Here is a 115,343-nt window from a genome sequence, read left to right on the forward strand (position 1 = left end):
GGCTCCCCTGCCCCAGCCGCAGTCGGATATTATCGATAAAGCGATGGCCCTGCTGACGACCACCAGCGATCAGTTGCATCCTCAAAGCAGTGCCGATCCCAAACTGAATCCACAGCTTGCAACAGCCATCCAAAAATCCGGCATGATCCTGCTGGATGATTTTTCCGATATTGTGTTGAAAACGCAGGATCTTTGTAGTCAGGAACAGGATTGCGTCAGGCTGAAAAATGCCCTGGTTAATCTCGGCAACGCGAAAGATTGGGAAACGCTGGTGCACCGGGCGGATTCCGGTTCGCTGAACGGCATGAATGTCCTGTTACGCCCGGTCAGTGCCGAAGCGCTGGAAAACCTGGTGAATACCGCCACGTCATCATTCTTCTATCGTGAAACTCGCCGGGCTTCTGAGGCGTTGAACAGCCCACCACCGGGTGGATTTCTGATTGTCAGCGATGAAGGCCGTCAGTTAGTTAATCAGCAAACGCCGACCGTTTCGCTGTTCGACTACAACGCGCCCGATCAGTGGCCGGAGCTGCAACGGCTGGCGGGCATGCTGCTGCATACGCCGTTCTCCGCCTACGGCATCGTGACCAATATCAGTACTGACGCTAACGGCACGCGTCATATCGCGCTGCATAGCGAACCGGACGCCATCAAGCTGGGTCGTTACCTGGGCACCAGTCTGCTGCTGCTGCTGGTCACCTTAAGCTTTATTATCAACGCTCTGCTGGCGATCAAACGTATCCACCACAATCGCGTACGTACCGCCGCTATCCAGAACTATTACGATACCTGTTTCAGCCCTGCGCTGAACACGCCACAGGGCATTCGTCCCCTGTTCTGAGCCCGTTAGTTTTATGCTATTTTTAACACTGACATGGCTTTTGACCTCTCAGGTACCCTCTGATGCTCTGCTCCGGCCACACGCCGGAGCGGCACCTTGAATTCTGACGTACAACCCATACATAGGGATGTTCCCACACAGGAGCAGCGATGAAAGAGAAATCCGCAGAAGCGGTTCGGCTCGATAAATGGCTGTGGGCCGCTCGCTTTTATAAAACCCGCGCGATAGCGCGTGAGATGGTTGAAGGTGGCAAAGTTCACTACAACGGCCAGCGCAGTAAGCCAAGTAAAATTGTGGAACCTGATGCAGAACTGACGCTGCGTCAGGGTAACGACGAACGGACGGTCATCGTTCAGACGGTTAGCGACAAGCGCGGGCCTGCAACCGAAGCCCAGCAGATGTATGCCGAAACGCCACAGAGTATTGAGAAAAGGGAAAAGATCGCGCAGGCGCGCAAAATGAGTGCGCTGACTATGCCGCATCCCGATCGCCGCCCTGACAAAAAAGAGCGGCGCGACCTAATGAAATTTAAAAATTCTGGCGACGAGTAAGCCGCCACAACGAGAGAGAATTATGGCTCATCAAGACCAAATGCACCGTTACCTGTTCGAAAACTACGCCGTGCGTGGCGAACTGGTTACCGTTTCCGACACCTGGAAGCAGATTATCGACGGTCACGACTATCCACAGCCTGTACAGAAAGTACTGGGTGAACTGCTGGTAGCGACCAGCTTACTGACCGCCACGCTGAAGTTTGATGGCGATATTACCGTACAGCTGCAAGGTGACGGCCCGCTGAATCTGGCGGTTATCAACGGCAACAACCGACAGGAAATGCGTGGCGTAGCGCGTCTTAAAGGCGATATCGCGCCTGAGAGCAGCCTCAAGGAGATGGTAGGCAATGGCTATCTGATCATCACCATCACACCTGCGCAAGGTGAACGCTATCAGGGCGTGGTCGGTCTGGAAGGTGAAACGCTGGCGGAATGCCTGGAAGATTACTTCATGCGTTCAGAGCAGCTGCCGACACGCCTGTTTATCCGCACGGGTGAAGCGGAAGGCCAGCCTGGCGCTGGTGGTATTTTGCTACAGGTACTGCCTGCGCAGGACGCTAATCCGGATGATTTCACGCATCTGGCAACGCTGACTGAAACGATCAAAACCGAAGAGCTGCTTGGCCTGCCGGCAAACGAAGTGCTGTGGCGTTTGTACCACCAGGAAGAAGTGACTCTTTACGATCCACAGGACGTGAGCTTCCACTGCACCTGTTCTCATGAACGCTGTGGCGAAGTCCTGCGTACCCTGCCGGAAGCCGAAGTGGACCAGATCCTGGCCGAAGACGGCAAGATCGATATGCACTGCGACTATTGCGGTAATCACTACATTTATGATGCTGTTGATATCGCGGCGATCCGCAACGATTCAACTACGGGTAACGATCGGGTTCACTGATTGTTGTGCGCCATGAGTCCAGTGGGCTGATGGCGCTTTCCGCTGTACAATTCTTCTGCTGCTTTTTCACACCTTTTTACACCCTTCGCCACCATTACGTTCCCTGCCAGTTCCCAATATTTAAAATAGTGCCCACCTCCGTATTTACGCATAAATGCCTTATTAAACACTTAAGAAAGTAAAGAAATGAAATCGGGCGAAGCGTTATTGAACGATTCACGCGTCGCCTCTCATTTCTGCGGATTGGCCCTTTTCCTCGCGCCTCACCCGTGTAAACTGCGCGCGATCGTGATTAGCGTGTTATGAAGGCGTTGCGAAATATCACGGTCCTGGAACATTATGTTTAAACATTCTGAAGTAAAACTGAACCGACAAAGGAGCAGTAACATGCGTGACCTGACCCCGCAGGACCTCGTCGCTTATGGCATCACGGATACGGTTGAGATTATCCACAACCCCGACTTCGACACACTGTATAAAGAAGAAACTCGCCCAGAGCTGACTGGCTTCGAGCGCGGAATTGAAACGCAGTCAGGCGCGATCGCCGTTGATACCGGCATTTTCACCGGCCGCTCGCCGAAAGATAAATATATCGTTCGCGATGAAACCACCCGTGACACGCTGTGGTGGAATGACCAGGGCAAAGGCAAAAATGATAATCAGCCACTGGATAACGATACCTGGCAGCAGCTGAAATCGCTGGTCGGCCAGCAGCTTTCCGGTAAGCGTCTGTTTGTTGTCGATACCTGGTGCGGCGCTAACCCTGATACACGCCTCTGCGTACGTTTTATTACCGAAGTGGCCTGGCAGGCGCATTTCGTTAAAAACATGTTTATCCGCCCCGACGATGAAGCGCTGGCCAGCTTTGTGCCTGATTTTGTGGTGATGAACGGGGCTAAATGCACCAATCCGAACTGGCAGCAGCAGGGTTTGCATTCCGAAAACTTCGTCGCCTTCAACCTGACCGAGCGCATGCAGCTGATTGGCGGCACCTGGTACGGTGGCGAAATGAAGAAAGGTCTGTTCGCCATTATGAACTATCTGCTGCCGCTAAAAGGCGTTGCCTCTATGCACTGTTCGGCTAACGTCGGCGAAAAAGGTGACGTGGCGGTATTCTTCGGCCTGTCAGGAACCGGTAAAACCACGCTTTCTACCGATCCTGAGCGTCAGCTGATTGGCGATGACGAACATGGCTGGGATGACGATGGCGTGTTCAATTTCGAAGGCGGCTGCTACGCCAAAACTATCAAGCTGTCTGAGCAGGCCGAGCCGGAGATTTATCAGGCTATCCGCCGTGATGCGCTGCTGGAAAACGTGGTAGTACGCGCCGACGGTTCAGTGGATTACGATGACGGAAGCAAAACTGAGAATACCCGCGTTTCCTATCCGATCTACCATATCGACAATATTGTTAAGCCGGTATCGAAAGCGGGTCACGCACGCAAGGTAATCTTCCTGACTGCGGATGCCTTTGGCGTACTGCCGCCGGTTTCCCGCCTGACCCCCGACCAGACTCAGTATCATTTCCTCTCGGGCTTTACGGCCAAGCTAGCCGGCACCGAGCGTGGCGTAACGGAACCGACGCCAACCTTTTCCGCCTGTTTCGGCGCGGCGTTTTTGACGCTGCACCCAACGCAGTATGCAGAAGTGCTGGTCAAGCGTATGGCGGCAGCGGGCGCAGAAGCTTACCTGGTCAACACCGGCTGGAACGGGACGGGAAAGCGTATTTCGTTAAAAGACACGCGGGCGATTATCAACGCGATTCTCAGCGACGAAATTTCGACGGCTGAAACCGTCACGCTGCCGGTTTTCAACCTGGCGATGCCCACCTCTCTGCCCGGCGTCGACAGCCGCATTCTCGACCCGCGAAATACCTACGCCGATGCGGCTGAATGGGAAACCAAAGCCCAGGATCTGGCACAGCGCTTTATCGCTAACTTTGATAAATATACCGATACGGCGGCCGGCGCAGCCCTGGTTCCGGCGGGACCACAGCTGTAATCGTGCAGATAAAAAAACTGCCTGGAATCAGGCAGTTTTTACATTCACATCAGGTTGTGGTGGTCGCAGGTAATACCGCGCTGGTCGGTAACGGTAAATAAGCCCGAATACGCAGTCCGCCTCGTTCACTTTCGCCGATATCCAGTGAGCCCTGATGGGCATCAATAATACGCTGCACGATGGCCAGCCCTAAACCTGTGCCGCTGGTACTGCGGGCGCTGTCGCCGCGTACAAAAGGCTGGAACAGATGCTTAAGCTGATCGGGCTGGATCCCCGGGCCATCATCTTCGACCTGGAACCAGGCACGCTGAAGTTCACTGCCGCTGCTGACCTTAATCCACCCGTTACCATAACGCGCCGCGTTCACCACCAGGTTAGCTACCGCACGCTTGATTGACAGCGGATTGATATCCAGCATCAGTTCAGCAGGCATTACCGCGTTTTCAATCTCGCGCTCGTAGCCGCTTTCAGCCGCAACGACTTCGCCCAACACGCCGTTCAGATCGGCTCGTTCCGTCTGCATCTCCTGACCAGTGCGCAGATAATCAATAAACTGCTCGATGATTGCGTTGCACTCTTCAATGTCTTTATTAATTGATTCAGAGAGATAGCCATCCTCCTGCGACATCATTTCCGTCGCCAGGCGAATACGCGTCAGCGGCGTGCGCAGATCGTGACTGACGCCAGCCATCAGCAAGGTGCGATCGTCGGCCAACTGTTTAACACCCGCCGCCATCTGATTAAAAGCTCGAGTTACCGAGCGCACTTCAGAAGCGCCATATTCACGCAGCGGCGGCGGAATAATCCCTTTGCCGACCTGTAGCGCCGCATGTTCAAGCTCCACCAGCGGCCGGTTCTGAATACGAATAAACAGCCACGCGCCGCCTATTGCCAGCAGCATAATCGCCAGCGTATAGCGGAACAGCGGTGAAAAATCGCCCTGATGGATTTCAGTTAACGGAACACGCACCCAGATATCTGGCGACAGCCAGGTTTTCAGCCAGACCACCGGTGAGTTTTTATTTACCTCGACGCGCACGTCGGTCGGGCCGCCAAGCTGCTGCGCCATCTGCTGGCTGAGGAACTCGTAATGCTGCGCCCAGCGTAATCCGCTCTCTTCCGCCGCCGCATTGGTATACAGCGAAATGCCCAGCTCGCGGTAAATCTCACGACGAAATGCCGGTGGCACCTCAAGCTGCGTGCCGTCTTCCAGCTGCAGCTTATCGGTCATCAGCATCCGCACTTCGTACGCCAGCACCTTATTAAACTGCTGTAAACTCGGCAGAATAGCAAAGTTCAACACCACCAGATACGTCGTCACCAGACTGACAAACAGCAGGGTGACAATCAGCAGCAGCGTGCGGGCAAATGAACTACGGGGAGAGAAGCGGATTCGCCTCATGCTTTACTGCCGTCCGGCACGAATACGTAGCCCAGGCCCCAAACGGTCTGGATATAGCGTGGATGAGCAGGATCTTCTTCCACCATGCGGCGCAGACGAGAAATTTGCACGTCGATAGAACGTTCCATCGCGCTGTACTCGCGCCCACGGGCAAGATTCATCAGCTTATCGCGCGAAAGTGGCTCACGCGGATGGCTAACAAGCGCTTTCAGCACGGCGAATTCACCGCTGGTCAACGGCATCGGTTCGTCTTCACGGAACATCTCGCGCGTGCCCAGATTCAGCTTAAACTTACCGAAAGCGATAACGGCTTCTTCCTGCGACGGCGCCCCCGGCAGCTCGTTCGCCTGACGGCGCAGAACGGCACGGATACGAGCCAGCAGCTCACGCGGGTTAAACGGTTTTGGAATATAGTCATCCGCACCGATTTCCAGACCCACGATACGATCCACTTCTTCCCCTTTCGCCGTGACCATAATGATCGGCATCGGGTTGCTCTGGCTGCGCAAACGGCGGCAGATAGAGAGGCCGTCTTCACCTGGCAGCATCAGGTCCAGCACCATCAGGTGGAAGGACTCACGCGTCAGCAGGCGGTCCATTTGTTCCGCATTTGCTACGCTGCGCACCTGGAAACCCTGTTCGGTCAGATAACGCTCCAGCAGCGCACGCAAACGCATGTCATCATCTACGACCAGAATTTTGTAGTTTTCTTGCATTTCGATACTCCCAAAGGCGCTATTGCCTGAGTCATTATTCTTAAAAAAGATGCCTGAATGTAACAGTCAATAATGGTTTATATTCTAGCCGAAATTGTTACAAAGCATATTAAACAGCAGCTTATCTTTAATTACGCCGCAAAAATGTGCGGATATTCAGCTCTCTTTCAGACGAATTGCCAGGACAAACAAGCAGTAACGTCAGGCAGAAAAAAGCAGATGGGATTTGCATCGTTGTCCAGCTCGCAACAAAATGGATAAAGCATTTTCGAGAAAAATTTGGATTAAGATGAAAACCAAACTGATCACCCGCGAAGGTTACGACAAATTAAAGCAGGAGCTGGACTTTCTCTGGCGTGAAGATCGGCCAGAAGTGACCAAAAAAGTGACCTGGGCTGCCAGCCTGGGCGACCGTAGCGAAAACGCCGACTATCAGTACAACAAAAAGCGTCTGCGCGAGATCGATCGCCGCGTGCGCTATCTTACCAAATGCCTTGAGCAGCTGCGCATTGTCGATTATTCACCGCAGCAGGAAGGCAAAGTCTTTTTCGGTGCCTGGGTTGAGGTAGAAAACGACGACGGTGAAATCAAACGCTTTCGCATCGTCGGCTACGACGAAATCTTTGGCCGTAACGATTACATCTCTATCGACTCGCCGATGGCCCGCGCATTGCTGAAAAAAGAAGTGGGCGATTTAGCTACCGTGCAAACGCCGGTTGGTGAAGCGTGCTGGTACGTCAATCAAATCGACTACGTTAAACAATCCTAATCACGCGGATTTGGTACGCCAGCAGGGACATACGCTGGCAATTACCCTGCGCAATCCGTATAACTGTCCGCTAAATCTTGAGCCATAAAGTAACCGATAATGAAAGAATCGCTGAGCCGCATAATTGCAAGTGAGCTGCAGGCGCGAGCAGAACAGGTTGATGCCGCTGTCCGTCTGCTGGATGAAGGGAACACCGTGCCGTTTATCGCACGCTATCGTAAGGAAGTGACCGGAGGTCTGGACGACACCCAGCTCCGTCAGCTGGAAACCCGCCTGGGTTATCTGCGCGAACTTGAAGACCGTCGCCAGTCGATTCTGAAATCTATCGGCGACCAGGGCAAGCTGACCGATGAACTAAACCACGCCATCAGCAACACCCTGAGCAAAACCGAACTTGAAGATCTCTATTTGCCTTACAAGCCTAAACGCCGCACTCGTGGTCAGATTGCTATCGAAGCAGGTCTGCAACCGCTGGCCGATACGCTGTGGCAGGATCCCTCGCAGGAACCGGAGCAGGTAGCAGCAGGCTTCGTTGACGCCGACAACGGCGTGGCCGATACCAAAGCCGCACTGGATGGCGCTCGCTACATCCTGATGGAACGTTTTTCCGAGGATGCCACGCTGCTGGCAAAAGTGCGTGATTACCTGTGGAAAAATGCGCATCTGGTGTCACGCGTTGTTGAAGGCAAAGAAGAGGAAGGCGCGAAATTCCGCGACTATTTCGATCATCATGAAGCCCTTTCAACGGTTCCTTCTCACCGTGCGCTGGCCATGTTCCGTGGCCGTAATGAAGGCGTGCTTCAGCTGGCGCTGAATGCCGATCCGCAGTTCGACGAGCCACCACGTGAAAGTCACGGCGAGCAGATTATTGCTGAGCATCTGAATCTGCGCCTGAATAACGCCCCGGCTGACAGCTGGCGTAAAGCCGTGGTCAGCTGGACGTGGCGGATTAAGGTGTTGCTGCACCTTGAAACCGAACTGATGGGCACGGTGCGCGAACGCGCTGAAGACGAAGCGATTAACGTTTTTGCCCGCAACCTGCACGATCTGCTGATGGCGGCACCGGCAGGCATGCGCGCCACGATGGGGCTGGATCCAGGCCTGCGTACCGGCGTAAAAGTGGCGGTTGTTGATGCCACCGGCAAACTGGTCGCTACCGATACCATCTACCCTCACACCGGACAGGCGGCTAAAGCGGCTGCCGCAGTCGCTGCGTTATGTATAAAGCATCAAGTCGAACTGGTGGCGATTGGCAACGGCACCGCCTCACGTGAAACCGAACGTTTCTTCCTGGATGTGCAGAAGCAGTTCCCAAAAGTTAACGCGCAGAAAGTGATTGTCAGTGAAGCCGGCGCTTCGGTCTATTCCGCTTCTGAGCTGGCCGCGCTGGAGTTCCCGGATCTGGACGTCTCGATCCGTGGCGCAGTCTCGATCGCTCGTCGCCTGCAAGATCCGCTTTCCGAACTGGTGAAGATCGATCCGAAGTCGATCGGGGTTGGCCAGTATCAGCACGACGTCAGCCAGAGCCAGCTGGCGAAAAAGCTGGATGCGGTGGTGGAAGACTGTGTCAACGGCGTTGGCGTCGATTTAAATACCGCCTCCGTGCCTTTGCTAACCCGCGTGGCGGGCCTGAGCAAGATGATGGCGCAGAATATCGTTGGCTGGCGTGATGAAAACGGCCGTTTCCAGAACCGCCAGCAATTGTTAAAAGTTAGCCGTCTGGGGCCGAAAGCCTTCGAACAGTGCGCGGGCTTCCTGCGCATTAACCAGGGCGAAAACCCGCTGGATGCCTCAACCGTTCACCCGGAAACCTATCCGGTGGTGGAACGTATTTTGAAAGCAACAGAACAGGCGTTGAACGATTTAATGGGCAATCCGTCGGCGCTGCGCAACCTGCGCGCGGTAGATTTTACCGATGAGAAGTTCGGCGTGCCGACCGTGACCGATATTCTTAAAGAACTGGAAAAGCCAGGCCGCGATCCGCGTCCTGAGTTTAAGACCGCCCAGTTTGCCGAAGGCATAGAGACCATGAACGATCTGCTGCCGGGTATGGTGCTGGAAGGCTCGGTAACCAACGTGACCAATTTTGGCGCTTTCGTCGATATCGGCGTGCATCAGGATGGCCTGGTGCATATCTCTTCCCTCGCCGATAAGTTCGTTGATGACCCGCATAAGGTGGTCAAGGCGGGCGATATTGTTAAAGTGAAGGTGATGGAAGTGGATCTGCAACGCAAGCGTATCGCGTTGACCATGCGTCTGGACGAACAGCCAGGCGAAACCAACTCACGCCGTGGCAATGCTGCCAGCGGCCGTGAAAATGCACGACCGGCGCAGAACAAATCACGTCCGCGTCCGGCGGCACAGCCTGCGGGTAACAGCGCCATGGGCGATGCGCTGGCTGCTGCTTTCGGCAAGAAATAGGTATTCAGAGCGGGCTGATGCCCGCTCTGCTCCCTCATCAAACCACCTGCTGCCTCGGGAGCGGGCATAGACGGTAACTTGCTAGCTCACGACGCCTGGAACGAACGACCCGGAGCATGATCAAGGGGCGCTTTGCCCCTCATTTTTCTGGCCAGCGCTGGAATCATCTCGCTATATCTTTCTCGTTTACTTTCCAGATACTTTCTCCGCGATCAAACTTGTTCCACGTCAACTGCATTACGAATCATTCTCACTATGATTGCCGCCATCAATTATCACGGTTAGTCACACAACCAGGGTGGTTATATGCACATCGCGCTTCGTAATCAGTACAAAATTCTCGGTTTCTCGCCGACTATCAGCCCCGAATTCCAACAAAAACTTCTGCTACAGGGTTTGCGACCTGGCTCCAGCTTCCGCGTTACCGCCACCGCGCCCTTTGGCGGACCGGTGAAAATCGAAAATCGCTACGCCGTGCTGGCGCTGCGCCGCCAGGATCTTTCTCACCTCCAGCTCGAAGACCTGAACGGATAGGAGCGAACTCATGAAAGCATGTACGATTGGGCTGATTGGCAACCCTAACGCAGGTAAAACCACGCTTTTTAACCAGCTGACCGGTGCCAGACAGCGCGTCGGCAACTGGGCTGGCGTAACGGTAGAACGTAAATCTGGCAGTTTCACCACCGCGCAGTATCAGGTTCAGCTGGTGGATCTGCCGGGCACCTACTCACTGACCACCCTCTCTGAACAGACTTCGCTGGATGAACAGATTGCCTGCCATTACATTCTCAGCGGGGAAGCGGATCTGCTGATTAACGTTGTGGATGCCAGCAATCTGGCCCGCAATCTCTACCTGACGCTGCAATTACGCGAACTGGGCATTCCCTGCATCGTTGCGCTGAATATGCTGGATATCGCTGAGAATTTGCATATTCAGATCGATATCACCGCGCTGGCGGCCGCGCTTGGCTGTCCGGTTGTTCCGCTGGTTTCCACTCGAAAAAAAGGCCTTGCCGAGCTGAGAAACGCCATCGACAACTTTTCCGGCAGCCCTGCCGCATTCGATATCATTTATCCACAAGCGATAGAAAATAATGCCGCCCGGCTTACCGCCGCGATGCCCACTGAACTGGCCGCTCACCGCCGCCGCTGGATGGCATTGCAAATGCTGGAAGGTGATATTTACTGCCGTTCTCAGGCCGGCCACGCGGTAGATTTGCTGCTGCAGTTACCGCAGCGGGATGACAGCGCAATGGCGATTACCCTGGCTCGCTATGCGACGATTGAAGCACTTTGCGAAACGACCACCCGCACACAGCAGACCACGCAGCATCGGCTTTCAGCCCGGCTGGATGCCATCGTGTTGAACCGCTGGCTGGGCATTCCCATTTTCTTCGCGGTGATGTACCTGATGTTCTTCCTTGCCATCAACCTTGGTGGCGCCTTGCAGCCACTGTTCGAAGGCAGCGCAACGGCAATCTTTATTGATGGTATGCAGTGGCTGGGTGCCCAGCTGCACCTGCCGGCTATAGTGACGCTGTTCCTGGCCCAGGGCGTTGGCGGCGGGATCACCACGGTGATGCCGCTGATCCCACAGATTGGCCTGATGTATTTGTTCCTTTCTTTTATGGAAGATTCCGGCTATATGGCGCGTGCTGCCTTTGTGGTAGATCGGCTGATGCAAACCTTGGGTCTGCCAGGTAAATCCTTTGTGCCGCTGATTGTGGGTTTTGGCTGTAACGTGCCGGGCGTCATGGCTACGCGTACGCTCGATGCGCCACGCGATCGCCTGATGACCATGCTGATGGCACCGTTTATGTCTTGCGGTGCAAGGCTGGCAATTTTTGCGGTGTTTGCTTCCGCCTTTTTCGGGCAGAGCGGCGCACTGATCGTTTTCAGCCTCTACCTTTTGGGGATTGCCGCCGCTATCACCACCGGACTGATCCTGAAATCAACCTTGCTGCGTGGTGATGCCGCGCCGTTCATGATGGAAATGCCGAGCTGGCACGTTCCTCATCTCAAAAGTCTGTTCCTGCAAACCTGGCAGCGGTTAAAAAGTTTTGTGCTGCGCGCCGGTAAAGTCATCGTCATCGTCAGCATGGTGATTGGCGCGCTCAACAGCTTCTCCTTCAGCGGCCAGCCGGTTTCCACCATTAACGACTCAGCGCTGGCAACCGTCAGCCGTCAGTTGACGCCGCTGCTGAATCCCATCGGCGTGGAAAATGATAACTGGCAGGCCACGGTCGGGCTGGTCACGGGCGCCATGGCGAAAGAAGTGGTTATCGGTACGCTCAACACGCTTTACACCGCAGAGGCGCTGCATCAGGAAACTTTTGATGCGGAAAATTACAGCCTGCTGGCTGAGCTGAAAGCGGCGGTGGCGGAAACCTGGGATGGCGTGAAAAGCACCTTCCGCCTGAGCGTCCTGTTTCATCCGCTGGATGCCAGCAAAGGCGATGGCGAAATGGCGGGCGGCGCGATGGGCGTCATGCACAGCAAGTTTGGCAGCGATATTGCCGCTTACAGCTACCTGATTTTCGTTCTGCTGTATGTCCCCTGCGTGTCGGTAATGGGCGCCGTCACCCGCGAAAGCAGCACGCGCTGGATGCTGTTCTCCAACTTTTGGGGGCTGAATCTGGCTTACTCGCTGGCGGCGTTGTTTTTCCAGCTGGCCACGTTTGCCAGCCATCCTCAATCCAGCGCCATTATCATTACCGCCGTGGTGGCCTTTAACCTGCTTCTGTGGCTGATGCTGAAAAATATCACTCTGTCGCCACAGCGTCTGGAAGTGAGAACCCTTACAGCGGCAGGCTGCGCAGGCTGTCGCAAAAAAGGCCGCTGCCACTGACTGACGGAGGCCGTTGAAGTTGCGAATTTGCTTCAACGGTCTACAGTGAAAACTAACGTGGCTGTAACCAATGCGGTGGCTCACTGTATAGCAATGGAAATTATCAATAACCTGCTCGATAAGATCTATGAGGGCACTTTTCCTGCCGATTGTCGGGAAAGGCTGGCAAACGCCATTTCACAGGCGCAAAGCACGCTGACTCACCAGCGTAAAGCGCACTGGGATGAAAAAGATGTGGTGCTGATTACCTACGCCGATCAGTTCCGCGAAAGCGAAGCGCCCACGCTGTCAACCTTCTCCCGCTTTTATCAGCAGCATCTGAAATGTTTTAACCTTGTTCACCTGCTGCCTTTTTTCCCCTACTCGTCCGACGATGGTTTTTCCGTTATCGACTATCACCAGGTCAGTGCTATCTGCGGTGAATGGTCGGACGTCGCCGAGCTGCACCAGCACACGCGGCTGATGTTCGATTTCGTCTGCAATCACATTTCCGCCCACAGCGCCTGGTTTAAGCACTATCTGGCACAGGATCCCGCCTGGGATAATTTTTTTATCAGCATGCCGCCCTCAACTGATTTAGGTGCGGTAACCCGACCACGAACCTCGCCGCTGCTAACACCCTTTGCAATGGCAAACGGCGACACGCGCTTTATCTGGACCACCTTTAGCGCCGATCAAATCGACCTGAACTTTGCCAATCCTCAGGTCTTACTGAGCATGGTAAACGTGCTGCTGGACTATCTGGCGAAAGGTGCCGACTACGTGCGTCTGGATGCCGTTGGCTACATGTGGAAAACGCCCGGCACCGCCTGCATTCACCTTGAGAAAACCCATCAGCTGGTCAAACTTTTTCGCGCTATCGCCAACCTTGTCGCGCCCGGCACGGTGATTATTACCGAGACCAACGTGCCGCATAAAGACAACATCAGCTATCTGGGAGATGGGCACGACGAAGCGCAGATGGTTTATCAGTTCTCGCTGCCACCGCTGGTGCTGCACGCCATCCATTATGGTTCATCGCGTGCGCTCAAGCAGTGGGCCTCTTCACTGGATCCCGGCGCGGGCACGACGACCTGGTTTAATTTTCTCGCGTCTCACGACGGCATTGGCCTTAATCCACTGCGCGGTATTTTGCCGGAAACGGAAATCGTCTCGCTGGTGAGGGATTTGACTTCTGAAGGCGCGCTGGTTTCCTGGAAGAACAATCCCGACGGGACGACCAGTCCCTATGAAATCAATGTCACCTACATGGATGCGCTGAATAAAAAAGAGGATGACGATGAGGTTCGTCTGCAACGTTTTATGCTGGCGCATGCCATCTTGCTGGCCTTTCCGGGCGTGCCTGCGGTCTACGTGCAAAGTATTTTAGGGTCGCGCAACGATACGGAAGGCGTCAAAGTGGCAGGCTATAACCGGGCGATAAATCGTGAGAAGTACGCTATCAGCCAGATTGAAGCCGCGTTAAGCGACAGACAGTCACTGCGACACAAGGTTTACCATGCCCTCAGCAAGCTGATTCAGCTAAGAACGCGCCAGCCCGCTTTCCATCCTGATAATCCGATGGAAGTGCTGGAAAGTGAGAATTCGCTGTTTATTCTTCGGCGCAGATCGGCCAGATCGCATGATGAAGTGTTGTGTTTGTTCAATTTAAGCAGCAAAGAGATAACTTATACCCTGCCGGATAACAGGCTCTATCGGGATATTGTCGGCACCAGTATTTTTGACCAGGCCCATCCGCTCACGCTGCCGCCGTGGAACTTTTTGTGGCTGAAAAGCAGCAGTGAGAAACAGCAGGCAGAATAACTCTGCCTGCTGGCGTTTTTATTTATACACTTCAGCGACCGCACTGAATTTACCGTGCTCACGCCCGGCAATGATCAGATAGTATTTGCCGCCTTTTTCGTCCGCCAGTTTAGACAACACCGCTTTGGCATCCATTGGAGAAGTGGTTTCCGCCGTGGTGTTTACCGTGCCAATCTTTTCCAGCTTCAGCTTTTGCACTTCCTCTTTAGTCACTTCTTTTGCAGCCACAGCAGCAAAAGAGACGGAACCGACCATAAGAGCAATCGCCACAGTTTTAAAAATTTTCATCAAAGACACTCCATCATTGTTTTGTAGTGGATAAGCAGTCGCTTGATGAGAATGCAGGGAGGTCATAAATGCCCAACTCCCTGGACTACTCAGAGGTAAAAAGGTAAGCGACCTTGCTTACCTTGATAATTATTAACCGTAATAAATAAAGCGCCAGTTTTTGCAAAAATTTAGCGGACGATTTTTGAACCGAAATCAATCAGTTGATCGCAGAACAGATCGGGATGAGAAATGAAGGGGGCATGCGCGGCTTTGTCCATCACGACTGAGCCACTCCCGGGATAGCATTCATCGAGAATTGGCGCGATTTTACGGGGGACCAGGCCATCCAGCGCACCGTAAATACGCAGCATCGGCACGCTGAGTGCGGCCATCTCAGCACGCAGATCCACCGTGCGTAAAATCTCCAGTCCGCCGTTTAACACCGCAACTTCCGGTGCCGGTAACGACAGAACCACGCTTTTCAGCAGTTTTGCATCCTGCCTGGCCGATTCCGTGCCCAGGGTTTGCAGCGCAAGAAAACGCTCCACGGTACGCTGAAAGTTTTCACTCAGCTGCTGCTGAAAATTGCTTAGCGTTTCCGGTTTAATACCCGGCCAGTTTTCATCAGCCGTGAAACAAGGCGACGAGGCGACGGTAATCAGCGCGCTGACCCGTTCCGGATGCTGCAACGCCATCTTACTGGCCACCAGCCCACCCAGCGACCAGCCCAACCAGAGCGCGTTAGCGGGCGCGAAAGGCAGCAGGTTTGCCACCATCTCTTCCACGCTCATCGCTGTAAAGCCTTCGCTGCGGCCATAGCCAGGTAGATCGACCAGATGCAGCCGAAAATGCGGGCTGAGCCGCGCAATAATGTTTTGCCACACGCCTGCATTCAGTCCCCAGCCGTGCAGCATCACAAGATCGCGATCTCCCGTGCCGGTTGTCTGCCAGTAAAGCTGAGCCATCGTTATAATCCTGTTTTTGTCATGGAGGACGCTATGCTATCAATGCCCACCGCCTGTTGGCTATGCAAGATGCCACTCGCTTTACCCCACCACGGCCTCTGCTGCTTTTGTTTGCGCCGTCTGCCGATGCAGGCTGAATGCTGCCCGCGCTGTGGTTTACCAGCGCTGCATAGTCGCCGGGAATGCGGCCGCTGTCAGTTACGCCCGCCCGCCTGGCAGCGCATCGTTTTTGTTACTGACTGGCAGCCGCCGCTGCGGGAACTGGTTCAGCGTCTCAAGTTTTTGCAGGCAACAGCACTCTCGGTGATGCTTGCGCGGCTATTTTTGCTAAGTTGGTTAACTGAGCGGCGCGATCGCCACCTGTACCGGCCAGACCTGTTACTGTGTGTGCCGCTGCATAAAAAGCGGGCCTGGCAGCGCGGTTATAATCAGCTGGATGATATGGCCCGCTGTCTGGCTCGCTGGACAGGCTGCTTTTATGAGGCGGCTGGCTTGTCACGCAGGCGCAAGACCCGGATTCAGCATCGTCTACCGGCCAGCGCTCGCCGCAGGAATCTTCGCGGCGCGTTCAGGGTTGAAACGGCGGTGGCTGGACGGCATATCGCCTTACTGGATGATGTCGTTACCACGGGCAGTACGGTCGAAGAAATCAGCCGTGTACTGCTGGCTAAAGGTGCCGCCAGCGTGCAAATCTGGTGCCTGTGCCGCACCTTGTAGAGCGTCGACGATCGGCGTAAAATAAACCCACTAATTTAGTCAACTATTGAGCAATAGCCATGATCCGAATTACTGATTCTGCGCAAGAGCACTTCGCAAAACTGCTGTCAAAACAAGAAGAGGGCACCCAGATTCGCGTATTCGTGATCAATCCGGGTACGCCAACCGCGGAATGCGGCGTCTCCTACTGCCCACCCGACGCAGTAGAAGCCACCGACACCGAGCTCAAGTTCGAAAAGCTTTCCGCATACGTTGACGAACTGAGCGCCCCTTATCTGGAAGAGGCCGAGATTGATTTCGTCACCGATAACCTGGGTTCCCAGCTAACGCTAAAAGCGCCTAACGCCAAAATGCGTAAAGTGAGCGACGATGCGCCGCTGATTGAGCGCGTTGAGTATCAGCTCCAGGCAACGATTAACCCGCAGCTGGCCAGTCACGGCGGTAAAGTTTCACTGATGGAAATCACTGATGACGGCTTTGCCATTCTGCAATTTGGCGGCGGCTGTAACGGTTGTTCAATGGTCGACGTGACGCTGAAGGAAGGGATCGAAAAAGAGCTGCTGGTTGCCTTCCCGGAACTGAAAGGCGTGCGTGACCTGACCGAGCACCAGCGCGGCGAGCACTCCTTCTACTGATTGCCAGACGGGCGATAGCGCTGCCGTAACGTTCTGTTGGATAGCATCCTGACAGAAAAAGACGACGCGCCTTCGCCTCTGCTTTCGGCTTTTACGCCTGTTTTTTCCCCGCTTTGCGCCTGCGATGCACATCGTTGAGCAACGCATTAACGTGCGCATCATTAAACATCGTTTCCAGCGAGACGCTTAGCTTGCGTCGCCAGTTGGGATATTGATCGACCGTGCCCGGCACGTTGACTGGCTTATCCATATCCAGCAGATCTTCCGGCTGTAATCCCAGCAAAGCGCTGCCGCTGTCGGCAATAAAACGGTGCATGCCGCGATTCAGAACCGGGGTCATTTTCATCAGGCTGGCTTTTTTGCCCGCGCTTTTCGGCAGGCAGCCATATTGATGTAAGGCTTCCAGTAAAGCCTGCTTTTGACGCGCACGTTGCTGATACAGGCCATGCAACACCACTTTATCGGGATAGAGTCCCAGCACTTCGCCCATTTCTAAATCGACCGCATTCCAGAAACCTCGTAGCGTTGGCAGATCGTGCGTGGTGGCGCTCGCCACCGACTGACGCGGCCAGGCTGCGGGCGCACGATAGCGTTCATGTTTTTCCTGTTCGAAATAGAGCACCTTCCACGAGTAAATCGCGGCGTTGCGCAGCTTAGCGACGATCTCCTGCGGCACCGTACCCAAATCCTCGCCCAGCACCATGCACTGGTTTCGCTGGCTTTCCAGCGCCAGGATCGCGATCAGATCGTCGACCGGATAAGAAACATAGGCACCATAGTTGGCCGTTTCACCATAAGGTATCCACCACAGCCGCAGCAGCGACATCACGTGGTCGATACGCAAGGCGCCGCAGCTGGCCATATTTGCCCGCAGCAGATCGATAAACGGCTGATAGCCTCTTGCCGCCATCACGTGCGGATCCATCGGCGGCAAGCCCCAGTTTTGTCCGAGCGGCCCAAGGATATCGGGCGGCGCGCCAACCGAAACGTCCATGCAGTAGAGCTCGCGGTCACACCAGGTTTCAGCGCCGCCTTCCGCGACGCCTACGGCAAGATCGCGATACAATCCAACCGCCATGCCTCGCTGCTGACTGAGTTGCCAGCACTCTTCAAACTGACGATTCGCCAGCCATTGCAGCCACAGCCAGAAACGCACTTCTTCCTGATGCTGCTCGCAAAACTCCCGTACCGCTTCGCTATGAACGTCACGCAGCGCTTCCGGCCAGACCGGCCAGCCCCAGAAGTTATCATTTTCCTTGATCATCGCCCCGTGCAAGGCATCGAAAGCCGCCTGCCAGTAAAGGCTTTCGCCACCTTTAGCGATAAAATCGGCGAAATGCCGCTGGCTGGGATGATCCTCGCCATGCTGACAGAAAGTCTTCCAGGCCAGACTCAGGGAAATCATTTTCAGTTCGCCGACGATGCCGTAATCGACCCAATCGCCTTCGCGAACCTGCTTTAGCCGGCGCTGGATGTTTTCCCCCATTAGCCACAGCTGTGCCTCGTCGCTTTGCTGAAACTCAGGCACGGCGCTCACGTCGATATAGAGCACGTTCAGCCAGCGCCGCGACGAAGGGCTATAGGGGCTGGCGCTGACCGGACTGGCGGGATAGAGCGAATGGATCGGATTCAGACCAATAAAATCGCCGCCGCGTTCGGCCACTTCCGTCACCATTCGTTTCAGATCGCCAAAGTCGCCGATCCCCCAGTTCTGTTCTGAACGCACGGAATAGAGCTGTACGCTCAGTCCCCAGATTTTATCGCCCTGCCGCACCGATGTCGGTTCATAGCAGCGTTTGGGTGCCACAATCACCCGGCATTGCCAGCTTTTTTTGGCCTGAGTCAGCCACAGCTGGTGGTAGCCCAGCGCCAGGTTGGCGGGCAACGTCATCACTTCACCTGCTGATACCTCACCCTGATATTCACGTCCGTTCTCAGTCACCAGCTGCCATTGATAAGCGCCCTTTCCTCCCACTTCCAGCTGCAAAAGGCGCTTGTGCTGAAACACCTTACAGCCCGGGATTGGGCCAGGCTTTGCTTTACGTTTTTCAGATGACATCGCCGCCAGCAAACGCCGGCGAATGTCGACATCTATCTGCTCTTTTTGCCCTTTGGCATTGATGTATTCTGACGCAATACCCGCGTCTTTAGCGGCCTGCTCAAACTTCTTGTCCATCGCCTCTCCCGGGCCGTTTGGCCTGCCAGATACGTTGCTGATAATCGCGAATTGATCGATCGGAACTGAACATGCCGCAGCGGGCAGTATTAAGAATGGCCGTGCGAGTCCAGGCTTCTTCATCGCGCCAGAGCGCTTCTACGCGTTTTTGCGCGGCGCAGTAGCTGGCAAAATCTGCCAGAACCAGCCACGGATCGCCATATTTCCCCAGGCTGTCGAGAAACATATCGAAGGCGTGCTTGTCGCCATTGCTGAAAAAACCCTTTTCCAGCTCTTTCAAAATGGCATCCAGATGCTTGTCTTTTTTCCGCAGCTTTAGCGGCGCATAACCGCTGGCTTTCAGTGCTTTCACTTCATCCACGGTGTTACCAAAGATAAAGATATTTTCTTCACCTACCTGTTGCGCGATCTCCACGTTAGCGCCGTCCAGCGTGCCAATAGTTAATGCACCGTTCAGCGCCAGCTTCATGTTGCCCGTGCCGGAAGCCTCGTAACCCGCCGTAGAAATTTGTTCAGAGAGATCGGCCGCCGGGATCATTAGCTCAGCCGCCGTAATGCGGTAATCCGGGATAAAGACGACCTTCAGCTTGTCGCCAATCTTCGGATCGTTGTTAATCTTCTCGGCTACTTTGTTGATGGCGTAAATAATGTTTTTCGCCAGGTAGTAGCCCGGCGCAGCTTTCGCCCCAAACAGGAAAACGCGCGGGACAAAATCCATTTGCGGATTGTCGCGCAGCTGCTTGTAGCAGGAGAGGATATGCAGCAGGCCAAGATGCTGGCGTTTGTACTCGTGCAGACGTTTGATTTGTACATCGAACATCGCCTCCGGGCTAACCTTGATGCCGGTCAGGCGATGGATATAGTCCGCCAGACGGACCTTGTTGTTATGCTTGATTTGTCGGTAACGCTTGCGGAAATCCGCATCGTCCGCACATGCCTCCAGCCCTTTCAATACGTCCAGATGGTTAGCCCATTCGACGTTGAGCGTTTGATCGATAAGCGTCGCCAGCTCGGGATTACACTGCTTAAGCCAGCGGCGCGGCGTTATCCCATTGGTGACGTTATGGAATTTTTTCGGCCACAGCTGGTGATATTCCGGGAACAGATCTTTTACCACCAGCTCCGAGTGCAGCGCCGCCACGCCGTTGACCGCGAAGCCGCTGACCACGCACAGATTCGCCATTCGTAGCTGGTGGTCGTACAACACGGCCAGTTTTTCCCATATGGCTTCGTCGCCGGGCCAGTGCTTATCAACCACTTTTTTGAATCGACGGTTAATCTCTTTAACAATCATATAATGACGCGGCAGCAGCGTGCGCACCAGTCGCTGATCCCACCGCTCCAGCGCTTCCGGCATCAGCGTATGGTTGGTATAGGCAAAGGTTCGGCTGGTTATCGCCCAGGCGTCATCCCACGCCAGCTGGTGTTCATCCAGCAGGACGCGCAGCATTTCCGGGATGGCGATGGTTGGGTGCGTATCGTTAAGCTGAATGACTTCGTAATCGGGCAGCTCGGCAATTTTCCGCCCGGCAAGATGATGACGGCGCAGGATGTCAGCTACCGAGCAGGCACACTGAAAATATTGCTGCATTAGCCGAAGACGTTTGCCTTCCTGATGGTTATCGTTGGGATAGAGCACCTTAGTCAGCTTTGCCGCATCAATGCCCTGCTGTTCCGCCTGTAAAAATTTCCCGTCGTTGAATAGCGTCAGGTTGAAAGGATGAATATGCGTCGCCTGCCACAGCCGCAGCGGCTGCACGATGCCATTGCGATAGCCGGTCACAGGCAAATCCCAGGCCTCACCGCGCAGGGTAAAAGCGGGATGCCAGATAAAACCGCCCTGGGCATTTTTTTCCACTTTGCCGCCGAGTCCCACCTTCACATCCAGCGCGGCATTGTGGCGAAACCACGGATAACTGCTGCGATGCCAGTCGTCTGGAGATTCAATCTGCTGGCCGTCCCGAAAGGATTGCCGGAACAGGCCATACTGATAATTCAGTCCATAACCGGTCGCGGATTGCCCCACTGTCGCCATTGAGTCGAGAAAACAGGCGGCCAGTCGGCCCAATCCGCCATTGCCCAGCGCAGGATCCACTTCTTCCTCAAGCAGCTCGCTTAAATCGCACTGGTGCGCGGCCAGCACCGCTTTCACTTCGTCATACCATCCTAAATTCAACAGATTATTACCGGTCAGCCTGCCGATTAAAAATTCCATCGAAATGTAGTTTACGTGGCGCTGCTTCTTTGCGGGTTTATTGAGGGGCGCAGCAGCCAGCATTTCTGCCAGCGCACCACTCACCGCCTGCCACCATTGGTGGGAGGTCATTTCACGTGCTGAAGATAATCCAAGATGCTGCCACTGGCGCGTCAAAGCCGCCTCAAATCGGGCCTGATTGAATTTCTGTTGCGACATACCGCTTCCTTCTGAAAGGGGGAACGAAGTTTGCAAACGGGCTGAGTCACTTACAGTTAAGACCCGAACAGAAAAAAATGCTCAAAAGAGAAGCAAATAAATTGGATAATCAGTGGGCTGAGGAGAAACAGGGTGGTTAGGGTAAAAAGCGCTTATGCCCGGTTCCTGACGTTGAAAACCAGCAATATCGGATCATGACGCATGAGATGGCCGGTGTTCGTCAGGCGTGGCGAGGGGGTCGATGTTCGGCAATATCGCCAGCGTATTCAGGATGCTGTCGATTTTTTTGACGGTTTCTGAAGGCGAAGCGAGAAGGTACGTTTGCAGCGTCCATGCTGCGAAAACGTGCTAACAGGTCAGCACAGCTCCAGATGCACTTCATGCTCTTCTATGGTTTTCAGTACGCCTGGCGGTGGGGTTTCATCGGTAAACAGATAGTCGATGAGGCTCATATTTCCCAGGTTAACCATGGCATTACGACCGAACTTAGAATGGTCAGCCACCAGCATCACGCAGCGCGAATTTTCTATGATCGCCCGTTTGGTGCGCACTTCGTGATAGTCGAAATCCAGCAGGGAACCGTCCATATCAATGCCGCTGATCCCCAGAATGCCGTAGTCCAGCCGGAACTGGGAAATATAGTCGAGCGTGGCTTCCCCAATAATCCCGCCATCGCGGGTACGTACTTCACCACCGGCAATAATCAGGCTGAAATCCGGCTTCGACATCAGCAGCGTCGCCACATTGAGGTTATTGGTGACGACCCGCAAATTGCTGTGATTCAACAGGGCATGCGCCACCGCTTCCGGCGTGGTACCGATATCAATAAACAGCGAAGCGCCGTCGGGTATCTGGCTGGCAACACGCTGGGCAATGCGGGCTTTCTCCGCCGACCACATCATTTTACGATCCTGCCAGGCGGTGTTTTCCGAGCTTGACGGTAGCGCCGCGCCGCCGTGATGACGCTGAATTTTATTCTGCTCCGCCAGATCGTTCAGATCGCGACGGATGGTTTGCGGGCTGACGGTAAAATGTTCTACCAGCTCCTCGGTACTGACATAGCCCTGACGACGAACCAGTTCAATAATGGCGTCGTGACGTTGCGTCTGCTTCACAAAGCTCTCCTGTTTATCACTTCCCTGCTTTCTGTTTTAGGCTTTTTTCCGCCAGGTATCGGCAAGCGCCATCGCCAGGCCGACCAGCAGACCGGTGACGTGCGCAGCATTAGCAATTGACAGGCCAAACCAGCCCATATAGCCGACAACCAACCAGACCACTGAAAATGCCATCAGTCCACGTTCAAGCCAGATGCCGCTTTCGGGATCGCGTTCACCTCTGAGCCAGGCATATCCCATTAACGCATAGACCGCGCCAGAGAGGCCGCCGAACATAACGCCACTGAATTTAGCCTGCATCCACCCGCTCAGTAGCGCTGAAATCAGCAGAATAACAAACAGCTTACCGCTGCCGAGGCGTTTTTCAATTGCACCGCCCAGATACCACCACCAGAGCAGATTAAACACGATATGCAGCACGGAAAAATGCAGCAACGCATGCGTGAACCAGCGCCAAACCTGAAAATGCTGATCTTCATCAGGCCAGGAGAGCCAGCTCATCACGGTTTGGTCCCCGACAAACTGCATCAGGAGAAACACGAAAACCGCGGCAGCCATCACCGACAGCGTCAGCGGGCCTGCCCGTTCGCGAATATTGGCCATTAATGAAGAACTTTGGTATTCGATACCGCTGTTCGTGGTGCCGGAATGCCAGCTGGCGGCCTGATAGCGAGGATGTTCAGGCTCGCGGAGAAACTGATTGAGTTCGTTTTCGACCAGATTTACTTTCGAATCGTCATCCAGCCACAGCGTATAGTGGTTGTCGTGCTCAATCCGCAAACTGATGCCGCGTGTAGCCATATAGTCCACAAAAGCCTGCGCCATGCGGGGATTGGAGAAATCGGTAATGCGCATCATCGCCTGAAAATTCCCTGTTAATGAGCTAAAAGGCGGCCGTCTGGCGGGCGGATGATTCGACCTGCTGCGGGAATGTCGCCTGCCAGGCTTCAAAGCCGCCATCAATGCTGCAAGCCTGTTCAAATCCCTGGCTAAGCAAATACTGAGCGGCGCTTTTGCTGCTGATACCGTGATAGCACATCACCAGTACCGGTAACGACAAATCAGCCTGCTCAAGCAAAGGTGCCAGCGTCTCGTTCGTCAAATGAATTGCGCCGCTCGCGTGCGCTGCGTCATAACTTTGGCGATCGCGAATATCGACCAGCAGCGCTTTGTTATCGGCCAGCTGTGACTGCGCCTGCTGTACGCTGATGCACTCAAATTGTTCCATGGGCAGAATCTCAAATAAGGAAAGTTGGCCGCTATTGTATCGTGAACAATGCTGACAATAACCCAATAAAACGAAAGGTTAATGCCCTTTTTGCCCCTCAATTATGTTACCCACATCACGCATAAATGTTTTTATTCGGTTAACACTGGCGTCAATGTCGCTTTGCGCTTATTATATGCTCGAAAACGAACATTTAAGAACTATTCCGAACATCGGGGGAGATGACGTGGAAACCAAAGATTTGATCGTAATCGGCGGCGGCATCAACGGCGCTGGTATTGCGGCAGACGCCGCAGGACGCGGCCTGTCTGTGCTGATGCTGGAAGCGCAAGATTTGGCCTGCGCCACCTCTTCCGCCAGCTCGAAACTGATCCACGGTGGCTTGCGCTACCTGGAACACTATGAATTCCGTCTGGTCAGCGAAGCGCTGGCCGAACGTGAGGTGCTGCTGAAAATGGCCCCTCATATCGCTTTCCCAATGCGTTTCCGCCTGCCGCACCGTCCGCACCTGCGCCCGGCATGGATGATCCGCGTGGGTCTGTTTATGTACGATCATCTGGGTAAACGCACCAGCTTGCCAGGCAGTAAAGGTTTGCGTTTCGGCTCAGACTCAGTACTAAAACCTGAAATTTCGCGCGGTTTCGAATATTCCGACTGCTGGGTAGATGATGCGCGCCTGGTTGTGCTGAACGCACAGGAAGTTGAGAAACGCGGCGGCGAAGTGCGCACCCGCACTAAAGTGACACGTGCCTGGCGTGAGAACGGCCTGTGGACGGTGGAAGCGGAAGATATCGATTCCGGCAAAACGCTAACCTGGCAGGCGAAAGGTCTGGTCAACGCCGCTGGCCCGTGGGTTAAGCAGCTGTTCGATGACGGTCTGCAATTGAAATCCCCTTACGGCATCCGCCTGATTAAAGGCAGCCATATTGTGGTTCCGCGCGTTCACACACAGAAGCAAGCCTATATTCTGCAAAACGAAGATAACCGTATCGTGTTTGTGATCCCGTGGATGGACGAGTTTTCCATTATCGGCACCACCGACGTTGAGTACAAAGGCGATCCGAAAAACGTTCATATCGACGATAACGAGACTGAATATCTGCTGAAAGTCTTTAACAGCCATTTCAAAAAGACGCTGAGCAAAAGCGACATTGTCTGGTCTTACTCCGGCGTGCGCCCGCTGTGTGATGATGAGTCCGATTCACCGCAGGCGATCACCCGCGATTACACGCTGGATGTGCGTGACGACAACGGCCAGGCACCGCTTCTGTCGGTCTTTGGCGGTAAATTGACCACCTATCGCAAGCTGGCCGAAGCGGCGATGGAAAAACTGGTTAAGTACTATCCAAAAGCCGGCCCGGCGTGGACCAAAACCTGCGTGTTGCCGGGCGGTGACATTGCCGGTACGCGTGAAGACTATGCGGCAAGCCTGCGTCGTCGTTATCCGTTTATTACCGAAGTGATGGCGCGCCACTACGCGCGTACTTACGGTAGCAATACCGAGCTGTTCCTGAAGTCGGCGAAAAGCCTGGAAGACCTGGGCGAACTGTTTGGTCATCACTTCTATGAAGCGGAGCTGCGTTACCTGGTTGAAAACGAATGGGTACGCGAGCAGGATGATGCGCTGTGGCGCCGCACCAAAGAAGGTATGTGGCTGAATGATGCGCAGCGCGCCCGCGTAGGTGAATGGCTGGCGCAGCATGCGAAGAAGCCTGCACTGTCGCTGGCGTCGTAACCAATGCAGTAAAAACTGAAAAGCCGGCATCAGCGCCGGCTTTTTTGTTCTTCACGGTTATGCCTACAGCCGAATCGGTTTAATTCCCCAAATCTCATCGGCGTATTCCTGAATCGTCCTGTCCGAAGAGAAATAGCCCATATTGGCGATATTCAGCAGCGCTCGCCGCGTCCACTCTTCCGGCTGTCGATACAGTTCATCCACTTTATCCTGCGTATCCACATAGCTGCGGTAATCCGCCAGCAGCTGATAGTGATCACCCAGATTCACCAGCGAGTCAAAGATATTGCGATAACGACCTGGCTCCTGCGGACTGAATGTGCCGGTCGCAATCTGCGTTAATGCCTGATGCAGCTCGGCATCCTGCTCGTAGAATTTGTGGGGGTTATAGCCACTGGTACGCAGCGCCTCGACCTGTGGCGTGGTGTTGCCGAAAATAAAGATATTCTCTTCTCCCACATGCTCCAGCATCTCAACGTTCGCGCCGTCCAGCGTACCAATGGTCAGTGCGCCGTTCAGTGCGAACTTCATGTTACTGGTGCCGGAAGCCTCGGTTCCCGCCAGCGAGATCTGTTCAGAAAGATCGGCTGCCGGAATGATGATCTGTGCCAGGCTGACGCTGTAGTTAGGGATAAACACCACTTTCAGCTTGTTTTTAACCTGCGGATCGTTGTTGATCACCGTCGCCACGTCATTAATCAAGTGGATAATGTGTTTTGCCATGTAATAAGCCGAAGCGGCTTTACCGGCAAAAATATTCACACGAGGCACCCAGTTAGCGTCGGGATCGGCTTTGATCCGGTTATAGCGAGTGATAACGTGCAGCACGTTCAACAGCTGACGCTTGTATTCGTGAATACGTTTGATCTGCACATCGAACAGCGCATGAGGATCGATAACAATATCCATTTTCTGGGCAATATAGCTGGCCAGCCGCTTTTTGTTGAGCAGCTTGGAGTCGCTAATTTGCTTCAGGAAGCCGGGATAATCGATATGCTGTTTCAGCTCGTCCAACTGGCTCAGCTCGGTGCGCCAGTTGCGACCAATGGTTTCATCCAGCACTTCGGAAAGAGACGGATTTGCCAGCGCAACCCAACGGCGAGGCGTTACGCCGTTGGTTTTATTGCAGAATCGTCCCGGGAACAGCGCGGCAAAGTCAGCAAACAGCGACTGCACCATCAAATTGGAGTGCAGTTCTGAAACGCCGTTAACTTTATGACTGACGACCACGGCCAGCCAGGCCATGCGCACCTGTCGGCCATTGTTTTCATCAATGATCGAGATGCGCGACTGAAGATCCCAATCATCCGGGTAGTAATCCTGGATCGTCTTCAGGAAGTAGTCATTGATGTCGAAGATGATTTGCAAATGACGCGGCAGGATCTTGCCGATCATATCGACCGGCCAGGTCTCCAGCGCCTCCTGCATCAGCGTATGGTTGGTATAAGAGAACACCTGGCAGGTCACTTCGAACGCATCGTCCCAGCCAAACTTATGTTCATCGATCAGCAGCCGCATCAGCTCGGGGATCGCCAGCACCGGATGCGTATCATTCAGGTGAATGGCAATTTTATCTGCAAGATTATCAAACGTTTGGTGCATCGCCCAGTGACGGTTAAGAATGTCCTGCACGGTTGCCGATACCAGGAAGTACTCCTGACGCAGACGCAGCTCACGTCCGGAATAGGTGGAGTCGTCGGGGTAGAGCACGCGCGACACGTTTTCCGAATGGTTCTTGTCTTCTACCGCCGCAAAATAATCCCCCTGGTTGAATTTCCCCAGATTGATTTCGTTACTGGCCTGCGCGCCCCACAGACGTAAGGTATTGGTGGCATCGGTATCGAAACCTGGAATGATTTGATCATAGGCCGTTGCCAACACCTCCTCGGTTTCCAGCCAGCGGGAGCGGTTACCCTCCACCTGAATACGTCCGCCAAAACGCACTTTATAGCGCGTATTGAAGCGCTGGAACTCCCAGGGATTGCCATATTCCAGCCAGTAGTCCGGGGATTCCGCCTGACGTCCATCGACAATATTCTGCTTAAACATGCCGTAGTCATAGCGGATACCGTAGCCGCGCCCCGGCAGGCCGAGCGTTGCCAGCGAGTCGAGGAAACAGGCGGCGAGGCGACCCAGGCCGCCGTTCCCCAATCCCGGATCGCTCTCTTCCTCGATCAGCTCTTCCAGATCGAAACCCATCTCTTCCAGCGCGGCGCGGGCATCTTCATAGATGCCCATCGCCAGTAGCGCATTGGATAAGGTGCGGCCAACCAGGAACTCCATCGACAGGTAATAGACCTGACGCACATCCTGCGACAGCTGCGCACGGTTAAAACGCAGCCAGCGCTCGACCATTCTGTCACGCACCGCCAGCAGCGTGGCGTTCAGCCATTCATGCTTATTGGCAATCGAGGGATCTTTGCCAATGGTGAACATCAGTTTATAAGCGATGGAATGCTTTAACGCCTCAACGCTGAGCGTCGGGGCGGTATAGATGAAAGGTGCGTTCATATCAAATTTCCCGATTTCTGATTACAACAGTCGTTGATAGAGATCGCGGTAGGCCACGGCGGCCACCTGCCAGCTAAAGTCCATCCCCATCGCCTGGCGCTGAACGTAGCGCCACAGTGAAGGACGAGACCACAGCACAAAGGCCCGACGAATCGCCCTCAGCAGTGACCAGGCGTTACTGTCTTCAAAGACGAAACCGCTGGCAATGCCATCGGCAAGGTTTTCCAGCGAGCTGTCGTGTACCGTATCGGCCAGCCCTCCGGTACGCCTGACCAGCGGCAACGTGCCGTACTTCAGACCATACAACTGCGTCAGGCCGCAAGGCTCAAAGCGGCTGGGCACCATGATAATGTCGGCACCGCCCATGATGCGGTGCGAAAACGCCTCGTGATAACCGATCTGCACGCCTACCTGCCCCGGATATTCCGCCGCCGCCGCCAGGAATCCCTGCTGGAGAACCGCATCTCCGGCACCCAACAGCACCAGCTGACCGCCCTGCTCAAGTAAACCCGGCAGCGCTTCCAGCACCAGATCGAGACCTTTTTGCTTAGTCAGGCGGCTGACCACGGCAAAGACCGGCACTTTGTCATCAATCTTCAGCCCCATCGCAATTTGCAGCTGGCGTTTATTCTCCTGCTTGGCGTCCAGCACGTCGCGGTTATAGCGGGCCGTTAACAACAGGTCTTCCGCCGGATCCCAGATGGCAGGATCAACCCCGTTCAGAATGCCGGTAAGCCGCCCTTCCAGCTGACGCTGTTTGAGCAAATCTTCCATTCCGTAGCCAAATTCCGGCAGCGTGATTTCGCGCGCATAGGTCGGGCTAACCGCCGTAATGTGATCGGCATAGAACAGTCCGGCCTTGAGGTAGGAGATCTGTCCGTAAAACTCCAGCCCGTGCATATTGAAAAACGACCACGGCAGCTGGATTTCTTCCATGTGATGCGCGTAAAAAAGTCCCTGGTACGCCAGATTGTGTACGGTAAAGACTGACTTTGCCGGACGACCGCGCGCGGCAAGATAGGCACAGGTCAGTCCGGCGTGCCAGTCGTGCGCGTGCACCACTTCTGGCCGCCAGAAGGTGTCCAGTCCACAGGCGATTTCACACCCCATCCAGCCCAGCAGCGCAAAGCGAAGATAGTTATCCGTATAGGCGAACTGTGATTCGTCGTGATACGGACTGCCGGGCCGATCGTACAGGCCCGGCGCATCAATCAGGTAAATCCCCACCCCGTTGAACTTGCCGTAAAGCAGCTCAACATATCCCGCGAAGGTTTGCAGTCTGGCGACAACTTGTGTTTCAGGAATTCCCTTTTTCAGATCGGGAAAAGCCGGAATCAAAACTCTGGTGTCAGTACCTTCTGCAATCTGCGCCGCCGGTAATGCTCCAACAACATCAGCAAGCCCGCCGGTTTTCAACAGCGGGAAAATTTCTGAACAGACATGTAAAACCTGCATTATCGGCTCCTTAACTGTGTTCTGACGCGTTCCTCCGCATCAGATACGCCTGACCCTGTTTTACGGCTAACTGCGCCATCCCAGCTTTGCCAGCATGGAACGAGTTACCAATACAATCCCTTCTTCCGAACGGTAGAAACGGCGCGCATCGTCATCCGGGTTCTCCCCGATTACCGTCCCTTCCGGCAGTTCGCACGCGCGATCAATAACGCAGCGGCGCAGACGACAGGAGCGTCCTACCACCACGTCCGGCGACAACACAGAGGATTCGATATTGCAGAAAGAGTTGATTCGTACGCGAGAAAACAGCACCGAGTTCACCACCACTGAACCGGAAATAATGCAGCCTCCCGATACCAGTGAATTCATGGTCATACCGTGACTGCCCGAACGATCCTGCACAAATTTTGCCGGCGGCAGCGGCTCCATATGCGTGCGGATGGGCCATTCACGGTCATACATATCCAGTTCTGGCGTCACGGAAGCCAAATCGAGATTCGCCTTCCAGTACGCCTCAAGCGTTCCCACATCGCGCCAGTAAGGCGGCGCGTCAGGATTGCTTTGCACGCAGGAAACGCTGAAGGAGTGCGCCAGCGCTTCACCCGTCGCGACAATTTTCGGCAAAATGTCTTTGCCAAAATCGTGATTCGATTCAGGAATTTTCAGGTCATCTTCCAGCAGCTGATAGAGATATTCTGCATCAAATGCGTAGATCCCCATGCTGGCCAGCGCCTGCGTCTCGTCGCCGGGCATATGCGGCGGATCGGCAGGTTTTTCAAGGAAATCAACGACCTTATTGTCATCATTCACCGCCATCACGCCAAATGCGCTGGCTTCTTCAATCGGCACCGGCAAACAGGCGATCGTGCATTTCGCCCCGTTCTCAACGTGCTCCAACAGCATGCGTGAGTAATCCATTTTGTAGATATGGTCACCGGCAAGGATCACGATATATTGCGCCTGGTAGCGGCGAATGATGTCGAGGTTCTGCGTCACGGCATCAGCCGTTCCGCGATACCAGTGTTCCGTCGCCTGCCGTTGCTGCGCAGGTAGCAGGTCGACAAACTCGTTCATTTCCTCATTGAGGAACGACCAGCCGCGCTGGATATGCTGCACCAGCGTATGCGACTGATACTGAGTGATCACAGCGATCCGTCGGATCCCGGAGTTCAGACAATTCGACAGAGCAAAATCGATAATGCGAAATTTCCCGCCAAAGTGGACGGCAGGCTTGGCACGTTTCGCGGTAAGATCCTTCAGCCGCGTACCGCGTCCACCCGCCAGGATGAGGGCTACAGTTTGTGCCGGCAGTTGCCTCGCCAGCATCATGGGATCGTTCTTATCTAAGTAGGCCATGTCTGACTCCTGTTATGATTGCTCTTGGAACACGCACACGCCGTGGGCTGGTCCATGCCAGACAGTTAACAAAATCGGGTTATCATCCCCGGCAAAAGGAGGAATGGCATGCCATTTCCCCGGTGGTAGCTTGATCTCACACACTTCTTCGGTGGCGTTAAGCGTAATCAGCCAGTGCTGCGATAAACGGATTTGCATACGATGCTCACCGTGTCGCCACTCTCTGGCGGTCATCAGTTGTCCGTCCGGGCCAAGCCATTCCACGTTGCCATCGCCCACTTCCCACCAGCGATCCAGTCCCAGGGCCGGAATACGTTTTCGCAGGTGGATAAGTGCGGCGGTAAAAGCGAACAGCCCGCTGTTGTTTTTTTCCCAGTCGAGCCAGGTCAGTTCGTTGTCCTGACAGTAGGCATTGTTGTTGCCGTGCTGGCTGTGGCCATGTTCATCACCTGCCAGCAACATCGGCGTGCCCTGCGACAGCAGCAGCGTAGTCAGTAACGCGTGAACGCTACGCAGGCGCAGCTCCGCAATCAGCAGCGGCGCGTTTAAGCCTTCCACGCCATGGTTATGGCTGAAATTGCTGTTATGACCGTCGCGATTGTCTTCGCCGTTGGCTTCGTTATGTTTTTTGTTAAAGCACACCACGTCGGTCAGGGTAAAACCGTCATGGGCAGTGATCAGGTTGATGGTGGCCGACGGCCGTCGTTCGCCGCGCTGGAAAATATCGCTGGACCCGGCAAAACGCCTGGCAAAATGCCCGTTGGAAATGTCGCCGTGCAGCCAGTAGCGGCGCATAGCGTCACGATACTGGTCGTTCCATTCGGCAAACGGCTCGGGGAAATTTCCCACCTGGTAGCCATCTGGTCCAATATCCCAGGGTTCGGCAATCATCTTGCACTGTGAAAGCAGAGGATCGGCCGCGAGCAGCTCAAAGAACGTCGCGTGCGGATAGTATTCCGGCGTACGACCCAGCACGGTTGCAAGATCGAAGCGAAAACCATCCACATGACAGACTTCAACCCAGTAGCGCAGGCATTCCAGCGTCCAGTTAAGTACGTTGGGATGGCTGATGTTCAGGGTGTTACCGCAGCCGGTCCAGTTCTCATATTTGCCTTTTTCATCCAGCCAGTAGAAGCTTTTGTTGTCTACGCCGCGTTTGCACAGGGTTGGGCCACACTCATCCAGCTCGGCGGTATGGTTAAATACCACGTCCAGAATCACTTCGATGCCCGCCTCGTGCAGCGCTTTAACCGCCTGCTGAAATTCGTCACGTGGATGCAGGCCGTGCATGCCGGAAGCGTAGCGCCCGTCCAGCGCATAGGTGGCCAGCGGGTTATACCCCCAGTAATTCTTCAACCCCAACCGTAACAGGCGTGGCTCATGCGCAAAATACGCCACCGGCAACAGTTCGAGGCTGGTGATGCCTAACCGTTTGAAATAGCTAATCATCACCGGATGACCCAGCGCCGCATAGGTGCCCTGAATCTCTGGCGGGATCCCCGGATGACGTTTAGTCAGGCCACGAACGTGGGCTTCGTAGATAACCGTTGAGCCCCACGGTACACGCGGCGGCTTATCATCTTCCCAGTCAAAATCATCGGCCAGCACCACGCTTTTCGGCGCGATCTCAGCGCTGTCGGTCGTGTCCATAATCTTTTCACCGCACTGGAAGCGCCGATCGTCCGTGACTTCGCCCTGTACTTCTCGCGCGCAGGGATCGACCAGCAGCTTGTAGGGATTGAAGCGATGCCCCGCTTCAGGCTGCCAGGGACCATGGACACGATAGCCGTAGCGCTGCCCGGGTTTAATCGCCGGCAGATAGCCATGCCAGATATCTTCGGTGCGGCCCGGTAACGTCATCCGCGTCTCGCGACCATACTCGTCAAACAGGCATAGCTCTACCCGCTCCGCATGCTGGGAAAACAGCGTAAAGTTTACGCCTTTGCCGTCGTACGACGCCCCGGATGGGGTTGGTTGTCCGGGCTGCATAAGGCTCATGACGCCTCCCTCACCAGCCACACCGTCGCCAGCGGTGGCAGAGTCATGCTGACGGAGTGTTCACGATTATGGCTGGGCAGCGCTTCACTTTTGATTTCGCCCAGATTACCCAGATTGCTGCCGTGATAATGGGCAGAATCGGTATTCAGCACTTCGCGCCAGCTGCCCGGCTGCGTCACGCCAAAGCGATAATGATGGCGAGGTACCGGCGTAAAGTTACTGGCCACGATCAGCTCATTGCCTTCCCGATCGCGCCGCACAAAGACGAATACGGAGTTTTCATAGTCATCAACGACCAGCCATTCAAAGCCCATCGGATCAAAATCCAGCTGATACAGCGGCGGCTGGTCACGATAGGTATGGTTCAGGTCGCGCACCAGACGCTGCACGCCGTTATGCCAGTTGTCTTCGCCTTCCAGCAGATGCCAGTCGAGACTGATATCGTGGTTCCACTCTTTGCCCTGGGCAAATTCATTGCCCATAAACAGCAGTTTTTTACCGGGAAAACCGAACAGCCAGCCATAATAGGCGCGCACATTGGCAAACTTCTGCCAGGCATCGCCAGGCATACGATCCAGAATTGAGCGCTTGCCGTGTACCACTTCATCGTGCGACAGCGGCAGCACAAAATTCTCGGTCGAGTTGTAGAGCATGCCGAAGGTCAGGTTATGGTGATGATGCTTACGGTGCACCGGATCCAGCTTCATATAATCCAGCGTGTCGTGCATCCAGCCCAGGTTCCATTTAAACCAGAACCCCAGGCCGCCGGTCTCTGAAGGACGTGATACGCCCGGGAAGTCGGTGGACTCCTCTGCAACCGTGATGGTGCCGGGCGCGGCATTGCCCAGCGTGCGGTTGGTATAGCGCAGGAACGCAATGGCTTCGAGATTTTCCCGACCGCCGAAATGGTTAGGTATCCATTCCCCTGCTTTGCGGCTGTAATCGCGATAGATCATCGACGCCACGGCATCGACGCGCAGGCCGTCGATGCCGAAGCGCTCTATCCAGTACAGCGCATTGCCTGTCAGGTAGTTACTGACTTCACGACGGCCAAAATTATAAATCAGCGTGTTCCAATCCTGATGAAAGCCTTCGCGCGGGTCGCCATGTTCGTAAAGCTCGGTTCCGTCAAATTTTGCCAGGCCAAAGTCATCGGCCGGGAAATGGCCAGGCACCCAGTCGAGCAGCACGTTCAGGCCAGCCTGATGGGCGACAGCGATAAAGTTGCGGAACTCATCACGCGTACCGAAGCGGCGCGTCGGCGCATACATACCCGTGGGCTGATAGCCCCAGCTGCCGTCAAACGGATGCTCGTTAATCGGCATCAGTTCGAGGTGGGTAAAGCCCATCTCTTTCGCATAGGGCACCAGCTGCTCGGCCAGCTCTTTATAGCTTAACCAGTAGTTGTTATCGGTATGACGTCGCCAGGAACCGAGGTGTACCTCGTAAATGGAAATCGGGGCGTCAAAATCGTTGGCCCGCTGACGCGCTTCTGACATCGTGGTTTTGGGCGGGATGCCGCAAATCATTGAGGCGCTGTCCGGTCGCATTTGCGCTTCAAAAGCGTAAGGGTCGGACTTCAGCCGTAGCAGGCCGTTGGCGTCAATAATTTCATATTTATACAGCTGCCCCGTTACCGCGCCGGGCACAAACAGCTCCCATACGCCGCTTTCCTGGCGCAGACGCATTGGATGGCGGCGGCCATCCCAAAAGTTGAAATCCCCTACGACCGACACACGGCGTGCATTCGGTGCCCACACCGAAAAGCGGGTGCCGATAACGCCATCGATCACTTCGGCGTGCGCCCCCATTGATTCGTAAGGGCGTAAGTGGGTGCCTTCGGCCAGCAGCCAGCTATCCAGTTCGGCCAGCAGCGGACCAAAACGATAGGCGTCGTCAATGAGGTTTTGCTGTCCATGCCAGGTTACGGCTAACTGATAGCGAAAGGGATTCTTCCTGCGCGGAATAATGCCATGGAAAAAACCCCTTGAATCAAAGCATTCCAGTTGAGCACATTTTCGTCCGGTATTGGTTTCAATCACCCAAACTTCTGTGGCATCTGGCAACAGCGCTCGCACTTCAAGACCGTTTTCAGTCTGGTGCATACCAAGGAGCGCAAAAGGGTCTGCATAATGACCGGAAATTAACGCATTAATAAGCCGACGATCCGTAAGCTCAGGCATGTCTCTCTTCCCGTGATAAATGGCAGACGATTCGCTCGATATTGCGATCGAGGAATGCACTGCTCTTCATTGAGCCAAAAACACGCTGACGGGTGGAGCAATCCTGTGCGAAAGAACCGCCGCAGCGTGCGACAACTTCAGTTGGATACTCAAACGCTTTCGATCGGGATTGGAGCCGAATTCCGGGATCCTGCTGATCAGGCGATATGGGTAAGCATAGCTAAGCCGCAAGTAAAGCCAGCACGGAATGAAGAAAAATATGGTTTTCAGATCAAACTTTCATGGTTTAGTGGTCAAATTATTGAACAACATTAGGGAATAACAGAATATTTCAGCAAGAGTTCAGCCCCGGCGGTAAGCGGACAAGCTCTCTGTTGGAGGCGATAAGGCAAAGTAAAAAAGGAAGAGAAACGATCTGTTTCTTACAAAATAAAGGAAATCGATGCTGTGGATTGACGGGCTACAGCTTCACCGCCCCTGCCTGAGCAGAAGCGGTGTAAAGCTAAAACATTAATCTACCAGCAGACGCAGCATACGGCGCAGCGGTTCGGCAGCGCCCCACAGCAGCTGGTCGCCGACGGTGAAGGCAGAAAGATACTCTGGCCCCATATTCAGCTTACGCAGGCGCCCTACCGGCGTTTTCAGCGTACCGGTTACTGCCGCAGGCGTCAGCTCACGCATCGTCAGTTCGCGGTCGTTCGGCACAACGTTGACCCACTCATTGTGTGAAGCCAGCAGCTGTTCGATTTCGTTTAGCGGCACGTCTTTTTTCAGTTTCAGCGTAAAGGCCTGGCTATGGCAGCGCAGCGCACCCACGCGCACGCACAAACCATCAACCGGGATGGTGTTAGCCGTTTGCAGAATCTTGTTGGTTTCCGCCTGGCCTTTCCACTCTTCACGGCTCTGGCCGTTTTCCAGCTGCTTATCGATCCAGGGGATCAGACTGCCCGCCAGCGGTACGCCGAAGTTGTCCGTCGGCAGTACGCCGCTACGGCTCATTTCAGTGACCTTACGTTCAATGTCCAGGATGGCTGAAGCCGGGTTTTGCAGCTCTTTTGCCACGCCATCGTGCAGCATGCCCATTTGTGCCAGCAGCTCACGCATATGGCGAGCACCGCCGCCGGAAGCCGCCTGATAGGTGGCAACGGAAGCCCATTCAACCAGATCGTGAGCAAACAGGCCGCCCAGCGACATCAGCATCAGGCTGACGGTACAGTTCCCGCCAACAAACGTATTAATGCCTTTATTCAGCCCCTGGTGGATGACGTGGTGGTTAACCGGATCGAGGATGATCAGCGCGTCATCCTGCATACGCAGCGTTGATGCCGCATCGATCCAGTAGCCCTTCCAGCCTGCCGCACGCAGTTTAGGGTAGATATCGGAGGTATAATCGCCGCCCTGGCAGGTGATAATGATATCAAGAGCTTTCAGGGCGTCGATATTATAAGCATCCTGCAACACGCCGGAAGCCTGCCCGCCAAACGCCGGAGCGGCCTGCCCGTGCTGAGAGGTAGAGAAAAACACCGGGCGGATTACGTCAAAATCACGCTCTTCCACCATGCGCTGCATCAGCACAGAACCGACCATGCCACGCCAACCAATTAAGCCTACTGATTTCATGTTTCACCTGCTCCAGGGTACTTTGCCTTGCCATCGTGTTTTTCTGGCAGCGCTCGCCGCTTTTACCTGTTTCAACCAGGCTACAATGGCGGCATGCCAGGGAAAGCGAAACGGCGGGCAGTTATGCCTGGCCTGTTAAAGTAAAAGTGATAAGAATTAGATCTGATGAACACCTTACAAAATGCTGCAAAAGTGGCAAGTGAATTAAATCGATTGCCGCCCCTTTTTTAGCAGTGCTGCTTATAACCGACAGTTAATCGCACAACCAGGGAAGCCTGACCATGACTGAAATGATCTCGGCCACAGTATTATTGTTGTTAATTATGGATCCACTGGGCAATCTGCCGATTTTTATGTCGGTTTTAAAGCATCTGGAGCCGAAACGTCGCCGGGTGGTGCTGATCCGCGAAATGCTGATTGCGCTGGTGATCATGCTGCTTTTTCTGTTCGCGGGCGAGAAAATTCTTGCCTTCCTCAACCTGCGTACTGAAACCGTCTCGATTTCCGGTGGGATCATCCTGTTCCTGATCGCGATAAAAATGATTTTTCCGTCACAGGAGAGCAGCAGCAGCGGACTACCCGCCGGAGAAGAACCGTTTCTGGTGCCGTTAGCCATTCCGCTGGTCGCCGGTCCTTCACTGCTGGCCACCTTAATGCTGCTGTCGCATCAGTATCCCGATCAACTTACCCATCTGGTGGGCGCATTGCTGATTGCCTGGGGCGCAACGGTGACCATCCTGCTGCTTTCCGGTCTGTTTCTGCGGCTGCTGGGTGAGAAAGGCGTCAACGCGCTGGAGCGGCTGATGGGGTTGATTTTGATTATGCTGGCGACCCAGATGTTCCTTGATGGGATCCGGGCTTATTTGAAGTTTTAAGCTGTCAGTGAAGAAGATTAAAAGAGAAAGACGGGCAGAGGTCATCTGCCCGTCAGGCTCAAACGCATTAAGACAGCAGCTCAAACGCTACCATGCCGACAAGTGCGCCGGTGGTGCCGAGAATGGTCTCCATCATCGTCCAGGTTTTCAGCGTTTGCCCTTCCGTTGCGCCGGTAAAACGGCCAAACAGCCAGAAGCCCGCATCGTTAACATGACTGAAGATAATCGAGCCGCCCGCGATACAGATAGATAACGCGGCCATCTGCGCGCCTGAATAATGCAGCGGTTCAATAACCGGCATAATCAGGCCAACCGCGGTCAGACAGGCAACCGTGGCCGAACCCTGAATGATGCGCACGGCACCGGCCAGGATAAAGCACGCCAGCGCCACCGGCAGGCCCGCGCCCGTCAGCGCATGACCCAACGCCGGACCCACGCCAGAATCCACCAGCACCTGCTTAAAGACCCCGCCCGCACCGATAACCAGCAGGATAATACCCGCAGGCTGCAATGCGCTGCCGCAAATCTGCATTACGCGCTCTTTATCCATTCCCTGACGGTAGGCCAGACCATAGATAGCCACCAGACAGGCCAGCAGGATGGCAATAAACGGATGGCCAATAAACTCCAGCCACTCGTACAGCGTTGTGCCTTCAGTAGCAAAGCGCGCACCGATGGTTTTCAGCCCAACCAGCACCAGCGGGAAGAGGATCAGCGACAGACTGAAGCCAAAAGACGGCAGTTTGCTCTCCTCAAATTCAGGATGATTGGTTTCTGTCGGCAGGGTAAATTCGACATGGCGGCTGATAAAGTTACCGAACAGCGGACCGGCAATCAGCATGCTTGGGATCGCCGCGCACAGGCCGAGAACGATCATCCAGCCAAAATCGACATGCATCTGCGAAGCCAGCAGCATCGGCGCAGGTCCCGGCAGCAGGAAAGCCGCCGCGGCCGCGACGCCTGCAAACAGGGGGATCACCAGCTTCACCAGATTGTCGCCAGTACGGCGTGCCACGGCAAAAGCAATGCTGATCAGCAGAACCACGGCCACTTCAAAAAACAGCGGCAGTGCGCAGATTAAACCGGCGATGCCCATAGCGTAATGCGCCCGGCTTTCACCAAAAGTTCTCAACATCTTGATGGCAATCTGATCGACCGCACCGGTCTCATGCAGGATTTTGCCGAACATGGCGCCAAGCGCGACCACCACGGCTAAAAACCCCAGCGTACCGCCCATGCCTTTCTGCATGGTGTCAGCAATTTTATCGAGCGGCATGCCGGAGAAAATACCGGCGCCGACAGAAACCAGCATCAGTGCCAGAAAGGCATGCATACGTGCTTTCATAACAAGGAACAGCAGCAGTAATACGGATCCTGCTGCGGTTAATACCAGTGTTGCAGTAGCCATACACCCAACTTATTTTTTTATCGCACCTTCGATGGTGGCGATGGTGGCAGCCACAACCTCATCCAGCGTCTGATTAATATCCACGACTAACACATCGTCCTCGTCACTACCCGGTTCCTGTAACGTTTCGAACTGCGTCACCAACATCTGCGGCTTGAAGAAGTGCCCTTTGCGCGCGCGCAGACGAGACTCGATAGTGTCGAAATCACCCTTCAGGTAAACAAATGACAGGTTATCGTTGCCCTCGCGCAGAATGTCGCGATAGCTCTGCTTCAGCGAGGAGCAGACGATCAGCGAAACCTGGTTGGTTCGCTGCATGGCAAAAGCGGCATCGTTAATCGCTTTCAGCCAGGGTTTACGATCGTCGTCGTTCAGCGGGTGGCCTTCCGCCATTTTGTTGATATTGGCTCGCGGGTGGAGGAAATCGCCATCCAGGAAAGCGGCTTTTAAGTGATAAGCTACCGCGTTAGCAACGGCGGATTTGCCGCTGCCGGATACGCCCATCAGCACGAAAACGTGGTTGGACGGAAGAGATGTAGTCATGATATTCACTCCGGCGGAAGAGGCTTTGATTGTGCCCGTTTCATTGTTAGCGTTACGTTGTTATCGGTAACATTGTCTGGACGCCCATGGAGTATGGCAACAGCTGGCGAGGAAAAAGCTGGTAAATGTGAAGTGGTTCATAAAAATGACAGATTCAGAGTGCGAGTGGCACAAAGGGTCAAATTAGCCGCGTTGTGCGTTATCTCTGAACCCGTCATGCGAGCTCGCTAACGCTAAAAATTCAGATGCTCCCGCCTTCGGAAATCGTAAACCCAACGTCGATCTGCTGCGATCCCGTCTGTTCTCCGCGAATCCTCGCCAACAAAAGCGTGGCGGAAACCTGCCCCATTTTTTCACGCGGCGTCAAGACCGTTGCCAGCGCCGGCGTCACAACCTGCGTAATATCATGACCGTGGAAACCAGCAATCGCGATGTCATCCGGCACCCGCAGTCCCCGACGCTGACACTCAAACATCGCGCCGATGGCAAGGTCATCGTTGGTACAGAACAGGCTGTCGGTGTCGGGATAGCGCTCAAGCGCTAATTGCAGCAGCGTGCCACCCATTGAAAATGACGAGGCTTCTTCCATCATAATGCTGCGTGGTTGCAGGTTCGCTTCACGCATCGCCTGCTCGTAACCCTGATGCTTCAACAGAGTACGCTCATCAAGGCGTGCGCCAAGATAGACCGTTCGCCGATGGCCTTTTTTCAAAATGGCATGGGTCATCTGACGTGCGGCTTCGACGTTATTAAAGCCGACGGCGAGATCCAGACAAGGAGAAACGCAGTCCATCATTTCCAGCACCGGGATACCTGCGGTTTCAATCATGCGCAGGCTGGCAGGCGTATGGGTCCGTTCGGTCAGGATCAGGCCATCAATGTTCCAGCCCAGCAGCGAACGCATCTGCAACTCTTCTTTTTCGGCGCTGTAGCCAAAATGGCCCAGCATGGTTTGATAGCCCGCCGCATCGGTAACGGCTTCGATACCTCGCAGCACATCGGCAAAAACCTGATTGGTCAGTGAGGGCAGCAGCACGCCAATGGCGCGACTGGTCGCATTCGATAAAATATCGGGAGCACGATTGGGAATGTAACCCAGCTCATCCAGCGCGTCAGCGATACGGCTCTGTAGAGCTACAGAGACCTGATCGGGGTTGCGCAGATAGCGGCTGACGGTCATTTTGGTTATGCCCACACGATCGGCAACATCCTGTAAAACCGGCCTTTTCTTCTTCATCGTTTGACAGTGTCATGAGGGGAGATGGGAAGAGTGTAACAAAAATGACGCCTAAACGGTGAAGGGTGCGGAAAACCGCACCCGAAGTCACTTAAACCGGCGGCAGATCAAACAGCAGAATTTCGCTGTCGCTGGCAGCAGTAATATCCAGTTTTGCCTCATCCCAGATGGCAAAAGCATCGCTGGTGCCAGCCTGCTCACCGTTGACAGTCACGTCGCCTTTCACGACCTGAATCCAGATCCGACGGCCTGCGTCCACGTCAACTGCACCCTGCTCGCCCGGTTTCAGCGCCCAGCGAGACAGTGTCATGTCCTGATACACTTTCAGCGATCCGTCACGGGCATCGGGCGACAGCACCAGCTGGCGACCCTGAACGTCATCAAAACGACGCTGATCGTAGCGCGGCGTGATGCCATTTTTTTCTGGAATAATCCAGATCTGATACAGGTGCAGCGGCACTTCTTTACTGGCATTGTATTCCGAGTGACGCACACCGGTACCGGCGCTCATAATCTGGAATTCACCGGCCGGGATCTGCTCTTTGTTTCCCATGCTGTCCTCATGCTCCACCGTACCGGAGAGCACGTAAGTCAGAATTTCCATATCTTTATGGGGATGGGTGCCGAAGCCCTGGCCTGCATCGATCACATCTTCGTTAATCACTCGCAGCGCCGAAAAACCCATAAAGTTGGCGTCGTAGTAGTTAGCGAAGGAGAACGTATGCCAGCTGTCCAGCCAGCCGTGATTAGCATGACCGCGATCTTGTGCTTTGCGTAAGTAAATCATATTCAATCCTCCTCAACGTTTTCACATAGTCTGGACCGGTTCTGAGGGGGAAGATAGCGGAGAAAACTGTCTCCTCTGTTCAAATTATTCGACAGACAAAACGGCAGGAAGAAATCGCAGGCAAAAAAAAAGCCAGCACCCGAGCTGGCTAAAATAATACTGGAAGCAATGTGAGCAATGTCGTGCTTTTTCGTCTGGTCCGTGAAGCCCATGTCGAAAACGCATGACAATAATAATCATTATCATTCTCACTTGTAAAGTTTTTCCTGCCATTTTTTTGCTTGATTTTACAACAAAAGCCCATGATCTTAAGAAGGATTCCCATCAACAGGAGAGTAAAGATGAGTGAAATAGTGATACGTCATGCCGTCCCGGAAGATGCCGCTGCCATGCACCGGATCCTTAGCCAGCCGGAAACCTATGCCGATACGCTACAAATCCCTCATCCCTCTCTCCCGCTCCTCCAGGAACGTTTTGCGAACGTGTCTGCGGGCAGGCAGCGGCTGGTTGCCTGTATTGAAGGAGAAATGGTAGGCGAAATGTACCTGGAGGTCAGCGATCGCGCACGCCGCCGCCATACCGCCACGTTTGGTCTGTGCGTAGACTGCAACTATCGCGGCCGCGGCGTTGCTTCTGCATTGATGCAGGAGATGATTAACCTTTGCGATAACTGGCTAAGCGTCGAACGCATTGAGCTAACGGTTTTTGCCGACAACGAGCGCGCAATCCGGCTCTATCAACGTTTTGGTTTTGAAACCGAAGGCCTGGCAAAAGGGTTTGCAACACGTAACGGCAGGAAAGTTGATGCGCTGTATATGGCGCGACTGAGAGCAACGCAGATTGATAGCGTCGGAAATAATCCATTCCCTGCAGGATCGGGAGTTTGTACCGGCGGCTACTAACGCTAAATATCAATCATAGCCTAAGGCATTCCTGATAAAAGGAATGCCTTTTAGTCACGACTTAATTTAGCGCTGTCGTCGTACTAATACCCTGCCGTCAGATCGTCAATCGAACGCGGATCTGAAGCGCCATACAGCATGCCGTCCGGGCCAATCATAATACTCTGCGTGCTGCCCATAGCTGGCAGAACCTTCACATGCTGACCTTTTGCTTCCAGCCGTTGCAACGTGTCCGGACTGAAGCCTTTCTCCACGCGAAGCTGATCCGGTAGCCACTGGTGATGGAAACGCGGTGCATTGGTCGCTTCGGCGACGTTCATCCCGAAATCAATGCTGTTAACCACCATTTGCAGCACGGTAGTAATAATTCGGCTGCCGCCGGGACTGCCCGTCACCAGCCAGGTTTTGCCATCCTTCGCCACGATGGTCGGTGACATAGAGGAAAGCGGACGCTTATAAGGCTGCACCGCATTCGCTTCGCCGCCGACCAGACCGTAAATATTTGGCGTACCGGGCTTGGCGGAGAAATCGTCCATCTCGTTATTCATCAGGATGCCGCTGTTGCCGGCCACAATACCGCTGCCAAAATAGGTGTTCAGCGTGTAGGTGACAGCCACCGCGTTGCCCTGCTTATCCACCACCGAGAAATGCGTGGTCTGGTTGCTTTCATAAGGCTCCAGCTTGCCCGGCTTAATTTCGCTGGAAGGGCGTGCTTTATTGACGTCGATCTGCTGCGCCAGCGTTTTGGCGTAGGCTTTGCTGGTCAGCGCCTGCGACGGCACCTTCACAAAATCCGGATCGCCGAGATATTCAGAACGGTCGGCATAGGCATATTTTTCCGCTTCCGCCATCACCTGCATCGCGTCCGCGCTGCCGAAACCCATTTTAGCCAGATCGAAGTTTTCCAGGATATTAAGGATTTCCACAATGTGGATCCCGCCGGAGGAGGGCGGCGGCATGGAAAAGACTTCATAGCCGCGATAGGTTCCGCTAACGGGTTTACGCTCTACGGCTTTGTAATTCGCCAGATCCGCTTTATCGATCAGACCACCGTTTGCCGCCATCTCTTGCGCAATTTGATCGGCGATTTCCCCTTTGTAAAACGCATCCGGCCCCTGTCTGGCGATTAAGCTCAGGCTGTGCGCCAGATTACGCTGTACCAGCTTTTCGCCCCGGGCATAGGGCGCGCCATCCTGCTTATAGAAAATGGCCTTGCTGTTGGGATGATTGACCAACACTTCCTTGCCGTAAACGTTCAGATCGTCGGCCAGCGCTTCGTTAACCACAAACCCTTTCTCTGCCAGTTTCTGCGCGGGAGCGATCAGCTGGCCAGGCGGCATTGTGCCGTATTCTTTGTTAGCCAGCGCAAAACCGGCCACGGTGCCGGGCACGCCGGAAGCCAGATGAGAAGTCAGCGATTTTTTGCTGTCGGCATTGCCTGCGGCATCCAGAAACATATTGCGGCTGGCTCTGGTTGGGGCCATCTCACGGAAATCGATGGCGGTAGTGCGCCCGGAAGCGGTGCGGATCATCATAAAGCCGCCGCCGCCCAGATTGCCGGCTTGCGGATGTGTCACCGCCAGCGCGTAGCCGACGGCAATCGCCGCATCGACCGCGTTACCGCCCTGCTTGAGAATGTCGACACCAACCTGAGTGGCCAGCGCATCAACGGAAGAAACCATGCCATGCTGCTCTTTTACCGGATGAAAAGTATCCGCTCCTACGCCATACGAAATCGGTGGCGCAGTGGGTGCTGCGGTGGCTCCCTGCCATAAAAGCAGCCCTGCCATCAGCGACCCTGCAAACCGCCCTATCCTGACCTGTCCAGCCATGTTCACCTCTTATTAATATTATTTACGTTTGTTTACCGCATCTAACTATGTACGAAATAAGACAAAAGGCGAGATGTTAAGCAAATTTCAGATTACTGATAAAGCCGGACAGGTGGCGCTGGCATACACTTATGTCACAGCAACATGGAGGATAATTTATGAAATGGTTACTCGTTTGTGCCGTACTGGTGCCGCTGAGCGGCATGGCAAAGATGTTGAATAATAACGATGCAAACCAGCCGGGTTATAATCCGAGCACGCAACGGATGCAGCAGCAAATGCAGACGCAACAAACCCAGCAGAAACTGCAACTGCAACAACAGCAGCAACAGCAGAGCCAGGATTTACAGCGTAAAGTTCAGGAGCAGCGCAACAGCGCCTCAACGCGCGTATTGCAATCGCAGCCCGGCAGCAACAACACGCCACCGGTCCAGCAAAACAATAATTAATCAAACGGCCTGCGGCGCTTCCCGGCTACCGCAGGCCGCTTTTTCGTTATCCACGTCAGCTAAAATCAGGGCCAATAATATCGATACGATCGGTACAGATCGCATCAACGCCCCACGCCAGCAGTTCCCTTGCCCGCGCCGGGCTGTTTACCGTATAAACCAGAATCCGCAATCCGGCTGCTTTCAGCTGGCTGATCCGCTCTTGATTCAATACCTTATGATTAAAATGCACCGACACGCAGGCAAGCCGATCGGTCATCTGCTGCCAGTCGTCATGCCATTCGTGCAGTAACAGGCCGCGCGGCAATTCAGGGGCGGCCTGCATCGCCGCTTCCAGCGCGATAACAGAGAACGATGACAGCAACGGCGCAGGCTGGTTTTGCCAAAGTTCCCGGGCGGCCAGCGCCACAACGCGGCCCGTTTCCGCTTCAAGCCCGGTAGTTGGCTTGATCTCAATGTTCGCCATCAGCGAATAGCCAGCACAGCGCTGGGCCACCTGTGACAGCAGCGGCAGTCGCTCACCGGCAAAATCGTTACCGAACCAGCCGCCTGCATCCAGCTGCAACAGTTTTTCCCAGGGCAGCAGACCAGCAATCCCCCAGCCATTACTGGTCCTGTCCAGCGTATCGTCGTGCAGCAGGAAGATTTCGCCATCGCTGGAGAGCTTCACGTCAAACTCAATCATTTTATGGCCCAGTTCCGCGCCGGTATCGATACCAGCAAGCGTATTTTCTGGTGCCAGTTTGCCGCCGCCGCGATGCGCGACGATGGCGGGATAAGGCCAGGCGTTATCAGTCATTCGAGCCGTTGTCCGTTATGGGTGTCAAAAAAGTGTAGCGAGTCCGGGGGGAAATGCAGCCACAGCGTGCTGCCAATCGCCGGTCGTTCGACATGCGGCAGGCGCACCACCACGCCGCTGTTGCCCCACTTGCCGTGAGCCAGGTTGTCCGCACCCAGCATCTCCAGCGTGTCGACCACCAGCGGCAGTGCGCCAGGCTGGGCAGAAAGCGTAATATGCTCCGGGCGGATGCCAAGCGTCAATGCTCGCCCGGCCCAGTGCGGTTTGGCCTGAGGCAATGGAAGCGTGAAGCGATCCGTCAGTGCAAGACGCGTCCCGTCACTATTCAGCTCGCCTTCCAGCAAATTCATGGCGGGCGCGCCGATAAAACTGGCAACAAAACGCGTGGCGGGCCGCTCATAAATGTCAACAGGCGTGCCTAACTGTTCCAGCATACCCTTATTCATCACCATTACGCGTTGCGCCAGCGTCATCGCTTCGACCTGGTCATGCGTCACATACAGGCTGGTGGTTTTCAGGCGGCGATGGAGCTGCTGCAATTCAAGGCGCATCTGTACGCGTAGTCGCGCATCAAGGTTGGAAAGCGGCTCGTCAAACAGAAAAACGGCGGGCTCCCGCACAATCGCGCGTCCCATTGCTACTCGCTGGCGTTGCCCACCAGAAAGCTCACGCGGGCGGCGATGCAGCAACGCTTCCAGCTCAAGGCTTTTTGCCGCTTCCTGAACCCGCTGGCGGATATGCGCTTTTCCCATACCGCGAATTTTAAGGCCATAGGCCATATTCTGCTCTACGCTCATGTGTGGATAGAGCGCGTAATTTTGAAAGACCATCGCGATGCCGCGATCTTTCGGTTCCAGATCGGTCACACGCTGGCTATCGATATAAATATCGCCGCCGCTGACCTGCTCCAGCCCGGCAACCATCCGCAACAGCGTGGATTTCCCGCAGCCCGACGGCCCGACCATCACCATAAATTCGCCATCGTGAATATCGACATCCAGTGGCGCAATGATCTGGTTTTTGCCGTCATAGGATTTACTCACCGCCTGAAATTTTACGCCTGCCATTTTATTTCTCGCTCTCTACCAGCCCGCGAACAAAGGCGCGCTGCATAATTAAAACGATGGCCACCGGCGGCAGCATGGTCAGCAGCATGGCCGTCATAACCAGATTCCACTGCGTGGAGCCGTCACCGTTGCCAATCATGCTGCGAATGCCTGCCACAGCGGTGCCCAGCCCGGTATCGTTGATGATTAACAGCGGCCATAAATACTGATTCCAGCCGTAGATAAAGGTGATCACAAACAGCGCGGCCAGATTGGTTTTCGACAGCGGCAGCACGATATCCCGAAAGAAACGCACCGGCCCGGCGCCATCGATACGTGCCGCTTCGATCAGCTCATCGGGTAGCGTCATAAAAAACTGGCGAAACAGGAAGGTGGCGGTGGCGGAAGCCATCAGCGGCAGCGTCAGGCCACTGTAGCTGTCGGTCATATTCAGCGTGGAAATCACCTCAACGGTCGGGAAAATACGCACTTCAACCGGCAGCATCAGGGTGATAAAAATCAGCCAGAAGCAGAGTCCACGCAGCGGAAAACGAAACCACACCAGCGCGAAAGCCGACAGGATCGACACCGAGATTTTTCCAACCGTAATGCTCAGCGCCATGATCAAACTGTTCAGCAGCATCACGCCAAAAGGTGCGCTGTTCTGCGCCACCCCGTGTTGCCAGATGGTGGCAATATTGTCCCACAGTGAATGGCCGGGGATCAGCGTCATGGGAGCCTGAAACACTTCACTGTTATTCAGCGTGGCGGCCACAAAAGCGACATAAAGCGGAAACAGTACCGTCAAAATGCCTAAACCCAGCATGATATGACTGAAAATATCCAGCCCGCGTCGGTTCTCGATCATTGGTAGCGCACCCTTTTTTCGACGTAGCGAAACTGAATCACCGTCAGGATAATGACCAGCACCATCAGCACCACTGACTGTGCCGAGGAAGATGAGAGATCCAGACCGGCAAAGCCTTCACGGTAAATTTTATAAATTAGCGTGGTGGTGGATTGCACCGGCCCGCCGCCCGTTGCCGCATCGATAACCGGGAAGGTATCGAAGAAGGCATATACCAGGTTAACAACCATAAGGAAGAAGCCGACAGGGGTAATCAGCGGCAGCGACAGCTGGAAAAAACGTCGCACCGGACCTGCGCCGTCGATTGCGGCGGCTTCGGTCAGCGATTTAGGAATCGATTGCAGTGCGGCGAAGAAAAACAAAAAGTTATAGCTCATCTGTTGCCAAATGGACGCGATCACCACCAGCACCATTGCCTGCCCGCTGTTTTGCGCATGGTTCCAGCTGTAGCCGATCCAGCCAAGGAAATGGGTAATCAAACCCAGGCCGGGACTAAACAAAAACATCCACAGTACGGCAGCCACCGCGGGTGCTACGGCATAAGGCAGTAAAAACAGCGTTTGATAAAAGCGCTTCAGCCGCAGCACATAATCGACCAGCGCGGCAAAAAAAAGTGAGACCACCAGGCCGATTACCGTAACCAGCCCGCTAAAAATCAGCGTGGTCCAGAAGGAATCAAGATAATACTCATCACCCACCAGCCGCCTGAAGTTTTCCAGCCCGACAAAGGTGCTGGAGAGGCCGAAGGGATCGACGCTCTGCACCGAGTACCACAAGGCTTCGCCTGCTGGCCAGAGGAAAAAGACCGCGGTAATCAGCAATTGCGGCAGTAGCAGTACATAAGGCAGCCAACGCGAGCGGAAAACGGGACGTGAAGAAGACATAAAATCGCTTTGAACCTGCAAAAAGTTTGAGGGGGTGAAAAGCGGGACAGTAACAACGGCCCCGCCTGACGGCTCTCTTTCAGACTGCTGACAAACCCGAAGCGAAGGGAGCATATGCCCGGCGCAAAGCAGCACGGGCCATGGTCGGCCCATGCTGAGCTACCCTGGACGGCGCTTTTTGCATTTTTGCGGAGCGTGCAGGCTCCCTGAGCCTGCACGTTGTCAACAATCTCCTCATTTACTGCTTCGCCGTCTGCTCAAAGCGACGCAGCAATACATTGCCTCGCGTTACGGCACTGTCCAGCGCCGCCTGCGGCGTTTTTTTACCGGTCCAGACGCCTTCCAGCTCTTCATCGATGATGGTGCGGATCTGCGGCATATTGCCCAGCCGCATGCCTTTGGTGAACGGCAACGGCGGTTTGTTTAGCATCTGGCGGGTTGCCGTATCAGCCCCCGGATTTTTATCGTAAAAGCCCTGCTGGCGGGTCAGCTCATAAGCGGCGGTAGTAATCGGCAGATAGCCCGTTTTTTGGTGCCACTCGGCGGCAATTTCAGGCTGAGCGAGGAACTGCATAAACTCCGCCACGCCTTTATAGGTCGCTGCATCTTTGCCCTTCATTACCCACAGGCTTGCGCCACCGATCATGGCGTTTTGCGGCGCGTTCGGCACGCTGGCGTCATAAGGCATCATGCCTACGCCATAGTTAAATTTGGCATAGTGACGAATATCGGCCAGCGAGCCAGAAGAAGCGGTCGTGATACCACAGTCCCCGTTGTAGAACTTGGCTGTAGATTCATCTTTGCGGCCAAAGTAGGTGAAATCGCCTTTCTGGTTCATCTGTTGCAGCATCTGAATGTGCGCAACCTGAGTGGGTTTATTGAATTCCAGCGCCGCATCGGTGCCGTCAAAGCCATTGTTTTTGGTCGCGACGGGCAGAGCGTGCCAGGCGCTGAAGTTTTCAATCTGGATCCAGCCCTGCCAGCCGCTGGCATAGCCACATTTCATGCCCGCTTTACGCAGCGCCGCCGCGTCTTTTTCCAGCTGCTGCCAGGTTTTTGGCGGCTCATCCGGGTTCAGACCGGCTTTTTTAAAGGCGTCTTTGTTGTAATAAAGCACCGGCGTGGAGCTGTTGAAAGGCTGAGAGATCAGGTGGCCGGTTTTGGAGTCGCTGTAGTAGCCGGAAACCGTGGGAACAAATTGTTTTTCATCAAAAGCTATGCCCGCCGTTTTAAACACGTCATACACCGGCACAATCGCTTTTGAAGCCATCATGGTTGCCGTTCCCACTTCATAAACCTGAAGAATGGCTGGCGCTTTGCCGGAACGCACGGCTGCAATCCCCGCCGCCAGGCTCTGCTCGTAGTTACCTTTATAGGTCGGCACGATTTTGTAATCCGGATGCGATTCGTTAAAGCGCTGGGCCAGAGAATTCACCTCAACGCCCAGCTCGCCCTCCATGGAGTGCCAGAACGGAATATCGGTCGCCGCCAGCGCATGGCCGCTGAAAGCCAGTCCCAGTACGACTGCGGTGTGACGAAGTGAGAACGATGACATATCGGTTTCCTGTGCCTGGTGTAATTCGCGTAAAAACGCGCAAGGTTGTCCGGCAAGAAACATGACATGTAAAAATGACGGAAATATAACGGTTAGAAGACGGTATGATGACAGGCGGGTGACAAGCGGGTTTTATGATGAATTTTTACTGGCTTACAAGCTGTCCGGGGCCATGACAAACCGGCCCCGGACACGAAAACTTATCCTCCCAGATAGGCGCTTCGTACCGCTTCGTTCGCCAACAGCGCTTCGCCGGTATCCTCTAACACCACGTGACCGTTTTCCAACACGTAGCCACGATCGGCCAGTTTCAGTGCCTGGTTCGCATTCTGCTCCACGAGGAAAATGGTCATTCCTTCCTGACGCAGCTGTTCGATTGTGTCAAAGATCTGCTGAATGATAATTGGCGCGAGGCCGAGCGAAGGTTCATCCAGCAGCAACAGGCGCGGCTGGCTCATCAGTGCACGGCCTATCGCCAGCATCTGTTGTTCCCCGCCAGACATTGTCCCGGCACGCTGAATACGGCGCTCATAGAGACGCGGGAAAAGCGCGTACACCCGCTTGATGCGCGTTTGAAACTGCTGGCGATCGGCAAAAAAGCCGCCCATTGCCAGATTCTCATCCACCGTCATGCGCGAGAATACGCGTCGCCCTTCCGGCACAATGGCGATGGCTTCACGCATAATGCGCGCGGTTTGCCAGTCGGTAATGATTTTGCCATCAAACGAAATGGTTCCCTGAGTGGCGCGGGGTTCACCACACAGCGTGCCCAAAATAGTGGTTTTACCGGCACCGTTCGCGCCAATCAGCGTCACAATCTCGCCCTGATTGATGTGCAGGCTGACGTTGTGTAGCGCCTGAATCTTGCCGTAATGCGCGCTGACGTTTTGCAGAGAAAGCATCGGGTTCATCTTAGGCTTCTCCTAAATAAGCGCGGATCACGTCCGGGTTATTACGGATCTCTTCCGGCGTCCCGCTGGCCAGCGGCGTGCCCTGGTTAACCACGTAAATACGGTCAGAAATACCCATTACCAGTTTCATATCATGCTCAATCAGCAGTACCGAGACCTTGTGCTGGCCTCGTAGCTCGGCGATCAGCTCGTCAAGCTCCTGCGTTTCTTTTGGGTTAAGCCCGGCGGCAGGTTCATCGAGCATCAGGATTTCTGGCCTTGTCACCATACAGCGGGCAATTTCAAGCCGCCGCTGCTGACCGTAGGCCAGGTTGCCCGCCTGCCGGTTGGCCATTTCAAGCAGGCCAACGCGCTCCAGCCAGCCCGCGGCCCGGTCCAGCGCTTCGCTTTCCGCTTTACGGAAGCCCGGCGTCTTTAACAGACCGGCAAACACGCCGCTTTTCAGATGCTGATGCTGCGCCACCAGCAGGTTTTCAATCACCGTCATCTCACGGAACAGACGAACGTGCTGGAAGGTCCGCACAATGCCCATTCGCGCAATCTTCTGACCCGGCAAACCGGCAAGCTGCCGATCCCGCAGCTGGATGCTGCCGCCGGTCGGACGGTAAAAGCCGGTCAGGCAGTTAAACACCGTGGTTTTTCCGGCACCGTTCGGACCAATCAGTGAAACGATCTCCTGCTCATGCAGTTCGAGCGCCACGTTGTTTACGGCAAGCAGCCCGCCAAAGCGCATCATCAGGCCGTTTACGGCGAGTAAAGGCGTCATGACTGCTCTCCTTTTGGCACGCTTTTCAACTTCAAATGCGGACGCTTCATCGGCAGCAGTCCCTGAGGCCGCCAGATCATCATCAGCACCATCAATCCTCCCAGCACCAGCATGCTGTACTCATTCAGGTCACGCATCAGCTCGCGTGAAACAACCAACAACACGGCGGCGAGGATGACCGCAAACTGCGATCCCATGCCGCCCAGCACCACGATTGCCAGCACAAAGGCAGACTCCGCAAAGGTAAAGGATTCCGGACTGACAAAACCCTGGCGTGCGGCAAACAGGCTACCGGCAAAGCCCGCAAAGGCGGCGCTAATGGTGAAAGCCGTCAGCTTAATACGTCTTGGGCTGAGGCCGAGCGAACGGCAGGCGATTTCATCTTCACGAAGCGCTTCCCACGCACGGCCCAGCGGCATACGCAGCAAACGATTAATCACAAACAGCGTAATTACCACCAGCAGCAGCGCCACCATGTAGAGGAAGATAATACGATCGCTGGGATCGTATTTCAGACCAAAGAAGTGGCTGATGGTATCCCAGCCCCCCTCCCGCACGCTGCGGTTAAACTCCAACCCGAACAGCGAGGGTTTCGGGATCTGACTGATCCCGTTCGGTCCGCCGGTGATGGCCGTGTTGTTTAGCAGCAAAATACGGACGATTTCGCCAAAGCCCAGCGTGACGATCGCCAGATAATCACCGCGCAGGCGCAGTACCGGGAAGCCCAGCAGCAGGCCAAACATCGCCGCCACGATACCTGCCAGCGGCAAACATTCCCAAAAGCCCAGACCGAAGTAGTGATTCAGCAGCGCAAAGGTATAGGCACCGATGGCGTAAAAGCCGCCGTAGCCCAGTACCAGCAAGCCAGAAAGCCCAACGACCACGTTCAGCCCGAGGCCGAGCATGACGTAAATCAGCGTCAGCGTGGCAATATCTACCGTGCCGCGTGACACCAAAAATGGCCAGACGGCAGCGGCGACAATCAGCAACAGCAGAAAGAGTTTTTGCTTCGGCGTGGAGCCATCAATGCCCGGCAGGATCAGCGCAGGGCCGGAGATCTTTTTCAGGCCGCGCTGGAAAAGCGGGCGTAATAGCTGGAAGAAAAATACCACGACGCAGCCTGCGGCGATCCAATTCCAGCGGACGCTACCGGCGTTGTTAACCACCAGATGCGTACCGTCCAGATTCAGCCGCATGCCCATAAAGAAAGCCGCCAGCACCACTAACATCAGCGCGGAGACCAGCGCGTTAACCAGGTTGAGATGTTTCATACTTTCTCAACCTCCGGACGCCCCAGGATGCCGGTTGGCATGACTAACAGCACGACAATCAGCAGCGCAAACGAGACCACATCTTTGTATTCCGTGCTCAGATATGCCGACGTCAATGCCTCGGCAATACCCAGGATCAGGCCGCCCAGCATCGCACCAGGAATGCTGCCGATACCGCCAAGTACCGCAGCGGTAAAGGCTTTCATCCCGGCCATAAAGCCGATGTAGGGATTGATTACGCCGTAGAATTGTCCCAGCAGCACCCCTGCAACCGCCGCCATTGCCGCGCCGATCACAAAGGTCAGCGAGATAACGCGATCGGTATTAATACCCAGCAGGCTGGCCATTTTCAGGTCTTCGGCACAGGCACGGCAGGCGCGCCCCATGCGGGAATAGCGAATAAACAGCGTCAGTGCCAGCATCGACAGGAAGGTCACCCCCCAGATAACAACTTGCATCGTTGAAATCGTGGCGGCAAAGCCGTTGCTGACGCCCAGCGTCCACTGGCCTGAAATCAGGCCCGGTAAAGCTAAATCACGCGAACCCTGCGTCAGACTGACGTAGTTTTGCAGGAAGATTGACATGCCGATGGCGGAAATCAGTGCAATCAGGCGCTTGGAAGAACGCACCGGACGATAGGCCACGCGTTCGATACTCCAGCCATAGGCGCTGGCGATCACGATGGCAACAATAAAGCCGGCGGCTATCAGCATCCAGCCAACGTCAATGCCCATCATCATCAGCGCGGCGATGACGATAAACGAGACGTAGCTGCCAATCATATAAACCTCGCCGTGGGCGAAGTTGATCATGCCGATAATGCCGTAGACCATGGTGTAACCAATGGCGATCAGCGCGTAGGTGCTGCCCAACGTCACGCCGTTGAACATTTGTTGCAGAAAATAGAGAAACTGCTCTGACATAACGGGATACCTTACCCTTTTCCGCCCTGGCGGAAAAACTTAGCAATATCAACACGGGCGGAATAAATTCCGTCATGGTGGCCGGTGCCAGCGAACCGGGCAGAATGCATTTCGCCCGGCACGCCCTTTCACTGGTCCGGGCCGTATCCATTCGGCCCGCGAAGATTAAGCGGAACAAACCTGCAAAATGATTATTTTACCGCGGTGGACGATCCGTCGGCATGCCAGGTGAAGATGCCAAACTCAAACCCTTTCAGATCGCCTTTGGCATCCCAGCTCAAATCGCCCATCACCGTTGGCACCGGCGCGCCTTCTTTCAGGTTTTTGACAATCTCTTCCGGCTCTGCGCTTTTACTGCGCTCCATACCGAGGGTCAAAGATTGCAACGCAGCATAGGTGGTCCAGACAAAAGGCCCGGTCGGATCGAGTTTTTTCGCCTTCAACGCATCAACAATCGGTTTGTTGGCCGGCACCTGATCGTAGCGCTTCGGCAGCGTCACCAGCATGCCTTCTGAAGCCGCACCGGCAATGTTAGACAGCGATGAGTTGCCTACGCCTTCTGGTCCCATAAAGCCAGTTTTCAGGCCTGCTGCACGAGACTGGCGCAGGATCTGCCCCATTTCCGGGTAGTAACCGCCAAAATAGACGAAATCGACGTTCTCTTTCTTCAGGCGGGCCACCAGCGTGGAGAAATCTTTATCACCTGCGGTGACGCCCTCAAACAGCACAACGTTGCCACCCGATTTTTTCAGGCTGTCCTGCACGGAACGCGCCAGACCTTCGCCGTACTGTTGCTTGTCATGGATGACCGCAATACGCTGAGGTTTGATGTTGCTAAGAATATATTTTGCGGCGGTCGGCCCCTGATCGGAGTCCAGGCCGGTGGTACGCATGATCATCTTGTAACCACGCGTGGTCAGATCGGCATTGGTCGCCGCTGGGGTGATCATCAGTACGCCTTCGTCTTCATAAATATCTGAAGCGGGCTGGGTTGAGGAGGAGCAGAGGTGGCCAATCACATAGCGGATGCCGTCATTAATGACTTTGTTCGCTACCGCCACGGCCTGTTTAGGATCGCAGGCATCATCGTATTCGACGCCAACCAGCTTATCGCCATTGATGCCGCCTTTGGCATTGATATCGGCGATCGCCTGTTTTGCGCCGGTGAATTCCATATCGCCATATTGCGCAACCGGGCCGGACATCGCACCGACGATGGCAATCTTGATCTCTTTCGCCAGGGCGGCATGGCTCAACGCTAATGCCACGCAGCCTGCCAGGAAAGCGCTACCTTTACTCATTTTCATCCGTACTACCCCATCAGTTGTGTTTGCGTTTTTATACTGTGCTCCCCGGATAAAACCTATTCAGAATAATGGGTTAGCGGGTATCACAGCCTTTTTTAGTAATAAGGCTTTATTTTTCATGCCATTAAACAGGAATTTTCTTCTGTAAATCAACTGACACATTGTGATATCACCGCCCGAATCAGGATAAACAACTGGCATTAATGGTGGCTTTTTCAGCGCTTCGCCAGCGGGATCTGCTGCCTTTTTGCACTCCATTCAGTGTTTATCTTTAACTTTAATCGTCGATTGGGCAGATTGCTTCGTTTTCGAACAAAAAAGTTCTGCGTCCGTTTCTGGGTAATTTCGCTACAATATGCCTTTCGCATCAGTCCGGTAGCCTTTATGAAACTCACCATCCTACGATTGCAGCACCTCACCGCTCAGGATCGCCTCGATCTGGCAAAAATCTGGCCCGATGCCGATATAACGGCTTTGGAAAAGAGTCTGGATGAGCATCACCAGCTGTATGCAGCAAAATTCAATGACCGCCTGCTGGCCGCGGTAAAGGTTCATCTGCATGGCACGCAGGGGCAGCTGGAAGCGTTTATGGTGCGGGAAGTGACAAGACGCCGTGGTGTGGGAAGTTATTTACTGGAAGAAGTGCTGACGCAAAACGCGGCAATTACGCACTGGTGGATGGCGGATAGCGGCGATAAAGATCCTCAGGCGCTGGCGATTTTTATGCAAAAACACCGTTTTATTGCTCAACCTGGCGGTTGGGCTTACCAACAGCCGTAACGAGCTGGCGGGCTGCCCGCGACGGCAAGGAAAACAGATTAACTGAGCTGGCGGGTTGTCAGCGATTGCGTGGAAGACAGAGCATTGGGGCGATTGAGCGGCAACGGTTGCGAGAAAGCCAGAACCTCGGCGCGATTGGGCGTGCAACGTTTGCCCGGTTTCAGAAACAGAAAAGGCGACCCGAGGTCGCCTTTTCTTATGACTGCTGTGATTTACGCTTCAATCGCCACACGCAGTTTTTTCATCGCATTCTTTTCTAACTGACGTACACGTTCTGCGGAAACGCCGTACTTATCGGCCAGTTCCTGCAAGGTGGTTTTATTGTCATCGTCCAACCAGCGGGCACGAATAATGTCCTGGCTACGCTCATCAAGACCCTGCATCGCGTCGCTAAGCTTATCAGCAGCGTGAGCATCCCAGTTGTCCTCTTCAATGCCACCCGCAAAGTCAGAAGACTTATCCTGCAGATAGAGCATCGGTGCCATTGAGCGACCTTCGCCTTCGTCATCAGGCGTTGGGTCAAAGGTCATATCCTGAGCCGCCATACGCGACTCCATCTCCAGTACGTCCTTACTGGAAACGCCCAGCTCGCGGGCAACCATTTCAACTTCATCCTGATTAAACCAGCCTAAACGCTGCTTGGCTTTACGCAGGTTAAAGAACAGTTTGCGCTGAGCTTTGGTTGTAGCAACCTTCACGATACGCCAGTTACGCAGCACGTATTCGTGAATTTCGGCTTTGATCCAGTGCACGGCGAAAGAGACCAGACGCACACCCACTTCTGGATTGAAGCGGCGCACGGCTTTCATCAGGCCGATATTCCCTTCCTGGATCAGGTCTGCCTGCGGCAGTCCGTAGCCCGAATAGTTACGAGCGACATGAACAACAAAGCGCAGGTGAGACAGGATCAGCGTCTTAGCTGCTTCCAGATCGCCCTGGTAATGCAGCCGTTCAGCCAGCGCTTTTTCCTCTTCTGCCGTCAGCATAGGCCAGGCGTTAGCCGCCCGGATGTAGGAATCCAGGTTGCCTAAAGGAGCAATAGCTAAAGTTTGCATTTCTTTGGTCATTCAAACCCTCTCTGTGTTAAGCAATGTTGCTGCGCATTTCCCTGCGCGATTCACAAGACTACGTGAAAGGCAACGAGAAAGGAAAGCAATCTGTGCTACTTCGACTGCAAAGTTATCCACAAGTTCAGTATCAGCGGTGTGTATTATACACACAGCTTTCGGGCAGGGGAAGTTGGGCCGGGAGGGAATATCCTCTGCGGCACAACGCTCGTGCAACAGAGGAATATTATATCAAAAATAGTGAGAAGAGGTTACTGCGGCGTAAAACGACGTAAATGTTGGACCGTCGCCAGCCAGGCGGCAACCCAGCCAATCATGGCCGAGATCAGCAGCAGCAGCAGGCTTTCATCCCATGCAAGGCCGCGCAGGCTAAACGTGGTGCCAAATACCGCAGCCACCTGTGTCACCACGGATTCCAGACGGAATACCAGCACCTCGGAAAGCAGCAGCGACAGCAGCGCGCCGGTAAAACCAAGCAGTGCACCACCGTACAGGAAAGGCCGCAGGATGAAACCATCCGTCGCGCCAATCAGCTTCTGCACGTTGATGGTATCGCGACGGGCAAAGATGCTTAGCCGCACGCTGTTACCAATCACCAGGAACACCGCAACAATCATCAGAATCCCGATCATTGTCGCCACCTGACCGACCAGACCCGCCAGCGCCGCGAGGCGGGCAAACCAGCTGTCATCCATTTTCACTTCATCAATGCCCTGCACCTTCGCCACGCGATCGCGCAGGCTGCTCATCGTATCTGAGCTTTGAAAATTCAGTTTCGGGGTGATGATTGCCACAGCGGGTAAGGGATTCTGCTCAAGCATATCCATCGCGCCGCCAAAACCAGACCAGTTACGGAACTCGCCCAGCGCCTCTTCGCGTGACAGGTAATTGACCTTTTCCACGCCATCTTCCTGCTTCAGCTGTGCCACCACATTTTCTGCGGCGGTGTCATCCAGCGTTTTGCTCAGATAGACCGTCAGCTGCGGCGCGGGATACCACTGTTCCGCAGCATGACTGACGTTTTTCCAAACCATAAAGCAGACGCTGGGCAGCGTCAGAGAGATGGCGATTACCATCACCGTCAGCAGCGTTGCCAGCGGTTGACGCCACATATCAGAAAGCGTGCCGCGCAGCGCATAACGCCACTGTTCCTGCCAGCCTCCACGCAGCGCTTTGCTTTTAGAAGGCTGCTTCTGCTTTGCCGCTTTGGTCGGCCGCGTATTACGTTTATTCGCCACCCAGGCCTCCGTGCAAACGCCCCTGATTCAACGTCATCAGGCGGTAATTACGTCGAGAGATCAACGCACGATCGTGCGTCGCCATCAGAACGGTTACGCCAACCCGGTTAAACTCTTCAAACAGCCGCAGGATATCTTCCGACAGCGCATCATCCAGGTTGCCGGTAGGCTCATCCGCCAGCAGAACCGCAGGTTTGTTGACCACCGCACGAGCGATGCCAACGCGCTGCTGCTCACCGCCAGACAGCTGGATAGGATAGCTTTTCGCTTTATCGAGCAGCCCAACTTTATCCAGCGCCGCCGAAACGCGACGGCGGATATCTTCGCCGCTGGCACCCGCAATAATCAGCGGGATCGCCACGTTGTCGTAGACTGAGCGATCCATCAGCAGATGATGGTCCTGGAAAATCATGCCGATCTGCCGACGCAGGAAAGGCACTTCCCGGCTTTTCAGACGGCTGATGTCGTGCCCGCCGAACCAGATATGTCCGGCACTCGGGCGTTCAATGCCACAAATCAGCTTCAGCAAGGTACTTTTCCCTGCTCCGGAATGGCCGGTCAGGAACGCCATTTCACCCGGTTGCAGATGAAAATCTACCCCCTGCAGCGCTTGCCGACCGCCGAGATAAGCCTTACTGACTTCTTCAAAGCGAATCATCCAAATTAGTCCTCTCGGGCAAATAGTGCCTCAATAAAATCGTCAGCCTTGAATTGACGTAAATCTTCAATTCCTTCGCCTACGCCGATGTAACGGATAGGAATACCGAACCGATCGGCGACGGAGAAGATAACGCCGCCCTTAGCCGTACCGTCCAGCTTGGTTAGCGTAATTCCTGTCAGGCCAACGGCCTCGTGGAACAGATGAGTCTGGCTGATGGCATTCTGTCCGGTGCTGGCATCGATAGTCAGCATCACTTCATGCGGTGCCTGGTCGTCGAGCTTTTTCATCACGCGGGTGATTTTTTTCAGCTCTTCCATCAGATGCGATTTATTCTGCAAACGACCAGCCGTATCGGCAATCAGCACGTCAACGTTGCGCGCTTTGGCAGCCTGAATCGCATCAAAAATTACCGAGGCGGAATCCGCACCGGTATGCTGAGCAATCACCGGGATGTTGTTGCGCTCGCCCCAAACCTGAAGCTGTTCGACCGCCGCGGCACGGAACGTGTCGCCCGCCGCCAGCATCACCGATTTGCCCTCGGCCTGATACTGACGAGCCAGCTTACCGATAGTGGTGGTTTTGCCTACGCCGTTGACGCCTACCATCAGGATGACAAACGGCGTTTTGCCGGTGACGTCCAGCGGCTCGTCAACGTTGGCCAGAATCTCTGACATTTCCTGCTTCAACAGGCCGTACAACGCCTCGGCGTCGCGCAGCTGTTTGCGGCTCGCCTGCGCGGTCAGGTTATTGATAATGCGACGGGTCGTTTCCACACCGACGTCCGCTATCAGCAGCTGCTCTTCCAGCTCTTCAAACAGCTCGTCGTCAATTTTCTTACCGCGGAACAGGCCGATAAATCCTGAACCTAAATTCTGACGGGTTTTGACCAAGCTGCGCTTCAGGCGAGCGAAGAAACCTTCTTTCGTTGGACGCTCCTGCTCGGCCTGCGCTGAGGCATTCGCCTGATCGACCTTCACCAGCGCAGCGGCAACAGACTCTTCTTCTTCGATCTGTTCAGCTTCGCTGGCATCCGCTGCGAGCGCCAGGGCTTCCAGTTCTTCCGGCAGGATTTCTTCCGGCAGCAGTTCTTCTTCCGGCTCCGGCTTCACTTCTGCCACGTCTTCCGGCAGCAGTTCTTCTTTCGGCTCCGGCTTCACTTCTGCCACTTCTTCCGGCAGCAGTTCTTCTTCCGGCTCCGGCTTCACTTCTGCCACTTCTTCCGGCAGCAGTTCTTCTTCCGGCGCTGGCGTAAATGCAGCATTATCCTGCGGTAAATCCACTGTTTCAGCAGGACGCACGACGTCCGGCTCGGCAACGTGATGTTGCACGGCCTGTTCACGGGCAACCGCTTCAGTTACCTCAACGATCTCTTTTGCCGCAGGCGTTTCTGGCTCAGCGGGCGTGGCGGCATCCGATTCAGCAGCACTTTGCTGTTCCTGTAACGGTTCGGCCTCTTCCTGAGGCGTTTTTTCTTCACGCCCTAATCCCAGCCAGGAAAAAAAGCCACGTTTTTTATTTTTTGCCATGGTGCAACCACACTCCTCGCGGGGAAAAACCTGTCAGGTCTCTGAAAATCATCTTAATCCCCTAGTCTAACACTTTCCTGCTAACGCAACACAGCACCCTTTTTACGTTTCCTCGGCCCGGATCGCGCGTTAAACTGTGCAACAAATTGTGAAGAGTAAGCTGCATGAATAAAAAACCCCGCAGCGGCGGCGCTGGACAAATCCGCATTATTGGCGGCCAGTGGCGCGGCAGAAAACTTCCGGTGCCAGACAGCACCGGGCTTCGTCCTACAACCGATCGCGTACGTGAAACACTGTTTAACTGGCTGGCACCTGATATTCAGGGCGCGCGATGTCTGGACTGCTTTGCCGGCAGCGGTGCGTTAGGCCTGGAAGCCCTTTCACGACACGCGGGTTCCGCCACGCTGCTTGAGCTGGAACGGCCCGTTGCGCAACAGTTGGAAAAAAACCTGGCGACGCTCGGTGCGAAATCTGGCCGGGTGGTGAATACCAACACCTTGCAATTCCTGGCCCAGGCCGGCGCGCCGCACGACCTGGTCTTTATCGATCCGCCGTTTCGCAAAGGCCTGCTGGAGCAAACGCTGACGCTGTTGGAAACGCAGGGCTGGCTGGCCGATGAGGCGCTGATTTACGTGGAAAGCGAGGTCGAAAACGGTCTGCCGCCCGTGCCGGTTAGCTGGCAGCTGCATCGGGAAAAAATTGCCGGTCAGGTCGCTTATCGTCTTTATAATCGTCATGCCGCTGATAAGAGAGAAAACGATGCTGATTAATCTGGGAAGATTATTGATGGTAGGCGTCTGGGCCTTTTTACTGCTCAACATCGTGCATCCATTCCCTGCGCCGCTGAAATATTTTGTGAACGTTGCCCTGTTCTTTATGGTGATTATGCACGGATTGCAGCTGGTGCTGATGCGCGCCACGCAGCCAAAAGGCGCCGCGAAACTGAGCGCGCTGATGCAAACCAAAATTTTCTTTTTTGGCGTGTTTGAGCTGTTGGCCTGGCAAAAGAAGAACTTTCCAAAACAGTAAGCTGGAAGCAGGCGCATCAGCGCTGCCAGCCTGATACTAAAGCCAGCCGAAAAAGCGTAGCCACTGGCCGCCCTTTTTCGGCGAGCTTATAACGTTTGGAAAGAGATAAACCGCGTTCCCTGAAGCTTCAGTTTGCCCTTCTCGCCCTGCTCTATTTGCTGATAATCCTGCGCTTTTAACACCAGTTTGAAATCGCCCGCGCCATTGAGAGGATGAAACCAGGCTTCATATTTCATCTCTTCTACCGGGATTGTTTCGCGCTGGCGTGAACGCCGGTTAGAAGCCGGAGACGCCCGTTTGGCTTTGACCTGTACGGGCAGGCAGCGTACCGGCGAGGCATCGTTCACTGCCACCTCCTGACGCTGCTTAATAAACTGGCGTGTGGCTAAAACGGCGATAATCGCCAGCGTGATAAAAAAGATCAGTGGTGGCTTCATGAGTTGCTGCTCCCTTTGCTCCGGACAAGGCTATTCATTTCTACGACCGAAAAGAATACAACCAGAGCCGTCCCATTGTCACATCGCAAAGTCCTGACCTAGACTAGATTCAGAATTGTGGAATTTTGCATCTAAAACAAAGGGACACATTATGCTTTGGTCATTTCTGGCAGTATTTTTCTCCGGCTGGCTGTACGTTGACGCTTCCTATCGGGGTCCGCAGTGGCAGCGCTGGGTGTTTAAACCCGTTACCCTGCTGTTATTACTGGCGTGGGCGTGGCAGGCACCGGTATTGCAAACCACGGACTACCTGATCCTGTTTGGCTTACTTGCCACGCTTATTGGCGATGCGCTGACGTTATTGCCTAACCGGCGCATGCTCTACGCTATCGGTGCCTTTTTCCTTTCGCACCTGCTCTATACTATTTGCTTCGCCAGCCACATGACGCTGACGTTCTTCTGGCCAATCCCATTGGTCGTGCTGGTGATTGGGGTCGCGCTCATCGCTACGATCTGGTCAAAGCTGGACGATCTGCGCTGGCCAATCTGCACATTTATCGGCATGACGCTGCTGATGGTATGGCTGACGACCGAACAATATTTCTTCCGCCCAACCGATTACGGTTTTTCGCTGATGGTCGGCACCTCGTTGCTGCTGCTGGCAAATATCGTCTGGTTCGTCAGTCACTATCGCCGGCGCTTTACGTCTGACAGCGCCATCGTGGCGGCCTGCTACTTTGCCGGGCACTTTATGATTGTTCGTTCGCTCTACCTTTAACCTCATAACAGCCTTGACTCTGGAGTCCACTCCAGAGTGTAAGATGGCAGCGACGGGAGCCTTTCCCGTCGTTCTCATCTGGAGGCGTCATGCATCAGCACTCATCTTCATGCACCTGTGGCCATCGCCACGCCATCGGTCAGCACGGCTGTAGCAGCTCGTCACGTCCGGTTATTGGCAAAATTACCTCTCTCCATGTTCAGCCTGCTCAAACGGAGACGAGCTGCTGTGGCGAAGCGGGATGCAGTTCCGGCGGCTCTCCCGATGAGGAAAGCGACAGAGCCGCCACCGCAGCGGACTGGAGCTGGCTGATAAGCGGAATGGATTGCCCGGCCTGCGCCCGGAAAATAGAAAATGCCGTCAATCAGATTGACGCAGTTACCCGTGCTCGCGTGATGTTTGCTACGGAAAAGCTGGTAGTGAATGCTCACCAGGACGTTCGCGAGCGCGTGGAACAAGCGGTGCGAAAAGCGGGCTTTACCCTCAAACGCAGTGACCACATGCAGCCCGCCGAGAACGCGCCTGGCTTCCTGAAGCAAAACGGCACTCTGCTGCTGCTGTGCGCCCTGATGCTGATGAGCTGGGGGCTGGAGTCCGTCAGCCATCCCGCCGGACAGGCCGCCTTTGTCCTTACCACATTAGTGGGATGCTGGCCGATTGCCCGCACCGCACTGCGCCTGCTGCGTAGCGGAACGCCTTTTGCGATTGAAACGCTGATGACCGTGGCCGCCATCGGCGCGTTATTTATCGGTGCGACGGCTGAAGCCGCCATGGTACTGCTGCTGTTTATGCTGGGTGAGCGGCTGGAATCCTATGCCGCCGGGCGCGCGCGACGCGGTGTCACGGCGCTGATGGCGTTAAAACCGGAAGAGGCGCTGCGCATTGAAGACGATAAACGCCAGACGGTGCCGCTGAGCGCGCTGCGACCCGGTGATATTATTGAGGTCGCGCCCGGCGCCCGATTGCCAGCCGATGCGCGTCTGGTTTCCCCTTTTGCCAGCTTCGATGAAAGCGCGCTGACCGGCGAGTCGGTTCCTGTCGAGCATCAGCAGGGAGAGGTTATCGCTGCGGGCAGCCTCAGTGTCGATCGTCAGGTGAGGCTGTCGGTCGTCTCAGAACCTGGTGCCAGTGCGATCGACCGTATTCTGCATTTAATTGAAGACGCTGACAGCCACCGCGCGCCTGTAGAACGTTTTCTCGATCGCTTCAGCCGTATCTATACGCCGCTGATTATGGCGTTCGCGCTATTGGTGGCCGTTGTTCCACCGTTGGTTACAGGCGACTGGCAAACCTGGATTTATAAAGGTCTGACGCTGCTGCTGATTGGCTGCCCATGCGCACTGGTGATTTCCACGCCTGCGGCCATTACCTCTGGCCTGGCGGCGGCCAGTCGGCACGGCGTATTGATTAAAGGAGGAGCGGCGCTGGAAAACCTGAATGCAGTCCGTACCTTTGCTTTTGATAAAACCGGCACGCTGACGGAAGGCAAACCGCAGGTAACGGCCATTGTCGCGCTGACTGCCGAAAGCGAAGAAGATCTGCTGGCAAAAGCCGCTGCTGTTGAGAGCGGTTCTTCTCATCCGCTGGCCCGGGCTATTGTCGCACTGGCGGAAAAACGGCAGCTGAGCATCCCGCCAGCCGCCGATCAACAAGCGTTGGCAGGAAGCGGCGTGACGGCAACGGTTGGTGATCACTCACTCCTTCTTTTTTCCCCAGGCAGGCTGGATAGCAATCTGATTCACTTACACCAGGAGCAGATTGCAGAGCTTGAATCCGCAGGTAATACGGTGGTGGTGATGTTACAGGATGATCAACCCGTTGCGCTGTTCGCATTGCGCGATACGCTTCGTGCGGATGCGGCTTCTGCCTTACGTGAACTCCAGGCGCTGAATATCCGCACGGTGATGCTGACCGGTGATAATCCCAGGGCTGCCGCCGCGATTGCCGCCGAACTGGCCATTGATTACCGGGCAGGTCTGTTACCGGCTGACAAGGTGGCAGCCATCAGCGAAATGAATCGGCAGCAACCTGTCGCGATGGTCGGCGACGGCATTAATGACGCACCGGCAATGAAGACAGCGACAGTGGGCATTGCTATGGGTAGCGGCAGCGATGTGGCGCTTGAAACGGCCGATGCCGCGCTAACGCATAACCGGTTGCAAGGTCTGGCAACCATGATTCGGCTGGCACGTGCCACGCACGCCAATATTCGCCAAAACATTGCTCTGGCGTTGGGGCTAAAAGGGCTGTTTCTGATTACTACCCTCGCTGGCATTACCGGCTTATGGCTGGCGGTACTTGCGGATTCGGGGGCCACGGCGTTAGTAACCGCTAACGCATTGCGGCTGTTGAGCAAGCGCTGAAACAAAAAGAGACGCGCTGGCACCAACAGCCAGTGCGCCTAAAGACCTTTTTTCAGCAGGTAGCGATAAGGTAACTCTGTGGTCGCCTGCGCCACCAGCGTATGTTCCATAAAACGGCAAAAGCCGGGAATATCGCGGGTGGTCGCCGGATCATCAGCGATGATCAGCAACGTTTCGCCTTCCTGCATATGGCGTACGGCTTTACGTACCATCATCACCGGCTCGGGACAACGCAGGCCAAGCGCATCAAGGGTTTGATCGGGATTAGCGAACGGCTCGCTCATAGGACTCTCATTCTGACGGGAAAACTACTGCCATTTTACCCGTAGCGTTAGTATGTGCAAGCAACCTGCCGGTATCGTTTGCGCTAAAATTAACCATTGCAATAGCAGATTGATTCGGTAAGATGCCGCGCAATCGCTCTGGCGAGATCTCTTTTTTTGGGTTCCCTCACCCCAATATTCAAAAAGGTAAGATGATGATTTTATTCTCTTCACGTCAACGCACGCATGCGTTGATCTGGCTGTCGCTCTTTCATTTGCTGGTCATTACCTCCAGTAATTATCTGGTGCAGCTACCGATCTCTGTTTTTGGCCTGCATACCACCTGGGGCGCGTTTAGCTTTCCCTTTATTTTCCTGGCAACCGATTTAACCGTACGGATTTTTGGCGCGCCGCTGGCCCGTCGCATCATCCTTGCGGTGATGATCCCCGCCCTGTTTATCTCCTATGGCGTTTCTGCGCTGTTTTATCAGGGGGAATGGCAAGGGTTTGCCGCGCTGGAAAAAGTTAACCTGTTTGTCGCCCGTATCGCCTGCGCCAGCTTTATGGCTTACGCGCTTGGGCAGATTCTGGATGTGCAGGTCTTTAATCGCCTGCGCAAGCTGCCGCAGTGGTGGATAGCGCCGGCTTCCGCCATGTTTCTCGGTAATATCAGCGATACGCTGGCGTTCTTCTTTATCGCTTTCTATAAGAGCCCCGATGCGTTTATGGCGCAAAACTGGGTCGAGATCGCGATGGTCGACTACAGCTTTAAAGTGCTTATCTGCATGGTTTTCTTCCTGCCCGCCTATGGCGTGCTGTTAAACGCCACGCTCAAACGCTTAACGGAAAAATCCTCTGGCGCTCAGGTTAACTTCGGCTAAGCTGCATTCTGTCACAGAGTGTCGGTTGCTTTTGCCAACTGATTACTATTGTATGAGTGGCTGAACAGAGCACACTTAACGTAAAAGGGATCATGATGCGTAACTTACTGAAATATGCCGGCATTGGTTTACTGGTGGTCGGTCTGACCGCCTGCGACGGCAAAGATGAAAAAGCCGCAGCCGATGATAACGGCGTCAGCAGCAGTCAAAGCAGCCAGACCGTTACCCTGCTGGATGGCAAACTCAGCTTCTCGCTGCCAGCGGGCATGTCCGATCAGAGCGGCAAGCTGGGTACTCAGGCTAATAATATGCACGTCTACGCCGACGCGTCGGGTCAGAAAGCGATTATTGTCATTGAAGGCGACGCAACCACTGAAGGCCTGGATGTAATGGCTAAACGCCTGGAAGCTCAGCAGCGTAATCGCGATCCACAGTTGCAGGTTGTCACCAATAAATCGATTGAACTGAAAGGCCAGCAGGCGCAGCAGCTGGATACCGTGATTTCAGCGAAGAGCCAGTCTTCATGGTCATCCGTGGTACTGGCGAAAGTCGATGGCAAACTGCTGACGCTGCAAATCACGCTGCCAGCCGATAATCAGCAGCAGTCGCAGACTGAGGCAGAGAACATCATCAATACTATCGTTCTGAAATAACGGCTGGCTGACTCAGAACTCCTGGTTCAGAAGCGATAGCAAAAAGCCCCTGCGCTTGATTAAGCCAGGGGCTTTTTATTTTCAGCTGTTCACCGGTTGCTACAGGGTATGAGTCGTTACAGACCCGCGTGCTCACGAATATATTTTCTGGCCTTCACTGCGTATTCAAAAGGGTTCGCCAGCGCCGGATCCTGCTCGGCTTCCACCACCATCCAGCCTTTGTAGCCTGATTCGTCGAGGATTTTGAATACTGGCGCAAAATCAATAACGCCATCTCCGGGTACGGTAAAGGTGCCTTTTTTCACGCCGTCGAGAAAAGAGAGCTTCTGGCTTTTTACCTGCGCCACGATGTCATCGCGTACATCTTTCAGATGCACGTGGTTAATACGTGGCAGATATTTTTCCAGAATGGCCAGCATTTGTGCTTCGCTGCCTTCGGAATAGTAGGCGTGGCCGGTATCGAACAGCAGATAAACATTGTCATTGGTCAGTGACATAAAGCGGTCAATCTCTTCAGCTGTCTGAATGCCAGTGCCCATATGGTGATGCAAACAAACCTGCATGCCTTTTTCTGCGGCAAGCACGGCCAGTTCGTTATAGCCTTCTGCCGTCAGCCGCCACTCATCATCGGTGAAATGAGGTTTTTCCTCCAGCACCGCCAGCGCAGTTCCCTGAATGCTTTTGCTCTGCTCAGAACAGCCTATGACCTTCGCTCCCATCGCATGCAGAAAATCACGATGATTGATAAATTCATCAATGGTTTTTGCTTTATCGCCGTTGGCAAAAAAAGTACTGAACCAGGCGTTGCAGATTTGAATCCCCCGAATTTCCAGCATTGGCTTTAATACTGCCGGATCGCGCGGATATTTACTGCCAACCTCACTGCCGGTGAAACCTGCCAGCGCCATTTCACTGACAATCTGCTGGAAGGTATTTTCTGAGCCCAGTTCGGGCATATCATCGTTGGTCCAGCCGATCGGCGCGATGGCCAGCTTAACGTTATCTTTATTCATGGTGTTGCCTCAGAGGTCGATAAGGCGGCAAGGCCGCCCGACATTAGCGGTTCAGCAGCTCGCGCTCAATCAGTTCCCGCGTTTCCACTGCCTGATATTTCATTTTTTCCGGATAACCAAACAGCGAAGAGGCGATAATCGACTCACCACCTACTTTCCAGGTACGGTTGGCAAAATCCATCTCACGCAGTGTCTGGAACAACGTATCGAAATCTACTTCGCCCTCGCCTACGCCTACGTGCTGATGGATGGTGGCATCCACACCCGGTGGATTGACGATATAGCGACAATGCTTGGTATGGTTCATGGTATCGGCGACCAGTACGTGAGACAGATCGGCACCGGCATACTCCAGCATGCTTTTCACATCCCCTTTACCTTTGTCATAAAAGAAGGTGTGAGGGATGCTGTACAGATACTTCACATTGTCGCTGCGAAAGGATTTCACCAGGTCGGCGGTTTCGTTGTTTTCTTCGCAAAAATCCCACGGATGTGACTGGATTTCGATGCGGATGCCTTCACGTTCAACGATGGGTAACAGCTCTTCCATTGAGCGATAAAACATTTCTTCACAGATTTCAGGCTCGTTAGGCGTGCCGGACAGCTCGGTATTGATTACCTGCACACCAGTTTCTACCGCAATTTCTATCATGCGTTTCCAGTTGCGCACAGCGGCCTGACGCCGTGCTTCATCCGGGCCTGACCAGCGATACACCACGATAAAAGAGGAGATTTCCAGCCCGGTTTCACGCAGCGCGTTTTTATACTCGGTGATGATTTCCCGACTGGCCTTAGGATGCTTATAGAACGGATTGATCTGCGGATGCGGCGACTGTTCAATATATTTGTAGCCCCAGTCGGCAACCTGGTGGACCATTTTGGTGATCCCCAAATCTTTAATGACATCCACATCAAAGGCGATTTTCATCGATATCTCCCTGCTAGTCTGTTCGGTTCTCCTCCGGACATGCCGGAGGAAAGGTAAGCGCTATTTGTTATAAAACGCCGGGCGTGGTGGCAGCTCAACCGGCTCGATGGCTCCACTTTCCTGCGCTTTCAGACAGGCATCTGCAGCAACGGAAGCAGCATACCCATCCCAGGCGGAAGGCCCCTGCAGCTGACCTGCTGAGGCATCGTTGATGAATGCCTGCAGCTCAACGTCATAAGCATCAATAAAACGGTCTTTCCAGTCAGTCAAAATGGTGGTCGCCAGCTTCGCATCTTTACGCATTTGTACCGATGCCGGCTCCGGCAGCTTCGCAATGCCCGTTTCGCCTACCACTTCGCACTGAATGTCGTAGCCGTAAGCGCAGTTAACGAAAATTTCGACGTCGATACGGGTGCCTTTCTGCGTTTCAAAAAGAACAATTTGTGGGTCACGCAGCTTCGCATGGGAATTTTTGGTTGAGCGTGGGAACACCACCTGCACACTTTTATAGTCATCTTCGGTCAGCCAGCGCAGCACATCCAGCTCGTGGATCAACGTGTTGGTGATCGCCATATCGGTGGTGTAGCTCTCCGGCACGGTTGGGTTACGGTGAGCGCAGTGCAGCATCAGCGGCTCGCCGATATCACCGTTGGTAATAACCTGCTTGAGCGCGCGATAACCCGCATCGTAAGGACGCATAAAGCCCACCTGTACCAGCCGTTTGCCGTGAGCAATTTCCGCGTCAACGATGCGACGACACCCTTCGGCACTCAACGCCAGGGGCTTTTCACAGAACACCGGTTTGCCTGCGGCGATAGCAGCAAGCGTAAACTCTTCGTGCGTAGGATCCCATGAAGTAACAATCAGCGCATCTACGTCCGATGAGCGAATTACATCATGGCCATTCGCATAAACCTCAGCATCCAGCCCCAGCCGGCTGACGATGCCTTTGGCGCCTTCAATGTTGATATCGGAAACAGCGACAACCGTCGCCCCCTGCAATACCTTGCTGCAGCGACGAATATGTTCTTGTCCAATTGCACCGGTGCCGATAACGCCAAGTTTCAGTGTCATAACTACTCCGTTCAAATGTAGGGTGAGGGGCGTTCTCCGGGCTGAGAAACTCAGCCCGGCTCAGGTCAGATCTAAAAAGGATTATTAGTATTTTCGAGCCTGGTCGATATGCTCGTTCAGCATGCGCGCGACCGCATCAACACGTTCTGATTGCGAAACTTGCGCCCCGCCCACTCGCCACCAGCTGAAATATTTGTGCACCATGGTTTTTGGCAGCACTTTGATATCAATCAGCGTTGATACCGGCGACAGCTGCGCTTCGATCAGCGCCTGCTTCAGCCCTTCAAGCGTAGTGACTCGCCAGGTTTTACAGCCGTAACCCGCGGCAATGGCGGCAAAGTCTATTGGAATAAACCCGCCGTCCAGCTTGCCGCCCTCGGCATTGCGAAAGCGGAACTCGGTGGTAAAACTGTCCATGCCGTGTTCCATTTGCAGGTTATTGATGCAGCCGTTGGTCATATTGTCGAACAGCAGCACGTTGATCTTCGCTCTCTCCTGAATGGAGGTCACCAGTTCGGAATGCAGCATCATGAAAGAGCCATCCCCCACCAGCGTGTAAACCTCGCGGTGTGGCTCCGCCAGCTTAACGCCCAGTGAGGCATTCACTTCATAACCCATGCACGAATAGCCATATTCCACGTGATAGCTGTTGTAATCTTTATTGCGCCAGACGCGCTGGAGATCCCCGGGCAAACTACCTGCCGCCGCAACGATCACCGCGTCCTTTGGGAGGTTTTCATTTAGCGTACCCAGCACGCTGCTCTGCGTCAGGAACGAGTCGGTCAGGCGATTAAATTCGGCAAAGACCGCTTCACGATCCAGACGATCGTCAATTTCCGGGATAAAGCCGTCGTTGCTGTAAACCGCCTGATAAACGCGCTGCGTTTCTTTCAGCAGTTTGCTCTGCGCCTGGGCGACTTTTTCACCCCAGCCGCTAACGAAATCATGCACTGCCAGGCGGTTTTCGAGCGCGGTTAATGCCTCACGCGCATCGGCTACCACCTGCACGGCGTCCAGCTTGTAGGCATCAAAGTTACTGACATTAATATTCAGATAGCTGACGTCCGGATTGTGGAAAATCCATTTTGATGCCGTCGTAAAATCGGTGTAACGGGTGCCGATGCCAATCACCAGATCGGCCTCTTTTGCCAGCAGGTTCGCCGCCAGGCAGCCCGTCTCACCCACGCCGCCTACGTTCAGAGGATGATCGGAGAGGATCGTGCCTTTACCGGCCTGAGTTTCGGCAAAAGGAATCTGGTAGCGTTCCGCAAATTTCAGTAGCGCATCGCCCGCGCCGGAGTATTTCACGCCGCCGCCGCAAACGATCAACGGCTTGCGCTTGCCTGCGATCAGTTTCAACGCTGCGTCCAGCTGGGCTTCCGTCGGCAGGCGACGATCCAGCAGATGGACACGCTTCTGGAAGAAATAGTCAGGGTAATCCCAGGCTTCACCCTGCACATCCTGCGGCAGAGAAAGGGTCACCGCGCCGGTTTCTGCCGGATCCGTCAGCACCCGCATCGCATTAATGCAGGCGGTCATCAGCTGTTCCGGCCGGTTAATCCGATCCCAGTATTTACTGACGGCACGAAAAGCATCGTTAGTGCTGATGCTGAGATCGTGGCTCTGCTCGATTTGCTGCAATACCGGATCCGGCTGCCGGGTAGCGAATACATCGCCAGGCAACAGTAATAACGGAATACGGTTGGCGGAGGCCGTGCCCGCAGCGGTAATCATATTTGCCGCACCTGGCCCAACGGAAGAGGTGCAGGCAATAATTTCACGGCGTAATTTTTGTTTGGCGTAGCCGATTGCCGCGTGCGCCATGCCCTGCTCGTTGCGGCCCTGATGCACCACTAAGTCGCCGCTATCCTGTTCCAGCGCCTGGCCCAGCCCCAGCACGTTGCCATGGCCGAAAATGGCAAAAATTCCCTTTACGAATTTGGTTTCAACGCCATCTACCGACAGATACTGGTTATCCAGGAATCTGACCAGAGCCTGTGCTGTGGTTAATCTGATCTTACTCATTTGCTCTTCCTTCACGGTACGGCGGCAGGCCAGAGGCCGACCGCGGTTCGCCTGAGTAGTCGCCACTGCGGTGACAGGCGACGGCTGTAAGTGAAACGTGAGGCGATTATAAACAAATTTTTTTTTCACTAAACACCATTACAGAAGAAACGTTTCATTTTGCGAGAGAGATCAAAGAATGCGATGTAACGAGTGCTGAAGAGGCGATCTAACCGACATATTTGCCCTGTGGAGAGCATGTCGCCTGGTAAATAAAAAAATCTCTCTTATATCAACAAGATGATTGGCATCTCATCGGCGCGAAATGCCTGCGTAAAAGAGAGACCTTTAACCCGGCTGGCCGTAAATTTGTTGCCTCAAGCCAGAGTTTTATCCACCTCACACTTTTGGGCTAATAATTTCATTCTATATTGAAGTTGAAATTTTTATTCTCCATACTGACTTTCATGCCAGATCCGCAAGCCAGGACATCATGTTCAGGAGGATCGCTCGAAAGCACAGCTGAATGGGCTTATCACAGAAGGAAAACAGAATGAGTACACCGCAGAAACGGCTTGATGTGATTTGTATCGGGCGCATTGCCGTCGACCTTTATGGCCAGCAAATCGGATCCCGACTGGAAGATATGAGCACCTTTGCTAAATATCTTGGCGGTTCATCCGGCAATGTTGCTTACGGCACAGCAATTCAGGGGTTGAAATCGGCCATGCTGGCTCGCGTTGGCGATGAACATATGGGCCGTTTTTTACGCGAAGAGTTACAGCGTGTGGGTGTGAATACTGACTATCTGATCACCGACAAAACCCGTCTGACCGGTTTAGTGATCCTTGGGATCAAAGATCAGGATACTTTCCCGTTGGTGTTCTATCGCGATAACTGTGCCGATATGGGCCTGACGCCTGATGATATTCAGGAAGAGTATATTGCCTCTTCGCGTGCTGTTGCGGTCACCGGTACTCACCTTTCTCATCCTGATACGCGTGCCGCCGTACTGAAGGCGCTGGAAACCGCGCGACGTCACGGTTTACGCACCGCGCTGGATATCGATTATCGTCCGGTACTGTGGGGCCTGACCTCGCTGGGCGACGGCGAAACACGCTTTGTCGAATCGCAGCATGTGACTGAGCAATTACAGGAAGTTTTGCACTATTTCGATCTGGTTGTCGGCACAGAAGAAGAATTTCATATCGCCGGTGGCAGCACGGATACGCTTACCGCACTAAAAAACGTGCGTCAGGCGACTCAGGCGACGCTGGTTTGCAAGCGCGGTGCGCTGGGTTGTGTGGTGCTGGAAAATGATATCCCGGACAGCTGGGCGCAGACGAAACTGCAAAGTGGCGTGCGCGTAGAAGTGCTTAACGTGCTGGGTGCCGGTGATGCCTTCATGTCTGGCCTGTTACGTGGCTGGCTAAACGACGAAAGCTGGGAGCAGGCCTGTCGTTATGCTAACGCCTGTGGTGCACTGGTCGTTTCGCGCCACGGTTGTGCGCCTGCCATGCCAACAAAAGCCGAACTGGATGATTTCCTGAGCCGCGACAAAGACGTTACGCGCCCCGATCTTGACCGTCATCTCAATCATCTGCACCGCGTCACCACTCGAAAACAGCAATGGCCTGAGCTGTGCGTCTTCGCTTTCGACCATCGTAAACAGCTGGCAGATATGGCCAGTGAAGCGGGTGTTGATACCGCTCGCCTGCCGGAACTGAAAACGTTGTTGCTGCGTGCAGCGGAAGAAGCGGCCGGCGAAGCAGGGCTGGATCATCGAAGCGGTATTCTGGCCGATACAACATACGGGCAGCCCGCGCTGAATGCGATAACCGGCAAAGGTTGGTGGATTGGCCGGCCCATTGAGCTGCCCAGCTCCCGTCCGCTACGCCTGGAACATGGCAACATCGGCTCGCAGCTGGTCGACTGGCCGCAAGAGCACGTAGTGAAATGTCTGGTGTTCTACCATCCTCATGACAGTGCGGAACTGCGCAAAGAGCAGGACGATCTGATTCTGGACGTATGGAATGGCTGTAATAAAACCGGCCACGAATTGCTGCTGGAAGTCATTCTTCCTGAAAGCAATCCAGATAAAAAAGAGTCTTATTATTTGGATATGCTGAGCCACTTCTATTCGCTTGGCATTCAGCCAGACTGGTGGAAACTGCCGCCGCTTAGTCTGGAAAGCTGGCAGGCTATCAGTGGGCTGATTGAGCAGCAGGATCCGCACTGTCGCGGTATTTTGATACTTGGCCTTGATGCGCCGGTCGATGTCCTGAAAGCTGGTTTTGCCGCCGCAGCAAAAGCACCGTGGGTGAAAGGATTTGCCGTAGGCCGTACCATCTTTGGTCAGCCATCACGCCAGTGGCTACAGGGTGAGCTGGATGATCAAGCATTAATTCATCAGGTTAAAGAGAATTATCTGCGGCTCATTCGTTACTGGCGAGAGGTGCGACCGGCGAAATGATGCGGCTCGGGGGCGATTAATTCGCCCCATTCTTTTCACATTCACCCCCCTTATTTCTCCCTGCGAAATAAAATCTCCCATTTGTTTCGATCGTACCAGGCTATTCTGTGATTCAATTCATATCCCGATGAAATAGATCCGCTGAATTTCGTTATCAAGTGAAATTTTTTGTTCATCTGGTAGAATAACCCGAGAAACAACATGACTTATTTTTAGCGAGCCTGAGTAATGACTATTACACCAACACAGCTTTCTTTATTACAGGATGACATTCGTCGTCGCTACGATACTCTGAGTAAGCGCCTGAAACAGGTGGCTCGCTATATTCTTGATAACAGCAATAGCATTGCTTTTGATACCGTTGCCTCAATTGCGCAGCAGGCTGATGTGCCCCCCTCCACGCTAATCCGTTTTTCTAACGCATTCGGCTTTAGCGGCTTCAATGAAATGAAACAGGTTTTTCGTCAGCATCTGATGGAAGAGACCGTTAATTACACCGAACGCGCTCGTCTGTTCCGCCAGACCTCCACCGATGAGACCGCTGCACCACCAGAGAATCCAGCTGAAATCCTTAATGTTTTTACTATGGTCAATTCCCAGGCATTACAGCAGCTGGCGATGCAAACCAATCCAGAGCAGCTTGATAAAGCCGTCGAACTGCTGGCGCAGGCAGAGAATATTTATATTATTGGCCTGCGCCGTTCATTCAGCGTGGCCTCCTACCTGACTTATGCGCTGCGCCATTTGGAACGTCGGGCTTTCCTGATTGACGGCCTTGGCGGTATGTTTACCGAGCAGTTGGGCATGGTGAACCCAAAAGATGTGGTGATTGCCATCAGCTATTCTCCCTACGCACGTGAAGCCGTGGAACTGGTCGAGCTGGGTGCGAAGCGCGGTGCACAGCTGATCGCCATTACCGACAGCCAGGTTAGCCCGCTGGCGGCTTTCAGCGATGTTTGCTTTGTGGTGCGTGAAGCTCAGGTTGACGGTTTCCGTTCTCAGGTTGCTTCGCTGTGCCTTGCACAAACGCTCGCGGTATCGCTGGCGCTTAACAACGCGCAGTCTTGATTTAGCAGAGTTAGCGCCTGTTATTTTTCAGGCCGTACTCGCGTAAAAAAGGGCGACCGTAGTCACCCTTTTTTGTTTTTTAACGTACTTTAAGCTTTACGTGGATATTCTTCGCTGTTAACCCAGGCGTGATCTTTCTCCCAGCTGAATTTCCACTTCCTGACCGGACCCGCCATTACGTTCAGATAATAGTTGTCGTAACCGGCAAGTGTCGCAACCGGGTGATAGCCCCTTGGCACCGTAACCACATCGCGGTTATAGGCCGCCATGCATTCATCCAGCGAGCGGTCGTCGGTATACACTCGCTGCATGGCAAAACCCTGTTCTGGCGAGAAGCGGTGATAATAAGTCTCTTCCAGGTAAGTTTCCGTTTCTGAGTTTTCCTGGTCATGCTTATGGCTTGGATAAGAGCTGGTATCGCCCTCGTCGGTATAAACTTCCACCACCAGCAGACTGTCGGCAGGCCGATCGTCCGGCAGAATATTGTGCACCAGCCGTTTGTTGCGCCCTTTACCCCGCTTCTCCACGCCAACATCGCCAGGCGAGATCAGTCTTGCAGGCAGGTTGCCCTTACCGGGCGCGTTACACACCGCCAGTTCAAGATCGGAATCCGCACGGACTTCCACCTTATCGTGATGAGGAACATACACGGAATAAGGCGGCGTACGTTCAAACGGCGACATGCGCTTACCAATATCAGGAAACTCGGCGTGAAGGGTCTTTACCGAGGCCAGTCCGGCGACCAGAACCAGACACAGTTCTTTATCGCCGCTTTCCAGCGTTAAGGTCTCTCCTTTACTAAGCTGATAAGCGTCAAAACCTACATAGCGCCAGTTAGCGCTTTCTGGCGTGACATGCTGAATGCGCCCCTGCGCATCCGGCTGCTGTACTTTAGATAACAGTGACATACTGCTTCTCCTTGTCCGATGCGTTTAAAAAAGAATGCATTAGCCCAGCGTTGGCATGCTGAACTCAGACACGGTTTTTTGTCCACTCGGCCAGCGTACGGTGGCGGTCTTCATTCGGGTATAGAAGCGTACGCCATCCGGTCCGTGCACGTTTAGCGCACCAAAGACCGAACGTTTCCAGCCGCCAAAGCTGTGGAATGCCATCGGCACAGGAACGGGTACGTTGACGCCCACCATGCCCGCCTGTACTTCACGCACAAAATCGCGTCCGGTGTGGCCGTTGCTGGTAAAAATGGCGCTGCCGTTGCCAAACTCATGGCTGTTGACCAGCTTCAGCGCGCTGGCGTAGTCCGGTGCGCGCATGATGCTCAGCACCGGGCCAAAGATTTCTTCGCGCCAGATAACCATGTCGGACGTGACGTTATCAAACAGCGTTCCGCCAACATAGTAGCCTTCGGCATGGCCTGGCACCTCGAAGTTACGGCCATCAACGACCAGCTTCGCGCCTTCTTCCACCCCTTTATCGATGTAGCCCAGCACTTTTTTCTGATGTGCGGCAGAGACAACCGGCCCCATCTCATTTTCTTCGTTGCCTTTTTGAATGCCCGGCCCCACGCGTAGCGCTTTGACCAGCGGCGTTAATGCTGCGATCAGTTTATCTGCGGTGTCGTCACCTACAGCGACAACAACCGGCAAGGCCATGCAGCGTTCGCCTGCCGATCCAAAAGCACCGCCCATAATGGCGTTTACTGTTGCGTCGAGATCCGCATCCGGCATCACAATGGCGTGGTTTTTCGCGGCGCCAAAAGCCTGTACTCGTTTGCCGTGAGCGCTGGCCGTTTTATAAATATGCTCCGCCACGCCAGAAGAACCGACAAAGCTTACCGCCTGAACACGCGGATCGGTATACAGCTGCTCAGCATCGTCGTTAGAGCAGTGAATAACATTAAAGACGCCGTCCGGCAGGCCCGCTTCGGTCAGGAGTTCGGCCATGCGTACCGATGCTGAGGGATCGAGCGCAGGCGGTTTGAGTACAAAGGTATTGCCGCAGGCCAGTGCAATAGGGAACATCCACAGGGGAACCATCGCCGGGAAATTGAACGGAGTGATACCCGCCACGACGCCCAGCGGCTGCATCAGCGAATAGCTGTCCACGCCGGTTGCCACATCGGCCGAGTTTTCACCCTTAATCAGATGAGGAATACCACAGGCAAATTCCACGACTTCCAGACCGCGAGTCAGTTCGCCTAATGCGTCTGACCAGACTTTCCCGTGTTCGCTAACAATCAGCGCCGCCAGCTCGTCCCGATGCTGTTCCATCAGGGCTTTAAAATTGAACAGCACGCGAGCACGACGAAGTGGCGAGGTGCGTGACCAGTCTTCGAAGGCGTTATGGGCTACTTCAATCGCTTTCGCTACTTCATCTGCGGTGCTTTGCGTCAGTTCACGGACGGGTTTACCGGTAGCCGGATCGTAAACCGGGATCGTTTCATTGCTGGCGCTCAGAGAGGTTTTTCCGCCAATAAAATTACCTGTGATCGTCATGTTCTGGCCTCTTAGATGTATGTATTCCCTACAGACGACCGCCGCTAAAGGCATATCGCCTGACCGGATAACTCCTGAATGCGTGCAAAGACAGTATTATATTGGAATAAATTTTTCAAATAATTCACTTTAGAAAATTCATTTTTAGCGGCACAGATCGCATTTTCTTTTCTTGCTGGGCTTCCTTTTTATAAGGCGTGTTTTGTTCGGTTAAAAAGCGCTAAGTCAGTGCATGCCGCGGTATGCGGTAATAAAGCCTGTTTAACATAGCTGTCAGTAAGGAAAGAGTGGCAGTTGAGAAACGGTGGGTTTCGAGACAAAATTAATGCCCTGAAACGAAATTTTGCGAGAGCGATCCAAAAATTTAAATTTCATAATTCATTATTTATGAAATAAATGTTTTCTTAGGGGCCTTAAGGGTGAACTGACCGGACTGGCAGCTAAAACCGGCCTCACCGATCCTTTTCTGATTTGCAGGAGCAGCAAAATGGCTATCGATCCAACCCGTTTCTGTATTAACCGCAAAATTGCCCCGACGCTCAGCCTCAGCGAATTTTTCCAGCTGGTGCATGGCCTTGGCCTGAATAAAATTGAACTGCGTAACGATATGCGTAGCGGTAACGTCACCGACGGGTTGAGTTATGACGAAGTTCGCGAGCTGGCAAAACGCTACGGGCTTGAGATCGTGACTATCAATGCGGTTTATCCTTTTAACCAGCCTGACGCTGCGCTGCTGGAAAAAACGGAAGCGTTGCTGAAAGATGCGCAGGGAACCGGTGCAAAAGCCCTGGTGCTTTGTCCGCTGAACGACGGTACGCCAGTGGCAGCGGAAGAAACGATCGCCGCCATGAAAAAGCTGGCGCCGCTGTTTGAAAAGTACGGTATTGAAGGTTTGGTCGAACCGCTCGGTTTCCCATGCAGTTCATTGCGTTCTGCGGTGCATACTCAGGCATTAATCCGCGATGCTAACGTTCCTTTCCGCCTGGTGCTGGACACCTTCCACCATCATCTTTATGAAAAAGCGGAAGAAGAATTTGAAGACAACATTGATATTAACGGTATTGGCTTAGTACATCTTTCCGGTGTGGAAGATACCCGTCCGGCCAGCGAGCTGACGGATGAAGAACGCATCATGCTGAGTGACGGCGACGTACTGAATAGCGTCGCGCAGGTTCAACGTTTGGAACGGTTGGGCTACAAGGGCGTTTATGCTTTTGAACCTTTCTCTTCCGTTATGGCCGGCTGGAACACAGCAGACATTGAGCGGGAAATTCGCCAGAGCATTAAAATTTTGCAGGGCTGATTGTCGCCAGCCAGCAATGGCAATGGCAAATTATTACCCGAACGCCTGAACAGGATCTGTGTTGTCTTTGGCGGCCTTTACGGCCGCCCTTTTTATAAAAAGAGGCTGTTTTAAGCCACTCGTTCATCCAGGGGTTGATTGCGTCGGATTTTTAACGTTAACAAAAGCGCCATGCAAACCAGCAGGCCGCTAAGCAGGTAAACGACGGGAACGCCAAAATAGCCCATAACCAGTCCGGCTAACGGTCCGGTAATGCCCAATGACAAATCCATAAAGGCCGTATAGGTTGCCAGCGCACTGCCCTGATTTTGTGGCGGAACCGTTTTCACGGCCACCACGCCAATGGCCGGGAAAACCAGCGAGAAACCAGCGCCCGTCAGGAGCGCGCCCAGCTTTGCCATCCACGGGTCTGCCGCTCCCCAAACCAGGAACAGCCCTGTGGCCTCAACGATGAAGCACACCATGGCGACAACAAGGCCACCATGCCGGTTGATTGCATTGGGAAACAGCAGACGCGTGCCGACAAATGCCCCGCTAAATAGCGTCAGCGCCCATGCTGCGCCTTCCCATCCTTTTGCCTGATAAAACAGCGTAATAAAAGTGGCAATGACGCCAAATCCTGCCGATCCCATGGCCAGAATGATGCCGAAATGCCAGATGCGTCCCAATACCGCCCGAAACGGCAGCTGTTTGCCCTTCGCACTTTTTACCGCAGGGCGGGGAAGCGCCATCACAATAGCCAACAGCGCAATGCTGATGACAAATGCAGCAAGCAGCAGCAGACCGCCCCATCGGTAGATTGCCACGCCAAGCGGCGCACCAATCGCCATTGCACCGTAGGTAAATATTCCGTTCCAGGAAATCACCCTGCCTATATGTAATGAACCCACTACCCCTACGCCCCACAGGGTTGCACCGGTGCCGGCGAAACTTTGCCCGACGCCAAGAATGATCCGGCCAAGACATAACAGCACCAGGCTAAGCACTGGCGCACCGGCGCTAAACGCGGCCAGCGCATAAAAAAGTCCGCTAAGAAAACAGCCGCATAGCCCGACAACCACCACTTTTTTCGGCCCCCAGAGATCGGCAAAGCGTCCGGCATGCGGGCGGCTAAGTAAAGTAGAGAAATATTGCAGGCTGACCACCAACCCCGCCCAAAAAGCGCTGTACCCCATGACGTCGTGGACATAGCCGGGAAGTACCGCCAGCGGTAAGCCTATTGTCAGGTAGCTGGCAAAATTAAAAATTACGACGGAAATGATACGCAGGTTTAAGCCTAAACCGCTTTGAACCGCTTCCGACGCAGGTTGCTCAGGCATAAGGCACTACTCTTTTAACAGTCATCCGAATTTTTACTATAACCCGATTCTGACGGAAAACATCAGCCGGTGAAGCGGTGTTTTAGCGTGCGCCGGGGAGGCTGTTGACAATTTTTGCCCAGGCCCCGCGTTAAACGCCCTCCTCGCGTCCAGCGTTAAGACCTTTCCTTAAATCAATCTGTTACCGAAGCGCGGAGGCTATACTAAGCACAGAAACCGCGAAGGAGAGAGAATGAGCGAACTGCAGCAGGAGAAGATGGGGCAGAATATGCTGCTGAAGATGGCCACGCTGGTGGTCGTTCTGGCAGGGATCAAAGCAGCTTCAGAGATTCTGGTGCCCTTTTTACTGGCGCTGTTTCTGGCCATCGTTTTAAATCCGCTGGTGACGATATTAATGCGGCGTGGCGTACGGCGTGGATTAGCTATCGGCTTGGTCATTTTCGCCGTCCTGGTCTTGCTTGGATTGCTGATTGCCATGATTGCCGGCTCGGTCGATGAGTTCACCGCTATTTATCCGCAGCTCCAGGCGCAGATGACGCAAAAGCTTGCGATAGTGCAACATCTTGCCGCGCCTTTTCACATCAATCTTTCGACAAGCAGCCTTGCTGAGCGGCTCGATCCCAACTCAATCATGGATATGGCGACGACGATATTAAGTCAGTTTTCTGGAGCGCTAGCCGGTATGGTGCTGCTGGTGATGACGGTGATTTTTATGCTGTTTGAGGTGCACCACCTGCCCTATAAACTGCGTTTCGCGCTGGTCAATCCTCAAATCCGCATCGCGGGTCTGCATAAAGCGTTGAAAGGCGTGACGCATTATCTGGCACTGAAAACGTTAATTAGCCTGATTACCGGGATCGCTGTCTGGCTGGTATTGATGTTGCTGGACGTGAAGTTTGCCCTGCTGTGGGGCGTGGTGGCGTTTATCCTTAACTACATTCCTAATATTGGCCCGGCCATCGCTGGTATCCCGCCCTTCCTTCAGGCACTGCTGTTGAATGGTGTTTACGATGCCACCCTGATCGCCGCGCTGTTTATCACCATTCATATGGTGTTCGGCAATATGCTGGAACCTCGGGTGATGGGTAAAGGCCTGGGGCTTTCCAGCCTGGTGGTGTTTCTTTCGCTGATTTTTTGGGGATGGCTGCTGGGTCCGGTCGGTATGCTGCTTTCAGTGCCGCTGACCAGCGTGTGTAAAATCCTGATGGAAACAACCCCTGGCGGCAGCAAGCTGGCGATCCTGCTGGGCAACGGCAGACCTGCAAAACCAAAAAAAAAGAACAGACCGTCTCGCTGAATCAGCGCGGAAGCAAGCCGTAGGGTTCGCTTCCGCCTGACATTAGCGTGCTTCAAAAACGCTGGTATCCGTAATGGCCTGCACGTTGACCTTGCCAGGTAAAATAGCTAACGAGGAGAACAGATCTGAAACCTGCTGCACTTTGGCAATATCCTCCGTGGTAATCGGACGAATACCGTGTGAAATTCGCGCGGTTATCGGCTTTGCTTCTGCGGGAGATAAGCGTGTCAACGAAGAGTAAACCTGATTATATTCATCAGGATGCGCAATTCCCCATGCGCGGGCTTTCGCCAGACGGCGGGCAAAATCGGCAATGGCCAGCCGCTTTTGTGGATCCTTAAGCGAGCTTTCCGTGGCGGTGACGAAAGAGAGCGAAGTCGTCAAACCTTTGCTGTCCCGCAGCAAACGAGCGCCATGCTGTTCGGCAATGCCCAGATAGGGATCAAAAGTAGCCCACGCCGCGATCTGTCCGGAGTTGAACGCCGCGCTGGCATCCGTCGGCAGGACAAAGCGAATCGCCACTGCATCGCGTTTGAGCCCCGCTTCTTCCAGTGCGCCATAGAGTAAGTGTTGAGAGATGCTGCCGCGTGCCGATGAAACCACCACCGTTTTCCCCGCCAGTTCTTTGACGCTGTGAATCGGTGAGTCCGCCGGTACGATTAGGCCATTTGTTGCGCTGTCGCCGACGTTAGTCGCAATAATTTTAAGGTCAACGCCGCCGGAAGCCGCCATCAGCACCGGCAAATCGCCCGCGTAGGAAGTATCTACCGCCCCTGCTCTCTGGGCTTCAAACAGAGGTGCTGCACCCTGAAAATTTGCCCAGCGAAACTGATAAGGCGCATCTTTCATTACGCCAGAAGCCTCTACCAGCGAGCGCAAATTACGTGCCTGATCGCCTAATACCAGCGTCACTTTGGCAAGATCGTCTGCGCAGCTGGCCGCAAAAGCGACGCACAGCAGTAGTGCTGCCGAAAACCCTTTTTTTACCGCTATCATCCTGTTCCCTTCTTTTATAGCGCGTTACGCTGTAGTTGACGGATATAGGCGTCCCAGTGCAGCAGATATTTCTTATTTTTTATGCTGTTATCAAACACCTGCGCTGCTTTTTCTGCAACCGCGTCAGGGACGATATTCAGCTCTGCGCCGCCCGCTTGTGCCGCCAGTTGCGCTACGCAAGATCGTTCCAGGTAATAAAGGTTATAAAATGCCTCTTCCAAATCCCGGCCGCAGGTTAGCAAGCCATGATTTCGCAGGATCAGCGCATTGCGATCGCCAAGATCGGCAACAATTCGCTGCTGCTCATCAAGATCCAGCGCAATCCCTTCATAGTCGTGGTAGCCCAGTCGCTGGTAGAAACGCATGCTGTGCTGGGAGATCATCAGCAGGCCATTTTTCTGCGCCGCTACGCCAATGCCCGCAGCAGTATGCGTATGCAATACCGCATGCGTTTCTGGTCGGGCGCGATGAATAGCACTGTGGATAACATACCCTGCCGGATTGATCCCCAGCCCGGTAGGATCGTCAATAATTTCCCCTTCCAGGTCGATCTTGACCAGCGTTTCCGGCGTGATTTCATCAAAAGTTTGCCCATAGGCATTGATCAGGAAATGGGGCTTATCGCCGGGCACCCTCAGCGAAAAATGAGTATAGATATGATCGGTCCAGCGCAGACGTGCCGCCAGCTGATAGCACTGAGCCAGCTTGATGCGGGCTTGCCATTCGGCATCGGTAATACGTGCGCGAAGAGATTGAGCAGGATGTAATGCTGACGCGACAGTCATAAGATCTCCTGAGTTAGCAATGCGATGAGCGGACCCGTCCGCGGCAGGGCATCCTGACACAGAAGAAAACGGCGGGGGAAATGCTGAATATGGCAATAATTTGCATATTATTAGCTATATATCTGCATGCTTTTGCACCTTCTGGAGGGCTGGCCTAAGATTTTTCTTATTATCGCGAAGGGACATGCTACCTTAACGCCTTGAAGATGCCGATTGTGGCAACAGAGGATAATAGTGGATTCTCATCTTAAAAAGGGCCGGGAAAGGATAGGGGCATTACTGGCTGTGGCCGGGATAGTGCCATTAATCCTTTGCGTACTTTTTACCTTTATTAACGCACGACAGGTTGTGCTGCGACAGCAGGCTACTACAGCGGCCATGCTGCTGACCCACGCCGAGACTATCAGCGATCAGGCGTGGGATATGATCGGTCAGCTGCGCACATTTTCCGGGCGGCCCTGTAACCAGATTAATGAAGAGCTGCGACAGTACGCTGCCCTGCACCCTTATTTCCGCTCCCTTGGTGTTGTTCAGGATGATCTAATCACCTGTTCCTCCGCATTCGGCAGTCTCACCGATAATGTTGCCGTTATGATCCAGCGACAGCCGCCTGAGAACCGTAAGGCATGGTGGATGCTCTCCGTTAACGGTACCTATGCCGTTAAAAGCCGTCCGGCAATTATTTTTATGCGCGAGACGCCCACCCGTTTCAGTGCTTTTGCGCTAGTAGACGGGCAATATGTCCTGGATTTTATGAACGCGGTGGGTAAAAGCCAGGGCGATGCGATTACGTTACAGTTTGGCGAAGGATTTGCTATTCCCAGCGGTCATTCAGTCATCAGCGCCGGGAATTCTCTGTTAAGCGCCACCACATTAACCGTGGCATCCAGTCGTTATCCGATTGTGGCCCGTATCACCTCTTCCGGTAGCGATATTGCCCTTAACTGGCGGCATGGTTTGTTCACCTTTTTGCCGATGGCGGCAGTTCTGTCGTTGCTGCTGATGGCCGTCACCCATAACTGGCTGAAGCGGAGATTATCACTTCGCGACCAGTTGCGTCGGGGCATTTTGCATCGTGAATTTTCAGTTAATTATCAGCCTGTGTATAACGTCAAAACAGGCGCTGCCAGCGGCGCTGAAGCTTTAATGCGCTGGCAACTTCCTGACGGTAGTTGGGTAAGACCAGACCTGTTTATTGCGGCAGCCGAAGCCGAAAACATGATCGTTCCCCTGACGCAGCTGCTGATTGAAATGGTTATTGAAGATGCTCAACATTGGACGCTTCCTCCGGGCTTTCGTCTGGCGATCAACGTCGCCGCCGATCATATCCAGCATCCTGATTTTGTGACAGATATTCGCCAGCTCGCCGCCGGTCTGGCCGCCCATCAGCCTAACCTTACGCTGGAGCTCACCGAGCGCAGCCTGCTTTCCGATGGGGAAGACGTCATTCAAAAACTTCAGTTGCTGCGTCGTGAGGGCATTCATATTGCCATTGATGATTTTGGTACCGGGCACTGCTCGCTCTCTTATCTGCAAACTTTCCCGCTCGACTATCTTAAGATCGACCGCGGCTTCGTTAATGCAATTGAGTCGATCGACGGCGAAACGCCGGTACTCGACGCTATCATTATGCTGAGCCATAAGCTAAAGCTGAAAATCGTGGCGGAAGGCGTCGAAACGCCGGTTCAGCTTCAGTACCTGAAGGATCGCGGTGTGGTCTTTATTCAGGGCTATCTGTACGCCTGCCCGATGACTGGCAGTGCCCTGACACTCTGGCTGCAAGAAGAAGGCCGTCGGCCGTTGATGCCGGATAATGGTTAAAGTGCAGAGCATGGAAAGTATTTAGTCGCCCTGCTGTCCTGGGCACCTTTTTATTCTGAGAATGCGGGCTATTTAAACCTGACTTTACGGTGTTAAATTATGATAAAACTGGCCGGGAAAGATTAATTGCCGTTACGGCGTTTTAATATGGCCCGTAATGCTATAGCGAGGGTTTCATCTTCCGTAAGTATGCATTCACTTTTTATTCCTGCTGCTTCATGCCGTGCTTTAATACGTCGATGTATTCGCGCCAGCGTAGGGATAATATGTTCTTCCTGCTGTTTATATTCCTGATAAAGTTTGCGATGGTCCGGACGGTTGACGTTTCTCACCCGCGCCAGCTGAAGCGTCCGCAAAAAGCCCAGAAAGCGCTCTCCGCGCCCTGCCAGCGGGCCATCATCATGGCGTTTCTGGCAAAGACATTCTCTGCCGGTTAACCCTGGTAATACTTTATCAAGTACCCGGCCGTAGTTCAGCCAGTCATTACGTTGAAAATAAACCTTATATTTATTGGGGAGAAGCAAGCGGCATGGCTGTTGGCAATTTAAATTAAATTCAACACGATCCAGCATATTCAGCCAGTCATTTTCATAACCAGTTCTTATATTATACATTGCACTCTCCGCAAAAATGCGGCTGGCAGTATTACCCATCATCGCAAAGCACGCAACCGTAAAATCAACAATTGTCTTATCGTTAATAAAAATGGAATAACGGATTAGAGGTTTTTTCTCTCAATGCTATTATCTTCTGTTTATTGTTCCTTTTCAAAATCAATAAATAAAAAGGCGTACTGACCCTGGGAAAGCTTGAGCAGAGGCTGTTTTGCCTGCCCTAAAAGACAAAAGGCGTTTTCCCGGCAGATAATGTTACAAATTGTTACATAATCTGATTTCTGGTAGAAATTATGTTGCAGGGCGAAGAGAAGATATAATGAATACAGACAGAAAAATGCTAAGCGAAGTACAAATGCGCTACATTTCTCTGTTCTGAGCAAAAAAGCAACACACAATTTGACCTGTTTTGCCTGCCGCCATCATACGGCTGAGCGCCAAATGGGCAAAAATTTAATTGGGAAACAGACAATTACAGGGTGTTTTATATGAAGCTACGTAGGAAGCGTGTTAAGCCGATTGGCTTAAAAGACGTAACGATCATTGATGATGCCAGGTTACGCAAAGCCATTACTGCCGCATCGCTGGGTAATGCCATGGAGTGGTTTGACTTTGGGGTATATGGATTCGTAGCCTACGCTTTAGGCCAGGTGTTTTTCCCGGGCGCTAACCCAAGCGTGCAAATGATTGCCGCGCTGGCAACCTTCTCCGTTCCTTTCCTGATCCGACCGCTGGGTGGCCTGTTCTTTGGTGCGCTCGGTGATAAATACGGCCGTCAGAAAATCCTCTCCATAACCATTGTTATCATGTCGGTCAGTACCTTCTGTATCGGCCTGATACCCTCTCATGCCTCCATCGGCATTTGGGCGCCAATCCTGCTGCTACTTTGTAAAATGGCTCAGGGCTTCTCGGTCGGCGGTGAATATACCGGCGCATCGATTTTTGTCGCCGAATACTCGCCTGACCGCAAACGTGGCTTTATGGGCAGCTGGCTGGACTTCGGTTCAATCGTCGGTTTTGTTACCGGTGCAGGCCTGGTCGTACTGATTTCAACCGTAGTCGGCGAAGCTAATTTCCTTAGCTGGGGCTGGCGTATTCCGTTCTTCGTCGCTCTGCCGCTGGGGCTGATTGGTATCTATCTGCGTAACGCGCTGGAAGAGACCCCGGCGTTTCAGCAGCACGTTGATAAGCTGGAACAGGGCGATCGTGAAGGTCTGGCCGACGGTCCGAAAGTGTCGTTTAAAGAGATTGCCACCAAGCACTGGAAAAGCCTGCTGGCCTGCATTGGCCTGGTTTTATCCACTAACGTCACCTACTACATGCTGCTGACGTACATGCCAAGCTATCTGTCGCATAACCTTCACTACTCCGAAGATCACGGGGTAATGATTATTATCGCGATCATGATCGGCATGCTGTTTGTTCAGCCGGTAATGGGTTTGATGAGCGATAAGTTTGGTCGTCGTCCCTTCGTGATTATCGGGAGCGTTGCGCTGCTGTTGCTGGCTATCCCTTGCTTTATGCTGATCAACAGTAATGTGATGGGGCTGATTTTTGCCGGCCTGCTGATACTGGCGGTGGTTCTTAACTGCTTTACCGGCGTTATGGCTTCATCGTTACCGGCGATGTTCCCTACTCACATTCGTTACAGTGCGTTGGCAAGCGCCTTTAACATCTCGATTCTGGTAGCAGGCCTGACGCCTACACTGGCTGCCTGGCTGGTTGAATATACCGCCAACCTTTATATGCCAGCCTACTACCTGATGGTTGTCGCAATTGTCGGTCTGATCACCGGTATCATGATGAAGGAAACGGCCAATATGCCGCTGCGTGGCGCCACGCCAGCCGCTTCCGATCTGAATGAGGCTAAAGAGCTGTTGCAGGAACATCACGATAATATCGAAAGCAAAATCGATGATATCAGCGAGCAGATCGCCGAGCTGGAAGCCAAGCGTAAGCATCTGATCAATCAGCATCCCAACATCAACGAATAGCTGTTGCGATAAATAAAAAGCCCGCGAATATTCGCGGGCTTTTTTCTGTGGTTAAGACAGTGCAGCTCAGGGAGCATTACTCATTTTTCTTGCCGCTCAGTGATGTCCAGTAGGTTCCCGTTTCCGGCAATGGCAGAAACTCACGGTTCATCTCATCAAGCGTTTTCGTCGGATCCAAATCGCTGAACAGCTGCGGATGGAGCGCTTTGGCAAAGACTTCAGCAATCAGCAAATGCCACGGGCTGAGGTAAAAATTGTGCCACAGCGCCGTCGCTTTCCCGTTACGAATGGCGGCAAGCTGCGAGATAACCGTCTCTCGTGCCACTGCCTGCACAAAGCTCTGGTGTGCAGCAGCTTTTGTCACCTGCGGGCCGAGCTGTAGCTGGTCAGCCTGCTGCGGACCTGACATCCCCGTCGCCAGATAAACATCCGGGTTCGCGGCAATGACCGCCTCCGCACTCAGCTGGCCAAATACGCTACCAAAATGCCCGGCCGCAATGTTATCACCACCCGCAAAAGCCAGCAGATCGGCAAGATTACCGCGTCCAACAGTCGTGCAGCACTCCTCACGGCGCCCCAGATGCAGCTGGATCATCGCACGGGTTCGGGCCGGTTTTGCCTGCCGTAAGCGCTCACGGATAAAGTCCATATGCTGTTGATAAAAACCGATAAAACGCTGTGCTTTCGCCTGGTCGTTTAACACGTCACCAAGGAGTTGCAGGGTAGGCACCGTGTTATGCAGCTGATCAACGCGGGTATCAATGTAAATCACCGGAATCCCTGCCGCTGTCAGCTGCATCAGCAAGCTGTCCTGCGCACTGGGCTTTTTAGCATAGACCGGCAGGATCACCAGGTCAGGTTGCAGTGCGATAACCTTTTCCACATTGATTTGCCCAGGATTCGCACTACCGATAATCGGAATCGCTTTGATAGCCGGAAACGCAGCGGTGTACCGCGTCCAGGTTTGCCTGTCGTAATGTTGCAAATCGGCAGGCCAGCCAATGACGCGTTGCAGAGGATTGCCTTTTTCCACCAGCGCCAGGGTATAGAGCATTCGCCCTTCCCCCACCACAATACGCTGCGGATTGTCCGGCACCGCCACCTTACGCTGCAAGATATCAGTGACGGTCTTCGCCTGTACCACGCTGCTGACCAGCATCAGCAATACAATCAGCGTTTTTTTCATCGCTTATCCTTAGGCAACGGCGATCAGAAATCGACTGCGGCAGAAACGTAAACCACGCGCGGCTCGCCTTCGCTGACGCGCAGATTACCGCCGCTCGACTCATAATACTCTTTGTCGAACAGGTTGTTGATGTTCACTTTCAGCTGGGTGTGTTTGCCTACCAGCTTGCTGTCCCAGGCAACGAAGGCATCGGCAACGGTGTAGTCCGGCATGGTGAAACTGTTTTCCGGATCGCCAGCACGGTTGCCCACATAACGAGCGCCGCCACCTACGCGCAGTTCGCCCGGCAGCCAGGAAAAGCGCATGCCGTGAGTCAGATAGAGGCTGGCCATATTGGTGGGTGCATTAACCAGACGGTTGCCCACGTTGTCCGGATTGACGTCATCCTCAACGATTTCCGTTTTATCGTGGCTGTAGGTCGCGATCAGATTCCAGTCCGGTGCCAGCTCGCCGTTAATTTCCACTTCTGCGCCCGTTGAGCGCGCTTTGGGAATGTTGCGCGTGCTACCGTTAATCAGCACAGACATGTCTTTTTCATCGATGCGGTAGAGCGCCAGCGTGGCGGAAACTGCCGGCACCATCTGCCATTTAGCGCCCACTTCATAGGTTGTCCCTTTCTCGGTAGAGGCGACGTTGCCGTCATCATCCGTCTGGGTCGAAGGCGTAAACGAGCGGCTGTAGCTACCGTATAACGAGAGATCCGGCAGCACTTTATAGACCAGCCCCATCTGCGGCAGGAAAGCGTCGCCTCTGTCGTTCAGGGTGGTTGCCGGGTTCGACCAGCCGCTACTGGCAGTCTGGGTATAGCGCTGATAGCGGCCGCCAAGTACCGCAATCCATTTGTCGTTCAGGTGAATACTGTCTTTGGCAAACAGCGAACGGCTGTAGAGATTGGTGCGTAGATTGCTCTGAGCATCGGAGACGGTGCCGGCATTGACCGGCGGCTCTTCACCATAGACCGGATCGTACATGTTGAAGGTCTTCGACACCTTGCCGCGATAAGAATAAGCTTTGTAGGTTTCGTTTTGCTCGTAATCCGCACCAAACATGACGTCGTGCTGCATGCCAAAGATTTCCGGGCTGCCGCCAATATCCCAGGAGAGATAAGTGGTTTGGTGGTTGAAGCCACGGTTGGCATCTGCACGGCGCGAAACGATGCCGGTCGTGGTATCGATGGCCGTTGCCCGCACTTCGTTGCTATCGTAGCGACGCTGCATCCACGCGTAGTTGAAGCGTGTTTGCCATGTCTCATCCAGGTTATAGGCGTAATTAACGTTCAGGCGCTTGTTTTTGCCGTAAGCGTGGTTAGCACTGTCGTCCAGACGTTCGTTATAGGGAATATTAACCGGCTTTTTATTGATAAAGGCCGTCCCGCGATCGACCGGGACGTCGAACTTGTATTCCGTATAGCTGATATTGAACGAGGCTTTTTCACCAACCCAGCTCAGTGAAGGCGAGATAAGCGTATGTTCATTGACGCCAAAGTTGCGCCAGTAATCTTCACGCTGCCGCTCGGCGATCAGACGAAAAGCAAAACCGTTGCCCAGTGGCCCGGTGATATCAACCGAGCCGCTGCCGCCGCCCACGCTGCTGGTGCTACCTGCAACGTGCGTATTCCATTCATACTGTGGTTTTTTACTCACCAGATTGATCACGCCGCCGGGATTGAGGATCCCATACAGCAGCGAAGAGGAGCCTTTCAGCACTTCCACGTGGTCGATCGTCGAATCCATCGACAGACCCTGGTTACTGCGTACGCCGTCAATAAAGATTGAGCCATCGGAATTTGAGCCAAAACCGCGCTTAACAAAGCCATCTTCAATGCCGCCCAGCGTATTGCCCTGCGCAACGCCACTGACAAATTTCATGGCGTCATCAACGGTTTTAACCTGATAGTCATCAACCACTTGCCTGGTGACCACGCTGATGGACTGCGGCGTTTCGTTACGTGGCGTTTTCGTTTTACTTGCGGTGGTCGCGGTATCCTGGCTGTAGCTGCCGCTTTCAGCCTGGTCGGCGTTAACCGTTAACGTCTGGCTCTCAGCAGCAACAGCGGCGTGGCTGCTGACAAGTGAGAAGATAGCGATTAACGAGGTTTTTCCATGGGTGCGAAAAAGGGTATAAGGTGCTGCGAAGGGTGTTTTCATGAATCTTTGAGCAACTGTTGTTTATATTAATAGTTGCGGATGATAATGATTTTCATTGTTATTAGCAATTTCAAAAATTGTTTCTTCCTTTCGGCAACCGCGTAAAAAATGGGCCCGAAGGCCCACTTGAATCACGTTCAGGCGGTATCTTGCTGTTAGAACTGATATTTGAGGCCCAGGTTTCCGGTATAACCTTCGCTCCCCGGCCCGAAGCTGTGGGAATATTTAACCTGGCTATAGACGCTGAAACGGGGATTAAGACTGGCGCTGACGCCCGCGCTTGCCTGCCAAAACCCCCGACGGACGTCAGGCCTGAGCGTTTCATTATTCATATCAATGCCTGGCGTATGCCCCAGCATCTGTACCACATCGCCCTGAATGTAGGGCTTGATGTTCTCCCCGTCGTAAACCAGCCTTATTCCCTCACGTAGCTGCGCCATCATCAGGTTTTGATCCTTCAGCTTAACGCCGCTGGAGTAGGTTTGACTGATGTTCATATACTGCCCCATCGCCTGAAGCTGAGGTTCCAGCTTCAGTTTATCCACCAGCGTAAAAGGCTTGCCCACTTCCATCGACAACACGGTTGCGTAACTGTCCATTTTGGCATTGGTTTGGCTGGAGAAGTTATTGCTGTAGCGGGTGAGCTGCGCGACATTGTCGAGATACGCGCCGCTATCGTCCCAGAAAGTCAGATAGGCGCCGATGCCGTAAGCGTTGGTCTCGATTTTTCCTACGTCCACAGACAGCCCTGCTCGCGCGCTACGGGCCGTGTCCTTATTGCTGCTGGTCTGGTGTCCAAGGGTGATCATCGGACCGGCCGTCACATGCCAGCTTTCTGCCAAATCCTTCTTCAGAAGATCGCCACCCAGCTGAACAAACGCGGTGTTCACATCAAAAGCAAAACGCCCCGCCTGGTAATTATCATGGCGGCCATACACCCTTCCCCACGCCGTGCGATCTTTCTGTGTCGCCCCAACCCGCTCATGCCAGCTGCCGATTGTGGCAAAACCGTAGGCTGAATTGAGATAAGGCGCAATCAGGTAGCCTGCCGTTTCAGCCCTGTAGGTTACTGGTCCGGGCGCTGTCGGGATTGTCGGGGAGTCGGGTTCGGTAGTCTCCGCCGGATCGGCTGGAGTAATCGGCTCAGCGGTGTCGGCCGGGATGGCCGGGTCAGCAGTATCCGCGGGGGTAGCAGGCGTTACGGGATCGACAGGCGTATAGCTCGCCTGCAAATACCAGCTGTTATCGTTGATATTGTTGAGGAAATACTCATAGTTTCCTGCTACAACGCTGTTATTACGCAGGTTAAAGGTGGCCGCCTGCGCATCGCCAGCCACGTCGACTAATAAAATCCCGGCGCTGGTCGCCGCTCCAAGCCCGCCTTTGTTATTCACCGTCAGCACGTAATCCCCGGACGCGCTGCCGTTAACCTGAATTCGGTCGGTGGCAGAACTGTCGTCACCAAGCTGCGTATTCATTACAAACTGACCCGAGCCGGTCAGATCGCCATCGATGGTTAGCGTACTGAAGCCAGAATCGTCGGTAAAAATAGCGGTGCCTTTGTTCTGCAACAGGTTATTTACGTTTGAATCACCGGTGATCAGCCAGCTGCTGGTATTGTCGAGGATTAGCTGATTAACGTTCTGCGTCGCACCGTTTAACGTTGAACTGTTGGAGAGCGACAGATTAAGCGTGCTGTCGTAGCTGTCCGCAATCACATCGCCCAGTAAAGTCACATTGTTATCCGCTGTAACGTCAGCTTGCGAATAAGTGATCGCCCCTTCCGACGATGTTGTCGGCTGAATGCTTAATGCCACGCCATCGCCGCCATATACCAGGGTGCCGTTGCTAAGTCCAAGGTCAAGCGCCGCGCCCTTAACTAAGACGCCGGTTGACGCTTCGCTGCGTAACGCGACATTATCCAGCGTGATTGTACTTTGCTGGTTGTCCGCGCTATTAAGCACATTCAGACCCACCGCGTTACCGGTTGTTGTCACCGTGCTGTCAGTGAGTTTCATGGTGGAAAGCGAAGCAATGAGTGCATGGGCATCCGTTCCACTGGTATTCAGCGTCAAATTACTGGCAGTGACCGTTGAGGCAGCCGCGTAAATCCCCGCGCTGCCTTCGCCCTGGGTGGAAATCGTATCATTACTGCTCTCCACGGTACTGTTCGCAATGACCATGCCATAAGCGGCATCGCCAGCGGTGGAGAGAGAGATATTTGCCAGGGTGGCAGCGCTGCTGCTATCCGCATAGAGACCGTGCGCCAGCTCGCCAGAAGTCGTAATGGTTGAATTTTTCAGATCCAGGCTGCTGGTTTTCTTGATGTAGACCCCGCGTCCGTTACTGGCTGAGGTTTCTATATCGGTATCCGTCACGGTTAAGGTGCCGTTACGGGCTGCCAGGCCAAAGCTGGTAACACCGGTTGTGGTAATAGTGGAATCATTCAGGGTCAGCTGCCCGCCATCTACGGCCCACGCGCCATAAGCTTCAGTCCCCGATGTGGTAAGGGTCAGATTTTCTCCGGAGACATTCCCACCGGAGACAATACCGTGGCCGGCATCACCGGAGGTGTTGATGGTTGAATCGGTTAAGGTCAGTTGCCCGCTGGTAGCGGTAAACGCGCCATAAGCTTCAGCACCCGATGTGGTAAGGGTCAGATTTTCTCCGGAGACATTCCCACCGGAGACAATACCATGGCCGGCATCACCGGAGGTGTTGATGGTTGAATCGGTTAAGGTCAGTTGCCCGCTGGTAGCGGTAAACGCGCCATAAGCTTCAGCACCCGATGTGGTAAGCACGCTATCGGTTAACGTCGCCGTACCTGCCTGTACTTGAATCGCATGAGCCTCGCTGCCTGAAGTAGTGAAGCGGCTGTTGGTCGCGTTAAGCGTCGTTGTGGCATTGGCCAAATTTGCCCCTGCGGCTCCTGTGCCCTCGGTCAGGTAGCTACCGCCTTCGAGAATCGTATTGGACTGCGAATTGATATCCAGCGCGTATCCGCTGGCCAGCGTGGTATGCACGTTGACGTTGGTTAGCGTCATATCACCATTCATTGCCCGCAATCCCACGAAACCAGTGTTAATGGTACTGTCTTCCAGCGTCAGCGAACTTCTCGTCGTGTTGTCGTTTCCGGTACCGTTTCCGACTTTGATGGCGGCTTTAGCAGTGGTCGCAGCATTAATCGTGATGTTGCTGGCTGTCAGGGTACTGCTGTCCAGAAAGAGGGCGTTATCACTACTTGCAGCCTGCTGAGTTATATTCACATCATTCAAGGTGCCGCTGACGCTAAAAAGAGAAATCACCCTGTTGGTTTTTTCGGTTGCGCTGAGCGTCAGGTCGCTGGCTTTTAGCGAACCGCCATTCAGTCTGATACCCTGTGTTAAATTTCCATCCAGTTGTGCAGAGACATCATTGAGTATCAGATCGCTATTAGTCGCCATAATAGCGGCACTGTTGGCGCCTGAGATCGTAAAGCGGCCTGTGTTGATGGTTAAGGTCGCGTTTTCCATATCAACGCCGTGCGCGCTGCCGCCCGCCGTCGTTAATGTTGCATCATTCAGTTCCAGGCTTGAGCCATCACGAAGTTTGGCCGCAAAGGTGCCGCTATCCACCGTCGTAAAGGTGAGTCCCGGATCCGTAATTAACGTGCTGCCGGTTCCTGTCGCATTAAGTGGAAAATCGTCTTTTTCACGGGAGCTGTAGCTTTCAGTAACCTGGTACGTCGATCCATCAGTGACCGACCAGGGAGAAGCTGCATAACTGCAAAGAGGAAACAGCGCTAACGTTAATAAGTTAAGAGAAAAATATTTTGCTTCCATCGCCATAATGCATCCTTTCGTTAATATCCATAATAATCAAAAGTGATGAACGAATTTATCTGTTCTTTTTTGCGAGGAAGGATTTTAAAATCAGCACAATTGCGGCGTTTAACTGATAAAGGCGTAACTGGCGGGCGCCTGATTTTATAATATGAAAGGGATACAGTCCGAAGTCCTTTCCATCAATCACTCTGCCTTCCTGGCGTGCTTATCTTAATGGATTATGTTATCGATCAAAAAATTATTTTTTTAAGAAATTACTGCTTAAATATTTACTAAAATATTCCGTTATTTTTAATTTCCTGCCTGCATTTTTTTGAAAAGAAAAAATAAATAAAATTAAAACAGCCTTTTCCGTGCTGGAACCACTCCCGTTTAATAAACGGTTAAGACGGTTAATAGCCGATGCACAAGGATTGCTGCTGGCGATGGCTGGAAGAGGATCATCGCCAGGTTCACCGACTTCCCCCCGCTGCGGGCTTTATCGTCGCTTTGGGGAAGTGAGGCAAAAATCCGGCTGCCGTGAGTGACCGATCGCCTTGTGGATCATCTGACTATCGTCGGGCGAGCGCATTTTTCGCCAGGCCATACAGAACGACCAGCATCGCGCCAACGGTCCCGGCAATGATATGCAGAGAGTGAACAGCGGCGGTGTACCTTAAAATCGCCGGATCGGTGACCAGCATACTTCCGGCAATCCAGCCAATAAGCGCGCCACCCACCATAACAATAAAGGGAAAGCGACCCAGCAGCGCCAGCACCAGTTTGCTGCCCATCATAATAATCGGAATGCTGATAATCACGCCAAACGATACCAGCCAGAGATTACCTTTACCGGCAGCGGCCACCGCCAGCACGTTATCCAGGGACATCACTACGTCGGCCATGGTGATCGTCAGCACGGTTTTCCACAGTCGGTTATCGCTGGCGATATCCGCATCATCCTCTTCGCTGGCCACCAGCTTGCAGCCAATCCACAACAGCAACAGCGCACCGACAATTTTCAGCCAGGGTACCGAGAGCAGATAAACGGCAATCACTAACAAAACGATGCGTGCAATGACCGCGCCTGCCGTCCCGAGCACGATAGCTTTTTTCTGCCGCTCAGGCGGTAATTTGCGGCAGGCCATGGCGATAACGACGGCGTTATCGCCTCCCAAAAGCAGATCAATCAATACGATTTGCAGCAGAATAACGGCGAAATCCAGATAATCCATAACCAACTCTATTAGCAGAAAGCGGGATAATTCCCGGTAGCAGTGAGACAACCCATAGTATCAGACAGTTCACCAGCAATCGTTTCAGGGTAAATTTTTGATTCTCTGAGTAATCTAACTTTAGCATGCTTACTGCAAGGCAGGTTGAGGCCACCTGCGGCTTTGCGAAAGTGATGAACGGTCGAAGCCTGGGGTAGATAAATTCAGGTTCGTGGCTGTTTAGCATTACCGAAAAATCGCCAAAAACGGGTTTTAAAAAATCAAATGTATAACTTGACCTTTCTCAGGAAAACCTTTAAACCTTTTCAAAATAGCAAGATTGCCAATTAGTTTTTTTAATTTAGATAATGGAAGTGGGAACTTAGCTCAACAAGGAAAGTGAGGTAACACGGATGAGTAAGCGTGAAGATATTCTGGATTCATCAAAATTCAGTTCTGAAAAAGAAATAAGGCATGGGCTTATTTACTCGGAAATTCTGGGGTGGCTGGATATGGGGCATGCCAGAGGAGACGATATTCGAAATCTTATGGCGCAATTTTCCCAAGGTGAGAGCAGCAACAAAGCCTACTATGAAGTCCGCTATGAACAGACTATGAGGATTAGTCGGTTTATAACAGGAAGATTTAATATTTGGCAGATAAAAAAAGGCCGTTCATTAAAAGAGCGACAAAGCATTGCATTGGCAATGATGATGAGTACTGCTATAGCATTTGAGAATTGGCAGTCCATGATATGGTTTAATTGGCATACTGATAGCGGTTTTAGCGGGGAAGATCTTATATCCAATCTTTTTGGTTTTTATAGAGTGAATTTCCCACGCAATTACTGGGAAGAACTTCGGATTGTCTCCAGGGAAGCAGCATTACGCCGCTGGGATCACTATGGGCCTGTCGGAAATTTCAAAAATACAGGATTTCTTCCATTACTGTTCCCTGACCCGGCTCAAAAATTCCTGTGCCCGCGCCCTTTTAAAGGTAATCTCCCGAGGTTTATGACGCAAATCTCCCCCTATAAAATAATAGATAACGATGAGATTGTACGTATTAATAGCAAAAAGGCAGGCATCACTAGTGCGGTGGGATAAAAATGAGTAAGAAGAAAAAAATTGCAGCGACCGCAGTCATTGTTGCCTGTGCATTCCTGTTGATTGATTACAGTATGCAGAAAATTGCCGCACAACGGGAAGGGTATTCACATAAAAATATTTGGGCATACTATCTCTATACCGACAGTGATATCAGAAATGCACCACGACTCTCCAGACAAGTTCATTTCACCTGGGTTGCCCAGGACGGCAGTCAGCCGCAAGAAAGTAGCATTGTTTATCACCAGAAGGTGGATATTAACCAAATCAGAGATTACCTGAGGAAACTTGGTTACGAATGCGTCGAGCGAAGCAGCCATGATGAAAGATGGGAACGTAGCAACAAAACAATGCCTGCCTTTTACATTTCCCAAGATAATGAGAGTGGAACAACCACGCTCAGCAAATCCCGCTATCGCTAAAATTACGCGCCGGTCATAGCGTTTTTATTTCACAAGGCCCAAGTGGGCCTGTTTAAACCTATTCTCAAAGCGCCTGCGCGCAAGCCCAGGCCGAACTCCAGGCCCACTGGAAGTTGTAGCCGCCGAGCCAGCCGGTGACGTCGACCACCTCGCCAATAAAGTACAGGCCCGGCACATCCTTCGCTTCCATCGTTTTGGAAGAGAGCATGCGGGTATCCACGCCGCCCAGCGTCACTTCTGCCGTACGGTAGCCTTCCGTGCCGTTTGGCTGCACACGCCAGTTGTGCAGTGACTCCACCAGTTCGCTTTGCTGACGGCTGTTGAGCTGCTTCAGCGTGCACTCAGGTACGCTGCCCAGCAGTTGCAGGCATTCGACCAGGCGACGCGGTAGCACCTTTGCCAGCGTGTTTTTCAGGCTCTGATTGGGATGCATCTCGCGTTCTTCGTTAATAAAGCCGCTCAGCTCACGTTCAGGAGAAAGGTTGATAGTGACAAATTCGCCAGGCTGCCAGTAGCTGGAAAGTTGCAGTACCGCCGGGCCAGACAGCCCGCGATGGGTAAACAGCAGCGCTTCTTTAAACACCGTGCCATCTTCGGCCGTCATCACCGAAGGCACCGCCACGCCAGACAAGGTTTGCAGCTGCTCCAGTAGCGGCTTGTGCAGCGTAAACGGCACCAGGCCCGCGCGCGTTGGAAATACCGGAAGCCCAAACTGCTCCGCGATTTTATAACCGAATGGTGAAGCGCCCAGGCCAGGCATGGAGAGGCCACCAGAAGCGATGACCAGTTTCTCCGCCTGAACCACGCTGCCGTTCAGCTCCAGCGTATAACCGGTATCATCACGCGCTACGCTTAGCACTTCACTTCGCAGCCGCAACGCAACGTTACCCGCGTCACACTCCTTTAGCAGCAGCTCGACGATTTGCTGGGCGGAATCATCACAGAAGAGTTGCCCCAACGTTTTCTCATGCCAGGCGATACCGTGGCGATTAACCAGGTCGATAAAATCCCACTGGGTATAGCGCGCCAGGGCGGATTTACAAAAGTGTGGATTATGCGAAAGATAAGCGGCCGGTTCGGTATAGAGGTTGGTAAAATTACAGCGTCCACCGCCCGACATCAGAATTTTACGTCCGGCTTTTTTGCCGTTATCAAGCAGCAATACGCGTTTGCCACGCTGCCCCGCCTGGGCGGCACAGAACAGGCCAGCTGCGCCAGCGCCAATGATGATAACGTCAAACTTTTCCACAACCTTCTCCGGACTACTGCGCAAAAAACGCTGATTGTAATGAGAAGGCCCGCTTCCCGCCAGCGTCACAAAAGCGTCACGGGCCGAAACATTTTGCAATCGTATGATTTTCATCCGAAATTTGTTCGATATTTCTCTCAAATAACACATTGATGTCAAAAAAAGTCTATATTTCACTTTCCCCAGGCGCGGTTTCTCGCTGATAATGCGCCGCGTTCATGTCCTCCAAAATGGCGTAACGCTTATGCTACATCTGTTTGCTGGTCTTGATTACCATACCGGCCTGTTTCTTGTTATTGCTCTGCTTTTTGTTTTGTTCTACGAGGCCATCAACGGCTTCCACGACACGGCAAACGCAGTGGCTACAGTGATATACACCCGTGCAATGCGATCGCAACTGGCGGTAGTCATGGCCGGGGTATTCAACTTCTTTGGCGTACTGCTGGGCGGGCTGAGCGTTGCTTATGCTATCGTTCACTTGCTACCCACCGATCTGCTGCTCAATGTGGGATCGGCTCACGGGCTGGCCATGGTCTTTTCCATGCTGCTGGCAGCTATTATCTGGAATCTCGGCACCTGGTACTTCGGTCTGCCGGCCTCCAGCTCTCATACCCTCATCGGGGCCATCATCGGCATTGGCCTGACCAACGCACTGCTTACCGGAACCTCGGTGGTGGATGCGCTGAACATCCCGAAAATGATCGGCATCTTTATGTCGCTGGTTATTTCTCCCATCGTTGGCCTGGTTATCGCCGGCGGCCTGGTGTTTATTCTGCGCCGGGGCTGGAGCGGGACCAAAAAACGTCGTCGTATTCATATGACGCCTGCGGAACGTGAAAAAATCGACGGCAAGAAAAAGCCGCCGTTCTGGACACGAATCGCACTGATCATCTCTGCTATCGGCGTGAGCTATTCTCACGGCGCTAACGATGGTCAGAAAGGCATTGGCCTGATTATGCTGGTCTTAATCGGTGTCGCGCCTGCTGGCTTCGTGGTGAATATGAATTCGTCAGGTTATGACATTACGCGTACCCGTGATGCGGTTAATCATCTGGATCAGTATTATCAGCAGCATGCCGATTCTCTGACGCATATCATTCAGATGGCACCGCCTGCCGTACCGACTCCGGAAGAAAGTCCGGGCGGTCCGCAGCAGTTCCACTGTGATGCTGCCCGTGCTCTGCCCGCTATTCAGCACGCCCAGGGCCTGTTGAATAACCTGCAAAGCTACGATGCGCTGAGCGTTGAACAGCGTAGCCATCTGCGCCGTCTGCTGATGTGTATCTCTGATACGGCCGATAAAGTCACTAAACTGCCGGATACCACCAGCGACGACAAACGCTTCCTCAGCAAGCTGAAAGGCGATTTGTTGAATACCGTTGAGTATGCGCCGGTGTGGATCATCGTCGCTGTAGCGCTCGCGCTATCGCTGGGAACCATGGTTGGCTGGCGTCGTGTTGCCACGACTATCGGTGAAAAAATCGGTAAGAAAGGCATGACCTACGCGCAGGGTATGTCCGCACAGATGACCGCGGCGGTTTCGATTGGCGTGGCAAGCTATACCGGGATGCCGGTATCGACCACTCACGTGCTTTCGTCCTCCGTCGCTGGCACCATGCTGGTTGATGGCGGCGGCGTACAGAGCCGCACGATCAAAAATATCCTGCTGGCCTGGGTGTTTACCCTGCCGGTCTCGATAGTCTTGTCGGGCGTGCTGTACTGGATTGCGCTGCAGATCATTTCCTGATTAAGCGGAAAGTAAAAGGGCGGGACTTGTTCCCGCCCTTTTTGTTTTCATCTTCACCCGCGCCTCCCTTAGTGCCAGATAATTAATCCCACCAGGCTGATCAATACCAGGCCGCACAGCGCACTGGTCAGAATGAACTGGCCGCGCACCCGCTCACAGCGACGAATAAATTCATCATCATGGTGATCGCGATAGCGTTGCGACCAGATATAACGCACCAGGCGAACCTGTTTGCCCGGCTGGCCGTGTGACGTGAAAAAACCCGCTCCGTCAACATACTGGTACAACAAAGGATCGCACCCACGAAGTACCACCAGTAATGCACGCAAAGAGGAAAAATAGCGCGCCATGTTCACTACACAAACAACGCAAAGAGCCCAAAAGAGTGCAATGGTGCTAATCATGATCCCCTCCCGGCAAACGATCAAAAAAGCCGTTCCCGCGGAAAACGCCGGACACAGCTTTTTGAAGTCATGCCTGCCACATCAATGAACCAAACGGAATTGTTGTTGTAACTACAGAGCGACGGTCAGTAGCGCATGGCTTATCGTCACTGTTTAGTTTAGGAGATGAGCTGAAATTTTTACCAGCGATGTTTTCAGCAAGCAGCAAAAAGAAAGGCCGCGTGAGGTTGATCCCGCTCGCAAAGGGAGCGCCCAACGCGTTACTTGTTAACAATTGGGTCTATAATATCAGGCAGAAGAAAGCGACACGTAGCGCTTCGTTAACCCGCATCTCATTCAACATTACATCTTATTTCAATGTGTTATGATGCAAAAAAGACAACCTTGTCTGCAAAGACGCAGTCGCACTGAATGGAAGGAGTAACATTATGTCTTACAAACACATTCTGATTGCCGTGGATCTTTCGCCCGAAAGTAAGCTGCTGGTCGCTAAAGCCGTTTCCATGGCCCGTCCCTATGACGCCAAAGTTTCTCTGATCCACGTCGATGTTAATTACTCCGATCTCTATACCGGCCTGATTGACGTTAACCTCGGCGACATGCAAAAACGTATCTCTGAAGAAACGCATACGGCGCTTACCGACTTGTCTGGCAGCGCAGGTTATCCAATCTCCGAAACCCTCAGCGGCAGCGGTGATTTAGGCCAGGTTCTGGTCGATGCAATTAAGAAATATGATGTGGATTTAGTGGTGTGCGGCCATCACCAGGATTTCTGGAGCAAGCTGATGTCTTCTGCACGCCAGCTGATCAATACCGTGCATATCGACATGCTGATCGTGCCGCTGCATGATGAAGAAGACGAGTAAAAGCTTAGCAGGCAAAAAAATACCGCTATCGCCCTTACAGGCTGGCGGTATTTTGTATTGAAGGCGGACGCGACCCGATCTGGCAGAAACGCCGCTTTTGCGTCTTTATGGGCGGCCAGGGTTCCCCAGGCCTGCACCACGGGCTTAAAGCACTGACTTATTCGCCCGCTAACGGTGGATAAATATCAAAGCGGTGGCTTTTAGTCACCACGGCCGATTGCGTCGCCACGCCAGCCAGCGGCGGTGCATAATCGGGTCGTTTAACCACGATACGTTTCTTCGCCAGCCGTCTTGCCGGTGCCAGCAATCCGTCAGCGTCGTTATCCGCTCCCACCAACGTCTGGAATACCCGCATCTCTTTCTTTACCAGCGCGCTTTTCTGTTTGTGAGGATACATCGGATCAAGATACACCACGTCTGGCTTCTCACTAATTTCCGTTAGCGCCTCTAAGCTGGACGCATGCAGCAGCGTGAGTCTTTCACGCAGCCAGCCGCCGATTTCTGCACTCTGATAGCCTCGCTGCAAACCATCGTCCAACAGCGCCGCAACGACCGGATGACGTTCCAGCATCCGCACGCGACAGCCCAGCGAGGCCAGCACAAAAGCGTCTCGCCCCAGGCCCGCCGTGGCATCAATCACATCAGGAAGATAGCTGCCTTTGATGCCAACGGCTTTGGCTACCGCCTCGCCACGTCCGCCGCCAAAACGGCGACGATGCGCCATCGCGCCCTCCACAAAATCAACATAAATACCGCCAAGCTTAGGCTCGTCCCGCTTGCGCAGTTCAAGATGCGTGGCGGTCATTACCAGCGCCATCAGCGCCTGTTCATCATGTTCAAGCTGCCAGCGTTCGGCCAAAACAGATAAGGCGCCGTCTCCGGCGCCCGCTTCGTCAATTAAACAGATTTTCACGCCTGTTCCTGAATCCCATAGTGCGCCAGCATTGCATCCAGCTGAGGCTCACGACCACGGAAGCGTTTGAACAGTTCCATTGGCTCTTCAGAACCGCCGCGCGTCAGGATGTTATCCAGGAAAGACTGGCCCGTTTCACGATTGAAAATGCCTTCTTCTTCAAAACGTGAGTAAGCATCCGCCGCCAGCACATCCGCCCACAGATAGCTGTAGTAACCGGCAGCATAGCCGCCCGCAAAGATATGGCTGAAGGCATGCGGGAAGCGGCCCCAGGATGGGCTTGGCACCACGGCTACCAGCTGTTTAATCTCTTTCAGCATCTCAAGAATCTGCGCGCCTTTCGCCGGATCGAACTCGGCATGCAGGCGGAAATCAAACAGGCCGAACTCCAGCTGACGCAGAATAAACAGCGCGGCCTGATAGTTCTTCGCTGCCAACATTTTATCCAGCAGTTCCCGAGGCAGCGGCTCGCCGGTTTCATAGTGACCGGAGATAAACGCCAGCGCTTCCGGTTCCCAGCACCAGTTTTCCATAAACTGGCTCGGCAGCTCGACGGCATCCCACGGCACACCGCTAATACCAGCGACGCCCGGCGTTTCGATACGGGTCAGCATGTGGTGCAGACCGTGGCCGAATTCATGGAACAGCGTGGTGACTTCGTCGTGAGTAAACAGCGCAGGCTTGCCGCTAACCGGGCGGTTAAAGTTACAGGTCAGATAGGCGACCGGCTTCTGCAATGAGCCATCCGCGAGGCGCATTTGGCCGACGCAATCGTCCATCCATGCTCCGCCGCGTTTGTTTTCACGCGCGTAGAGATCCAGATAGAAGCTGCCGCGCAGCTCGCCGCTTTCATCAAACAGATCGAAGAAACGCACGTCAGGATGATAGACATCAACGTCTTTGCGTTCTTTAGCCGTGATGCCGTAAATACGCTTCACGACTTCGAACAGGCCGTTAACCGCACGCTCTTCCGGGAAGTAAGGACGCAGCTGCTCGTCGCTGATCGCATACAGATGCTGTTTTTGCTTTTCGCCGTAGTAAGTCAGATCCCACGGGTTCAGTTCGTCAATGCCATGCTCTTTTTTCGCGAAGGCGCGCAGCTGCTCCAGCTCTTTTTCCGCCTGAGGACGCGCACGTTTAGCCAGGTCGGTCAGGAAGTCAGTGACCTGAGCCGGATTTTCGGCCATTTTGGTCGCCAGTGATTTGTCGGCGTAGGAGGAGAAGCCCAGCAGCTGGGCCAGCTCGTGGCGCAGCGCCAGCTCTTCGGCCATGATTTCGCTGTTATCCCACTTGCCGGCGTTCGGCCCCTGATCGGAAGCACGAGTCGAATAGGCACGATACATCTCTTCACGCAGCGCCTGGTTGTCGCAGTAGGTCATCACCGGCAGATAGCTGGGGATATCCAACGTCAGCAGCCAGCCGTCCTGCTCTTTCGCTTCTGCCTGAGCTTTTGCCGCAGCCAGCGCGCTTTCCGGCATGCCGGACAACTCGCTTTCATCAGTGATGAGCTTGCTCCAGCCCATGGTGGCATCCAGCACATTGTTGCTATAGGTCGAACCCAGTTCGGACAGACGTGAGGCGATTTCACCGTAGCGCTTCTGTTTTTCTTTCGACAGGCCGATACCGGAAAGCTCGAAGTCACGCAGCGCGTTATCAACCGCTTTTTTCTGCGGTGCGCTCAGTCCTTCATAGCTGTTTTCTTTCAGATTACGGTATGCCTGATACAGACCTTCGTGCTGGCCTACCCAGGTGCTGTATTCCGACAGCAGCGGCAGCGTTTGCTCATAGGCCTGACGCAGCTCCGGGCTGTTTTTTACCGAGTTCAGGTGGCTGACCGGCGAGAAAAGGCGGCCTAAGCGGTCATCTACTTCACTCAGAGGCTGAACCAGATTATCCCAGGTGTAAGGCGCGCCCTGAGCCACTGCTTTTTCCACTGCGGCACGGCAATCTTCCAGCGCTTTAGTTACGGCTGGCACCACGTGCTCGGGTTGAATGGCGGAGAAAGGCGGAAGCGTAAAAGAAGTGAGTAGCGGATTGGTCATAGCGCAGTCCTTTTAAATCATGTATGGGCGTGTTCAGGCACGCGATTAAGCTAACATGAGGTTAAGTGTAGCGAAAATCAATGGTGCAGCCGCAGCAGTTCGCTGGTGGGAAAAGAGATTTGCCTGCATTCCGGTGCGAGAGCATAATTTTTCTCCGGCGCAATGTCGTCCTGATTTGCTGATAACAGGGAGTGTATTTATGTGGTATCTGCTGGCCGCATCGCTGTTCTTTCTGCCTTTTCGTTTGCGGATTTCACTGGGTTTGCTGGTAGTTTCGCTGATAGTTGCCGTCCTTAACCATACCTTACAGCCTGTCGCGCTGCTGGTGCTGGTAGTGATGGCTGCCGTGGCTTTCTTCTGTTTTCGACGTAAGGAATCGGATGTTCTCGCAAAGGTTGGCGAAGGGTTACTGGTTCTTAGCGCTGGCGCACTGATGCTGCATCTGGTGCCGGGCTTTACTAACCCTATCGTGGTTGCCGGTGCGCAAGCCGGGCCGGAAAGTGCGCCTTTTACTTTCAATTACAATCTCGATAAAGCGCTGGTTCCTTTTCTGCTGCTGGGCTGCCTGCCCGGGCTTTTAAAACGTCCGGCAACGCCGCCACGAAACCGGCTTTGGTGGCTGATTCTGCTGCTTTCGCTACCGCTTTTGTTACTGATTGCCACGCTGGCTGGCGGGCTGCGCGTCGAATTACATTATCCGGAATGGCTGGGTTCTTTTATGCTGGCCAATCTGTTCTTCGTCTCGTTTGCTGAAGAGGCGCTGTTCCGCGGCTGGTTACAGCAACGACTGAGCCAGCGGGTCGGAAACGGCTGGGGCTTGCTTGCCGCATCTGTCCTGTTTGGGCTGGCCCATGCAGCGGGCGGCGTCATGCTGATCTGTTTTGCCACCGTTGCCGGGCTCATTTACGGCCTGGCCTGGCTGTGGAGCGGACGGGTTTGGGTTTCCACGCTGGTGCATTTTGCTTTCAATATGCTGCATCTGCTGTTCTTCACTTATCCCTTGTGGCAACACCCGCCAGGATAACAGAGCATTTTCCCTCCCGGACAGTTATACTGAACACAACCTGTGCCGCGCTGGCGGCACAATCGCTTTAATACCGGAAAGATCCCACGACATGCTGAGTTATCGCCACAGTTTTCACGCCGGCAACCACGCCGACGTTCTCAAACATACCGTTCAGAGCCTGATTATCGACTCGCTTAACGAGAAAGATAAGCCTTACCTTTACCTTGATACCCATGCTGGCGCAGGTCGCTATCAGCTGAGCGGTGAGCATGCCGAACGCACCGGGGAATATCTGGAAGGGATCGCGCGCATCTGGCAGCAGGACGACTTGCCGGAAGAGCTGAAAAGCTACATTGCCTGCGTTAAGCAGCTGAACCCTAACGGCAAACTGCGCTACTACCCAGGTTCACCGCTGATTGCCCGTCATTTGCTGCGTCCTTACGACAAGCTGAATATGACCGAGCTGCACCCAAGCGACTATCCGCTGCTGCGTAATGAGTTTTCCAAAGACGATCGCGCACGCACCGAGAAAGCAGACGGCTATCTGCAACTGAAATCCAAATTGCCGCCGCTGTCCCGTCGCGGCCTGGTGCTGATCGATCCGCCTTATGAAATCAAAAGCGATTATCAGGCGGTGGTAAAAGGCATTCAGGAAGGCTACAAGCGTTTTGGTACCGGCGTGTTTGCGCTGTGGTATCCGGTTGTGATGCGTCAGCAAATCAAACGCATGTTTTCCGAGCTGGAAGCGACCGGTATTCGTCGCATTCTGCAAATTGAGCTGGCGGTTCGCCCGGACAGCGATCAGCGCGGTATGACCGCTTCCGGCATGGTGGTGATTAACCCACCGTGGAAACTGGAGCAGCAGATGAATAACGTGCTGCCATGGTTGCACAAGCATCTGGTTCCCGCCGGTACTGGCCACACTAAAGTTAGCTGGATTGTGCCGGAATAACCGACGCCTCACACACCGGGCAGCCAGCCTTGCTGCCCGGTTGTTTTCCCCGCCGGCTAAACCTCAAACACTGAGAAATCATGCGCCATTTCGGTTGCAGGAAAAATCGCCCGACATTCCGCCAGTAGCCATTCGGTGTCTTCACGCAGATATCGTGAACTCAGATGCGTCACAATCAGCTTTTTCGCACCCGCTTCTTTTGCGGCTTTTGCCGCCTGAACCGTCGAAGAGTGTCCGCGGCTGTTGGCTTTTTCTTCCATCTCTACCGCAAGCGTCGCCTCATGCACCATCACATCAACGTTAGCTGCCAGCTCGCGTGAAGCGGGTGTTGGGCTGGTATCGCCAAAGATCGCCAGCGTCAGTCCTTTGATTGCCGGGCCAAGGTATTTTCTGCCGTCGACGATCTGCCCGTCTTCCATGGTGACCGTTTTACCCAGTTTAAGCTGCTGGAAAAGCTTGCCCGGCTTGATACCGTCGGCCAGTAACCGCCCGGCATCCAGCGCGCCGGGTTTGTCGTGTTCTTCAATACGGTAGCCGTAGCATTCGACCGGATGCGTCAGGGGATAAGCCGTTACGCGAAAATGCTCGTCGTTAAGCACCTCTCCGGCGGTGATTTCCACAATCTCCAGCGGAAACGTCAGCCATGAACCGCTTAAACCCAGGGTGGCTTCAACAAAGGCTTTAATGCCTTTTGGGCCATACAGCGTGATGCCGTCGGTAATGCCATTCATTGAGCGGCTGGTCAGTAAACCCGGCAGCCCAAAAATATGATCGCCATGCAAATGGGTGATGAAGATTTTTTCCAGCTTGCTGACTTTCAGTGGACAGCGCAGCATCTGGTGCTGGGTGCCTTCTCCGCAATCAAACAGCCAGAAGCCGTTATGTACGCCTTGCAGGTTCAGCGCAATACTGGTGACGTTACGCAAACGGCTCGGCGTACCGCCGCCGGTACCTAAAAATAGCAGTTCCATTGAGTCTCTCTTTGCGGTTAATGGTCAAAATCTGTAAGTCAATCGGTTAAAAAAGATGCGTAACGGCCCTTTTCACGCAGGCCGCCCTATCACAATCATAGATGCAAACTTTGCGGCAATCAGCCGAGTAACGCTACACTATGGCCAGTTTACTTGACTTGCTTATGGGACACTTCGATGACCAAACATTATGACTACCTGGCTATTGGCGGCGGCAGCGGCGGCATCGCTTCGATTAACCGTGCCGCGATGTACGGACAAAAATGCGCGCTGATTGAAGCGAAAGAGCTGGGCGGCACCTGCGTGAACGTCGGTTGTGTACCGAAAAAAGTGATGTGGCACGCTGCACAAATCGCAGAAGCGATTCATCAGTACGGCCCGGATTACGGTTTTAACACCACGGTGAACAGCTTTGACTGGTCCGCGCTGGTAAAAAACCGCAGCGCCTATATCGACCGTATCCACAGCTCTTACGATAACGTGCTGGGCAAAAACAAAGTCGACGTGATTAAAGGCTATGCCCGCTTTGTTGATGCGCACACTGTTGAAGTGAACGGCGAAAAAATTACGGCGGATCATATTCTGATCGCCACCGGCGGCCGTCCGACCCATCCATCGATCCCTGGTGCGGAATATGGCATTGATTCTGACGGTTTCTTCGATCTGGATGCGCTGCCAAAGCGCACCGCTGTGGTCGGTGCAGGTTATATCGCTGTAGAAATCGCAGGCGTGGTGAATGCGCTGGGTTCAGAAACCCACCTGTTTGTGCGTAAGCATGCGCCGCTGCGTACCTTCGATCCGCTGATCGTCGATACGCTGGTTGAGGTGATGAACGCTGAAGGCCCAACGCTGCATACCGAATCCATTCCAAAAGCGGTTATCAAAAACGCCGACGGCAGCCTGACGCTCCAGCTGGAAAACGGCAAAGAGCAGACGGTAGATTGCCTGGTCTGGGCGATTGGTCGCGAACCGGCAACCGATAATCTGAACCTGAACGTGACCGGCGTTGAGCTGAACGAGAAAGGCTATATCAACGTCGATAAGTATCAGAACACTAACGTGAAAGGGATTTATGCCGTTGGCGATAATACCGGTGCCGTTGAACTGACGCCGGTTGCGGTTGCTGCGGGTCGTCGCCTGTCCGAGCGCCTGTTTAACAACAAGCCGGAAGAGCATCTGGACTACAGCAATGTGCCAACCGTGGTATTCAGCCATCCGCCAATCGGTACCGTTGGCCTGAGCGAACCGCAGGCGCGTGAGCAGTATGGCGATGACGAAGTGAAAGTTTACAAGTCATCCTTTACCGCGATGTATACCGCCGTGACTCAACATCGTCAGCCTTGCCGTATGAAGCTGGTCTGTGTGGGCAAAGATGAGAAAATCGTCGGTATCCACGGCATCGGTTATGGCATGGACGAAATGCTCCAGGGCTTCGCGGTGGCGTTGAAAATGGGCGCAACCAAGAAAGACTTCGACAATACCGTCGCCATTCACCCAACTGGCGCGGAAGAGTTTGTCACGATGCGTTAATCCTGAGAGCCCTTTCCTGGCTTTCTGATTCATCAAAAACTGGCTGTTACAGGCCAGTTTTTTTGTATCTGTCATACCTTTAAAGCAAATTTTTGTTCTGATTTACCGTGCTGAACCTGAGGCGTCGCCGGTTCAGCTTTTCCTGAGAAAAGCCGCCATCAAAAAGCGATTAACTTCATTCAGAACTTTATCTGGAGTGGTAAAGCACGGGCGAAACGGGACGTCGCCTGGGGCGTGGAGTAAAAGTAGCCCGTAGCAGGCAATAAGTTAAGTTTTAACCTGCACAAGCCATGACGGCATAAAGCCAGCGTCGTAAGTTGGGCATCCAACAAATCGGCGTGCGCTATGCAGTCATGGCTTTTAACTTCCGTATACAGCGACTACAAATTACCCTGCAATGCTTTCAGGTAGCAGAAATTAATAAAACGCGGTTCAGCATCAGAATGAATATAGCGTAGCCGGCCATTATCAGATTTTAATAACAGTTGAAATGACATCGCCGGAAAACCATTAAAGACCATACTCAGCGCCATCACCGCGCCCTCTTTCTCCAGTTTTCTTTCAGAAACGATCACCTGACTCATTCGCCAGCGCTGAGCGAGATCCGATTTAATATGGTTAATCTGATCCGCAGGGTTTTTCGCCTCCAGCGTCTGATTGTAGCGTCCATAAATTGTGCGATAGGCACGCTGTTTAATCGAACTGGCATCAGGCGATTGCAGTTGTTTGTCCAGGCCAATCTCACAACGCAGCTGATAATTATTGGCAAAATAGATCGGTTTACCCACCTGGCTAATTAAGCTGGTAATAATGAAATCAACCGCCAGCGTTTTTGAGGTCGCCAGGTTAGTTTCCTGACCCTTTTGACTCTGCCAGATATCTGGCCCTACACGCGTTAATACCATCAACGCGGGATCCTGAGTACTGAGGCGGGCCACGATCGGCGGCACACTAATATAGCCATTAGGCAGGGGAACCGGCACGCTTAACGCTTGCGGCGTCGGATCCGGTGCGCTGCCGTTTAACGGTACCCGCCATATTTTAATTAACGGTGGATTTTCAGCGGGATGACCACCTTCTACCCGCTTAAGATCCTCTGCCGACCAGGCAAGGCCGACCAGTGCCGTCCCCTCTTTTTTCCCCAGTCGTATTAGCGATAAAGGTTCATCTGTCTCCCTGGCACTCAGCGAAAACCGCTGAATAGCATTAGCAGGATTATTACCCAACGGCTGACGCGCGACGGCTACCCGGATTGAGTAATCTTTCCCACTATTATCCCTGATGAATTGTTTACCGCCGGGAGACACCTGCACGCCACGGGCAAAGGTCCAGGCGTGGGTGACTTTATTAGAAAAATCCCGTTCGAGCAGCATATCATGCGGCAGAAAACGGTACTGATTATGCACCGCGGTTAGCGGGCCATTAAGCGCATAATCCGGCATAGCGTCTTCGCTCCCGGCGTTGTTTTTCAGGAAGGACTTTTGCTCGATTTCTACTGAAGTTTTATTGCTACTCAGTACGCCACGATGCGTTAGCGCAAGCAAAAATGGCTTGTTTTCAATAATAGAAAACTTGTTCACTGAGGCATCAGCATCCCGTTCACAGACATAGCGGCCGGTCGCCATGCACGGCGTCAGCGCCAGCGTATATCTCGTTTTACCTGCGCTATTTTGTGAGGTTATCTCGAAAGGAATAAGGTGAACGCTGGTTTCACTGAATGAATTACGGGCCAGTGAAATCAGTGGCGGCAACGGGAGCCTGCCGTTGCTTTCTGCTGCGCCGGTTACTACAGGAGGCGTGGCGACAAGCGCATTGGGAAAGGGCACAGCACTGGCGCTGGCTGTTCCCGGCTTCGCTGACAGCACCCTCATCTTCACCGTGTTGCGCCAAAAATAGAACGAGCGGATCCCCAAATCGTTGCCGGGATCGGTAACGATCCCTTCTGGTACCGCGCGCCCTACAACATAGTTGTCGGCCATTGACGGTTGAGGATCGTATTCAAAAAAAGTTGAGCTTCTGCGGCTGTGAAAAGAACCCGCCCCGCCCAACGTCACACCCAACAACACTTCTTTGGCTTCATGCTCACAAGCGGTATACATCGAAAGAGGATTAAGTGGCTTATCACTGCTTTGGCCGTGGATCTGCCGACACAAACGATAAGCTGAGCGTTGCAGCTGCGTGTCGCAATCGGCCTGACTATAGCCGTAAGTTGCATAGCCGTGTCGGTAGCAAAGGTCGTGCATCACACAAGCCTGGCGAAAGCGCAGGGAAATATTCGAACCGTCTTTTTCGCGCTTGAACGCAATTTTTTCCATCATTGTTGGAATGGAGCAGTTCAATCCTGTTCCCTGACCGCCAATAATGGCTTCGGTGGCTGCGGAAGAAGGATAAGTGGTGAATGTAGAAGGGGCTTCCGTTTCTTCCGGCTGCGCCAGCACCGGATAGACCTTTTCAGCGGCCATACCGGTAAACAGGCGCCCCGCAATCACCGCAAGCATCAGTAAAATAACCAGCAAGCCGATTGAAATAATTATCCAGCGGTAAGCGTGAATAAAATTTTTTATTTTTTGCATCACAGACGCTCCCGTTAAATGGTTGCTTTTATTTTTTTATCCATAAGAAGCGATGGCCCCTTTTACAAGGTATTAAAGGGAGTATAGGAAGAGTTATATCTGTGCAGGGTGAGTAAAGAAGGGAAAAGATAAATTCAAAATAAAAAATGAATAGAGCCGCTGCGTACGCGATTAATCACCCGTCAAGCGGGCGTGAGGCTGTTGACACAGTGCTGGCATGAGGAACATGAGCCTTCCATAAAGAGACAAAAAGCGGCGTTCATACGCGAGCGTTCTGTGCCGTCCATCGCTCAGGACGCTTTGTTTCAGGCTCATGTTCCTTATGCTTTGAGTTTGTCAGCCGTTTAAAGCCAGCCTGAGCTGGCTTTCATCTTTAGTAATCAAAACGATAAGGTCATACCCGCATAATAAGCGCGGCCCGCTTCGTTATAGGTAGAAGCCCCTTCGTTTTCACGGTAGATGCGCTTGTCGAACAGGTTGCTGATGCCCGCTTTCACCTGTACGTTTTTCACCACAGCATAATTCGCACCGATGCCAACGATAGAGTAAGCACTCACCGCTTTGTTTGAAAGGCTACCCACCTCATTACGGATTTCTGCATACTGACGCGGTTTCTGTCTGCCGTAGAATGTCCAGTTAAGATTTGTGGAGAGCTTTTCCGTGACCTGATAATCCAGCATCGTATTGATGGTATATTCAGGAATAATGGATAGCGGATTGCCGGTGTCTTTATTTTCTGACGTAATCATATAGGTCGCATTAGTACGCCAGTCCAGCGTATCTTTAACGATCGGGATGGTCAGATTACCTTCCAGCCCTTCCACCAGCGCTTTGCCGCCATTTTCCCAACGCAGGATATTGTAGCCATTAGAGGCGTAGCCAAGAATGTCGGTACCGGAAACGATTTTATTTTTATAATCGTTGCGGAAATAGGTGATACCGGCAGCATAACCTTTATGATTAAATTCCAGCCCGATCTCTTTGTTAATGCTGATTTCCGGATCGAGGTCGCCGTTACCCATCAAATAACAGCTATTTTTTTCAATGGTATTTGGGCAACCGTTGCCACGCGTGGCCAGCAGATAGCCTTGACTCGACTGGTAAAGGTTCGGTGCTTTAAAGACGCGCGCGATACCGGCTTTCAGCTTGAAATAATCTCCCAACGCCTGAGAGGCATTGAGGCTTGGGCTGAAATTGCCGCCAAACTTGCTATGATAATCAAAGCGTAAACCGGGGATCAGGTTGGTGCCGGCGACAGGCTCAATGTTATCTTCAACATAGATCGCGCTCAGCTCTGCGCTGTTTTTGGAACTGCGGTGGTCTGAAATACCGATGCCCGTAACATTGCTGGTACTGGTAGTCTGCATTGACGCCGGATCGTTCAACGCTTCGCGATTCCATTCCGCGCCCAGCGTCAGCGTCTGATCCAGCCATTTTTCTACCGGGATAGTCACTTCGCCGCTGGTGCGGTAATTTTTCAGGCGGCTGGTGTCATAAGCTTCGCTGTTAATCATTCCTTCCACACGACCCGTCGTTCCTTCATGCAGACGGGTATTGTTGGTTTTCTCATAGTAAAAACCGACTTTCGACTGGCCCCAGTCCCAGATGCCGTTATGGGTAATGCCGTAGGTCTGGCGATACATGCGGTTGGTTTCATGGCCATAAAGTGAAGAGACCAGGCCGTTGGGGCTGATATTGCCGTTGCTGTGTTGCGTATCACCCGCGTAGATATTGCCCTGTCGGCTGTAGCCGAGATCCAAATCGACAATCTGCGTCGGCGTCATCTTCCATGAGAACTGCGCGTTGATGTCTTTATTGCGTACCCCTTCCCGGCCTGCTGCGTAACTGCCGTTTTGCGCCGTATTAATATCCAGGGCATCGGCATCGGTTTTATTGTAATTGCCGTACAGGCGCATGGTTAACGCCTCGCCTGCCAGCGGGCCGCTCAGGCTAAAATTGGTGCGTTTGGTCGCACCCTCCTGGTCATTTTCCGGCTGGTTAGTGAACAGAGAAAGCGAGCCGTGCCAGTCGTTCGTTGGGCGTTTGGTAATGATATTAATCACACCGCCCGCCGCGCCAGAGCCATAACGCGCTGCCGCCGGGCCGCGCAGAATATCAATACGTTCGACCATCTCTGCTGGCACCCAGTTAGTATCACCGCGCGTATCGCGTTCGCCCCGCCAGCTGTAGCGCACAGAATTACGTGAAGTGGTTGGCACGCCATCAATTAAAATCAACGTGTTTTCTGGCCCCATCCCACGGATGTCGATTTGGCGATTATTACCCCGGCTCCCGGTGGCGCTGTTGCCGGTGAGATTGACGCCAGGCATTTTGCGGATGATATCGGAAAGGTCATTAACAGGCGGATTTTTAGCGATGTCTTCAGCGGTGATAACCGACACGCCAGGCTGCTGCTTTAGCTGTTCTTCGGCAGTACGAGTGACCAGCATTTGTGCTTCGTCATCCTGTTCTGTTTCAGCCGCCAAGGCCGGACTACTCAGAAAGCAGGCGATAACTATCGCCAGAGGTTTGAATTTGAAACCAGTTATGTCAACCATTAATCATTTCCCTGATTATGTATCATTGTGTTAGTGAATGCGCATGATAACGATAATTATTCCTTTTTGCATATGGAAGGGCAAACTTCACATTTCATCCTTTTTTCGGGAAAAGATTGATCAAACCCCTCAGTCCTGATTCACCAACAAAACCGTAGCCTGGCCTTTTATGCGCCCATTTCCTGTTGGTTAAAATTAAAAAGGCCGCGCTTTGCAGCACGGCCTTTAACCTGAGCGGTAATAGCTAAAGGATACCGATTAGAAGGCGAAGCAGGAGCAGCCCAGCGCACCCCAAAATGCATTGTCGTCGGAAACGGGAACGGTCGAATGCCGCGCTACGTTATGCGAATGCTGATGCACACCACACGGCCCGCTGCACTGATGCACTTGTTGCGTCACCCCGACTCGCTCAGGCGGTGCACTGCGGTAATGCCCCGGCACGTTAACCACCGGAGACCACTCCGGTAACACAGGTATCGGCGGCGGAGAAAGCGGACTGAACCCACCCGCTGCGTAAACAATTTCGCCATCGACTACGGTTAATACCGATTCAATTCCTTTAATCTCTTCTTCCGTTACGCTGAAGTAATCTTTTGAAAGAATGACCAGATCCGCCAGCTGCCCGGCTTTGATTTGCCCTTTTTTACCCTGTTCGCTGGAGAACCACGCGCTGCCCTGCGTCCACAGCATCAGCGCCGTTTCACGATCCAGCCTGGCGTGCTCGTCATACATCGCCATGCCGCCGACCGTCCGTCCGGAGACCAGCCAGTAAAGCGCGGTCCACGGGTTATAGCTCGCTACGCGGGTTGCGTCGGTGCCCAGGCCTACCGGCAGCTCAGCGTT

Annotated in this window: 95 protein-coding genes (2 of these 95 running past the window's edge); 36 read left to right on the forward strand and 59 right to left on the reverse strand. The window is 53.6% G+C overall.

The window, feature by feature from the left end; genetic code table 11:
- From AAGQ96_RS19900 to pckA, 4 genes are all read left to right on the forward strand, one after another.
- A protein-coding gene (locus AAGQ96_RS19900) for an intracellular growth attenuator family protein (protein WP_147200137.1) crosses the window boundary here: on the forward strand, positions 1-841 show its final stretch. Its footprint begins 1,298 nt before the window's first position; only the last 841 of its 2,139 coding nucleotides appear in the window; its start codon lies off the left edge, out of view; it ends in the stop codon at positions 839-841.
- Positions 842-990: 149 nt separating this feature from the next.
- Positions 991-1,392 (forward strand): ribosome-associated heat shock protein Hsp15, encoded by a 402-nt coding sequence (hslR, locus tag AAGQ96_RS19905; protein ID WP_147200138.1) that lies wholly within the window; start codon positions 991-993, stop codon positions 1,390-1,392.
- 22 nt (positions 1,393-1,414) lie between these two features.
- On the forward strand, positions 1,415-2,293 hold the full coding sequence (hslO, locus tag AAGQ96_RS19910) for an Hsp33 family molecular chaperone HslO (protein ID WP_147200139.1): 879 nt from the start codon (positions 1,415-1,417) through the stop codon (positions 2,291-2,293).
- Between the two features lie 387 nt (positions 2,294-2,680).
- Positions 2,681-4,294, forward strand: coding sequence for a phosphoenolpyruvate carboxykinase (ATP) (gene pckA, locus AAGQ96_RS19915; RefSeq protein WP_342754392.1), 1,614 nt, complete (start codon positions 2,681-2,683; stop codon positions 4,292-4,294).
- A 49-nt stretch (positions 4,295-4,343) separates the two neighbouring features.
- On the opposite strand, the gene envZ is transcribed toward pckA, so the two are convergent.
- On the reverse strand, positions 4,344-5,696 hold the full coding sequence (gene envZ, locus AAGQ96_RS19920) for a two-component system sensor histidine kinase EnvZ (protein WP_147200141.1): 1,353 nt from the start codon (positions 5,694-5,696) through the stop codon (positions 4,344-4,346).
- The gene (gene ompR, locus AAGQ96_RS19925) at positions 5,693-6,412 is read right to left on the reverse strand and encodes a two-component system response regulator OmpR (protein WP_001157751.1); all 720 of its coding nucleotides are present in this window, start codon (positions 6,410-6,412) and stop codon (positions 5,693-5,695) included. Before ompR ends, envZ begins: the two co-directional genes overlap by 4 nt.
- 289 nt (positions 6,413-6,701) lie before the next feature.
- Here ompR and greB point away from each other — a divergent pair, with 289 nt between their 5' ends.
- The 5 genes from greB to AAGQ96_RS19950 all read left to right on the forward strand — a co-directional run bounded on the left by greB (position 6,702) and on the right by AAGQ96_RS19950 (position 14,253).
- Positions 6,702-7,181 (forward strand): transcription elongation factor GreB, encoded by a 480-nt coding sequence (greB, locus tag AAGQ96_RS19930; protein ID WP_147200142.1) that lies wholly within the window; start codon positions 6,702-6,704, stop codon positions 7,179-7,181.
- Between the two features lie 99 nt (positions 7,182-7,280).
- A complete protein-coding gene (locus AAGQ96_RS19935) occupies positions 7,281-9,602 on the forward strand; it encodes a Tex family protein (protein ID WP_342754395.1) in 2,322 nt (773 codons plus the stop codon).
- A gap of 306 nt (positions 9,603-9,908) precedes the next feature.
- The gene (locus tag AAGQ96_RS19940; protein ID WP_147200144.1) at positions 9,909-10,136 is read left to right on the forward strand and encodes a FeoA domain-containing protein; all 228 of its coding nucleotides are present in this window, start codon (positions 9,909-9,911) and stop codon (positions 10,134-10,136) included.
- A gap of 10 nt (positions 10,137-10,146) precedes the next feature.
- Positions 10,147-12,450 (forward strand): Fe(2+) transporter permease subunit FeoB, encoded by a 2,304-nt coding sequence (gene feoB, locus AAGQ96_RS19945; protein ID WP_342754396.1) that lies wholly within the window; start codon positions 10,147-10,149, stop codon positions 12,448-12,450.
- 93 nt (positions 12,451-12,543) lie between these two features.
- The gene (locus tag AAGQ96_RS19950) at positions 12,544-14,253 is read left to right on the forward strand and encodes an alpha-amylase family glycosyl hydrolase (RefSeq protein WP_147200693.1); all 1,710 of its coding nucleotides are present in this window, start codon (positions 12,544-12,546) and stop codon (positions 14,251-14,253) included.
- Between the two features lie 18 nt (positions 14,254-14,271).
- Here the strand turns inward: AAGQ96_RS19950 and AAGQ96_RS19955 are convergent, their stop codons facing one another.
- Together AAGQ96_RS19955 and bioH are read right to left on the reverse strand one after the other, a co-directional pair.
- On the reverse strand, positions 14,272-14,541 hold the full coding sequence (locus AAGQ96_RS19955; protein WP_342754397.1) for a DUF1471 domain-containing protein: 270 nt from the start codon (positions 14,539-14,541) through the stop codon (positions 14,272-14,274).
- A gap of 170 nt (positions 14,542-14,711) precedes the next feature.
- Entirely contained in the window at positions 14,712-15,488 is a 777-nt protein-coding gene (gene bioH, locus AAGQ96_RS19960) for a pimeloyl-ACP methyl ester esterase BioH (protein WP_147200147.1), read from the reverse strand.
- 33 nt (positions 15,489-15,521) lie between these two features.
- On the opposite strand from bioH, the gene gntX reads away from it, so the two are divergent.
- Together gntX and nfuA are read left to right on the forward strand one after the other, a co-directional pair.
- Positions 15,522-16,205, forward strand: coding sequence for a DNA utilization protein GntX (gntX, locus tag AAGQ96_RS19965; RefSeq protein WP_342754398.1), 684 nt, complete (start codon positions 15,522-15,524; stop codon positions 16,203-16,205).
- A gap of 59 nt (positions 16,206-16,264) precedes the next feature.
- Positions 16,265-16,840, forward strand: coding sequence for a Fe-S biogenesis protein NfuA (gene nfuA, locus AAGQ96_RS19970; protein WP_147200149.1), 576 nt, complete (start codon positions 16,265-16,267; stop codon positions 16,838-16,840).
- A 91-nt stretch (positions 16,841-16,931) separates the two neighbouring features.
- On the opposite strand, the gene malQ is transcribed toward nfuA, so the two are convergent.
- The 5 genes from malQ to glpE form a co-directional block, all read right to left on the reverse strand.
- On the reverse strand, positions 16,932-19,016 hold the full coding sequence (gene malQ / locus AAGQ96_RS19975) for a 4-alpha-glucanotransferase (RefSeq protein WP_342754399.1): 2,085 nt from the start codon (positions 19,014-19,016) through the stop codon (positions 16,932-16,934).
- Positions 19,000-21,429 (reverse strand): maltodextrin phosphorylase, encoded by a 2,430-nt coding sequence (malP, locus tag AAGQ96_RS19980; protein ID WP_342754400.1) that lies wholly within the window; start codon positions 21,427-21,429, stop codon positions 19,000-19,002. Before malP ends, malQ begins: the two co-directional genes overlap by 17 nt.
- A gap of 356 nt (positions 21,430-21,785) precedes the next feature.
- Entirely contained in the window at positions 21,786-22,544 is a 759-nt protein-coding gene (locus AAGQ96_RS19985; RefSeq protein ID WP_147200152.1) for a DeoR/GlpR family transcriptional regulator, read from the reverse strand.
- Between the two features lie 36 nt (positions 22,545-22,580).
- On the reverse strand, positions 22,581-23,399 hold the full coding sequence (gene glpG / locus AAGQ96_RS19990; protein ID WP_342755596.1) for a rhomboid family intramembrane serine protease GlpG: 819 nt from the start codon (positions 23,397-23,399) through the stop codon (positions 22,581-22,583).
- 28 nt (positions 23,400-23,427) lie between these two features.
- The gene (gene glpE, locus AAGQ96_RS19995) at positions 23,428-23,772 is read right to left on the reverse strand and encodes a thiosulfate sulfurtransferase GlpE (RefSeq protein WP_342754401.1); all 345 of its coding nucleotides are present in this window, start codon (positions 23,770-23,772) and stop codon (positions 23,428-23,430) included.
- Between the two features lie 226 nt (positions 23,773-23,998).
- Here glpE and glpD point away from each other — a divergent pair, with 226 nt between their 5' ends.
- Positions 23,999-25,507: a glycerol-3-phosphate dehydrogenase gene (glpD, locus tag AAGQ96_RS20000; protein ID WP_147200154.1), complete on the forward strand. Its 1,509-nt coding sequence runs from the start codon at positions 23,999-24,001 to the stop codon at positions 25,505-25,507.
- 63 nt (positions 25,508-25,570) lie between these two features.
- Here the strand turns inward: glpD and glgP are convergent, their stop codons facing one another.
- From glgP to glgB, 5 genes are all read right to left on the reverse strand, one after another.
- On the reverse strand, positions 25,571-28,018 hold the full coding sequence (glgP, locus tag AAGQ96_RS20005; RefSeq protein ID WP_147200155.1) for a glycogen phosphorylase: 2,448 nt from the start codon (positions 28,016-28,018) through the stop codon (positions 25,571-25,573).
- A gap of 21 nt (positions 28,019-28,039) precedes the next feature.
- Entirely contained in the window at positions 28,040-29,473 is a 1,434-nt protein-coding gene (gene glgA, locus AAGQ96_RS20010; protein WP_147200156.1) for a glycogen synthase GlgA, read from the reverse strand.
- 66 nt (positions 29,474-29,539) lie between these two features.
- A complete protein-coding gene (gene glgC, locus AAGQ96_RS20015) occupies positions 29,540-30,829 on the reverse strand; it encodes a glucose-1-phosphate adenylyltransferase (RefSeq protein ID WP_174822371.1) in 1,290 nt (429 codons plus the stop codon).
- A 12-nt stretch (positions 30,830-30,841) separates the two neighbouring features.
- Positions 30,842-32,827, reverse strand: a complete 1,986-nt coding sequence (gene glgX / locus AAGQ96_RS20020; RefSeq protein ID WP_342754402.1) for a glycogen debranching protein GlgX — start codon at positions 32,825-32,827, stop codon at positions 30,842-30,844.
- Positions 32,824-35,010, reverse strand: coding sequence for a 1,4-alpha-glucan branching enzyme (glgB, locus tag AAGQ96_RS20025; RefSeq protein WP_147200157.1), 2,187 nt, complete (start codon positions 35,008-35,010; stop codon positions 32,824-32,826). The genes glgX and glgB overlap by 4 nt, the downstream gene beginning before the upstream one ends.
- Positions 35,011-35,115: 105 nt before the next feature.
- On the opposite strand from glgB, the gene AAGQ96_RS20030 reads away from it, so the two are divergent.
- Positions 35,116-35,325 (forward strand): hypothetical protein, encoded by a 210-nt coding sequence (locus AAGQ96_RS20030; RefSeq protein WP_147200158.1) that lies wholly within the window; start codon positions 35,116-35,118, stop codon positions 35,323-35,325.
- A gap of 195 nt (positions 35,326-35,520) precedes the next feature.
- Here AAGQ96_RS20030 and asd read toward each other — a convergent pair whose 3' ends face one another.
- Positions 35,521-36,630, reverse strand: coding sequence for an aspartate-semialdehyde dehydrogenase (gene asd, locus AAGQ96_RS20035; RefSeq protein ID WP_147200159.1), 1,110 nt, complete (start codon positions 36,628-36,630; stop codon positions 35,521-35,523).
- A 281-nt stretch (positions 36,631-36,911) separates the two neighbouring features.
- Here asd and AAGQ96_RS20040 point away from each other — a divergent pair, with 281 nt between their 5' ends.
- Positions 36,912-37,505 (forward strand): YhgN family NAAT transporter, encoded by a 594-nt coding sequence (locus AAGQ96_RS20040; protein WP_147200160.1) that lies wholly within the window; start codon positions 36,912-36,914, stop codon positions 37,503-37,505.
- Between the two features lie 67 nt (positions 37,506-37,572).
- On the opposite strand, the gene gntU is transcribed toward AAGQ96_RS20040, so the two are convergent.
- The 4 genes from gntU to AAGQ96_RS20060 form a co-directional block, all read right to left on the reverse strand.
- Positions 37,573-38,913 carry a gluconate transporter gene (gene gntU, locus AAGQ96_RS20045; RefSeq protein ID WP_342754403.1) on the reverse strand — a complete coding sequence of 447 codons (1,341 nt, stop codon included), beginning with the start codon at positions 38,911-38,913 and terminating at the stop codon, positions 37,573-37,575.
- Between the two features lie 9 nt (positions 38,914-38,922).
- The gene (gene gntK / locus AAGQ96_RS20050; RefSeq protein WP_147200162.1) at positions 38,923-39,456 is read right to left on the reverse strand and encodes a gluconokinase; all 534 of its coding nucleotides are present in this window, start codon (positions 39,454-39,456) and stop codon (positions 38,923-38,925) included.
- A 241-nt stretch (positions 39,457-39,697) separates the two neighbouring features.
- Positions 39,698-40,693 (reverse strand): gluconate operon transcriptional repressor GntR, encoded by a 996-nt coding sequence (gene gntR, locus AAGQ96_RS20055; RefSeq protein ID WP_147200163.1) that lies wholly within the window; start codon positions 40,691-40,693, stop codon positions 39,698-39,700.
- Positions 40,694-40,784: 91 nt separating this feature from the next.
- On the reverse strand, positions 40,785-41,480 hold the full coding sequence (locus AAGQ96_RS20060; protein WP_147200164.1) for a pirin family protein: 696 nt from the start codon (positions 41,478-41,480) through the stop codon (positions 40,785-40,787).
- Between the two features lie 341 nt (positions 41,481-41,821).
- Here AAGQ96_RS20060 and AAGQ96_RS20065 point away from each other — a divergent pair, with 341 nt between their 5' ends.
- Positions 41,822-42,382 carry a GNAT family N-acetyltransferase gene (locus AAGQ96_RS20065; RefSeq protein ID WP_342754404.1) on the forward strand — a complete coding sequence of 187 codons (561 nt, stop codon included), beginning with the start codon at positions 41,822-41,824 and terminating at the stop codon, positions 42,380-42,382.
- 83 nt (positions 42,383-42,465) lie between these two features.
- Here AAGQ96_RS20065 and ggt read toward each other — a convergent pair whose 3' ends face one another.
- Entirely contained in the window at positions 42,466-44,172 is a 1,707-nt protein-coding gene (gene ggt / locus AAGQ96_RS20070; RefSeq protein WP_342754405.1) for a gamma-glutamyltransferase, read from the reverse strand.
- Positions 44,173-44,372: 200 nt separating this feature from the next.
- Between ggt and AAGQ96_RS20075 the strand changes: the two genes are divergently transcribed.
- Positions 44,373-44,663 (forward strand): DUF2756 domain-containing protein, encoded by a 291-nt coding sequence (locus AAGQ96_RS20075; protein ID WP_342754406.1) that lies wholly within the window; start codon positions 44,373-44,375, stop codon positions 44,661-44,663.
- 55 nt (positions 44,664-44,718) lie between these two features.
- Here the strand turns inward: AAGQ96_RS20075 and ugpQ are convergent, their stop codons facing one another.
- The 11 genes from ugpQ to AAGQ96_RS20130 form a co-directional block, all read right to left on the reverse strand.
- Positions 44,719-45,462, reverse strand: coding sequence for a glycerophosphodiester phosphodiesterase (gene ugpQ, locus AAGQ96_RS20080; protein WP_342754407.1), 744 nt, complete (start codon positions 45,460-45,462; stop codon positions 44,719-44,721).
- Positions 45,459-46,529: a sn-glycerol-3-phosphate import ATP-binding protein UgpC gene (locus AAGQ96_RS20085; protein WP_147200169.1), complete on the reverse strand. Its 1,071-nt coding sequence runs from the start codon at positions 46,527-46,529 to the stop codon at positions 45,459-45,461. Before AAGQ96_RS20085 ends, ugpQ begins: the two co-directional genes overlap by 4 nt.
- Position 46,530: 1 nt before the next feature.
- A complete protein-coding gene (ugpE, locus tag AAGQ96_RS20090) occupies positions 46,531-47,376 on the reverse strand; it encodes a sn-glycerol-3-phosphate ABC transporter permease UgpE (RefSeq protein WP_147200170.1) in 846 nt (281 codons plus the stop codon).
- Positions 47,373-48,260, reverse strand: coding sequence for a sn-glycerol-3-phosphate ABC transporter permease UgpA (gene ugpA, locus AAGQ96_RS20095; protein ID WP_147200171.1), 888 nt, complete (start codon positions 48,258-48,260; stop codon positions 47,373-47,375). Before ugpA ends, ugpE begins: the two co-directional genes overlap by 4 nt.
- 238 nt (positions 48,261-48,498) lie before the next feature.
- Positions 48,499-49,815: a sn-glycerol-3-phosphate ABC transporter substrate-binding protein UgpB gene (gene ugpB, locus AAGQ96_RS20100; RefSeq protein WP_342754408.1), complete on the reverse strand. Its 1,317-nt coding sequence runs from the start codon at positions 49,813-49,815 to the stop codon at positions 48,499-48,501.
- A gap of 200 nt (positions 49,816-50,015) precedes the next feature.
- On the reverse strand, positions 50,016-50,726 hold the full coding sequence (gene livF, locus AAGQ96_RS20105) for a high-affinity branched-chain amino acid ABC transporter ATP-binding protein LivF (protein WP_342754409.1): 711 nt from the start codon (positions 50,724-50,726) through the stop codon (positions 50,016-50,018).
- A 1-nt stretch (position 50,727) separates the two neighbouring features.
- A complete protein-coding gene (gene livG, locus AAGQ96_RS20110; RefSeq protein WP_147200173.1) occupies positions 50,728-51,492 on the reverse strand; it encodes a high-affinity branched-chain amino acid ABC transporter ATP-binding protein LivG in 765 nt (254 codons plus the stop codon).
- Positions 51,489-52,763, reverse strand: a complete 1,275-nt coding sequence (locus AAGQ96_RS20115; RefSeq protein ID WP_342754410.1) for a high-affinity branched-chain amino acid ABC transporter permease LivM — start codon at positions 52,761-52,763, stop codon at positions 51,489-51,491. The genes livG and AAGQ96_RS20115 overlap by 4 nt, the downstream gene beginning before the upstream one ends.
- Positions 52,760-53,686: a high-affinity branched-chain amino acid ABC transporter permease LivH gene (gene livH / locus AAGQ96_RS20120; protein ID WP_147200175.1), complete on the reverse strand. Its 927-nt coding sequence runs from the start codon at positions 53,684-53,686 to the stop codon at positions 52,760-52,762. The genes AAGQ96_RS20115 and livH overlap by 4 nt, the downstream gene beginning before the upstream one ends.
- A gap of 191 nt (positions 53,687-53,877) precedes the next feature.
- On the reverse strand, positions 53,878-54,993 hold the full coding sequence (locus tag AAGQ96_RS20125; protein WP_147200176.1) for a branched-chain amino acid ABC transporter substrate-binding protein: 1,116 nt from the start codon (positions 54,991-54,993) through the stop codon (positions 53,878-53,880).
- A 60-nt stretch (positions 54,994-55,053) separates the two neighbouring features.
- Positions 55,054-55,251: a hypothetical protein gene (locus AAGQ96_RS20130; RefSeq protein ID WP_342754412.1), complete on the reverse strand. Its 198-nt coding sequence runs from the start codon at positions 55,249-55,251 to the stop codon at positions 55,054-55,056.
- 126 nt (positions 55,252-55,377) lie between these two features.
- Between AAGQ96_RS20130 and panM the strand changes: the two genes are divergently transcribed.
- A complete protein-coding gene (gene panM, locus AAGQ96_RS20135) occupies positions 55,378-55,773 on the forward strand; it encodes an aspartate 1-decarboxylase autocleavage activator PanM (protein ID WP_147200178.1) in 396 nt (131 codons plus the stop codon).
- A gap of 212 nt (positions 55,774-55,985) precedes the next feature.
- Here the strand turns inward: panM and rpoH are convergent, their stop codons facing one another.
- The 4 genes from rpoH to ftsY form a co-directional block, all read right to left on the reverse strand.
- A complete protein-coding gene (gene rpoH / locus AAGQ96_RS20140; RefSeq protein ID WP_147200179.1) occupies positions 55,986-56,840 on the reverse strand; it encodes an RNA polymerase sigma factor RpoH in 855 nt (284 codons plus the stop codon).
- A gap of 251 nt (positions 56,841-57,091) precedes the next feature.
- Positions 57,092-58,078, reverse strand: coding sequence for a permease-like cell division protein FtsX (gene ftsX / locus AAGQ96_RS20145; protein ID WP_147200180.1), 987 nt, complete (start codon positions 58,076-58,078; stop codon positions 57,092-57,094).
- Positions 58,068-58,736, reverse strand: a complete 669-nt coding sequence (gene ftsE / locus AAGQ96_RS20150; RefSeq protein ID WP_147200181.1) for a cell division ATP-binding protein FtsE — start codon at positions 58,734-58,736, stop codon at positions 58,068-58,070. Before ftsE ends, ftsX begins: the two co-directional genes overlap by 11 nt.
- A gap of 5 nt (positions 58,737-58,741) precedes the next feature.
- Positions 58,742-60,265 (reverse strand): signal recognition particle-docking protein FtsY, encoded by a 1,524-nt coding sequence (gene ftsY, locus AAGQ96_RS20155; protein ID WP_342754413.1) that lies wholly within the window; start codon positions 60,263-60,265, stop codon positions 58,742-58,744.
- A gap of 164 nt (positions 60,266-60,429) precedes the next feature.
- Here ftsY and rsmD point away from each other — a divergent pair, with 164 nt between their 5' ends.
- A complete protein-coding gene (gene rsmD, locus AAGQ96_RS20160) occupies positions 60,430-61,035 on the forward strand; it encodes a 16S rRNA (guanine(966)-N(2))-methyltransferase (protein ID WP_147200183.1) in 606 nt (201 codons plus the stop codon).
- Positions 61,025-61,294 (forward strand): DUF1145 family protein, encoded by a 270-nt coding sequence (locus AAGQ96_RS20165; RefSeq protein ID WP_342754414.1) that lies wholly within the window; start codon positions 61,025-61,027, stop codon positions 61,292-61,294. Before rsmD ends, AAGQ96_RS20165 begins: the two co-directional genes overlap by 11 nt.
- Positions 61,295-61,380: 86 nt before the next feature.
- Here AAGQ96_RS20165 and AAGQ96_RS20170 read toward each other — a convergent pair whose 3' ends face one another.
- Positions 61,381-61,731 (reverse strand): DUF2500 domain-containing protein, encoded by a 351-nt coding sequence (locus AAGQ96_RS20170; protein ID WP_342754415.1) that lies wholly within the window; start codon positions 61,729-61,731, stop codon positions 61,381-61,383.
- A 151-nt stretch (positions 61,732-61,882) separates the two neighbouring features.
- On the opposite strand from AAGQ96_RS20170, the gene AAGQ96_RS20175 reads away from it, so the two are divergent.
- Together AAGQ96_RS20175 and AAGQ96_RS20180 are read left to right on the forward strand one after the other, a co-directional pair.
- Positions 61,883-62,509: a lysoplasmalogenase gene (locus AAGQ96_RS20175; protein WP_147200186.1), complete on the forward strand. Its 627-nt coding sequence runs from the start codon at positions 61,883-61,885 to the stop codon at positions 62,507-62,509.
- An 89-nt stretch (positions 62,510-62,598) separates the two neighbouring features.
- Positions 62,599-64,872: a zinc/cadmium/mercury/lead-transporting ATPase gene (locus AAGQ96_RS20180; protein WP_342754416.1), complete on the forward strand. Its 2,274-nt coding sequence runs from the start codon at positions 62,599-62,601 to the stop codon at positions 64,870-64,872.
- Positions 64,873-64,910: 38 nt separating this feature from the next.
- Here the strand turns inward: AAGQ96_RS20180 and tusA are convergent, their stop codons facing one another.
- Positions 64,911-65,156, reverse strand: coding sequence for a sulfurtransferase TusA (tusA, locus tag AAGQ96_RS20185; protein WP_147200188.1), 246 nt, complete (start codon positions 65,154-65,156; stop codon positions 64,911-64,913).
- Between the two features lie 194 nt (positions 65,157-65,350).
- Here tusA and AAGQ96_RS20190 point away from each other — a divergent pair, with 194 nt between their 5' ends.
- On the forward strand, positions 65,351-66,016 hold the full coding sequence (locus AAGQ96_RS20190; protein WP_147200696.1) for a 7-cyano-7-deazaguanine/7-aminomethyl-7-deazaguanine transporter: 666 nt from the start codon (positions 65,351-65,353) through the stop codon (positions 66,014-66,016).
- A 95-nt stretch (positions 66,017-66,111) separates the two neighbouring features.
- Positions 66,112-66,669 (forward strand): DcrB family lipoprotein, encoded by a 558-nt coding sequence (locus AAGQ96_RS20195; protein WP_147200697.1) that lies wholly within the window; start codon positions 66,112-66,114, stop codon positions 66,667-66,669.
- Between the two features lie 116 nt (positions 66,670-66,785).
- Here the strand turns inward: AAGQ96_RS20195 and iolE are convergent, their stop codons facing one another.
- The 4 genes from iolE to iolD form a co-directional block, all read right to left on the reverse strand.
- The gene (gene iolE / locus AAGQ96_RS20200) at positions 66,786-67,682 is read right to left on the reverse strand and encodes a myo-inosose-2 dehydratase (protein ID WP_147200189.1); all 897 of its coding nucleotides are present in this window, start codon (positions 67,680-67,682) and stop codon (positions 66,786-66,788) included.
- 43 nt (positions 67,683-67,725) lie between these two features.
- Positions 67,726-68,610 carry a sugar phosphate isomerase/epimerase family protein gene (locus AAGQ96_RS20205; protein ID WP_147200190.1) on the reverse strand — a complete coding sequence of 295 codons (885 nt, stop codon included), beginning with the start codon at positions 68,608-68,610 and terminating at the stop codon, positions 67,726-67,728.
- A 60-nt stretch (positions 68,611-68,670) separates the two neighbouring features.
- Positions 68,671-69,684: a Gfo/Idh/MocA family oxidoreductase gene (locus AAGQ96_RS20210; protein WP_147200191.1), complete on the reverse strand. Its 1,014-nt coding sequence runs from the start codon at positions 69,682-69,684 to the stop codon at positions 68,671-68,673.
- Positions 69,685-69,768: 84 nt separating this feature from the next.
- Positions 69,769-71,709: a 3D-(3,5/4)-trihydroxycyclohexane-1,2-dione acylhydrolase (decyclizing) gene (iolD, locus tag AAGQ96_RS20215; protein WP_342754417.1), complete on the reverse strand. Its 1,941-nt coding sequence runs from the start codon at positions 71,707-71,709 to the stop codon at positions 69,769-69,771.
- 532 nt (positions 71,710-72,241) lie between these two features.
- Here iolD and iolC point away from each other — a divergent pair.
- Positions 72,242-74,161, forward strand: a complete 1,920-nt coding sequence (gene iolC, locus AAGQ96_RS20220) for a 5-dehydro-2-deoxygluconokinase (protein WP_147200193.1) — start codon at positions 72,242-72,244, stop codon at positions 74,159-74,161.
- A gap of 228 nt (positions 74,162-74,389) precedes the next feature.
- On the forward strand, positions 74,390-75,229 hold the full coding sequence (locus AAGQ96_RS20225) for a MurR/RpiR family transcriptional regulator (RefSeq protein WP_147200194.1): 840 nt from the start codon (positions 74,390-74,392) through the stop codon (positions 75,227-75,229).
- Positions 75,230-75,318: 89 nt separating this feature from the next.
- On the opposite strand, the gene iolB is transcribed toward AAGQ96_RS20225, so the two are convergent.
- Positions 75,319-76,137, reverse strand: a complete 819-nt coding sequence (iolB, locus tag AAGQ96_RS20230) for a 5-deoxy-glucuronate isomerase (RefSeq protein WP_147200195.1) — start codon at positions 76,135-76,137, stop codon at positions 75,319-75,321.
- A gap of 39 nt (positions 76,138-76,176) precedes the next feature.
- Complete coding sequence (locus AAGQ96_RS20235) at positions 76,177-77,682, reverse strand: CoA-acylating methylmalonate-semialdehyde dehydrogenase (RefSeq protein WP_342754418.1); 1,506 nt, start codon at positions 77,680-77,682, stop codon at positions 76,177-76,179.
- 487 nt (positions 77,683-78,169) lie between these two features.
- On the opposite strand from AAGQ96_RS20235, the gene AAGQ96_RS20240 reads away from it, so the two are divergent.
- On the forward strand, positions 78,170-78,985 hold the full coding sequence (locus AAGQ96_RS20240) for a TIM barrel protein (RefSeq protein WP_342754419.1): 816 nt from the start codon (positions 78,170-78,172) through the stop codon (positions 78,983-78,985).
- A 110-nt stretch (positions 78,986-79,095) separates the two neighbouring features.
- Here the strand turns inward: AAGQ96_RS20240 and AAGQ96_RS20245 are convergent, their stop codons facing one another.
- Positions 79,096-80,304: an MFS transporter gene (locus AAGQ96_RS20245; RefSeq protein WP_147200198.1), complete on the reverse strand. Its 1,209-nt coding sequence runs from the start codon at positions 80,302-80,304 to the stop codon at positions 79,096-79,098.
- Positions 80,305-80,536: 232 nt separating this feature from the next.
- Here AAGQ96_RS20245 and AAGQ96_RS20250 point away from each other — a divergent pair, with 232 nt between their 5' ends.
- On the forward strand, positions 80,537-81,601 hold the full coding sequence (locus AAGQ96_RS20250; protein WP_342754420.1) for an AI-2E family transporter: 1,065 nt from the start codon (positions 80,537-80,539) through the stop codon (positions 81,599-81,601).
- A 42-nt stretch (positions 81,602-81,643) separates the two neighbouring features.
- Here the strand turns inward: AAGQ96_RS20250 and AAGQ96_RS20255 are convergent, their stop codons facing one another.
- On the reverse strand, positions 81,644-82,597 hold the full coding sequence (locus AAGQ96_RS20255; protein ID WP_342754421.1) for an ABC transporter substrate-binding protein: 954 nt from the start codon (positions 82,595-82,597) through the stop codon (positions 81,644-81,646).
- Positions 82,598-82,611: 14 nt separating this feature from the next.
- Entirely contained in the window at positions 82,612-83,382 is a 771-nt protein-coding gene (locus AAGQ96_RS20260; RefSeq protein WP_147200201.1) for a class II aldolase/adducin family protein, read from the reverse strand.
- Positions 83,383-83,616: 234 nt separating this feature from the next.
- Between AAGQ96_RS20260 and AAGQ96_RS20265 the strand changes: the two genes are divergently transcribed.
- Positions 83,617-85,203, forward strand: coding sequence for an EAL domain-containing protein (locus AAGQ96_RS20265; protein ID WP_147200202.1), 1,587 nt, complete (start codon positions 83,617-83,619; stop codon positions 85,201-85,203).
- A 122-nt stretch (positions 85,204-85,325) separates the two neighbouring features.
- On the opposite strand, the gene AAGQ96_RS20270 is transcribed toward AAGQ96_RS20265, so the two are convergent.
- Positions 85,326-85,859 (reverse strand): hypothetical protein, encoded by a 534-nt coding sequence (locus tag AAGQ96_RS20270; RefSeq protein WP_342754422.1) that lies wholly within the window; start codon positions 85,857-85,859, stop codon positions 85,326-85,328.
- A gap of 446 nt (positions 85,860-86,305) precedes the next feature.
- Between AAGQ96_RS20270 and proP the strand changes: the two genes are divergently transcribed.
- Complete coding sequence (proP, locus tag AAGQ96_RS20275; RefSeq protein ID WP_147200204.1) at positions 86,306-87,811, forward strand: glycine betaine/L-proline transporter ProP; 1,506 nt, start codon at positions 86,306-86,308, stop codon at positions 87,809-87,811.
- Positions 87,812-87,887: 76 nt separating this feature from the next.
- Here the strand turns inward: proP and AAGQ96_RS20280 are convergent, their stop codons facing one another.
- The 4 genes from AAGQ96_RS20280 to AAGQ96_RS20295 form a co-directional block, all read right to left on the reverse strand.
- Positions 87,888-88,997: an ABC transporter substrate-binding protein gene (locus AAGQ96_RS20280; protein ID WP_342754423.1), complete on the reverse strand. Its 1,110-nt coding sequence runs from the start codon at positions 88,995-88,997 to the stop codon at positions 87,888-87,890.
- A 23-nt stretch (positions 88,998-89,020) separates the two neighbouring features.
- Entirely contained in the window at positions 89,021-91,144 is a 2,124-nt protein-coding gene (locus AAGQ96_RS20285) for a TonB-dependent siderophore receptor (protein WP_342754425.1), read from the reverse strand.
- Between the two features lie 155 nt (positions 91,145-91,299).
- Positions 91,300-94,971: an autotransporter outer membrane beta-barrel domain-containing protein gene (locus AAGQ96_RS20290; RefSeq protein ID WP_342754426.1), complete on the reverse strand. Its 3,672-nt coding sequence runs from the start codon at positions 94,969-94,971 to the stop codon at positions 91,300-91,302.
- Positions 94,972-95,519: 548 nt separating this feature from the next.
- Positions 95,520-96,182, reverse strand: coding sequence for a TerC family protein (locus AAGQ96_RS20295; protein WP_147200208.1), 663 nt, complete (start codon positions 96,180-96,182; stop codon positions 95,520-95,522).
- 392 nt (positions 96,183-96,574) lie between these two features.
- Here AAGQ96_RS20295 and AAGQ96_RS20300 point away from each other — a divergent pair, with 392 nt between their 5' ends.
- Both AAGQ96_RS20300 and AAGQ96_RS20305 read left to right on the forward strand, forming a co-directional pair.
- Positions 96,575-97,267, forward strand: coding sequence for a hypothetical protein (locus tag AAGQ96_RS20300; protein WP_342754427.1), 693 nt, complete (start codon positions 96,575-96,577; stop codon positions 97,265-97,267).
- A 2-nt stretch (positions 97,268-97,269) separates the two neighbouring features.
- On the forward strand, positions 97,270-97,689 hold the full coding sequence (locus AAGQ96_RS20305) for a hypothetical protein (protein WP_342754428.1): 420 nt from the start codon (positions 97,270-97,272) through the stop codon (positions 97,687-97,689).
- Positions 97,690-97,753: 64 nt separating this feature from the next.
- Here the strand turns inward: AAGQ96_RS20305 and AAGQ96_RS20310 are convergent, their stop codons facing one another.
- Complete coding sequence (locus AAGQ96_RS20310; RefSeq protein WP_147200698.1) at positions 97,754-98,938, reverse strand: NAD(P)/FAD-dependent oxidoreductase; 1,185 nt, start codon at positions 98,936-98,938, stop codon at positions 97,754-97,756.
- Between the two features lie 244 nt (positions 98,939-99,182).
- On the opposite strand from AAGQ96_RS20310, the gene pitA reads away from it, so the two are divergent.
- A complete protein-coding gene (gene pitA, locus AAGQ96_RS20315; RefSeq protein ID WP_147200211.1) occupies positions 99,183-100,685 on the forward strand; it encodes an inorganic phosphate transporter PitA in 1,503 nt (500 codons plus the stop codon).
- Between the two features lie 68 nt (positions 100,686-100,753).
- On the opposite strand, the gene uspB is transcribed toward pitA, so the two are convergent.
- Positions 100,754-101,089, reverse strand: a complete 336-nt coding sequence (gene uspB / locus AAGQ96_RS20320) for a universal stress protein UspB (RefSeq protein ID WP_147200212.1) — start codon at positions 101,087-101,089, stop codon at positions 100,754-100,756.
- A gap of 428 nt (positions 101,090-101,517) precedes the next feature.
- Here uspB and uspA point away from each other — a divergent pair, with 428 nt between their 5' ends.
- The gene (gene uspA / locus AAGQ96_RS20325) at positions 101,518-101,955 is read left to right on the forward strand and encodes a universal stress protein UspA (protein ID WP_147200213.1); all 438 of its coding nucleotides are present in this window, start codon (positions 101,518-101,520) and stop codon (positions 101,953-101,955) included.
- 157 nt (positions 101,956-102,112) lie between these two features.
- On the opposite strand, the gene rsmJ is transcribed toward uspA, so the two are convergent.
- Together rsmJ and prlC are read right to left on the reverse strand one after the other, a co-directional pair.
- A complete protein-coding gene (rsmJ, locus tag AAGQ96_RS20330) occupies positions 102,113-102,868 on the reverse strand; it encodes a 16S rRNA (guanine(1516)-N(2))-methyltransferase RsmJ (protein WP_342754429.1) in 756 nt (251 codons plus the stop codon).
- On the reverse strand, positions 102,865-104,910 hold the full coding sequence (gene prlC / locus AAGQ96_RS20335) for an oligopeptidase A (RefSeq protein ID WP_342754430.1): 2,046 nt from the start codon (positions 104,908-104,910) through the stop codon (positions 102,865-102,867). The genes rsmJ and prlC overlap by 4 nt, the downstream gene beginning before the upstream one ends.
- Before the next feature lie 199 nt (positions 104,911-105,109).
- Between prlC and AAGQ96_RS20340 the strand changes: the two genes are divergently transcribed.
- A complete protein-coding gene (locus AAGQ96_RS20340; protein WP_342754431.1) occupies positions 105,110-105,934 on the forward strand; it encodes a CPBP family intramembrane glutamic endopeptidase in 825 nt (274 codons plus the stop codon).
- A 91-nt stretch (positions 105,935-106,025) separates the two neighbouring features.
- On the forward strand, positions 106,026-106,868 hold the full coding sequence (locus tag AAGQ96_RS20345; protein ID WP_147200217.1) for a 23S rRNA (adenine(2030)-N(6))-methyltransferase RlmJ: 843 nt from the start codon (positions 106,026-106,028) through the stop codon (positions 106,866-106,868).
- Positions 106,869-106,924: 56 nt separating this feature from the next.
- Here the strand turns inward: AAGQ96_RS20345 and rnz are convergent, their stop codons facing one another.
- The gene (rnz, locus tag AAGQ96_RS20350; protein ID WP_342754432.1) at positions 106,925-107,839 is read right to left on the reverse strand and encodes a ribonuclease Z; all 915 of its coding nucleotides are present in this window, start codon (positions 107,837-107,839) and stop codon (positions 106,925-106,927) included.
- A gap of 177 nt (positions 107,840-108,016) precedes the next feature.
- Here rnz and gorA point away from each other — a divergent pair, with 177 nt between their 5' ends.
- The gene (gorA, locus tag AAGQ96_RS20355) at positions 108,017-109,369 is read left to right on the forward strand and encodes a glutathione-disulfide reductase (protein ID WP_342754433.1); all 1,353 of its coding nucleotides are present in this window, start codon (positions 108,017-108,019) and stop codon (positions 109,367-109,369) included.
- Between the two features lie 380 nt (positions 109,370-109,749).
- Here the strand turns inward: gorA and AAGQ96_RS20360 are convergent, their stop codons facing one another.
- The 3 genes from AAGQ96_RS20360 to AAGQ96_RS20370 form a co-directional block, all read right to left on the reverse strand.
- A complete protein-coding gene (locus AAGQ96_RS20360; RefSeq protein WP_342754434.1) occupies positions 109,750-111,942 on the reverse strand; it encodes a hypothetical protein in 2,193 nt (730 codons plus the stop codon).
- A gap of 380 nt (positions 111,943-112,322) precedes the next feature.
- Positions 112,323-114,500, reverse strand: a complete 2,178-nt coding sequence (locus AAGQ96_RS20365) for a TonB-dependent siderophore receptor (RefSeq protein WP_147200221.1) — start codon at positions 114,498-114,500, stop codon at positions 112,323-112,325.
- Between the two features lie 258 nt (positions 114,501-114,758).
- On the reverse strand, positions 114,759-115,343 hold the end of the coding sequence (locus AAGQ96_RS20370; RefSeq protein WP_147200222.1) for an amidohydrolase. 1,275 nt of this gene lie beyond the right edge of the window; 585 of the gene's 1,860 nt are visible here — the last part of the coding sequence; its start codon lies off the right edge, out of view; it ends in the stop codon at positions 114,759-114,761.

Origin of the sequence: Pantoea sp. MBD-2R, assembly GCF_039134845.1 — a bacterium.
In the GTDB taxonomy this organism is placed as follows: Bacteria; Pseudomonadota; Gammaproteobacteria; order Enterobacterales; family Enterobacteriaceae; genus Erwinia.

Bases quoted from the DNA above. Each gene is read 5' to 3' on its own strand.
- hslR (WP_147200138.1), top strand. From the start codon at position 991: ATGAAAGAGAAATCCGCAGAAGCGGTTCGGCTCGATAAATGGCTGTGG.
- hslO (WP_147200139.1), top strand. From the start codon at position 1,415: ATGGCTCATCAAGACCAAATGCACCGTTACCTGTTCGAAAACTACGCC.
- pckA (WP_342754392.1), top strand. From the start codon at position 2,681: ATGCGTGACCTGACCCCGCAGGACCTCGTCGCTTATGGCATCACGGAT.
- envZ (WP_147200141.1), bottom strand. From the start codon at position 5,696: ATGAGGCGAATCCGCTTCTCTCCCCGTAGTTCATTTGCCCGCACGCTG.
- ompR (WP_001157751.1), bottom strand. From the start codon at position 6,412: ATGCAAGAAAACTACAAAATTCTGGTCGTAGATGATGACATGCGTTTG.
- greB (WP_147200142.1), top strand. From the start codon at position 6,702: ATGAAAACCAAACTGATCACCCGCGAAGGTTACGACAAATTAAAGCAG.
- AAGQ96_RS19935 (WP_342754395.1), top strand. From the start codon at position 7,281: ATGAAAGAATCGCTGAGCCGCATAATTGCAAGTGAGCTGCAGGCGCGA.
- AAGQ96_RS19940 (WP_147200144.1), top strand. From the start codon at position 9,909: ATGCACATCGCGCTTCGTAATCAGTACAAAATTCTCGGTTTCTCGCCG.
- feoB (WP_342754396.1), top strand. From the start codon at position 10,147: ATGAAAGCATGTACGATTGGGCTGATTGGCAACCCTAACGCAGGTAAA.
- AAGQ96_RS19950 (WP_147200693.1), top strand. From the start codon at position 12,544: ATGGAAATTATCAATAACCTGCTCGATAAGATCTATGAGGGCACTTTT.
- AAGQ96_RS19955 (WP_342754397.1), bottom strand. From the start codon at position 14,541: ATGAAAATTTTTAAAACTGTGGCGATTGCTCTTATGGTCGGTTCCGTC.
- bioH (WP_147200147.1), bottom strand. From the start codon at position 15,488: ATGGCTCAGCTTTACTGGCAGACAACCGGCACGGGAGATCGCGATCTT.
- gntX (WP_342754398.1), top strand. From the start codon at position 15,522: ATGCTATCAATGCCCACCGCCTGTTGGCTATGCAAGATGCCACTCGCT.
- nfuA (WP_147200149.1), top strand. From the start codon at position 16,265: ATGATCCGAATTACTGATTCTGCGCAAGAGCACTTCGCAAAACTGCTG.
- malQ (WP_342754399.1), bottom strand. From the start codon at position 19,016: ATGGACAAGAAGTTTGAGCAGGCCGCTAAAGACGCGGGTATTGCGTCA.
- malP (WP_342754400.1), bottom strand. From the start codon at position 21,429: ATGTCGCAACAGAAATTCAATCAGGCCCGATTTGAGGCGGCTTTGACG.
- glpG (WP_342755596.1), bottom strand. From the start codon at position 23,399: ATGCGCATTACCGATTTCTCCAATCCCCGCATGGCGCAGGCTTTTGTG.
- glpE (WP_342754401.1), bottom strand. From the start codon at position 23,772: ATGGAACAATTTGAGTGCATCAGCGTACAGCAGGCGCAGTCACAGCTG.
- glgP (WP_147200155.1), bottom strand. From the start codon at position 28,018: ATGAACGCACCTTTCATCTATACCGCCCCGACGCTCAGCGTTGAGGCG.
- glgA (WP_147200156.1), bottom strand. From the start codon at position 29,473: ATGCAGGTTTTACATGTCTGTTCAGAAATTTTCCCGCTGTTGAAAACC.
- glgC (WP_174822371.1), bottom strand. From the start codon at position 30,829: ATGGCCTACTTAGATAAGAACGATCCCATGATGCTGGCGAGGCAACTG.
- glgX (WP_342754402.1), bottom strand. From the start codon at position 32,827: ATGAGCCTTATGCAGCCCGGACAACCAACCCCATCCGGGGCGTCGTAC.
- glgB (WP_147200157.1), bottom strand. From the start codon at position 35,010: ATGCCTGAGCTTACGGATCGTCGGCTTATTAATGCGTTAATTTCCGGT.
- asd (WP_147200159.1), bottom strand. From the start codon at position 36,630: ATGAAATCAGTAGGCTTAATTGGTTGGCGTGGCATGGTCGGTTCTGTG.
- AAGQ96_RS20040 (WP_147200160.1), top strand. From the start codon at position 36,912: ATGACTGAAATGATCTCGGCCACAGTATTATTGTTGTTAATTATGGAT.
- gntU (WP_342754403.1), bottom strand. From the start codon at position 38,913: ATGGCTACTGCAACACTGGTATTAACCGCAGCAGGATCCGTATTACTG.
- gntK (WP_147200162.1), bottom strand. From the start codon at position 39,456: ATGACTACATCTCTTCCGTCCAACCACGTTTTCGTGCTGATGGGCGTA.
- gntR (WP_147200163.1), bottom strand. From the start codon at position 40,693: ATGAAGAAGAAAAGGCCGGTTTTACAGGATGTTGCCGATCGTGTGGGC.
- AAGQ96_RS20060 (WP_147200164.1), bottom strand. From the start codon at position 41,480: ATGATTTACTTACGCAAAGCACAAGATCGCGGTCATGCTAATCACGGC.
- AAGQ96_RS20065 (WP_342754404.1), top strand. From the start codon at position 41,822: ATGAGTGAAATAGTGATACGTCATGCCGTCCCGGAAGATGCCGCTGCC.
- ggt (WP_342754405.1), bottom strand. From the start codon at position 44,172: ATGGCAGGGCTGCTTTTATGGCAGGGAGCCACCGCAGCACCCACTGCG.
- AAGQ96_RS20075 (WP_342754406.1), top strand. From the start codon at position 44,373: ATGAAATGGTTACTCGTTTGTGCCGTACTGGTGCCGCTGAGCGGCATG.
- ugpQ (WP_342754407.1), bottom strand. From the start codon at position 45,462: ATGACTGATAACGCCTGGCCTTATCCCGCCATCGTCGCGCATCGCGGC.
- AAGQ96_RS20085 (WP_147200169.1), bottom strand. From the start codon at position 46,529: ATGGCAGGCGTAAAATTTCAGGCGGTGAGTAAATCCTATGACGGCAAA.
- ugpE (WP_147200170.1), bottom strand. From the start codon at position 47,376: ATGATCGAGAACCGACGCGGGCTGGATATTTTCAGTCATATCATGCTG.
- ugpA (WP_147200171.1), bottom strand. From the start codon at position 48,260: ATGTCTTCTTCACGTCCCGTTTTCCGCTCGCGTTGGCTGCCTTATGTA.
- ugpB (WP_342754408.1), bottom strand. From the start codon at position 49,815: ATGTCATCGTTCTCACTTCGTCACACCGCAGTCGTACTGGGACTGGCT.
- livF (WP_342754409.1), bottom strand. From the start codon at position 50,726: ATGAACCCGATGCTTTCTCTGCAAAACGTCAGCGCGCATTACGGCAAG.
- livG (WP_147200173.1), bottom strand. From the start codon at position 51,492: ATGACGCCTTTACTCGCCGTAAACGGCCTGATGATGCGCTTTGGCGGG.
- AAGQ96_RS20115 (WP_342754410.1), bottom strand. From the start codon at position 52,763: ATGAAACATCTCAACCTGGTTAACGCGCTGGTCTCCGCGCTGATGTTA.
- livH (WP_147200175.1), bottom strand. From the start codon at position 53,686: ATGTCAGAGCAGTTTCTCTATTTTCTGCAACAAATGTTCAACGGCGTG.
- AAGQ96_RS20125 (WP_147200176.1), bottom strand. From the start codon at position 54,993: ATGAAAATGAGTAAAGGTAGCGCTTTCCTGGCAGGCTGCGTGGCATTA.
- AAGQ96_RS20130 (WP_342754412.1), bottom strand. From the start codon at position 55,251: ATGGAGTGCAAAAAGGCAGCAGATCCCGCTGGCGAAGCGCTGAAAAAG.
- panM (WP_147200178.1), top strand. From the start codon at position 55,378: ATGAAACTCACCATCCTACGATTGCAGCACCTCACCGCTCAGGATCGC.
- rpoH (WP_147200179.1), bottom strand. From the start codon at position 56,840: ATGACCAAAGAAATGCAAACTTTAGCTATTGCTCCTTTAGGCAACCTG.
- ftsE (WP_147200181.1), bottom strand. From the start codon at position 58,736: ATGATTCGCTTTGAAGAAGTCAGTAAGGCTTATCTCGGCGGTCGGCAA.
- ftsY (WP_342754413.1), bottom strand. From the start codon at position 60,265: ATGGCAAAAAATAAAAAACGTGGCTTTTTTTCCTGGCTGGGATTAGGG.
- rsmD (WP_147200183.1), top strand. From the start codon at position 60,430: ATGAATAAAAAACCCCGCAGCGGCGGCGCTGGACAAATCCGCATTATT.
- AAGQ96_RS20165 (WP_342754414.1), top strand. From the start codon at position 61,025: ATGCTGATTAATCTGGGAAGATTATTGATGGTAGGCGTCTGGGCCTTT.
- AAGQ96_RS20170 (WP_342754415.1), bottom strand. From the start codon at position 61,731: ATGAAGCCACCACTGATCTTTTTTATCACGCTGGCGATTATCGCCGTT.
- AAGQ96_RS20175 (WP_147200186.1), top strand. From the start codon at position 61,883: ATGCTTTGGTCATTTCTGGCAGTATTTTTCTCCGGCTGGCTGTACGTT.
- AAGQ96_RS20180 (WP_342754416.1), top strand. From the start codon at position 62,599: ATGCATCAGCACTCATCTTCATGCACCTGTGGCCATCGCCACGCCATC.
- tusA (WP_147200188.1), bottom strand. From the start codon at position 65,156: ATGAGCGAGCCGTTCGCTAATCCCGATCAAACCCTTGATGCGCTTGGC.
- AAGQ96_RS20190 (WP_147200696.1), top strand. From the start codon at position 65,351: ATGATTTTATTCTCTTCACGTCAACGCACGCATGCGTTGATCTGGCTG.
- AAGQ96_RS20195 (WP_147200697.1), top strand. From the start codon at position 66,112: ATGCGTAACTTACTGAAATATGCCGGCATTGGTTTACTGGTGGTCGGT.
- iolE (WP_147200189.1), bottom strand. From the start codon at position 67,682: ATGAATAAAGATAACGTTAAGCTGGCCATCGCGCCGATCGGCTGGACC.
- AAGQ96_RS20205 (WP_147200190.1), bottom strand. From the start codon at position 68,610: ATGAAAATCGCCTTTGATGTGGATGTCATTAAAGATTTGGGGATCACC.
- AAGQ96_RS20210 (WP_147200191.1), bottom strand. From the start codon at position 69,684: ATGACACTGAAACTTGGCGTTATCGGCACCGGTGCAATTGGACAAGAA.
- iolD (WP_342754417.1), bottom strand. From the start codon at position 71,709: ATGAGTAAGATCAGATTAACCACAGCACAGGCTCTGGTCAGATTCCTG.
- iolC (WP_147200193.1), top strand. From the start codon at position 72,242: ATGAGTACACCGCAGAAACGGCTTGATGTGATTTGTATCGGGCGCATT.
- AAGQ96_RS20225 (WP_147200194.1), top strand. From the start codon at position 74,390: ATGACTATTACACCAACACAGCTTTCTTTATTACAGGATGACATTCGT.
- iolB (WP_147200195.1), bottom strand. From the start codon at position 76,137: ATGTCACTGTTATCTAAAGTACAGCAGCCGGATGCGCAGGGGCGCATT.
- AAGQ96_RS20235 (WP_342754418.1), bottom strand. From the start codon at position 77,682: ATGACGATCACAGGTAATTTTATTGGCGGAAAAACCTCTCTGAGCGCC.
- AAGQ96_RS20240 (WP_342754419.1), top strand. From the start codon at position 78,170: ATGGCTATCGATCCAACCCGTTTCTGTATTAACCGCAAAATTGCCCCG.
- AAGQ96_RS20245 (WP_147200198.1), bottom strand. From the start codon at position 80,304: ATGCCTGAGCAACCTGCGTCGGAAGCGGTTCAAAGCGGTTTAGGCTTA.
- AAGQ96_RS20250 (WP_342754420.1), top strand. From the start codon at position 80,537: ATGAGCGAACTGCAGCAGGAGAAGATGGGGCAGAATATGCTGCTGAAG.
- AAGQ96_RS20255 (WP_342754421.1), bottom strand. From the start codon at position 82,597: ATGATAGCGGTAAAAAAAGGGTTTTCGGCAGCACTACTGCTGTGCGTC.
- AAGQ96_RS20260 (WP_147200201.1), bottom strand. From the start codon at position 83,382: ATGACTGTCGCGTCAGCATTACATCCTGCTCAATCTCTTCGCGCACGT.
- AAGQ96_RS20270 (WP_342754422.1), bottom strand. From the start codon at position 85,859: ATGATGGGTAATACTGCCAGCCGCATTTTTGCGGAGAGTGCAATGTAT.
- proP (WP_147200204.1), top strand. From the start codon at position 86,306: ATGAAGCTACGTAGGAAGCGTGTTAAGCCGATTGGCTTAAAAGACGTA.
- AAGQ96_RS20280 (WP_342754423.1), bottom strand. From the start codon at position 88,997: ATGAAAAAAACGCTGATTGTATTGCTGATGCTGGTCAGCAGCGTGGTA.
- AAGQ96_RS20285 (WP_342754425.1), bottom strand. From the start codon at position 91,144: ATGAAAACACCCTTCGCAGCACCTTATACCCTTTTTCGCACCCATGGA.
- AAGQ96_RS20290 (WP_342754426.1), bottom strand. From the start codon at position 94,971: ATGGCGATGGAAGCAAAATATTTTTCTCTTAACTTATTAACGTTAGCG.
- AAGQ96_RS20295 (WP_147200208.1), bottom strand. From the start codon at position 96,182: ATGGATTATCTGGATTTCGCCGTTATTCTGCTGCAAATCGTATTGATT.
- AAGQ96_RS20300 (WP_342754427.1), top strand. From the start codon at position 96,575: ATGAGTAAGCGTGAAGATATTCTGGATTCATCAAAATTCAGTTCTGAA.
- AAGQ96_RS20305 (WP_342754428.1), top strand. From the start codon at position 97,270: ATGAGTAAGAAGAAAAAAATTGCAGCGACCGCAGTCATTGTTGCCTGT.
- pitA (WP_147200211.1), top strand. From the start codon at position 99,183: ATGCTACATCTGTTTGCTGGTCTTGATTACCATACCGGCCTGTTTCTT.
- uspB (WP_147200212.1), bottom strand. From the start codon at position 101,089: ATGATTAGCACCATTGCACTCTTTTGGGCTCTTTGCGTTGTTTGTGTA.
- uspA (WP_147200213.1), top strand. From the start codon at position 101,518: ATGTCTTACAAACACATTCTGATTGCCGTGGATCTTTCGCCCGAAAGT.
- prlC (WP_342754430.1), bottom strand. From the start codon at position 104,910: ATGACCAATCCGCTACTCACTTCTTTTACGCTTCCGCCTTTCTCCGCC.
- AAGQ96_RS20340 (WP_342754431.1), top strand. From the start codon at position 105,110: ATGTGGTATCTGCTGGCCGCATCGCTGTTCTTTCTGCCTTTTCGTTTG.
- AAGQ96_RS20345 (WP_147200217.1), top strand. From the start codon at position 106,026: ATGCTGAGTTATCGCCACAGTTTTCACGCCGGCAACCACGCCGACGTT.
- rnz (WP_342754432.1), bottom strand. From the start codon at position 107,839: ATGGAACTGCTATTTTTAGGTACCGGCGGCGGTACGCCGAGCCGTTTG.
- gorA (WP_342754433.1), top strand. From the start codon at position 108,017: ATGACCAAACATTATGACTACCTGGCTATTGGCGGCGGCAGCGGCGGC.
- AAGQ96_RS20360 (WP_342754434.1), bottom strand. From the start codon at position 111,942: ATGCAAAAAATAAAAAATTTTATTCACGCTTACCGCTGGATAATTATT.
- AAGQ96_RS20365 (WP_147200221.1), bottom strand. From the start codon at position 114,500: ATGGTTGACATAACTGGTTTCAAATTCAAACCTCTGGCGATAGTTATC.